This window comes from Sulfurimonas sp., from assembly GCF_029027405.1.
Classification (GTDB): Bacteria; Campylobacterota; Campylobacteria; order Campylobacterales; family Sulfurimonadaceae; genus Sulfurimonas.
On record NZ_CP093396.1, the window covers coordinates 2479519 to 2593882 of the forward strand.

The window sequence follows — 114364 nt, forward strand, 5'->3', positions numbered from 1 at the left end:
AAGATAAACTATAGAATTCATACAGATGCTATTAAAAACAATATTGTTCCAAACCTACTCAACCAATCTCAAGTAAATTTTATATATGCTAGTGAAGCTGATATTTTAAATGTTTCGTTATTTGGACAAACTGTAAAAGAGTTCAGAGATAAAAATCCGAAATTAAAAGGAAATATAAGAGACACAGCAGATGTAGCGCAACTTGTATGCTTATCAAACCTTGAAAGTATGAATGCTTTGTTTATACAAGAAGGTATGAGTCAAGCTCAAAGATTTGTATAACTGTACAAAAATTAGAAAGTGAAAATAAACAATGATAAAAATAGATATAAACACAAATATCCTCTCTTTAAAACTTGAGATAAATGAAGGTGACTTTATAGCTTTGAGTGGGAAAAGTGGAAGTGGTAAAACAACTCTTTTAAGAGTTTTAGCTGGGCTTGAAGTTGCAAAAGGAAATATTGAAGTAAATGGTGACTCTTGGCTAAGTGATAAAGTCAACCTTGCTCCACAAAAAAGAGAGATAGGTTTTATCTTTCAAGATTATGCTCTTTTTACAAATATGAGTGTTTTAAAAAACCTTTTATATGTCAAAAATGATATTAAATTAGCGACTCATCTTTTAGAAATAACAGAACTCTCAACTATGAAAGATAGACTTCCTTCAACTCTAAGTGGAGGGCAACAACAAAGAGTTGCACTTTGTCGAGCTATGATGAACAAACCAAAACTTTTACTTATGGATGAACCTCTCTCAGCCCTAGATGAACAGATGCGAACAAAACTACAAAATGAACTTTTAACCATGCATAAAGAGTTTAAAACTACTACTATCATGGTAAGTCACGACCCAAGTGAGATATACAGACTTGCATCTAGAGTAGTAGTTTTAGAAGATGGGAAAATCATAAATGATGGAACGCCAAAAGATGTACTACTTAGAACTTCAGGAAGTCAAAAGTTTTCATTTTCTGGACAAATACTTGAGATAAAAAGAGTAGATGCCATCTTCATAGCCATCATAGCAATTGGACAACAACTTGTTGAAGTTGTACTAAGTGATAGTGAAGCACAAGGTTTAGAAGTTTCTCAAATGATAGAAGTAAGCACAAAAGCTTTTACACCAATAATCAGCACTATAAATAAGTAAAACAAAAAGGATTTAAAAATGTCAAACTTTAAAATTACCCCAACAGTTTTTGGTCAAAGACCAGATTTCCCTAAACCTAACCCTGAGTTTATGAAAGCCATAGGTGGTGAAAAAGGAATGCAAGAGCTTTTTGATAAATTTTACGACATGGTTTCGCAGAGTGATATAGCACACTTTTTTCCTCAAGATGAAGAAGAAATGAATGAAGTAAAAAAACGAAATACTTTATACTTTATAGAGTTTTTTGGTGGTGCAAAAAAGTACTCAAGCCTTGCTGGTAAATCTATGGATGTTATAGATATGCATATAGGATTTTCTATAACTGAAAAAGCTAGATGGGCGTGGCTTGGAGTTGTAGAAGATTTACTGCAAGATCTTGATATAGATGATAATTTAAAACAAGGTTTTTGGGATACATTCGAGAGCTTTAGCAAGTGGACTGTAAATCGCGACACTATCGTAAAGTCATACGAAGACCTAGTAAAACTTTAGTAGTGTACTACTAACCAAATCGTTTTAAAATTAGGTTTTGTCCAAGAAACCCTGTGCTTTTTTAGAGCTGGAATATTTATATAATCTCCAGCAAAAAGTTTAACTTCTTTAGAGTTTTCAAACTCTAAAATTGCTTCTCCTTGAATTAGCATAACCCATTCAGAATCTTTTTGCTCGTACCATTTTCCCTCTGGCGTGACATGCCCATATGAGATAATACGCTCTATTTTAACTCCATCTTTTGATAGGATTTCTTCAAAAATTTCCTCTTTGATCTCAGTTGGGATAGATGCTAGCATATTACTCTTATTCATTAAAATATCCACTCATATAACCAACTACTCTTGAAGTGTCTCCACTGGCATCTGCGCTTGTTCTATAATCAAGTAAAGAAAAATCTAAAGAGAGTTTTTTTGCACTAATCATCATCGCTTGAACTCCTGTAATTCCACAAGCTTCACATCCACTGTGAAGTTTATTTATATCTAAATTTTTAATCGCTTCTAGACAGATAGCGTCTAAAGTATTTGCTTCTTCTTGATTGTAAAAATGACTCAAATCTGTACTAATTACAACACCATTATTTTCATCTTCTAAGATATAATCTATAATTTTACTGATTTGCTTGGCATCTATACTTGAATATACTAATTCTAAAATATTCACTTCTTGCATATAGTGTTTTATAAATGGAAATTGCACTTCTGTACTATGTTCTTTGTGAGCTTGTTCAAAATAAGATAATGAAAATTTATCTTTTAAACTATCTCCTAATTCAGTAGATGCCTCTATATCTCCAAGCGGAGTTTTATAAGATGCAAAATCTCCAAGACTTATGCCATCAAATGCTACTCTATGCGAAGGTCCGATAACTACAATATTTTTAATTTTACTATTTTTTAAAACTTTATAAGCAAGGTTAGCACTATAACCTGAGTAAACATAACCAGCATGAGGAACTATTACAGCTCTGCTTTGTTTTGCATCTGTATTTATATTTTGCTCTTCAAGGTGTTTGTTAAAATGTTCAAAATATCTATATAGCTCTTCTTTAGCATCTGGATAAAAACTACCATTTATGCTCATCTCTCTTTTCATTGAAAAACTCCTTTTATGCTACTTTGACATTTTATGCATTTGTTATTTTTTATATTTAGCATCTGTGCATTAAAACCGCTTCTTTTAATAAGCTCCGCATTACAAACACAGCAGTAAGTAGTGTTATCAGCTAAAATATTTCCAAGATAAACATATTTTATACCATAACTATGGGCTATTTCTTTTGCTTTTTGCATACTCTCTTCACTAGTTCTTGGAGTGTCAAGCATTTTATAATCAGGATGAAAAGCACTTAGATGCCACGGCACATCTACTCCTAATTTTGAAGATATAAATTCTGCCATTTTATGAATCTCTTCTTCACTGTCATTAATATCTGGAATGATTAAAGTTGTAATTTCAAGCCAAATATCACTTTTAGAAAACTCAATCAATGATTCTAAAACACCATCTAAGTCTGTTTTTAAAACCTTTTTATAGTACTCGTGCGAAAAACTTTTTAAGTCAATATTTACAGCATCTAGCCAACTGTTCATATCTTGCAAAACTTCTTTGGATTCATACCCACTTGATACAAATACATTTTTAATCCCATTTTCTTTAGCTAACACACCTATATCTTTTGCGTATGGATACCAAATAGTTGGCTCATTGTAAGTGTAACTAATACTTTGTGTTTTATGTTTAAGAGCTAAATCAACTATATCCTGAGGAGAATAATTTACGCTCTCATCAACAACAGATGTTTGAGATATAGAATGGTTTTGACAAAAAGGACAACGAAAATTACAGCCAACTGTTCCAATAGAAAGTGATGAAGAAGATGGCAAAAAATGATAAAGTGGCTTTTTCTCAATGGGGTCTAAATGCAAAGCACTTGGATGTCCATAGGTTTTATTTACTAGCTTTGCATCTTCGTTAAAGTTAACTCCACATATAGCACTTTTACCTTCTTTTAGAGTGCAATAGTGCTTGCATAAAAGGCAAGTTATATGGTTTTCATCTTTATAGGCAAAGTATTTCATCATAATCTTCTTGGATATGTTCAACTTGATATGTGTATATAGTTGGATGTTCATCATAGATGCTTTTAGTTGCACCAGCTTTTAAACTTAGATGCTCTAAAAAGAGTTCTGACGTACTTAACTGCTCCCAAACTTGAGGTAAAAATGTACCACTATATCTTGAATGCTTTAAGATAAGTCCATCTATATTTGGTCTAATCTTTTGCAGTAAATCTTCATAATCTACATACTCTAAAATTTTAGGCTCACTCAAAAGTGAAACTTCAATATTTAAAGATGAAAGTTCTTCTTTACTCAAAGCATTAAACCTAGGATCAGAAAAACCTGCCGAAACTCCATTGTAAGCAAGATCATCAAAAAGTGTTCTGTGAGCTATGATGGAACCTATGCAACCTCGTAACTCTTTGTTATACTTTAGAGTTACAAAAACTGCTCCATCTTTTTTCAGATATGGATATTCTTTTAAAATACTATTTTCATCAAAAGTATAATTTTCATCAAGTTTGTTTAATATGGCACTTTTTGCAATTTGTAGTAAAACTTTATCAAGCATAAGAACTCCTAATAAAGTATTATATTACTATAACTCTAAAAGTACAGTATCCCTACGAGTTGCTTCAAACTTTTTACATCCACTCTCAAAAGCACCACTCTCACCAATAAGAATACACTTATGTTTTGCTCTTGTTATAGCCGTATAAATTAGCTTTGTATTATGCATGATAAAGTGAGAAAAAGTCATGGGAATTACAACTATGTCATACTCCATTCCTTGTACTTTATGGATGGTTAAAGCATAAGATAACATTAGATGCGATTTAACCTCTTCATACTCGTAAACTACCACTACATCTTCATTTGGATAAAAAACGAACAGTTGTTCATCATCTTCTTCTATCTTAAAAAGTAGCCCACTCATACCATTATAGATGCGTCTTTGGCTTGAGTCTTCTCCAGTTTTAAAAGCGTCACCACTCCATGAGGTCATGTTCTCATTTTTAGTATGAACTACCTTGTCCATAAGTCTAAATTCTACTCCACCTTTTTTTACACATTTTTTTGGATTTGGGTTGAAGTATTCTTGTAAAACTTTGTTTAAATTATTGGTCCCAAGAGTTCCACCTTTCATAGGTGTTATTACTTGAAAATAATTTAGATACTCTTTTATCTGTTTGTTGTTAAGTCTATATCTTGCTTTTTCTATTGACTCAACAACTTTATGCATTATCTCTGTAACAATTTGCAAAGAGTTGCTTTCTCTTAATTCTTGAAGTTGTGTTTGAGAAAGCTCGCTTCTAAGTGTGTAATAGTTTTGTATGCTTATGTCTATAAACTCAAAATCTTCATAAGAGTTTCTATACTCTGGAACAATTCCTTTTCGTATATCATTTGCGATAAGTGTTATTGCTTGATCTTCACTCTGTCTATAAATCTTTGTAAGTTTTACAATAGGTGCTAACTCTAAACTCAAAACATCACTCAAAACATTTCCAGCTCCAATAGGAGGAAGTTGCGCATCATCTCCAACAATTATGACAATAGCATCTCTATGAATCTTTGCCATCAGTTTAGCAAAAAGAGGAGAGTTAATCATAGATGCTTCATCTATCAAAACAACACCAAAAGGAAAATCATCTCTATCTTCATGTTTAACTAAAAGACTCTGAATAGTAGCACTTTCATATCCAGTTGTATCTGCAATTCTCTGAGATGCGATGCCACTTAAAGCACAAGTTATTATCTCTTTTTTTTCATACTTAGTATTTAATAATTCAAGTATAGTTTTTGATGTTGTACTTTTACCAGTTCCTGCATAACCAACTAAAAAAAGTATAGATGCACCATCATTTATTTTTTTAACTGCTTCTTTTTGCTGTTCGCCTAAGTCCAAATCACTCTTTATTAAAAACTCATCTAAATCTTTTACAAATCCACCACTATCTTTTTTTGCTCTTTCTCTTATGGTGTCATATAGATATTTTTCAGCATCATACAGTCTTGCAGGAGAAAGTCTATCATTTTTCATAATGACTATACTTGATTCACTGACTCTCTCAATAAGTGCTAATTCGTACAGATGAGTTTTATCCACAAAGCCAAGAAGTTCATTTAAACCAGAAAAAAGTATCTCTTTAGCAACACAACTATTACCCTGTTGTTCACAGTAGTTCATAAGTACAAAATCCATCGCAGAACTTATACGATTTTCATCTTCACTCTCTACACCCATTTTAAGAGCCAACTCGTCTGCTCTTTTAAAACCTATACCATTTATGGAAGTAAGTATGTATGGATTACTTTTTATCTTTGAACATGGTTCATCAACATCTTTCATAGCAGTTGCTATGGCTGTAAGAAGAGTTTGTGAAACATCAAAAGGACTTAAAAACTCTCCTAATTTTCTCATGGAACGAAATTTTTTCCACGATGTTTGAATCTTTTTAAGTCGTTTTTCTTTGATGCCTTTAAACTCTAAAAGTTTTTGTATATCATTGTCTAAAATATTTATAAGTTCTTCTGAGCCAAATTGCTCTATCAATTCTGCTGATAGTTTTTTTGTAAAACCTTTAACGATTTTATTTAAAAAGAAAAATAGTTGATTTTGATTGACTTTGATAGATTCAAATTTAAAAGTTTTACCATATTTTTTATGTTCTTCCCAGTAACCACTTAGAGTAATGGCAGAACTTTTTATATTTTTCACATCACTCTCTAAGTAGGTTCCACTTATTTTTTCACCACTTTTTAATCGTGCAATAAAAAAGCCTTCATCTTCAAAAAGAATATGTTCTATTTGACCTATTAGAGTAGTGCTCACTCTATGCTTTAACTCGCTCTAGTCTATCGGATTCTTGTGCTTTATAAAGCTCTGCACACCCTTTTGATAGTTCACGGATTTTTAAGATGTAGTTTGCTCTTTCTGTTTGTGAGATTGCTTTTCTTGCATCTAAAACATTAAAAGTGTTAGATGCTAACATACATAAGTCATAAGCAGGAAGAGGAAGTCCAGCATCTAGTGCTGCTAAACACTCTTTAGATTTTGCATTAAAATCAGCAAACAGCATCTCAACATCTGCTACTTCAAAGTTGTATTTTGAGAACTGAATTTCACTCTCTTTATGAACATCTTTATAAAGTGTTTTATTTCCATCTTTATCTTCACTCCAAACAATATCAAAAATATTATCAACACCTTGAAGGTACATAGCAAGTCTTTCTGTTCCATAAGTTATCTCAACTGCAACAGGATTACACTCTATCCCTCCAACTTGTTGAAAGTATGTAAATTGTGTAACTTCCATACCATTTAACCAAACTTCCCAACCAAGTCCCCAAGCACCTAGTGTTGGTGACTCCCAGTTATCTTCTACAAATCTAATATCATGTTGTGAAACATCAAGACCAAGATACTCTAATGATTTTAAATAAAGTTCTTGAATATTATCTGGAGATGGTTTTATAAGCGCTTGAAACTGGTAATAACTTCCCAAACGATTTGGATTTTCTCCATATCGTCCATCTGTTGGACGACGAGATGGAGCTACATAAGCAACAGACCATGGCTGAGAATCTAGTGAGCGTAAAAAAGTTGCAGGATGAAAAGTTCCCGCTCCTGCTGGAATATCGTATGGTTGAACAATATTGCAACCCTCTCTCATCCAAAATTCTTGAAGTTTAAGTAACATCTCACTAAAAGTTATCATTATATTGCCTATTTAAAAATTTTTGTAATTATATCGAATCTAACTCATTTTACAAACTATATCGCCTACATTTTTTCCTAAAAATTTTGCAACTACTTCACACTTTACTTTAAGTAAAAAACATATTTTTTTTCTATGAGAAGGACTCATACATTCATAGTTGCCCATACCTTTACTTATGACTAAATCAACACTATCAAAAAGTTTTTTTGAGTAAGTATTTGCACGATTATAGGTAAACCCAGGGGTATTAACACCACTATCAACTAACTCACAAAGTTCATCAAAACCAGCCTCTTTTGCTTCTTTCATTGTCACATCATTTATAATTGGCTTTCCCCTAACCATATATGAATAAGAAGCATCTGGATATAACTCTTGGAGTGTTTGTATAAACACATAGTCAAATATATGCTCACCAACATTGTCGCCAATAATCAAAACGCTTGAAGCATTAGTGAGTTCATATTTCATTAGTTCAAAATCATCATAAGCAAAATCAGTATGAAAAACCTTTGAAAGTTCCTCTTCTAAGTCAAACTCAACTGCAGCAGCTAAATCTATAACATTACCAGCAACTGCTGTTTTTGTAGCTGTTAAAAGTTTGTTGCTAGATGTAAAAAGTTTATCTTTTACAAGCGGAACAAAAGAGAGAGCTTTTTTAGTAGAGAGTTCTTTTACTTCATCATAAAGGTCAGTTTTATTGGCTATTTCTGCCATTTTTCCATACACATAAGAAGCGATTTCAGGGGGATTATCTTCATATGAGAAGTTAAAACTCATCTCTTTAACTTTAGATGTCATTTCTTCTTTTAATGACTTTGAGGCATTTATGGCATCTGAGACTTTAATACTTTGGTTTATTATACAAGCAACGCAAGCTTCATCGATAGTCATATATTATGTAGTATGTTCATCAATAGCTTTATTCCACATAAGCTTATATTTTCTTCTCATAAACTCAACTTCTTGTTGAGAGAGTTTTAACTGCTCTGTTAGGGTTGCAATTGTTTTTCTATCTTCATCATAAAGTTCTTGAAGTGAACCTAGTGCTTCTCTTAAAAACTCGTTTTCCACTTTTACAGCTTCAATAGTTTCATCTTTGGCATCTAGAACTTTTTCATGCAAGTTAATAATAGTGCCTATTGTTTTTTCAACAAATTCTGGTTGCACGACCATTTCATGAGTATTGTGAGTAGAGAGTTTTTTTAGTTGAGCAGGTACAACTTCTCCTACACCTTGAGAAGGGTCAATCATTCTAACTCCATCTTCAACTTTTACAGTCAATTTTCCGCGTTCACATAAATCGTCAATACCACTTATATCCAAACCTGTTAAACTACTATACTCTTCATCACTCATCCACTGCATCAAAACTTCCTTTTATCAAGAATTTATTTAAGATATAATTGTTTCTATTTCCAAAGAATCAACTTCGACTTTTTTAGCTTTTGCAATTCTATCTTCTTTTAGTTTTACTGATAACTCATCATTATTAAGAGCAAGTATTTGCATCGCTAAGTATGCTGAGTTTATTGCGCCTGCTTTTCCTATAGCAACAGTAGCAACAGGCATACCAGCTGGCATCTGAACAGTTGAAAGTAATGCATCTATACCACCAAGAGCTGAAGCACTCATAGGAACACCAATAATTGGTTTAACTGTTTTAGACGAAAGTACACCAGCTAAGTGAGCAGCCATTCCAGCTGCAGCAATAAACACTTGTGCACCTTTAGCTTCAGCACTTTGAATATACTCTTTTGTTCTCTCTGGAGAACGATGTGCTGAAGAGATTATCATCTCAAAATTAACTCCAAAAGCTTCAAGCGTATCAGAACAAGATTTCATAACTTCATAATCACTTTTTGAACCTATTATTATCGATACAAATTTCATATATTTTCCTATATTTTATTTTTGCAATTATATCATTTTATTTTTCAACTTAACTTCCATCTCATTAGATGGAACAGGTTTTGAATAAAAATATCCCTGAATATAAGAACAACCATTGTTTACTAAAAAATCTTTTTGTTCTATACTTTCAACTCCCTCTGCTATTGTTTTTAAGTTTAGTGATGAAGCTAATGCTATAACTGCTTTTGTTATTGCTGCATCTTCTTCATCTGTTGGTAAATCTCGTATAAAAGATTGATCTATTTTTAATTTGTCAATTGGCAATTTCTTTAAGTATGCTAAAGATGAATATCCTGTTCCAAAATCATCAACGGCTAGCTCTATTCCAAGTTCAGATATTTGGTTCAAAATTTTGATGGCTTCTTCAGGATTAGTCATTATTTGACCTTCTGTCACCTCAAATTCAAGCCATTGTGATTTACACTCTGTTTCTATCATCATATTTTTTAAAAAGCTTATAAAATCTTTTTTTTGTAACTGTTTCATTGCCAAGTTTAGTGATAACCTTCCAGGATTCAAGCCTTCCTTATGCCAAGCTGAAACTTGCTTCATCGCTTGTTTCATTACCAACCTATCTAGCTCTACTATTAGTCCTGTTAATTCTGCTAAGGGGATAAACTTTGCAGGGCTTACTATACCCATTGTAGGGTGATTCCATCTTACTAAAGCTTCCATTCCTAGTAGCTTGTCTTTTTTTGCATCTATTTGCGGTTGATAATAAACTATAAACTCTTCATTTTTAAGTGCTGCTCTTAAACTTGCTTCCATAACAACTCTTTCAAATGCCAACTCTGTCATTTCTGATGAATAAAACTGAAAATTATTTCGCCCTTCTACTTTTGCTTTATACATTGCAGAGTCAGCATATTTAAGAAGGTTTTGAGCGTTATTGCCATCATCTGGAAAAAAGCTTATGCCTATACTACTAGATACATAAAGTTCATTATTATTTATAATCATTGGCTTAGCTAAACTATCTATAATTTTTTGAGCTAATTTAGATGCATCTTGAGCTAGTTTTAAATCATCTATTATGACAGTAAATTCATCACCGCCCAAGCGAGCGAGAGTATCTTTTTTTCTTATAGTTTTCTCTAGTCTTTGTGCAACAATTTTTAAAACTTCATCTCCAGTCTTATGTCCAAAAGAATCATTTATTTCTTTAAAATGGTCAAGGTCTATAAAAAATAATGCCATTATTGTGTTTGCTCTGTCTGCTTTTTCTATTGCTTGTTCTAGTCTATCATGGAACAGAAACCTGTTTGGAAGCCCCGTTAAAGCATCATGCTGTGCTTGATGTTCCAAGGCTTGAGCTATCTTTTTTTGTTCTGTTACATTTCTTATAATCTCCATTTTACTTGTTGTTCCATCTAAATTTTTAATAGATGTTGCAACAATTTCAAAAGATTGCCCATCTCCAATAGTTGCTTCATAAGTGACTTTATGATTTTTATAAATTACTTCTTCAAGTTTACAGTAAGAACATGGTTCAGATAAACCTGCTATAGAAGAGTAGCAAGTTTTACCTTCTTGATTACCAAACCAATCTAGCATAGTCTTGTTCATAAATCGAATACTAAAATCATCATTAACAACAAAAATACCAATCTCAATTTTATCTATAGCATCCATATATTGTTTCAGATTATAATTAGTATCTGCTAATCCCTTTTCTGCTAGTTTTTTAGCAGTTATATCTTTAGCATATCCTATGAAACCAATTGGATTTAAATATTCATCTTTTAGAGTTGCTAAAGTTAAATCAACATAAGCAACATCTTTTGATTTTTTTAATAGTCTAGTTTCTGCCCTATATTCGCCGTTTTTTCTAAGCTTCTTAATACTTGTACTAAATTCAACATAGTCTGCTTTTAGATACATGTAACTAGCATGTTTACCTACTATCTCACTTGATTTATAACCTAGTAATTTTTCTGAACCTTCATTACAGCTAGTAATGTTACCCTTTAAATCACTAGTTATAACACAATCATGAATTTCTTCAATTATTTTTGCCTGCTGTGCATTTTTTAACTCTAACTCTTTTCTTTTTGTTATATCAACAATAGTCCAAAGAACTGAATCTCTTTCTTCTATTAAATCTCCAGAAATATGTGCCCAAAAAATAGTTCCATTTTTATGTCTAAATTTATAATCAATTCCAACAGGCTTACCTGCAAGAACAAGATTAAATGCTTCTATACCAAAATCTATATATGCTTGTTTTGAGATATGAAGGATCGACGCAGTTTTCTTTATCAACTCTCCATCTTCATAACCAAACATTTCATTTAAACAATTATTTACCAACAGGTTGTTACGGTTTCTATCAACAATTAAAATCCCGATATGTGGGCTATTTAAAAATTGTTCCATTAGTTGCATTTTAAATTTAGTCATACTTCTTAATTGCTCTTTGGATTTGTACCCATATTAGCATCTGAAGGTATTCTCAAAAATGTATATGCTGGCATAGAAGTTGGCAAGGTTATAGGATTTACATTTCCACTATGAATCTCATCCCATATTTTTTTGTTTTGTGCCAAAAGTTGTTTTAATTTTAAGTAAATTTTTCCATCTTTTTCATAAGTTGAACCTATCTCATTATCGACAAATTCTATTTTACTTCCTAGTGGAGCAACTATTTCCATTTCATCATTTCGAAAAGTTTTATATTTGCATAAAAAATGTGTTCCTTCTTGTGTAACCACACCACTTACTTGATGAGTTCCGAGTTGTATAGAGAAGTCTATACTTTGTGAATCATTTTTCTCAAAAGGTCTAGAAATCAAATAGGCATCTGTATATCCACGATTTTGTAAAGATTGCAGTTCATATTGATATTTTGAATCATCAAACTTATCTTCATAGTAGTCATTCAGTGCCATTCTATAAGCTTTTGCAGTAACTCCAGCATAATAAGCTGTTTTTGTTCGACCTTCTATTTTAATGGAATCAACAACATTAGAATTAAGGATTTCTTTCATATGAGAAGCAAGATTTAAATCTTTTGCATTCATTACATATGTTCCAACACCCTCATCTTCTTCAAGCCTAAATAGCGTTCCAGTTTCAGGGTTCGCCGCATAAATCTCATAAGGAAATCTACAATCATTTGCACAACTTCCACGATTTGGAACTCGACCACTTTGAAGAGTTGAAATAAGACAGCGTCCACTATACGCAAAACACATACTTCCATGAACAAAAATCTCTAATTCTAAATCTGGAAGTTCTGTTTTTATAGCTACTAAATCCTTTAAAGATATCTCTCGTGCAGTAATTATCCGAACAGCACCCATATCATAAAATATTTTTGCATCTAAAATATTCATTACATTTGCTTGAGTTGATAGATGCAAAGGAATTTGTGGAGCTAAATCATTACAAAGTTTTAAAACTCCAGGAGTTGCAACTATAAAAGCATCTGGCTTTAACTCCGCCATTGCTAAGATATGTTTTTTTAAAAGTGTGATTTGAGAGTTAAAAGGAAATCCGTTTATAGTTGTATATACTTTTTTACCACGAGCATGGGCATAATCTATGCCTTCTTTAAATTCTTCCATAGAAAATTCTTTACCACTTCGTATACGAAGAGAAAAGTGACTAACACCACCATAAACAGCATCTGCCCCAAAATCTAGTGCAATTTTTAATTTTTCTAGTGTTCCCGCAGGGGATAACAATTCAACTTTTTGCATTATTGTCCGAATTGTGCTAAAAGTGCCTCAATATCGTCTGTTGATGCTACATCATTATTTTCATCACCAACTATATGTTTTGCAGATGAAACTCTCTTCTCATCATCAATTTTACCTTCAAACAAAGTATTCATATATGTTGAAAGTGCTCTCATAACATTTATAACACGCTCTATTTTTTGACGGTGTATATCTTGATACTGCATAATATCCATAACACTCATAATAGCATCTCCACTATTTTGAAGTGTTTCTAAGCCTTCATTAGAATTTACTAAAGCTTCTTCATTTTTTTCTAGCTGTGTTTTAAAAGCCTCAACATCAGGAAATTTTTCACTTAAAGTTTTAAATAGCTCAATATTTGAAGTTAATATTTCAATAACTTTATTTGCATTTTCTTCTTTATCCATTAAATCATTACTGATACCTTCAATAATGTCAAAAATCTCACTTGCTTTTTCTTCACTCTCTTTTGTTACATCATCTAGCTGATGCACCATTTTATTTTCATCAGTAGCTGGGAGTGGCCAGTGATGAGAAGTGTTTTCGCCATACCCTGCTGGAATACCGTCATCATCGCTATTTTCTGTGCTTTCTTCTTTAGCAGTTTCTTCTGAACTTACCTCATCACCAAGTCCTTCAATATCATCAATTTCCCCATTCATCATAGCATCTAATTCTTCTTGAGTCATTTCAATTCCCTAGCTAAATTTATTTATTGTCACTATAATAACATAAAAACCTAATAAGGGCTATATGATGAAAGTAGATTTACACAATCACACCAAACTTTGCAATCACGCACAAGGTGAAATCTCACAATATATCGAACAAGCTATTAAACAAAAAACAAAGTATTTTGGTATTTCTGATCATGCTCCAATGGATTTTGATGAAAGATATCGTATGAAATTTTCTGATATGAAGAACTATGAAAAAGAAGTTCTAGATAATAAAGAAAAATACAAAGACAAAATAGAAATTTTATTAGGTTATGAAGTAGATTTTTTACTTGGACACATGGATGAAAGAGTTTTAAATGCAGATGTTGATTATCTTATTGGTTCCGTTCATTTTGTTGATGAGTGGGGATTTGATAATCCTGAGTTTATAGGCAACTATGAGAAACAGGATATAGATGAAATATGGCAAAAATACTTTGACACCATAGAAGAAATGGCAAATAGCAAGCTTTTTGATATTGTAGGGCATCTAGACTTGATAAAAGTCTTTAAATATATGCCAAAAAAAGAGATTACTCTCATCACCAAAAATGCACTAAAAGCCATAAAAAAAGCAAATATGGTTATAGAACTAAATGTTGCAGGATATAGAAAACCAGTTAAAGAAGCTTATCCTTCACTATCTCTTTTAAAAGAAATATTTAAATTAAATATACCTATAAGTTTTGCATCTGATGCACATAAGCCAGAACAGGTGGGTCTTTTCAATGATGAAATAGTAAAAATGGCCAAAAATGTAGGTTACACAGAATGTGCCATCTTTAGGAAAAGAAAAAGAAAAATGATTAGTTTTTAATTTTACTTATCAAACGGAACAACTCGTCCAACCATAGCTTCTAAACTTCTTAATTCATAATCATGATGAGATTGCATCTCTGTCGTGTTTTTAATTTTATATTTTGTAATCCATACCATCTTATGGTGGGTAGCTTTTAAGTTTTTTGTTTTTAAATGCGCTCCAACTTCAGTATGTCCATAACAAGTACAAAAATAAGTCTTGCCATCTTCTACAAAAGTATAAGTTCCTGTTCCGCGAATTCCTGCTGTCATATTTGTAGTTACTATGCCGTGATTACCTTTGCTAAAAACAGCCATAACTCCGCCATTTATTACATTTAAGATTTTTTTTGAGCCTAGAGTGTCAAGTTTAAATTTTGTATTGCTTTTTGCAAAAAAAGCATCTTTACCGATATTAAACTTTACTTTTGAGTTTGCTTTTACTTCAATAGTATCACCATATTTAATCTTAGTGTTTTTGTTAACAACCACACCGTTTACCAATACATCCCCACTACCTGTTATTCCTTGAGCTTGAAGTAATCCAACCAAACTTAAAAAAAATAAAAACTTCCTCATCACACACTCCTTTTAGTAAATTTATATGACAGATTAATTATAACATAAAACTATGAAAAACAACTGTTTATGAAGTAATTAGCTTAGCTGAAGCTTTAAAGCGATTTTTAATAATTACATCTGTATAATGTCTTACATATTAATTATAAAAGGAAATTGTAATGGGAAAATATTTAGAACTAACTAGCACAGATTTTGAAGCAACTTTAAGCGAAGGTGTATCTTTAGTAGACTTTTGGGCGCCATGGTGTGGACCTTGTCGTATGATAGCTCCAGTTATCGAAGAATTAGCTGAAGATTTTGATGGAAAAGCTAAAATCTGCAAAGTAAATACTGATGAAGAGCAAGATATTGCTGTTAAATTTGGTATTCGTTCTATCCCAACTATCATGTTCTTCAAAAATGGTGAGATGGTTGATCAAGTTGTTGGAGCACAGTCTAAACAAGCTCTAGCAGAAAAAATAGACGCTCTTCTAGCGTAATTAAAGCGAAGCTGTATAATGGCAAAAAAAGGAGGTAAAAGCCTTCTTTCGTTATCTACGCTATTAGCTTCATTCTTTGGCTCTGCTATGATAGCAGTTGCCTTTGCATACTTCAACTATAAATTTTCAGAGTATAAGTTTATTGATTTTAATGAATGGATTTTTTATGAAAAAAAAGCTATTTTTAAACCAAGTGCCCAAAAATATATAGTAGTTTTTTATAGTTCAAGAGCTACAAATACTGCCCAACTTTTAGCTAAAACCGATTTAAATCTTCCAATATTAGCTATTGACTACTACAACGAAAGCTTCCCAAACTCTAAAAATACAACTTTTTTAAGAAGTGGTACAAAAAATTCTCTCTCATTTATACAGAGATTTAACATATACGAATCCCCCTGCATCTTTTTTATAAAGAAATCAAAAGATACTCTTTATAAACAAGATAGTATGATTCGTAAACTAGATAATTTAAAAGAATTATCTGAGCAAGTAAAAACTTTATAAACTAAGGAAAGACAATGATATTAGATTGTGCAATTATTGGTGGCGGACCTGCTGGACTTACTGCTGGACTATACACTACTCGTGGTGGTTTAGAAAATGTTACAATGTTTGAAAAAGGTATGCCTGGTGGACAAATTACTTTAAGTTCTGAAATAGAAAACTATCCTGGAGTAACTGGTGAAATCACAGGAATGGATTTGATGATGCCGTGGCCTGAACAATGTCAAAAATTTGGTCTTAAACATGAGATGGTTGAAGTTATAAAAGTAAGTAAAGATGGTGATATATTTACAATTCATAAAGGTGACGGAACTACACAAGAAGCTCATAGTGTTATAGTAGGTACTGGTTCTCGTCCTCGCCGTGCAGGTTTTGCAGGAGAAGATGAATTTTTTGGTCGTGGAGTTAGTACTTGTGCTACTTGTGATGGTTTCTTTTACAAAGGCAAAGAAGTTGCAGTTATTGGTGGTGGAGACACAGCTTTAGAAGAAGCTCTTTATCTTGCTAAGATTTGTACAAAAGTTTATTTAATTCACAGAAGAGATGAATTTCGTTCTGCTCCAAATACTGTTGATAGACTAAAAAGAACTGAAAATATAGAACTTGTTTTAAACTCTGTTCCTGATGAGGTTTATGGTGACAACATGGGTGTTACAGGTATTCGTGTTAAAAACAAAGATGGAAAACTTCGTGATATTGAAGTTCCAGGTGTTTTTACTTTTGTTGGTAATGATGTAAACAATCAAACACTTATGCAAGAAAATGGCGAGTTTTTATGTGATATGAATGCAAAAGGCGAAGTTATTGTTAACATAAGTATGGCAACTTCACTTGAAGGACTTTATGCAACTGGTGACATGCGTATCGCAGCTCCAAAACAAGTTGTAAGTGCAGCTGGAGATGGTGCTGTTGCAGCTCTTCAAGTTATCTCTTTCGTTGATGAAAAACTAAACGGTTAAAAAGGCAAAAAATGATTAAAGTTGGTGTATTTGGCGCAAATGGCAGAGTAGGACAACTTATTATTGATGATTTAAAAGATACTCAAGATATAAGTTTAAGTAGTGTGTTTGTAAGAAACGAGTTGAATTTTTCTATTGATCCGTCTGTTTTGGTATCTACAAATATAAACTCATTTTTTGATGCTTGTGACATTGTTATAGATTTTTCTCTTCCTGAGGCTTGTGAAGCACTTTTAGAAGCAGCTATAAAAAATCCTAAACCTTTAGTTATTGGCACAACTGGCTTAAGTGCACACCAACTTAATCTTTTAAAACAAGCAAGTGAGATTATGCCTATATTGTATGCTACGAATATGTCTTTAGGTGTAGCATTACTAAACAAATTAGTTTATCAAGCATCTGCAGCTCTTAAAGGTTTTAATATAGAAATAGTTGAAATGCATCATAAACATAAAAAAGATGCTCCTAGCGGAACTGCTCTTACTCTTGGAGAATCTGCTGCTAATGGTCGCGGACTTGGTTTAAATAAGGTTAGAGTAAGTGGCAGAGATGGAAATATTGGCGAGAGAACTGAAGATGAAATAGCTGTGATGGCTCTTAGAGGTGGAGATATTGTAGGAAAACACACTGTTGGTTTTTACAATGATGGTGAATTTATAGAGTTAAATCATACAGCAACTTCAAGAAATACTTTTAGTAAAGGTGCTATTCGTGCAGGAACTTGGCTAGCTAATAAAAAAGCTGGACTCTACTCAATAAGTGATTGCCTAGAGCTTTAATTATAAAAAATTTAGGACAAATTCAGTATAATTCTATTAATAATTTATGATGAGATAACAAGGAAAACTATTGAGAGAAGATGTTAACGAAAAATGTGCAGTTGTAGGAATTTTTGGACATGAAGAAGCTTCTAAACTAGCTTACTTCTCTCTTCACGCACTCCAACATCGGGGACAAGAAGCTGCGGGAATTAGTTCTTCAGATGGAAAAAAACTTCGTACTATTAAAAAACGCGGTTTAGTAATGCGTGTTTTTGATGAAGCTAAGTTAAAAACTTTAAGTGGTTCTAGTGCGATTGGTCATACTCGTTATTCAACTGCTGGTGAGGATTCAATTCTAGATGCTCAACCAGTATTTGCCAGATATGACTTAGGTGAAATGGCGATAGTTCACAACGGTAACCTCACAAATGCGGAAGAAGTTAGAAATAACCTTATAAAAAAAGGTGCAATTTTTCAAACTTTTATGGATACAGAAAATCTAATACATCTAATAGCAAAAAGTGAAGAAGAAAAACTTACTCCTAGGATAATAGATGCTGTTAAAAAAATAGAGGGTGCTTTCTCTTTAGTTTTTTTAAGTAGAACAAAAATGTTTGCTATGCGTGATCGTTTTGGGTTTCGTCCACTTAGTCTTGGACGACTACCAAATGGTGGCTATATAGTAGCAAGTGAAACCTGTGCCTTTGACCTTGTAAGTGCCGAGTTTGTTAGGGATATTGAGCCAGGAGAACTTCTTATATTTAAAGAGGGACGAGAACCAAAAAGTATTAAAATATTTGAACCTACCCCAAAACATTGTATTTTTGAGTATGTATATTTTGCAAGACCAGATTCTTTAGTTTATGGTCAGTCAGTTTATCAGATAAGAAAAAATATGGGAAAAGAACTCGCAAAGATAAGGCCTGTTGAAGCAGACTTGGTCGTACCTGTTCCTGATGGAGGAGTTCCCTCTGCTATTGGTTATGCCCAAGAGAGTGGTATTCCCTATGAAATGGGAATTATGAGAAACCATTATATTGGTCGTACATTTATAGAACCTACACAAGAAATGCGTGATTTAAAAGTAAAAATGAAACTCTCTCCTATGACAGATATCATAAAAGGGAAAAAAGTTATAGTTGTTGATGATTCTATCGTTCGTGGAACTACATCAAGACGAATTATAAGAATGTTAAAAGAAGCAGGAGCGAGTGAAGTACATATGCGTGTATCATCTCCTCCCACAACTGACCCTTGTTACTATGGCGTAGATACTCCAAATAAGGATAAACTAATAGCTGCGAATATGACACAAGATGAAATATGTAAATATATTGAAGCTGATTCATTGGCTTATTTAGACGAAAAATCTCTACTCAGAAGCGTAAATACAAAAAAAGACAATTACTGTACTGCTTGTTTTACAGGAAAGTATATAGTTTAATGACTCAAATATATACTTATGGCAACTATCTAAAAAATAAATTTAATTGCAAAGTTTACAAAGTTGGTATTAATATTTCTGGCTTCACTTGCCCAAATATAGATGGAACAGTTGCAAAAGGTGGCTGTACATTTTGTGAAAATGACTCTTTTTCAGCAAGTACCAATCAAATACAAGAACTTAAAGGTTTTCACCTTAACTTAAACTCCAAAGAAAACCCTTTCTTGCAAAAGCAACTTGAACAGCTTGAAATTCAATTTAATGCCATTAGCAAGAGGCAAAAAAATGAGTATAGTGCTAAAAAATTTTTAGTATATTTTCAATCTTTTACAAATACTTATGCTCCCTTTGAAACTCTCAAAGCACTTTATGATAAAGCTTTATCTTTTGATAATGTTGTAGGACTTAGCATTGGTACTCGCTCTGATTCTATTACTGATGAAACCCTTGATTATCTTTGTGAGTTAAACAAAGAAAAAGAAATTTGGATAGAATTTGGAATACAGTCTATCTACGATGAAACACTAAGTAAAATAAATCGTGGTCACGATAGTGCAAATGTAAAAAAGTGGATTTTAAAATCTAAAGCAAAAGGTTTAAATGTTTGCGGACATCTTATTTTTGGTCTTCCTGATGAGAACCAAGAGATGATGTTAGAAACTTCAAAACAAGCTTATGAATGGGGAATTGACTCTGTAAAATATCACCCACTATATGTAGTGAAAAAAACAGCTCTAGCAAATGACTTTTTAAAAGGTAAATTCACTCCAATTACAGAAGAGTTATACCTTGATACATTAGTCAAATCTATCGTTATGAAACCTAATAATATTTCAGTTCAAAGAGTTACAGCAGGGATAGATGACTCATCCTTACTCTCTCCAAATTGGTGCAGAAATAAAAACCAACAAGTTAAAAATATTAACAAAGCATTAAAACATTTAGGTTTAAAATACTAATTAGTTTTAAAAAATTCTAATTGCAGATTTAATTCTTCTGTCATTGAAGATAGATGCTCTGTTGATGATGAAATCTCTTGTACACTCTTAGAGTTTGAAGCAGATATATCGTTAATCTGGTGTATCTTAGTCATAATTTCTTTAACACCCTCTCCTGTATTTCTAGTATAATCAGAAGATACAACAACTCTCTTTAATGCTAGTGACATTTTTTGAGTACTTAACGCTACTTGCTCATCAACTACACTTGAAGATTCAACTAACTTGTCAAATTCTTTAGAATTTACTGATATTTGCCCAGATGCTTCAATAATATTTTGAACAATTACATTTACAGATGCTTGAATTTCTACTAAAGATTTTTGTGTTCTCTCCGCTAATTTTCTAACTTCATCTGCAACTACTGCAAAACCTCGTCCGTGTTCACCTGCTCTTGCTGCTTCAATAGCAGCATTTAAAGCTAAAAGATTTGTTTGATCCGCAATGTCACCTATTATCTCTAAAATATCTTTAACCTGCTCAGCATCTGTAGATAATTCATTTAGTTTTATAGCTAAATTATGTTCTACTTCGGCACTATTTCTTATGCTTCCTATCAATGAGTTAAAACCACTAGAAACTTCATCTATTATACTTGAAGCTTCATTCATTTCCTCTAGTGCCTTTGAAGTTTCTTCTAGTGTATCATTCATTTTATTATCTATAACTGTTGCTTCTTTACTTGTTTCATGAACAATATTAGATAATTCTTCTACACTTTCACCAATACTAGCTGCTGTAACTGATAACTCATTAGCAATAGCAACATTTTCAATAGATGTATTTTTGCTTTTGTTTACTGTATTGTTTAACTTTTTAGAAAAAGTGTTTATAGCATCCACCATTACGCTTAGTTCATCTTTTACATCATACTGGTACTGTACTGTTAAATTATTTTTATTTTCAGCAATTTCACGAGATATTCTACTTATGGGTTTTGTGATAGATGATATTATAAATAAAACAAAGATAATTACACCAACAAGCATAATTACTATCGTTGTATAAAATAAGTTCGTATTATCATTTAACTTTTCTTCTAGCTCTTTACGAGATTGTTTTAACATCTCCTTGAGACTATCTTCAGTTTTATAAACTGCTGAGCGAAGTTCTCCTTGTAGTCCTAATTTTTCGTTAAGTCCCAAGATTTTGTATGCATTTGCTAATGCAATAAATTTACTTTCATAATTTTTGATTTCTTTGTTGATTAGTAATTTTTGTGAGTTATTTTCAATATTTGCAATGGATTTTAATATATTTTTTATATTTTTAGAATGTTCATTTAAATACTTCTCGTCCTTCCTAAGTAAAAAATCTTTTTCATTTCTTCTAAGAGTTAATGTTTCACTTAAAATTTTGTAATTTTTAATTTTTGTAATCAAAGTTTCTGCACTATGAATAGACTTTCTCAACTCTCCTCTATACCCTCTTTTTTTATCTATGCCTATTTTTTTTACTTGTTTTAAAATTTCATTAAATTTTATTTTATAAACATTAAGATTTACTTTTAAAGATTTACTCTCTTCGTCCACATAAATTTCATTGTCATTAAACTTTTTCTCAAGCGTTATAATTTTATCTTCAATAGTTTTCATAATTAAATTGAACTTATCTACATATTTGACTTTTTTTCTAGCTAAAAAATCCTTTTCATTTCTTCTTTCTTGAAGAATTAAAACTTCTATATCACTTAAATCATTCTCTATTAAAGCTAAGTCTGATTGAATTGTTTGAATTTTTGATGAGAGTAGTACAATAACTATAATTGTAGAAACTAGCAATAGAGCTAAAAGAAGTAATCTTTTGGAAATGGACATTGATTTAAGCATAATTCACCTTGTATAAATTTATATCTTTATTTAACAAGGATAGCACAATTTAATTAATTATCCTAATTAATGACCATAAACCTTTCCAAAATGAGAAACATTTCTAAAGTAAGGTGGCCAATCAAAATAAACTCTGAAAGACTTCGCTTCTCCTGGTCTTAAATTTCTAGCAACAATGAACTCTTTTGTTATAGATTGAGGTCTATATAAAATATTAGAACCTCCTTTAAAAAAGTCCATGAAACCACTAGGTTTAAAGTAAGAACCACCTTTTATATTACCAGTTACATGACCTTTGTTTACAAGTTTAATCTCAAAGGTAACTTTACCTATCTCATGATTGCCTTCATTTCTTACTATACCAGTATAAACAATTTTTTCTATACTTAAAAGTCTTTTATTTTTCATTTTATAAAGTTTTGGAATTTTTGTATATTTATCTACTACTACAATGGAAAAACCTAAAAAAAGTAAGCAAATCAATGAAATAGAAATTATCATAGGAGGTATCAATTTTTTGTTTTTTTGTTTTATAGATGCTACTATACCTCCAACAAAAATAAAAAAAATTATACCAATAACAATAAAATGCCAATAATTAAAAAGTGTTGTCATTTGCACTTTGCTCCTAATAAAATATTATATTTTTTAGAGTAGTAAAAAGGCTCTAAAAACATCTTCAATTCTTTTGTTTGACCTACTTCTATATCTTCAATAGTAATCGATATTTTTTGAAATGCTTTAAATGAAAATAAAAAGTTTTTCAACTTATTGTTACTAACTTTATATGCTTTAGCAGTTACTTTGCAACGATTAAAATAGCGTTTTGAGTTATTTGTAATTGTTCCTTTAATTACAACTGCTTCTGTAAATGTTAATTTTTTTTCACTTGTTAATACAAGAGCATTTTTAAATAAAAATTCATGCATTTTCACATATCCAATAGTTGGAACACCCAATAGTATAATAAAAGAAGAGAGTATAAAAAAGATTGCTAAAACTGTTTTTCGTCTAAGGATAATACCTATAATAATCAAGAATAAAAATAGTATAAAAGTACCACCAAAAAGCATATAATCGTACGATATGAGATTATTTATAAAAGCGATTGTTTTTGATTTCACTATATTTATTTCCTACTTAGTTTGCTCTTGAATCTTTTTCAGCTATTCCACTCATATTAAATCTACGAGCCAACTCTTGCTTTATTCTATCTGGAGAGATATTTTTTACAGCAAGAGCAACTAGCATATGATAAGTCAAATCTGCTGCTTCATAAACCATCTCATGTTCATTATTATCTTTATATGCGAAAGAAAATTCACCGGCTTCTTCTACAACTTTTTTCAAAATTGTATTGTCGCCTTTACTCATAAGTTTTGCTGTCCATGAAGACGCAGGGTCTGCATTTTTACGCTCTTGTATCGTATGGTAAAGAGTATCAATAACTCCATATAACACCTCCGAACTAACTTCTATATCTCCTTTTGCTTCTCCAGACTCTAACTCTGTAAAAAAGCATGAACGCCTACCTGTATGACAAGCAACTCCTTCTTGAGTAACTTTTATAAGTAACGTATCATTATCACAGTCAATATTAAATGAGTGTATTTTTTGAATATTTCCACTGCTCTCACCTTTTTTCCAGATGCGTTGTTTGCTTCGTGAAAAATAATGCGCTATCTTTGTATTTAGTGAAAGTTCCAAAGCCTCTTTATTCATATATGCCATCATTAAAACTTCACTATTTTTTTCATCTTGAACGATGACTGGCAAAAGCTCAGACTTTTGCCAATCGACTCTATTTAAGACTGCATCTAAAATCATTACTGTGCCGTAGTTCTTTTTCTAGTTTCTTTTGTATCAACCCAAATATTTGGAGTTGAACCACCAGGAGTTAAGAAAATCTTAGCATCTCTATTTACTTGAAGTGCCTCATTAAACTTACCTTGAACATTAAGTTGCTCTAGTTGTAAAAGTTTAGTAGTCAGTGATTTTGAAATCAAAATATTTGCTTTTGCTTTTGCATCTGCTTGAATTGTAATAGCATCCGCTATACCTTTTGCTTCAATTCTAGCTTTTTGAGCCACTCCTTCTGCTTCAGCAGCTCTTTTTAGTGCTTCTTGTTTTACACGCTGAACATCTTGTTCTGCTTTTTGTACTTCTTGTTTAGCTATCTGAACTCTCTCTATCTGCTCTTTTACTTTTATAGGTAAAACAATATCACGAAGCTGAACTGATTGAAGTATAGCTGGAGAATTTTCTAGAGCTAAAACACTCTCTCTAATTCCTGCTTCTATCTCAGCACCCAAATCATTTCTCATCTGTGTAAGTGATTCAGCATCATACTTACCAATTACATTACGAACAACATCTCTTACAACAGGATTAATAATTTTATCTTCCCACGAGAATCCCCAGTTTGAAATTGTTTGTGCCGCAAACTGAGAGTTAAGTCTATACTGAACAGTTAGCTCAATAGAAACTGGTAAACTCCTTTTATCCAGAACTGTAACTGCTGGTTTTGCAATAATACCTGATTTAGAACCACCAGTAGCCTCTATCCGAGAGGCGTAGTTAATGATACGAACTTTAGTATCTACAATATAAACCTTTTGAATCACTGGAATGATAAAGTGAAGTCCTGGCAAAAGTGCTTGATCTTGATACTTACCATTTGTACTTAAAATCCCACGCTGTCCCTCTTCAACAATAGTAAAAGGTTTTGCTAAAACTAACATGATAATAACAGCAACAATAAAATAAGCTATCCCTGCTTTTCCTCCACCGAAATTCAAATCAATCTTTGGCATCTGTGGACCACCGCCACCTCCGCCACCAGAACCACCACTGGATTTTTTTCCAAATCCTCCACTTTCACTCTTTTTTTTGTTAAAATAATCATTCATATCTGATGCCATTAAAATATTCTCCTCTTTCATTTTATTTTATTTTTCTAATCTATATAAGTTAAATAGTGTTCATACTTAGTATTTCTACCAAAAACTATGTCAAAATATGTACTCTGAATTTTTTCAGTCATCTCTCCACGAGAACCACAACCGATATCTCTAGCATCTACATTTGCTATTGGAGTAATTTCTGCTGCTGTTCCGGTTAAAAAAGCTTCATCTGCAACATATACTTCTTCTCTTGTAATTCTTCTACGAGTTACTTTAATACCAAAATCTTCAGCCATTTCTATAACCATTTTTTGAGTTATAGATGCTAAAGAGTTATCATTTGGAGGAGTTATTAACTCACCATTTTTTACCATGAAAAAACATGCACCCGAAGCTTCTGCTACATAACCTTGGTCATCTAAAAGAAGTGCTTCATCATATCCACAATCAATAGCTTCAAATTTAGCCATTTGAGAGTTTAAATAATTAGCAGATGCTTTTGCTTTACCCATATTTGAAGTATTAGCTGGGCGAGTCATAGATGCTATTTTAAGTCTTATTCCATTTTTAAGCCCATCTTCACCGAGATAAGCACCCCATTCCCAAGCTGACATAACAGTTTCAACAGGAGCATCTTTATGATAAACACCCATAACTCCATAACCTAAGAATGCAAAAGGTCTAATGTAAACATTATCTCCTACAAATTCATTCTTTTTTATTAGTTCTATTTGAACTTTATTCATCTCCTCAACTGTGTAAGGGATATCAATAAGAGTCATTTTTGCTGACTCTTTTAATCTTCTAGTATGCTCATTTAAACGAAAAATTGCATACCCTTTTTTAGTCTTGTAAGCTTTAGTACCTTCTATTACACCATTTCCATAGTGTAGCGTGTGGGAAAGTACATGTATCTTGGCATCTTGCCAAGCTACAAATTCTCCATTCATCCAAATATATTTGGCTGCATCCATTAAAATCTCCAATTAAGTGTTGCTTTATTAAGTCATTGCTATTTTATCCAAATTGATGTTTATTATTTATTAGTAATAGTTTATCTTTAAGTATTTTTTCATATAATATGAATTATAAATCCACTTAATGAAAAGGGGCAAATTTTGTCACAAAATCCAAACAAAACATTAGATGAAATTCTTAAGCAAAGAGAAGACAGACAAGCTATTGTTTCAACTGAAGAAGCCTTAGAGGTTGAAAAACAAGAAGCTATTTGGGCTGATGAAGCAAACCAAGAAACTCATCTTTTCAATGAGGTAGAAGATGAATCTCCAACTAAAATATTTGAAGCACTACCTGCTAATCATGTTTATGCAAAATATGAAGATATTGATAAAGACTTACTTCAAAAAGATATAGAACAAATTAAAGAAAAACTCGGTCCAGTATCTGAAAAAGACTTTCAACATCTACTCAAACTTGAGCGATGGTCAAGAGGTGCTACATTTGCTGGTTTCTTTATGATATATCTAGTAACTGCTTTAGAAGTTTCTATAGGACTTGGTGCATTTGCTTTTTGGACATTAGGTATTATTGCTGCAACTCTTGTAGGTGTTGGAAATGTTACAAGATGGGCTGATGTAACTCATCCTATCTTGCATGGTGCTTATGATAAGGTTCCAAACATTCCATTAAAGTATAAGAAAAAAGGGTATGCTAGGGGTACTAGAAGATATATCGACTGGCTTGACTGGATAAAACCAGATGCTTGGGAGTATGAGCATAACATTATGCATCACTATCATTTAGGCGAAGCTGATGATCCTGATAATGTTGAAAGTAATCTTCAATGGCTTATAAATTTTCCTGCTCCTTACTGGTCTAAAAAAATTATTGTTTATGCTTTTGCCTGTGTTTGGAAGCCTGTTTATTATGCTCCAAATACTATGAGAATTTTGGATAATAAAGAAAGACGAATAAACAAGCAACCTGAAACTACAGACTATAACTATCTACCATTCTCTGAAACTGGCATAAAACTTTGGAAAGATTTTTATTTACCTTATGGATTATTTCAATTTGTTGCTATGCCACTTCTATTTTTACCACTTGGTTGGGGAGCAGTTCTAAGTGCTTTAATCATTTTAGTTATGGCAGAAGTATATGCAAATCTACACTCATTTTTAGTGATTGTACCTAATCACTCGGCTGGAGATATTTATCAATTTTCTCAGCCTCACAAGTCTCAAGGAGAGTTCTATCTTAGACAAATTATGGGAAGTGTTAATTACAATACAGGAACTGATTTAATAGACTTTTCACATGGCTTTTTAAATTATCAAATTGAGCATCACTTATTTCCAAACACTCCTCAATCCTACCAACAAAAAATGCAACCTCTTGTAAAAGAAATCTGTTTAAAGCATAATATCGAGTATAGACAAGACAGCGTTTGGAAGAGAATAGGCATGACCATTGATTTAATGGTCGGAAAAGATAAAGTATTGAGAGTTGAGGGAATTTAAAACCCTCAATACTCTTTTAAGACATTGTTTATTTGAACATATGCTTGAATTGGTGTAGTTTCAAAATACTTAATATTATGTTTTTTTGCAAAATCTCTTGTCATATCCTGTACTTTTAAAAGATTGAACCTTGGTGCTTTTGGAAATAGATGATGTTCGATTTGAGTATTTAATCCACCATAGAACCAATGAACAAATTTTCCACCAATCAATGAACGAGATGTTCTCATCTGAAGTTCCATCCATGAAAGTAACTCACTCTCTTCTTTTTCAAAAACTTCACACCCTAAGTGGTTAGTAATAAATCCAAATGCAAGCCAACCGGACAAAACAAGATATAAAGTGATAAAAATAGTAATAGCACTAGCAAATGGCATAAAATAAAATATAGGTCCCCATATAATTGGCCAATGAAGAAGCATCATTGAAAGTTCACCATATTTTTTTCTCTTAATTGCAAAGCTGTATGATTGAGTTATAAAAGCAGGATACATAAAAAACATTGCTCCCCAAAAAATAAGATATTTAATACTTCTTAAAAATTTGCTATTACCTTTTTGTTTTGTTGTAAAAGCACCATCCATAGCAAGTATATCTTCATCTTTATCAGGAACATTACACCAAGTATGGTGATTGACATTATGTTTAAAATCCCACCAAGAAGATGAATTACTTAAAATAAAAGCAGAGAATGGATAACTAAGCTTGAAGGACAGTGTTTTATTTTTAAAATATTGAGTATGTAAAATATCATGAGAAATAAACACCGCACGAGTAAATATAATAGTAAGAAATATTCCTAAAAAGAAAGCATGGAATGCCCCTAAAGCCATTTCTTGCCAATTTATCACAATTGTGTAAAATATCGCCATTGATAGTATTGTTGCTATCATTTCAATTGAACCACGAACTGGAATACGCTCTAAAAGACCAGCTGCTCGAACTTCATCTTTTAACTCTTTGAAAATATCAGGATATATTGACACAGACATACTCACACCTTTAAATACAAATTTTTAGCACCCATTATATCCAGAAAATTAAATAATTATACTGATATATGTCAAAACAAAGCCCATGTAGAAATGAGCTTTAAGTCTTACCAGTGAACCTCAGCAGTAAGCATCGCAGAAGTCCAGTCTTTTGAATCTGAATTTTTTAAGTCATAAGTTTGACCTGAAAGAAACCATTTAACATTTTTGTTTTGTTGCCAAGCTAAACCATATATAGCGTTATACTCGGTTGAAGTAATATCATTGCTTAGTGTGTCTTTATTTTCCCAGTTATCATAACGACCAACTAAAGAAAACTGCTTTTTCTCACCAAAACGCAAAGTAGTATTTATAGAATAACCTTGACCATTCCAGTCAGTTGTGCTATCAACACGGTCATTGTCAGATTTAATATATTGAGCAGCTATTAAAAATGATGGCATATTATATACCGCGTGTAGACCATAAAACTTATAATCAGCAGTCTTACCAGATGCATCTGCATTATGAGAGTTTTGCATATTATATTGACCAAAAAATGAAGCATCTGCATAACTGTCTTTTGTAGGTTTTCTCTTTTTTGTACCATTTCCTAAAATAGATGCTGTTAATCTCCACTCAGCTGAAACACCATCGCCAATTTCTTCATCATTAGCTCCACCATTATCATTTGATCCATGGTAACCTTCACCATTAAATATACCTAGCTCAGATGTAAAATAATCAGTTTTTGTTTTAAAATTAAAACCTAAATCAGCAGAATTCGTTAGATGTCCAGCTTCACTCGCTTCTACAAAAACTTTAGAAATAGAACGCATCCCCCAACCTTGATGCTCTTCATAATCGATCCAAGGTCTGTGAACCATACCAAACTCAACACCTGTAAAAGGTAAAACATCATTTAAATAAAGGTACGCATATTTAACATAAACATTTGAATGACCTTCACCTTTAGCTGTTTTATTTGTATAAGTTGCATCTAAAGTCACACGAAGGTAACTTTTAGGGTCCTCTAATAAGTACGCTTTAACTTGAAAGTAGTTTCGACGCATTTCAAAGTTATTTGTGCTATCACCTTCTTTCATATTTTTGTTTACAAAGCCTAAGTAATGCGTCCCGTTAAACTTTAATTTTGAAGCTTTTGCAGAAACTTTTGTACTAGAACTTTTTAGCTCTACTCGACCTTCCCCTGCCGTTGTAAAAACTTGTCCATCTTTGTCAGAATATAACTTAATATCACCTGCAATTGCACCTACTGTACCAATTGTTAATGCAGCAAATGCTGATAAAACGATTTTTTTCATTTTAGATTCCTTTTTTTTTGTTATGCTATTATACAAAATATATATTATATTATTATTATAAGGATAGTTATGCGTTATGCAGATTTTGACAAAGCTCTGGAGAATTTAAACATAGTAACACGCATGACACAGAATGAACTTAAAAATCAATATCTAAGATTATCAAAAAAGTATCATCCTGACATGCAAAAGGGAAATGATAAAAAGTTTAAAGAGATAAATGAAGCATATAAAACTATACAAATATATATGAAAAATTTTAGATTTTCTCTAGATGAAGAAGAGTTTAATAGACAAAATCCTTTGGCAAATAGACCTGATGATTGGTTTAAAAGTTTTAACTCCTAAAGATACAAGAACCATAATTATTTAATATTATTAGTTGCCTAGTCATATTATAAAAGAGCAGGAAAAGATGCACCCGCTCTATTGATGAACTGAATGCAACTGCCACACTAAGTATTTTATTTAACATTTTCGTACCTTTTTGTTTTAAGATTCGAAAGTATAAAATTACTTCTTAAGTGAAAACTTAAATCTTTTCTCCATAGCTATCGCTTCATCTCTTCCATAAACTATTATTTCTTTGTCTATCTCTATCTTTTTTGAACTTATTTTATCAGGATAATCAACAAAGTTTAAGATATGTTTAATGCAGTTTACTCTAGCTTTTTTCTTGTTGTCACTTTTCACAATTGTCCAAGGCGCTGCTTCTGTATGAGTTGCACTTAACATCATAAACTTAGCAAGTGAATACTCATTCCAAAGCCTTTGTGACTCTTTATCAACAGGAGATAATTTATACTGCTTTAGTGGGTCTGTTTCTCTAGCTTTAAATCTACTCGCCTGCTCATCTTTTGATACTGAGAAATAAAATTTAAATATTTGAATACCTTCATCTACTATCATTTTTTCAAACTCTGGAGCATCTTTTAGAAATTTATGATGTTGTCTTTCTGTACAAAATCCCATAACAGGTTCAACCATTGATCTATTATACCAACTTCTATCAAAAAGCACCATCTCTCCTGCACTTGGTAAGTGCTTTGCATATCTTTGAAAATACCATTGTGAAGTCTCTTTATCACTAGGTTTTTCCAATGCTACAACTCTTGCCCCTCTTGGATTTAGATGTTCTGTAATTCTCTTGATAGTTCCACCTTTTCCAGCAGCATCACGACCTTCAAATATCATAAGAATTTTAAGACCCTTATCTTTTACATGATTTTGAAATTTTAAAAGCTCTACTTGAAGTTCAGAAAGCTCTTTTTCATAAGCTAGCTTTTCTTCTTTTACCCAAATCTGAACTTTACCTTCTTTTTTTGATGCTGATCTTCTATCTGAACTTTTAGTTCTTCTTTCTTTATTTTTTTCTTTATTTTTTGCCATTTAACTCTCCTTTTAGCCTATAAATTTACCTGTACTTGACACTTGTGCATCCATTATCTCTATCTCTCTTGCTCCTGATATAACAATGCTAGGATCAAGTGCATAATTTAGAGAATCTTCTCTTCCTTCATAATCAACTGCATGAAGTATGACCTTTAACGACTCTAATCTAGCTTTTATCTTATCTTTTGAACGGATGATAGTCCATGGTGCTCTGTGAGAATGTGTTTGCTTTATCATGTTGTACTTTGTAGTTGTAAACTCATCCCATTTTTCTTGAGCTTGCATATCTATCTCACTCAGTTTCCATTGTCTAAGAGAATCATTTTTTCTTCTTTCAAATCTTCTAGCCTGCTCATCTTTTGTAACACTATAATAAAGCTTAACAAGTATGATACCTTGACGAACTAAATCATTTTCAAAGCCTTTAACCCCTCTCATGAAATCATCATATTCTTTTTTTGTACAAAAATTAAATACTGACTCAACCATAGCTCTGTTGTACCAACTTCTATCAAAAAGAACAATCTCTCCACCAACTGGAAAGTATTGTATATATTTTTGATAAAACCATTGAGTTTTTTGCTCTTCTGTTGGTTTACCAAGTGCTACAACACGATAATGTTTTTCATCCATATATCTAGTTACTCTTCGTATAGTTCCTCCTTTACCAGCAGCATCTCTACCTTCAAAAAGAATAATCATTTTTTGATTTGTATTCTCAAGATGTTTTTGCAACTTAATAAGTTCTGCTTGATAAGGCTTTAATCTTTGCTCGTCAGCTCTTTTTATATCAGCTTTACTTTTAGGAGATTTTTTACTTTTTATTTTTACTTTTGATTTTTTATACCCGTCTATCAACTCTTCTAAAGAAACTACATTTCCATCTACTTCAAACATACTATTATTATTTACTTCCATTTATCTAACCTTTATAGTCTATACGATAAGTATACTCCTAATAATCTTAGTAATCTCTTTGTAAGCAAACTTTTTTATACTTCTACGCTTTCAAAAGGAGAAATAAATTTTTGACAAAAACAATTGGGCTTAATGAATAATACAAGGGTTTGAATAATCATTTTTCTTATAACTGATTAGATAATCTTCTAGAATTTTTAAATTTAAATTTTTAGAAATCATTTCAAATGTAAAAATACTTTGTTATCTTTTAGCATGGATTAACCGTTTTAAACAAGGCGGTAAAATTCATAAATATACTTAAAAATTATGCTAATATGTTGGCAATAATCTAAAAAGGAAATACATGCAAGAATATGTTTTAAAAAGTGATGATTTTTTAGTATCACAAACTGATGAAAAAGGTAAAATCATATTTGCAAATGATGATTTCTGTAAAATAGCTGGATATACATTAGAAGAACTTATTGGCCAACCTCATAGTATTGTTCGTCATAAAGATATGCCCAAAGCAGCATTTAAAGACTTATGGCAAACTGCGAAAAGTGGTAAAGTATGGACTGGTTATGTAAAAAATGCTACTAAAGATGGTGGCTATTACTGGGTTTTTGCAACTGTTTATCCTATGTATGATGATATAACACATCAGAAAACATTTATGTCTTGTAGAAGAAAACCTTCAACGCAAGAAATAATAGATGCCCAAACACTATATAAAACACTTAACTAGGATAATTCTATGAATACCTTACAAAAAAATATAATACTTATTGTTTCATTTGCTTTATTAATAGCATCTTTATTGTTAACAAATTCTACTATAATTCAAGTTATTGTAGCAGTAATTGCGATTGGTGTCGCTATAGCTCTTCAAAATATTCCATCATCTCGAGAAGCTAATACCTTAAATGAAAAAATAATACAGCTAATAGAAATGCTGAAGTTTAATATTAATAAAATAGCTATCGATCAACATGCAACTTCGCAAACAGAACAAAATTTTAATAAGATAATAACAATCCATCAGTCATCCATAGAAGAAGATATAAAAGTTGCAGGTGAAATGGTTTTGACAGCTGACAAAGTTTCAAAAGGAAATTTTTCTATAAGAATTGCTTCTAATTCAAAAACACCATATGTTCATGTTCTTAAAAATAGTATGAATAAAATGCTTGAAGAATCTGAGAAAAATTTGGATAATGCTATCAGTACACTTCAAAGCTTTTCTGATGGTAAATTTACTACAAGAAGTACTGTAACCGTTGAAGCTAAAATGGCTGATTTGTTAAACAATATTAATACTCTTGGTAAATCTCTTGAAGATATGCAACGACAAAATGAAGATTCAAATAATCAAATAATAGAATCATCAAATACATTAAATACTACAATAGAAAATATTACAAACACAACAATCGTTGAGTTTAAAGATAGTATAAATAATATTGTAGATAGAATTCATTCTGTTTCCCAAAAAGAAAATGAAATGGTTGATAATCTACAATCTCTTGTTCAAAATGCAAATGAAATGAAAACGATACTTTTAACTATTGGCGATATCGCAGAACAAACAAATTTACTAGCTCTAAATGCAGCCATTGAGGCAGCTCGTGCGGGTGAGCATGGTCGTGGTTTTGCAGTTGTTGCTGATGAAGTTAGAAAATTAGCTGAGAGAACACAAAAAAGTCTCTCCGAGACAACAGCTACTACCAATGTTTTGATTCAGTCTATCTCAGATAGTTCAGAAACTTTAAATAAAAATGCCCAAGAAGTAAAAGCTATCTCAGGCGATGTGAATAAAGTAAGTAGCAAGATGGATGAAATCATAGGTACTTTAAATAGTTTATCTAATTCATAATTATTTATGTGTTGATATTATAATTATTTTAATTTTTCTAAAATTGAATCTACTGAGAAACCAAATTTCTCAAATAATTGACCAGCAGGAGCAGATGCACCAAAACTATCCATACCAATAACAGTATCAGCAAATCTATACCATTCTAAACCACGAGCCGCTTCAATAGCAACAGTTTTAGTTCCTTCTTTGATGATTGAAGAGATATATGATTTATCTTGTTCAATGAAAAGGTCAAAACATGGAACTGAAACAACATTTACAGGTACATCAATATCATTTAATGATTTTTTGACATTTAAAGCAAGTTCAACTTCACTTCCAGAAGCCATAAGAGTTATAACTGCATTTTCATCAGATGCTAAAAGATATCCACCTTTAGATGCTTCACCACTTACAACACTTGGAAGAACTGAAAGATTTTGACGAGAACATACAAATGCTGATGGAGATTTACTCATAGCTAAAGCTGTTTTCCAAGCCTCAATATTTTCCGCTCCATCTGCTGGTCGCCAAACATAAAAGTTTGGTAGGGCACGAAATTGAGATAAGTGCTCGATAGGTTGATGTGTTGGGCCATCTTCACCAACACCAATACTGTCATGTGTCCAGATAAAAAATTGCTGGATGCCAGTAAGTGCTGCAATTCTTGCCGCAGGTTTTAAATAGTCTGAAAAAACAAAGAATGTAGCTGAAAAAGGCATAAGTGGACCATAAAGTGCCATTGCATTTACAATAGATGCCATTGCATGTTCACGAATACCAAAGTAAATATTTCTACCTTTTGGATACACACCCATGTCATTTAGGTTTGTCTTATTTGATGGGCTTAAATCTGCTGAACCACCCAAGAAGCTTGGAATGCCACGAGCGATAGCATTCATAATTTTTCCATTAGTTCCACGAGTGGCTTCTGCTTTTTCAAAAATAGGGTAATTAATACGAGAAAAATCAGGATTTAGTAAAGCATCTAGAGTTTCATTTTGCTCCATTAAAGGCATGGTTTTTTGAGAATGAATCCATTCACGCTCCAATAAATCACCTTCTTCAATAGCACATCTAAAACGAACTAAAACATCTTCATCAACATGAAAAGTTTTACTAGCATCAAATCCAGCATCTTTTTTAGCTTGAGCAATAACTTCATCTCCAAGAGGTGCACCATGAGAATGATGAGAACCTTCTAACTTACTAGCACCTTTAGCAATGATAGTGTTAGCGATGATTATAGTTGGTTTAGTATTTGACTTTGCAGTAGTGATAGATGCATCTATCTCATCAAAGTTGTGACCATCACACTCCAACACATCCCAACCTTGAGACTCAAATCTTTTAGTTATATTTTCTGAGATACTTAAATCTGTTGAACCTTCGATAGTTATACGATTTGAATCATAAATAAGAATTAAATTATCAAGCTTATTATGTCCTGCAATAGAACATGCTTCATACGAAATACCTTCTTCTAAATCTCCATCTCCACATAAACAATAAACATTATGATTAATTAATGAAGCCGCATCTGAATTTACTTGTGCCCCCATAAACTTAGAAGCCATAGAAAAACCAACAGCATTTGCAATACCTTGACCAAGAGGACCAGTAGTGATTTCAATTCCTTCTGTATGTCCATACTCTGGATGCCCTGGAGTTTTAGAATCTAATTGACGAAAGTTTTTTAAATCATCTATTTCTAAACCATATCCCCAAAGGTAATAAAGAGAATAAATAAGACCTGTTGCATGTCCACCTGAAAAAACCAATCTGTCACGGTTTAACCAATCTGGATTTTTTGGATTGTGCTTTATATGCTCGCTTAACACAACAGCAATATCTGCAAGTCCCATCGGAGCACCAGGGTGACCTGAATTCGCACGCTGAACCATATCTGTTGCTAAAAATCTTACCGAATCTGCCATCTTTTGACGCATTACATTACTCATAATTGTTATTCCTTAATTTTATTCTATAAAATGAAGGCAACCTTCATCTATTAGTCCCGCAAAGGAACAAAGTCCCTTTACTCCGCTTGCACCGCTGTGGTGACTAAAGTTTATTTTTTATGTCTGTTTATATATTTTGTTAGTACTGGGGATAACTCACTATGTAAACTATCCTCAAAACTATTTAACTCTTTGTTTAATTCATCTGCCAAAATATTTGCTTCATTCACCGCAGTATTTAGCCCTAAAATTGTTACAAAACTATTTTTATCTTCATCATTATTTGTAAGTTTTCCAGCTTCAAGTGAGCTTTGTGTTACATCTAATATATCATCTTGAATTTGAAATAAAAGTCCAAGTTTTATACCAAAGTCATAAAGTTCTTCACCTAGTTCTTCTCGTCCTATAATTATAGCTCCCATCTGCATAGATGCTGCTATAAGTTTAGCTGTTTTGTTTGTATGTAAAACCTTAATATCTTGTAGTTTTAGCGGTTTATTTTCAAAATAACAGTCAATAGCTTGACCTAAAACCATTCCATTGAGTCCGCCGTTTTTAGCTAAATTATTTATAAGTTTTACTCTTATGTAGTCTGAAAAAGGAGCCTCTGATAAAATTTCAAAAGAGTAAGTATTTAATGCATCTCCTACTAATATAGCTGTTACTTCATCATAAGCTATATGTAAAGTCGGTTCTCCACGACGAAGTGGTGAGTTGTCCATCGCAGGTAAATCATCATGGATTAGAGAGTATGTATGAAGAAGCTCAACAGCAAAAGCAGCATGTCTCGCGCCTTGTGCTAAAAGTGGGTTGTATGCATTTACAACACCTAGCAAAAGAGCTGGTCTAAACCTCTTTCCACCAGCAATCAGCATCTGTCCTAAAGCTTTTTCATAAGTAGGATGAATACTAGAGGAAGTTGGTAAATTATCTAATAAAAACTGCTCAAATTTTTGCATATGAAATTATATATAGATAGTTGTTAAATGGGGGTTAATTTTTTGAACTTTTTTCTTTACCTTTAATATTTACAAAAAATTCAAAATTTTCTCTCTCAAACAGTAAAGATGCATGAAATTTAAAATCACTTATATACTTTCTAATTTCATATACATTATTTATTTTTTTTCCATTTACTTGAAGAAGTTTATCTCCTATTTTAAGACCATAGCCTTTAAACTCATTGTCTATTCTCATTATGCTTAGATTATTACTAAAGTAAATTCCTTTTTCTTCTAAAAAGGTATCACTAATATATCCTCCACCATATCTTTTTTTAGTTTTAACGTTAAAGGTTAAATATTTCAAACCTCTTTTTATTTTAACCTTATGGTAAGACCCAACTTTTGAGAACAATATCTTTTTCATAAACACAGAAGCATTTTTAACTTTTTTTCCATCAAGCATAACAATATAATCATTCTTTTTAAATGGATTATCTTTAACAAAAGGGTTTACTCTTTTTATAAGAACAAGCTTTTTCTCATTTTTAACTCGTATTCCTATATCTCCATAGATGCTAGATTTATTTTTTAAAAATCTTTGTATATAATCTTTTTGAATTATTCCTCTTGAAGTAACTAGACCTTCAAAAGCGCAGCAACTATTTAAAAGTAAAGCTGGTGAAGTTGTTTTCTCACTAAATTTTGCAAAATTATTTAATCCAACTTGTCTGTTTGTGATTCTTCCTTCTATTGCTTTTCTCTTATCTACAGCTGCAATACCAAGAGTTAGATGATTATTCATTTTAAAAGGATACTTAAACTTTTTTCTATCTTTTACTAAATACAAAGAAAGAAAAGGGTCGTGCTTTATAATTTTTGCATTTGGTTGATGCAAGGAAAAAATTAATTTTTGATTTTTCAATATAGGGACTTGAAGTGAATACTTTTTTACAGCATTGGAATGAGATATTTTTAATTTACAAGAGTCATATCCACCCTTGCACGCATATAAGTTAAAAAAAAGAAAGTTTAGAGCTAGAAACAGCCTAAACATTTATTTTCCTGCAAATGGGTTCATTCCACCCATACCGCCAAGCATTCCCATTGCGGAACTTTTTTGATTTTGTTGAACCATTTTGCTGGCATCATTCAAAGCTCCAATAAGAAGTATTTGAAGCGAGTCTTTATCATCAAGTAAGGAATCATCAATATTCAAATCAATAACCTCACCTTTTCCATTCATACTTATTTCAAGCATTCCACCACCACTCTTAACACTAAAAGTTTTGGACTCAAGTTCTGTTTGAAATTTAGTAGCATTTTCTTGCATACCTTCAAATATCTTACTCATATCGCCCATATTTGAAAACATTAGATGCTATCCGCTATATAGTCAATATTATTATTATCATCTAAGATAACAACTTTTGGTTTATAAGTTTGGAGTTCTTTTTCATCATATGTCGCATAAGCAACTATAATTATTTTATCACCAGGATGAACTTTTCTTGCTGCTGCACCATTAAGACAAATGTCTCTCTTACCGCGCTTACCTAAAATAATATAAGTCGAAAATCTTTCGCCATTATTAACATTTAAAATTTCAACTTTTTGTCCAACTCTCATCTTAGAAGCTTCTAAAAGCTCCTCATCTATCGTAATAGATCCAACATAATTCAGGTTAGCATCTGTAACTGTTGCACGATGAATTTTACTATATAGCATATCAATTAACATTTAACTTTCCTACATTCCCATCTGTTTTTTCATATCTGCAGGAGTTATCGCTTCATCCCACAACTCTTTATCGATAACATACTCATCTACGATATTTCCACCCATAATATGCTCTTGGATTATTCTATCTATTTTTTCTTTTGTAAGAGCTGTATACATTACATGACCAGGCTCAACTAACATAACTGGACCAGAAGAGCATCTATTTAAGCATGAAGTACGAATAGGTTGTACAGTACCCATGATTCCTTCTTTCATAAGCTTACCTGCTAAATATTGAAATAAGTCTTGTGTTTGTGGCGTTACACAAGAAGGTTTTGGCATGCCGGGAGGAGCTGATTGCTCACATTTAAATATATAAAATGCTGGTTGAGGAATTCCCATATAATTTATCCTTATTATTTTGATGCAATTATAGCAAAAATTTTACGAGATAATCTCATGGATAAAAACAAGTTTCTAATTTTAAGTTACAGTGCAACTTTTTAGCTATAATTCACTTTATAAATTAAAGGCAAAACTTGAAAAAAATTATACTTTTAGCACTAATATTAACATCTTTATACTCAAATCAAACTGCAGATAAATCAAAGGTTTATGTTGGTCTAAGTGGTGGGTATATGAATGAAGCATTTAGCGATGATGCAAAAACAACTGGCTCAGCAAAAATGGCAAAATTCAAAATCGGTTACGGAATAAGAACAGCTTATGCTATTGAATTTTCTATTGATTATCTAAAAAACACATCAAATGTATTTTCCACTCTTCCAGCTAAAGATGGTGACAAATATGGACTAAATGTTGAGCTTATAAAAGGATTTAATTGGGACATATTTATAAACCCTTATTTTAAAGCTGGTATTGGTACTGGTATATTTGATATAAAATATTACTCTTCAAATCAAAATTCATTAAACTATAGTTCTTTTAATCTTGGTTTAGGTTTTTTCATTCCTATAAATGAGCATCTAGACTTTGAAGTTGGTTATGACTATAAATATGTGTCTTATAGAAAACTCATAAGTAGTAATCAAGAAATACTTAAAGATTTAAACTCTAATATAAATGGTGTTTACATTGGTATAAATGCAAGATTTTAATCACCTTAATTAATATTTAATAGTTCCCTTACAATTTCTCTATCATCAAAAGGGAATTTTTTATCGTAAATAATTTGAAAAACTTCATCGCCCTTTCCAAGTATCACAACAACTTGATTCCCATCTTGATCGTCAAGTGCCATCTCAATAGCTTTTTTTCTATTTAACTCAACACTTACTATACTTTTATCTTCTATACCAGCTAAGATATCATTGATTATTTCTTGGGGGTCTTCATTTCTAGGATTATCACTTGTAACATATACTTTTTTTGCTAAACTTGCTGCAATGCGTCCCATCAATGGTCTTTTTTCTTTATCTCTATCTCCACCTGCTCCAAAGACAACAAGTAACTCTTTTTCTTTTAAAGCATTTAGAACCTGCTGCATTCCATCTGGAGTATGAGCAAAATCTACTATAACATTTGGAGATTCACAAACCTGCTCCATTCTCCCACTTACACCAGCAAAATTATCAACGACTTCTACTATCTCTTCTAATTTTTTGCCAACTAAAATATCAACTGCACCTATAGCTGCCATTAGATTATACAGATTGAAAAAACCATGAAGAGAGGATGTAAAGGGAACTATATTTTGAAAATGTTGGATTATCCCGCTTGAGGCATCATTTAAAGAATAAGCCATTAACTTGTAAGTTGCTGGATTTTCTATGCCATAAGTAAACGTATTCTTTATATTAAAAGCCACTCTTGGTTCATCTTTATTTATAAGTTTTTTACTCTCATCTTGAAAAAAACTATTTTTTACAGATATGTACTCACCAATTGTTTTATGGAAGTCTAAATGGTCTTGAGTAATATTTGTCAATATTTTAAGTTCAAAATCAAGCCCTTCAATTCGTTCTTGAACAATAGAATGAGAACTAACTTCCATTATAAAAAATTCACATCCAGCTTCTACTGCCTGATAAATATGTTTATAGGTATTTAAAACACTTGGTGTAGTCAAAGATTTTCCTTCAACTACTTCATCATTCATAAAAAAACCTCGAGTACCCTGCATAGCTGTTTTATAACCTAAGTCCAACAAAAAAGAGTATATTGCACTGGCTGTGGTAGTTTTGCCATTTGTACCGGTAATACCTATTATTTTTATTCTATCTACGCCAAAGATATTTGCTATTGATTTTATATTTAAAATAGAGTGCGCATAATTCTCTTTTGCATTTTGAAGATATTTTTTGTTTTGAGCAGTTAATACAAAAGCTGTTTGACTATCGCACTCAGATGAATTTTCACTAACAAACTTATATTCTTGATTTGGTAATTCAATCTTCACTATCTAAACTCTATTTTTAATTTTTGAAATAGCTTTGTAAGTAGTTCATCACTCGGGTAAATACTAAGTGCATTTTCTAAATATGTAAGTGCCATTTCTGCAAATCCATGCTCTATTAAATTATCTAAAAAGTCTATGAAATCCTCTTTTTGAGTGATAATTACACGAGTTGAAAACATTATATTTTCAAAAGTTTCTTTAAAATCCGCACCATTCTCGATAAGGTCTTTAAAATCCTTGTAAAGAATTCCATCTTCAAACTCTAATCTATCTTTTAAAGGTTCTGCAAATATTTCACCAAGCTTATCTAATGTTCCGTCCATTGTTTGTAAAATATCACTAATAATTTTATCTGCTTGCTCTTTGTCTTCATCTTTCAATATTTCATAATAATCAAAAAGAGCCTCTGCTCCACCTTCGCCACTAAGTGCCATCTCTGATAATATTACGCCATTGTAAGCTTCCTTTGAATTTGGAAAATCTTGCAAAACAATCGCAAATTTTTCCAAAGCATTTTTATAATTTGACTTAGAAAAACTATCTTTTGCTTGTGTTAATGTTTTATGTTTACTTACTACATTCATGTTTACTACTTATAAATTATCTATATCATTTTCCATACCAGCTGGTACATTAATTACTACTAATTCTGGGTGAATATCCATTTTCAATTGTCTTTCAACACCATATTTCAATGTATTTCCACTACTTGCACAACCAATGCATGCACCTTTTAGTTGCACATATACATTTGCATTTTTAACAGTTATAAAGTCTATATCTCCACCATCAAGTGCTAAAGATGGACGAATCTTATCAATCGCAGTTTTTACTGGATTCATCAGCTCTTCATCAGTAAATGGAATCATATATTTTCCTTTTTAATTATTTATACATAAAATATGACAAAATCGCTTAACAAGTCATAAAAGTTTTAACTTAACGCCAATACTTCATGCATATATCTAGGTTTACGCATTCCAACCAAGATATAATCTATACTTTCTCTTTGTTTTAAAAAATTCAATGCAAAATCTTGCATAGATAAATCACTTTTTTCAAATAAATCTTTAAACTTTAATCTTGTATTTTTAGAACACTCAAAAGCTACCATCTTTCTATATTCTATAAAAAATAGGTCTATAAAATTTAGCATCGTTTCTTTATTTTTTTCATCAACAACCTCTAAAGCTGTTCTAACATGAGGTAAAATTTCTGCAAAGAAAAATGAGTCATAATCTCCAATCCAGCCAAATTTATGTTTCGATACATCTAACTCTTCAAAAAGATTATATATTGGTTGCAACATATCATTATCACAAACTTCAAGTAATTCATTTAAATGATGATAATATTCTTGTGGCTCATTATAATCAGCTAATCGATACATCAAGTTATCTAGTTGTGCATTTAAAGGTCTATTAACCAAAACTCTCAAGCCATTTTCTTTAGCCCATGAAGCACACTTTAAACCTTCTTGCTCAAGTATATTTATTGGAAGCTGTATGGTGCTAAAACTATGAGTATCATTCCCAACATCTTCACTAGCTCTATCTGCTATTGTGATTAAATCTTCATATGGTAAAAATTCATTACTGTTTTGTGCTTTAGAAAAATTATTTGAGCTGATTCCATACGAAAGAATTCTTCCTTTTCTAACCTCTTCTTCTAGCGCAAAAAAAGCTCTATATAGCCTTAAATACATCTCGTCCAATCTCTCATCTTCATCAACGCCTTTATTTATAGCATCTAGAAGATAATATTCTGGATTATGAATAAGATAACAGCTTATTTGCTTCATTTCTAAGCGTTTTAATGATTGCGTTAGCTGATCTTGTAAAAAAGATTTTGAGATTGAGTGATAACAATCAGGGGCAAACTCTACAACTTCTTCAAAAGCTTGTTCCTTATGTCTTTTAAGATTTTCACCTTGAATATAGCCAAATTTACTTACTATCTCTACTTTTGATTTCGTATTTTCATCAAACTCTCTAAATGCTAAAGCAATAGCACGCTCTGCTCCTCCATCCATGTAGTTTGAGGATGTGTCAATCATGCTTATACCCAAGGTAATTGCTTCTTTTAAGCTTTGGATGTGTTGCGGATTATAATCACTTATTCTATAAGTTCCAAATGCGAAATTACTCATGTAAAGTCCTAATATTTAAAGTATTTTAGAATTGGGAAGTTGTATTTTTTAAATCAATGCGGTTTATGCGCGTAGGCTCTCTGTCGAAGAGAACCAAGCGTTAGTGTACGTTATACTAACTCTATAAACGCCATTGTCGTAGCATCACCACGACGAATTCTTGTTCTAGTAATTCTTGTGTATCCACCAGTACGATCAACATACTTAGGAGCAATTTCATTTACTAAAGTTTTTGTAGCTTCTTTACTTTGAAGCGCCGCGAATACTGATCTGTGAGCATTAGAGTCATTCTTACCAGCGATTGTGATAAGTTTTTCAACGTATGAACGTAACTCTTTAGCTTTAATAGCAGTAGTTTCAATTTTACCATGTTCTATTAACGAAATACTAAGATTCTTAAGTAAAGCAGCACGATGTGCACTTGTACGACTTAGTTTACGGTATCCATGACGATGTCTCATCTATTATTCCTCTTCTTAAGCCTGTGCGGCTTCTATTTTCTTTTTTAATGCACTAATTACATCATCAGCTAAGTCAGCGCCAACTGCAAAACCAAATTCTTGTAATTTATCTACGATTTCATCATATGACTTTTTACCAAGGTTTTTAACATTTTTTAAATCATTTTGACTCATTAATGCTATCTCACCTATTAGTTTTATGCTTGAGCGGTCAAGACAGTTAAAACTTCTTGCGCTCAAACCTAAACTATCAATATGAGTTGACAATTTTTTAAGATCAGGATTTTCTTCAACACGCTCTATTGTTGTTGCAGTTTTAATACTAATCTCTGAATTAAATACAGCTAATTGAGCATACATAACTTCTAAAGAGTTTTTAAACGCATCTAATGGAGTTATTTGTCCATCAGTTCTAATGTTCATGATAACTCTTTCAAAGTTAGGATTGTCTTCTACAAGCACATTCTCAATTTTATAAGTTGCACTACGAACAGGAGTGAAATAAGCATCTAATGCTATATATCCATCTTCTAGTTCATCGTGTGTATCTTCACTCGCTACATACCCAATACCCTGAGCAATTTTAATAGTAAAATTAAGAGTAGAGTCTTCATTTAGTGTTGCTAATGGAGCATCTGGTGTCACAACCTCAACTTCATCATTAATAAGGTCATTTCCTTTAACACTGCAAGGACCAACAAAGCTATAACTAATTTCTGATTCAGTGGCATCATCTTTAAGTCTAAAACGAATTTCTTTAAGATTTAAAATGAAATCAGAAATATCTTCAAGCATACCACGTACAGAGTCAAACTCGTGCTTAGCACCTTCTATTTTAATAGCTATTGGTGCATAACCAACTGAGCTACTTAACAGAAAACGGCGAAGTGGATGAGCTAAAGAAATAGCATAACCTGTTTCAAAAGGGTACGCCATAATATTTGCTTCATTATCACTAATTTGTTCTACCTCAAACTCTTGTGGAGCAAGGGGAGTAGTTTTAATTTTTTTCATTTAACGCCTTTTAATAACTATTATTTAGAGTAAAGCTCAACGATTAAACGCTCTTCAACAGGAATAACAACTTCTTCACGCTCTGGTAAACGAGTATAAATACCAAATACTTTCTCAGCATCTATATCAACCCATGGAGCTATACCAGTTTGATTAGTAAGTTCTATAGCGCGTACAACTTGTACATTTTTCTTGCTTGCTTCACGAACTTCAATTTTCTGACCAGGCTTAACACGGTAAGAAGGAATATCAAGTTTTTTACCATCTACTAAAAGATGACCATGAGTTACAAGTTGACGAGCGAAACGACGAGTTGATGCAAAACCCATACGATAAACAACATTATCAAGTCTACTTTCAATTAATGAAATAAGGTTTGTACCTGTATTTCCATCTTTTCTTTTTGCTTCAACAAATAATGCACGGAATTGCTTTTCAGAAACACCATACATGAATTTTGCTTTTTGCTTTTCATTAAGTTGTAAACCATACTCAGAAACTTTCTTGCGACGCTGACCATGTTGACCAGGACCGTAAGGTCTTTTTTCTAATGCAGATTTACCTGCTAAACGACGCTCACCTTTAAGGTTAAGACTTACACCAAATCTTCTTTCGATTTTTTCTACTGGACCTCTATATCTTGCCATCAGTAATCTCCTTAAACTCTACGACGCTTAGGTGCGCGACAACCATTGTGTGGTAATGGAGTAACATCTTTCATAAATGTAACACGAATACCTTCAATAGCACCAACAGCTTTAACAGCTGTCTCACGACCTGAACCTGGACCTTGAACTTTAATACCAAGTTCTTTAATCCCATGAATTTGAGCTTTTGCTACTGCATCTTCAACAGCTGCTTGAGCCGCGAATGGAGTAGATTTTTTGCTACCTTTAAAACCAAGACTACCAGCAGAAGACCAAGCAACCATGTTACCCATCTCATCTGTAATAGTTACAAGAGTATTGTTAAACGATGCAGCTATATGGCAAATACCACGTGCAATATTTTTCTTTACTACTTTTTTTCTAACAGCTTTTCTTTTTGCCATCTATAATCCCTTACGCTGCGCCGACAGTTTTACGTTTACCCTTACGAGTACGCGCATTTGTCTTAGTTTTTTGACCACGACATGGAAGACCACGACGGTGACGAAGACCTCTATATGAACCTAAATCCATAAGTGCCTTAATATCCATTGCAACTTTTTTACGCAAATCACCTTCAACCATATGGCTGGCACGGATCTCTTTTGTAATCGCTGCTACATCGTCTTCGCTTAATTCGAAAACTCTTTTACTATAGTCTATACTTGTCGCATCTAAAATTTTACGAGAAGCATGTAAACCAATTCCATAGACATACGTTAAACCGTATTCTATTCTTTTTTTCTTAGGTAAATCAACACCAGAAATACGAGCCATGGTTATCCTTGTCTCTGTTTATGTTTTTTAACTTTGCAGATTACTCTTACAATGCCTTTTCTCTTAACAACTTTACAGTCATCACACATCTTCTTAACTGAAGCTCTTACTTTCATAAGTAGTCCTTTGTTTATACATCTTTGCTGCTTTTAGGCAGGTATATTATTCTCACAAAATGAGAATATTTTCCTTGCCAATACTTGTATCTAGTTATATATAGTATATAAAGATAGAAATACTCTTTTGTTTTTGTTAAAACAGCAAAGCGGAGGAGGATTGTACCCAAATCAATGTAAAAGTTTTATTAATCCCATACTACACTAACGCCATATTCAGAATTTAATATAATCTGTTTATTGTAGTAAACCTTTTTATTATACTTTTTGCTAAGTAACTCAACTTCTAATGATTCTCGAGTTAGAAGTTCTCTTATCTCTTTATATGAAAGCCATTTTCCATATCTTGATAGTGAGTTTTGCCATATCTTAAAATCACAAGTAGAATTTTGAGTTAGTTCAAACATCTCTCCATCTTCAGTTTTCCATTTCGCGTTAGAACAAGCATATAGTTTTACTTTTTTTCCACTTACCTCTTTATCTCTAACTTCTATCTCTCCATCATCACAATATGGACATTTTCCTAAAATCATCTTTTGCCTCATCATCTTTTATTTAATGCATAATATGAAAAAAAAATTCTTAATTTAATAAATATGACATTTTGTAAGATTTTTGATAGAATTTCATCTATGAATACATATTTAAACAAATTTAACGACTCTATAAAAAATACACTTTTTTCAAAACTACCCTTAAATGAACAAAAATTTATACAAAACAAGTCACTTAAATTAAAATTTTCTTTTCAAGAAATAAAACAGATCATAGACATTGCACGCGACTTAAAAACTTGGAATGAACCAGGCATTATAAATATATTTCCTGAACATGAACAAAAAAAAGTTGTTTTTAGCAGGCTCCGTAAAACTTATGAAGATATTCGTTCCAAGCCAAATTCTTATGTAAATTTTAAACTGAAAAATATTTCTCAAGAACAAAAATATACTTTTAAAACACAAGCTAAAGATGGTTTCGGACTTGGACTTTGCCCTGTAGCATCTGAGAAAACAAGATGCTGTAATCTTTTGACTTTGGATGCTGTTGAGAGCTGTGGTTTTGACTGTTCATACTGTTCTATTCAATCATTTTACAATCAAAACACTATTACTTTTGATAGTAATTTTGCAGACAAACTAAAAAACCTTAATCTTGATAAAAATAAAACATATCATATTGGAACTGGTCAAGCATCTGATTCTTTGATGTGGGGAAATCGTGAGGGTATCTTAGACGCTCTTTTTCTTTTTGCAAAAGAAAATCCAAATGTAATTTTAGAGTTTAAAACTAAGTCAGATAATATAAAGTATTTCTTACAAAATGAGGTTCCTAAAAATATACTTTGTACTTGGTCACTTAACACTCCAACAATAATACAAAACGAAGAGCATCTAACAACTTCACTTGACAAACGCTTAAATGTTGCAAGAAAACTAGCTGACAAAGGCGTAAAAGTAGGTTTTCATTTCCACCCAATAGTACAGTATGAAAATTATCTCGATGAATATGCAAAAGTTTATGATAGACTTACACAAATGTTTAACCCACAAGAAGTTGCACTAGTTAGTTTTGGAACACTTACCTTCATAAAACCAGTTATAAAACAACTTAGAAGTAGAGAATTTAAAAGTAAAATAACGCAGATGCCATTTGAAAATGCTAGCGGGAAAAGTTCTTATCCAGATGCCACAAAAGTTGAAATGTTTAAACATGCTTATGAGAGTTTTAATTCTTGGCACCCCAAAGGCACTTCCTTTGGGGCGTACTCTAAGAGTGAAAGTAATACTGTTTTTTTCTACTTATGTATGGAAGGACACGATATGTGGAACAAAACATTTGGTTACCAATACTCAACAAATAACGACTTTGAAAGAGCTATGCTTAGTTCTTACGCAAAAAAATTAAATATGGAGTTTCTTATATGAACTTATTAAAAATAACACTAGTTTTATCATTACTGATATTTTCAACACAACTTGCAGCTAAAAGCCAAAAAAAAATGACAGTACAAGAAAAAAAGGCTAATTTTAGAAAACTAATAGCACCTGCAGTTGATAATGTATATAAAGAGCTAGATGCTCAATATAAAGATATTAATGCTAATATTAATAATCCAAGTTATGCCAAAAAAATATCTTCTCTTAAAAAAACTTATAAGGTTAAATCAAATGAAAAATTGCTTCTTGCATTAAAACCTCATCCTAGAAGTATAGCTGTTGCACAAGCTGCAATGGAAAGTGCATGGGCAACTTCAAGATTTTTTCGTGAGGGTACAAATATTTTTGGTGTTTGGTCTTTTAATAAAAAAGAACCTAGAATTGCTGCTGGAGAAAAAAGAGGAAAGAAAACAATTTGGTTAAAAAAATATGCTTCTATTGAAGACTCTGTTCGAGATTACTACAAAACACTTGCTCGTTCACATGCATTTTCAGAATTTAGAGCATTAAAAATGAAAACTGATGACCCTTATAAACTAGTAAAAAAGCTAGACCGCTACTCTGAGATGGGAGCTAAATATGGCAAAGAATTAGCGTCTATGATTAGGTTCAATAAATTTTATCTATATGATAAATAATTCTTTGAGTCACTATAGGCTATACGAAATCAAATAATAAACTTAACCAAAATCATACCAGCGAACTTCTCTTTAGCGTAGTACTCTATTCTATAAATACTTCCTCTTTTATCGATTGAGAAACGCTTAGGTATGTTGGATTTTTTTATTTTTATCTCTGTTTCTTTTCTACCTCTAGTTGTAAAACCGATAACATTGACACGATATTTTTTGTTTTCTTTTACTAAAAAGTTACCCTTTACCTCAACAAGAGTTCCAAATTTTACTTTTATTAAAATTCCATCTATTTTCAATTCAACACTTTGATTGTTTTTTTCATATACTTGATAATCAGCTTTTAGCCTTGTTAGTCGTCTATTTCCATATTGGATTGTATAACTATTATCTTTTTTAATAATAGTAAGAAGTGGATTACTAGCTTTAAAATTTAACTCTCCATCTTTTTTTATAGGAAAATACTTTAGTATATTTCTGATCTGTGAAAGTGGCAATCTTATTTTCTCATCATATAAAGATATATAGATATCATTATTTATAGCAGCATAAACACCTTGTGGATTTAATACAAACTTTCTTTTATACTCAATGCCCATAATATCCATGTACTTTTCTAAGGCAAGAAGATGATAGTAAACTCTTTTATTGGTCGGTAAATTTTTACTCGCTTCATTACCAAAAGCTGCTTTTCCTTGATTTATAGCGAAATAAGTAAGAGTTTTTTCCATCTCTTTATCGCCCTCTTTTGTTCTTGTGTTGTGTAAGCTATAAAAATCTTCTGCTTTTATAAGATTTTTATTTACATGTTCTACAATTTGCAATGATATTTTTTCAAGATTTCCATAAACTGGTACATCTATTGATGACTGGTCTATGATAGAGCATTGTCCCCAGCGAGAAGGAGAATGTAAGCTATCAACATAAGTTTTTCTATAATAACCACTGCCATCATGAAGATTCACAATAAGCTTTACATTTTCATCTTTTATGTAGTTTTTAATTCTCTCTACTGTTTCATATTCAGGGTCATTTTTTGAAAGATGTGCAAACTTTCTATTCATATCTCCATATGGACCTCTACTCCTTTTGATGATGCTATAAAAATTCAAATTTGGAACAATCCACACAGATCCTTTTGTAATTTCGTAGTGAGTTGAAAGCAGAGATGCTGAGATAAAACCACCCGGTTCATCTCCTTGAATACCACCAATTATTAAAAGAGTATTGTTGTCTTGTTTACCTTTTTTTATAAGGTTAAAATTAAAATTATTTTGAGCATTTAACAACAATGGCATTAAAAGTAAAAAAAGTAACCTAAATAACTTCAACATGCCACGGTTCAAACCGCACTCCATCGTTATTATTTTTGTTATATCGCATACTTATATAATCAAGCTTTTTCATTTTTTCAAACTCAAAAGTTAAAGCAAAATCAGAAGTAAAATTTTTATATCCCCAACCCTTTCTTCCAACATCAAAATCACTTATAGTATGGTAAGAGTAAGCAGGAGGTGCTATATCTAAAGTAGCTCTTGTTATATTTCCACCATTTCTATACAACTTATTGCAGTAAAGGCTTAGTTGTTTAAAAACATTTCTCACACCTGATGTTAAAACCAAAGTACTTCCAACATCTTTTCTCAATTTTGTATAATCTTCTAATGCCTTACCTTTAAAAAGATAGTGACCTGTTCGCGGTATTTTAACAACTGTTTTTTTAGATATTTTATTTTCTATATTAAAGCATGTTTTTTGGCCGAAAAAACCATATTGTTCTGTACTTTCATAAAACAATTTATCAATTAAAGACAATTCATCATTTGTAAAAGAACCTACCGCTGAGTAGTTTCGTCCATAATATAAAGCTTCTGAGTAAGAAACTAAATTAAAATTTGCAAAACCTACAAATTTTCTCAATCTTTTTAGTCTAGAATTTAAATTATTCAGAATTTGATACTCACTATATGATAAATATATATCTTTAGGGTTTTTAGTAAAATCATTTGCAAAAAGTGGCGTTAATGCCATAGTTGTTAAAAAAAATCTTCTGTCCATAATCATTATTATATCAGATTTTTGTATAATACGTATTTATAAAATATACATATGGGTTATGAAGACCCTAATAGGAAAAACCACTCAGCTTTTGAAGAAACTTTCAAACTTATTAAAATGGAACTTATACCTATTATAAGAATAGAATTATTATGATGTTAAACTTAATCATAACAACAAAATAAGCAAATATTTATCTATTATTAAGAACTATTAAACACAAATATTGCTATACTTTCCCACAAAGAAAAGGAAAGAAATGAGAAAAAGTTTAATAGTAACTAGTTTACTAGCATTTATAGCGACATCAGTCTTTGCAATTGAAGCAAAAAATGGTACATTCATTAGTTTAGAGGTGGGTTCTACTTCTTATGATGTGAAAGTAGAATATAAAACATTTCCATTTAGTTACACATTATCTGAGTCAGGTGGTTCTCAAGCATTAAAAGCTGGTAAATATTTAGGCGAAGTAGGTCGTGTCTATGCTACGATAGGCAGAGTTAATGCAGAGGATAGTATACTTAATTATGGTCTTGGTTATGATTACCTTATTTATAATAGCAGTGATTTTACACCATTCCTAGGAGCTACATTAGGATATCAACAAGTTGATATTGATAATACAAGTCTTAATTTATCTGGTTTAACATATGGTTTAGAACTAGGTGTTGATTACTCTATTAATAAAAACTTTGATATAGAGCTAGGTTATAGAATGAACTTTAACTCTAATAGTGATGCTATAACAACATCATATGGATCTGTTGAACTTACTATAGAAAATACTAAAATGTGGTACATCGGTGCTAACTATAACTTTTAATTGAACCCTCTGAACAAGCCAGATGATTCTTCTTTATACTAATATTCTATCATTTTAAAAATTCTCTTTCAATTTTGAAGTGAGTTTCTGTCTTGTTTTTCTATATTTCTACTATTTATTAGCATGTTAGAACCTTATTTTGTTCCTTTTGTATCAGTTCCTAGCCCTTACCAGTGCAGGTGTCCGTCTCAGATTATAACAAGCAGCCAACATAAAAAAGTGTTGTTGATTTTTATCTATTCCCCGATTATAATGCCCCTAAAATCTAAGACACCAATTCAGTAGGATTTATTTTCAAAAAAGCTAAAATAAGTAAGAATTATGGAGATAAATTATGAGTAGAAAACAAGGGCAAACTTATACGGCAAAACAGAAGACTAAAATAGTCTTAGAAATGTTAAAAGAAGATATGACAATAAGTCAGTTAGCAACTAAGTATAAAATCACTTCTCAATCATTAGGAAAATGGAAGACTCAATTTTTAGAAAATGCATCTTTAGCATTTGACTTGGGTGGAGCGACGAAAGCTTATAGAGATGAAATAGAAGAGTTAAAAACTGAGAATGATGGCTTAGCTAAGGCACTAGGAAAAGCAACTGTAAGAGCAGGTTTCGTTGAAAAAAAGCTAAAGAGCTTGGACTTATGTAATAAAAAAGCTTTGATCGAGTCCAAGCATAAAAAATTATCAATTTCAGAGCAATGTGAGATATTTGGTATTAGTAGAAGCCACTATTACTATCAACCAGTACCAATGAGTCAAAAAAACATCAAACTACTTCATAAAATTGATGAGATAGCTACAGAGAACTCAGAGTATGGTTATAGGTTTATCTACGAGCAACTCAAAGAAGATGGCTATGCCATTGGCAGAAATAGAGTCTTGAAATATATGGCAATACTTGGCATACAAGCAATATACCCAACTAAAAAGAAACTAACAAGTATTAAAAATAAAGAACATAAAATATATGAGTACCTCCTCAAGAAGTATTGGACTAGAGTTGGTAAGAAAAATACTGTCTATGTGCCTACTCCAAACGAAGTATGGAGTGGTGACATTACCTATATTCGTATTAACGGAGGTTTTATGTATCTGGCAGCAGTTATAGACTGGCATTCTAAAGCTATACTCTCCTATAAAATATTATCATGCCCTTGTGGTACTAATTCTATGGATGCAACACTTGCAACCGATGTGCTAGAAAAGGCACTTGCAAAGTATCCTAAGCCTAAGATATTTAATAGTGATCAAGGAAGTCAATATACAAGCAATGAGCATACTCAGATACTTAAAAGATATAATATTCAAATATCAATGAATGGGAAAGCTAGAAGTATTCACAATATAGTAATTGAGAGATTTTTTAGAACCCTTAAACATGGTAATATTTACATAAATGATTATCAAACTATTAGAAATTTAAAAGAAGGAGTTAAAGCTTATATCTATAAATACAACTTTAAGAGATTTCACTCAAGTTTAGATTATAGAAAACCGATGAATGTTTATCTTGAATATCTAAAAAATGTAGGGTAAGGTAACAGTTGCTTATGAAATTAAATCTTTAGGAAAGTTGTCTTGATTTTTAGGGGCATTATAGTGTTAACTTTCTTTTTTAGTTAACAAAATTTCTAAAATAACCTTCCTGTTTTGATTATTTAAATTTACACAAAAACACTCATAGCTTTAAGTAGCTATGGTTACCTTCATGCTTTTTTTTCTTAAAAAATATTACAAAAAGTTTCTATAATAATTTTATATTCATCCGTAGTTATTTTTGATATTTTTGAAGTTACTCTTTTTTTTGATATTGTTCTAATATGATTTAGTACAATATCTGAATCTTTATCTAAATTTTCTCGTTTTTTTAGTCGCATTCTAAATGGTAGCATATCTTCTATTAAGTGCGTAGATAGTGGAACTACTATAATGGTATCTAAAATCTCATTGGAATCATCATCTGATAAAATAATACAAGGTCTGACTTTTCCAACCTCATCGCCTTTTTTTGGGTTTAAATTTATTCCCACTATATCTCTTCTAAGCAAGTCCATCATCAACTCCAAGTTCTAAAAACTCCATATCTTGATGTTTTTTTAACTGCTTAAGTTTTGCTATTTTTTCTTTTTTCTCTATCTCCATTAATACAGAAGAAATCATATCTTTGTATTTTGCAGATATAAAATAACCTATATCTTGATGTTTTCTTTTATCTACTATCTTAGAAATAGTCATCTCTTTAAATAATGATGGTTTTGTTTGGAGAGCTGTTATACCATATTCTATCATTTTCAATCCTTGTATTTCAATACTTATAGATTATATCATATATATAGTATTTTGTACTTTTAAATCATAAAGTAGTGTATAATTCCATATAAATTTAAAATACGGAAAAACCAATGAAACAAAACGAATACTTAGAACTAGGTAAAATTAATACTCTCTATATAGATAGACTCACAACTCCAGGTGCTTATCTGATGGCATATGATGGAAACGATGTACTTTTGCCAGGACAATACTTGACTCCCCAGATGAAAGAGAGAACTCTTATAGATGTATTTTTATATACAGACTCAGAAGATAGACTTGTAGCTACAACACTCACTCCTACTGCAAAACTTGATGAAATGGCACTGTTTGAAGTTATAGATACGGTACCTTTTGGAGCATTTATGGACTGGGGGTTAAGTAAAGACCTTTTAGTACCAAATATGTTTCAAAAAACACCTTTTAAAGTTGGCGAAAAAAGATTTATAAAAGTAATTTATGATGAAAGAACCCATCGCCTTGTAGGGACAGAAAAGCTTGGTGATTTTTTAGAAAAAAGTGTACAAGGTATAAAACCTGCCCAAGAAGTTAGCATCTTAATAATCGCTAAAACTCCACTAGGATTTAAGTGTATTGTAGAAGATAAATACGAAGGCTTAATTTATCACAATGAAATATTTGAAACTATCAACATTGGTAACAAAACAAAAGCCTTTGTAAAAAATATCCGCAAAGATGGACATATTGACCTAAATCTTAGAAAAGCAGGAAGCAAAAAAAGTGGTAGTTCTGCCGATAAAGTTCTCTCACTATTAAAAGAGAACAATGGTATCATGCCATACAATTATAAAAGTGATTCCCAGCTTATAAAAGATAAATTTGCACTTAGTAAAAAAGATTTTAAACGCTCTCTTACAGCTTTAGTAGATGCTAAAAAAATAGAAGTTAAAGATACTGGCATCTACTTAAAGGACTTGAGCAATGGCTAAAAAGAAAAAAAGCATAGAGTTATCAAGTAAAAAAATAAGCTTTATTGTTGAAAAAGTATCATATAAAGTTATTCGTTACTATCCAACCGCAATGACTCTTGATGTTATGGTTACAGATGCAGATGGAAACAAAAAAGGCATGCAAAATATAGCTTTTGCACATATTCCTAAAGAAATAAAGAAACTTGTCAAGCCAAATTAACTATAATTATCCAAAATATAAAATAAGGTAAAAAACTATGTCTAAATCTTACTTAGATTCAACTCCTGATGAAAATGGATATTTTGGAAAATTTGGAGGATCCTTTATACCTCCGATGCTAGAAGCTCCCTTTGAGGAAATAAAAAAAGCATACAAAGAACTAAAAAAATCCCCAGCATTTATAGAAGAGCTTAAATATGTTAGAAAACATTATCAAGGACGACCAACTCCTATATCTTTTGCAAAAAACCTTACAAATTTATGTGGTGGAGCAAAAATTTACTTAAAAAGAGAAGATTTAAATCACACTGGCGCTCATAAGCTTAACCATTGTATGGCTGAAGTAATTTTAGCTAAGCATCTAGGCAAGAAAAAAGTTATAGCTGAAACTGGAGCAGGACAACATGGTGTTGCACTTGCTACTGCAGCAGCTTATTTTGGCTTAGAATGTGAGATTCATATGGGTGAAGTAGATATTATCAAAGAGCATCCAAATGTTGTTCGTATGAAAATACTTGGTGCTAAAGTTGTACCCGCCACTCACGGATTGAAAACTCTAAAAGAAGCAGTTGATAGTGCTTTTGAAAAATATATCGAAACTTATGAAGATACTTTATATTGTATCGGTTCTGTTGTTGGTCCGCATCCATTCCCGCTGATGGTTAGAGATTTTCAGTCTATTGTAGGACATGAATCTAAAGAGCAATTTTTAGAACATGAAAGCAAAGCACCAGATGCCGTAGTGGCTTGTGTTGGTGGTGGCTCAAACGCTATGGGTATTTTTGCTGGTTTTATTGATGATAAAGATGTTGAACTTCATAGTGTTGAGCCTATGGGTAGAGGCGATAAACTTGGTGATCATGCAGCAAGTTTAACTTATGGAGAAGAAGGTGTTATGCATGGTTTCAACTCCATAATGCTTAAAGATGCTGACGGGGAACCTGCTCCTGTTTATTCTATCGGTTCTGGTATTGATTATCCATCTGTTGGTCCTGAACACGCTCACTTAAAAGAGATAGGTAGAACAATAGTTGGTCTTTGTAACGATGAAGAAGCCGTAGATGCTTTTTACAAACTATCTCAACTAGAAGGGATTATCCCCGCTTTAGAAACAGCTCACGCTATCGCTTATGCAATGAAGTTAGCAAAAACTCTAAGTAAAGATAAAACTATTTTAGTAAATCTTAGTGGTAGAGGCGATAAAGATATAGACTTTGTAGTTGATAACCACCCTATTCCAAACGCTAAGTTTTAAGATTAACTCTTAATATGTAGATGCTCTACTCTTTTTGCAATAAGTAAGAAGAGTATGCCCATAAAAACTATTGACGCTGTTAGATACAGCGTTGTGTTGTAGTTTCCAAATTTCTCTATCAAAGCAACACTATATAATGGTGCGCTTATTTGACCGATGCCATAAGCCGCTGTCATAGAACCCATCAAAACAACTGGATTTTTCTCAGCTAGTTTTCCACCTAGATGCATAAATAAAGCGACTAATCCAACAAAAGTACCTCCATATAAAGCACCACTAAACAGGTTCATATACATATTTGAAGTGAAAGTCGGGATTAAAATACCTATGATTTGCAAAGCCATTGCAAGGATAATTATATTTACACTTCCATGTTTATGTGCTAACCTCATCCAAAGAATAGAAGATGGAATACCTGCTATACCAACTATAAGCCATCCTAAATTTCCATAACCATTTAAACCCTCTAAGGAGTTTATAATATCTGGTAAAAAAGTTCCTTGAACGACAAAACCAACACCCTCTGTAAAGTATGCTAATATAAGAAGAATTACGAAAGGAGAAAAGATTGATTTTGAAAGTTTATGTTTTTGAGCATCTTGCTTTAGGGATTCATCAAACGATAAAATATATATAGCGTATATAGAAATAAAAAAAGCAATAATTGTTAAAGTCATCCAAGCATCTGAGAATGTTCCTTCTTTAAGCACGAACTGACTAACTAATTCACAAAATACAATAGCAACACCGATGCCACTAAAGTAAATACCCATAGCTTTTGTTTTATCTTCATAGTCTAGTTTTACCATAACCAAAGCACCACCAACTATCAGCACCATAGCTGCACCAAATCCTGCAACTATTCTAGAGATTAACCAAACAGTATCATTTGTAGTTGTTGCTAAAATAAGAGTAGTTAAAATACTAATAAACATACCAATTCTAAAAAATTTCTCTTTTGTTATGATATCTCTAATAGTTATAGAAAAGAGTGCTCCACTAAAATAACCCATGAAATTTACAGATGCTAAAACTCCAGCATAAGATAGCGATAGGTGTTCTTCAAGCATTGGGGGGAGTAGTGATGTAAAAGCAAATCTAGCCACTCCTACACCAACAACAATAGCTAATATACCAGCTAATAATATTGCTACATTATCATTTCTATCTAGTAAATTAATATTTATTTTTCTCATGCAGTTATTATAACAAAATCACTTAAAACTAAGCGAATTTATAGAAAGTATCGTCGATAAAAGTTTGTAAGTATAGCCTTTGAGTTAAGTCAAGGCTATACATGAAGAATCGTAAATACATTATATATTTAAATAGTTACTAAAGTGTTAACAAAGTCTAATATAATTTTGGATAAGATTACTTATTAAAGGAAATTAAAATGGTTAAATGCAACACACTAGAAGAAGTAAGAGTTGAAATAGACAAACTTGATGATAAGCTTGTAGATTTAATATCCGAAAGAACTCATATAATAAGCCAAGCAGCAGCATTTAAAAATAGTGTTGAAGAAGTAAAAGCTGATGAGCGCATAGACTTTATCTTACAAAAAGCTCGTAAAAGAGCAATAGAGTTAAATATATCTCCAAATATGGTTTCAGAACTCTTTAGAATTATGATTGATGAGATGGTTGAAACAGAAATATCAGAATTTAGAAATAAACAAATATTTTAAAGTAAAATATGAAATATATTTTAATCTTAATCTTAGGCTTTTTTAATCTAATAGCATCTACTGCTTTTATAAGTCCAAGTCAATTGAAAAATTCTTTAACCGATAAGAAAACTATTATTATTGATGTAGCTGATTATAGTATTTATAAATCAGCTCACATAAAAGGTGCAATTAACGCCAATATTTCTAACTTTATAAAAGAAGATAGTTTATACTCTGAGTTAAACTCTAATGAAATTTTAGAAAATGAAATAAAAAATCTTGGTATTAGTTACGATTCAAATGTTATAATATATGCTCATAACACACAAATAGGTATTCTTAATTCTAGTTACCTTGCTTTTGTACTTATCTATGCAGGCTTTGAAAATATTAGTATCTTAGATGGCGGTTATCTATCTTGGGTTTTTGAAAATGAACTTCTTGTATCTTCACTAAAAGAAAGTAGCGTAAAAGAAACAAATTTTACAATCAAAACAAATAAAAATATCCTCTCAACAAACAAATACCTAAGCAAAAACCTAAAGTCTGCTACTATCATAGATGCCAGATCTCCAGAACTGTATTACGGTATAAAACGCTCAGATAAAACTAAAAGAACAGGTCATATCTCTTACGCAAAGAGTAGTTTTTATTTACATAAGTTTTTAGCAGATACAACTCTTAGAAAAATGGATGAACTTAAAAAAATTTATATAGATGGTTATGGACTCAAAAAAACTGATAATATTATAGTGTGTAGTGATGATATCTTTTCAGCTTCTATGGAATGGTATATCTTATATAAAGAGATGGGATTTAAAAATACTAAGATTTATTATAACTCAATTCAAGAGTGGGCTAATGACCCTGAGTTACCTATGACAAGATTTAAATGGGAGTAACAGAGAAAAGCCTCTGACATAAATGCCAGAAGGCTTTTTTTTATTTATAACGGTAAGTAATTCGCCCTTTATCAAGACTATATGGAGTTAGTTCCAATTTAACTGTATCCCCTGGTAATATTTTTATATAGTGCATACGCATTTTACCTGCTATATGACATAAAATTATATGTCCATTTTCTAACTCAACACGGAAAGTTGCATTTGGTAATGCTTCAATAATCTTGCCGTCAACTTCTATAACGTCAGCTTTAGCCATTTATAAGTCCTTTTTCTCTACTCTAAGCAAGAGATAATATTTCAGCTTTACCGTTGATAACTGCAACAGTATGCTCGTAGTGTGAACCGCGTAAATTATCGGTACTAACAACATCCCACTTATTTTCTAAAATAATTGGTTTAGATTCTTTTTGACAAATCATCGGTTCAAGACAAAAAACCATTCCATCTTTTATCTTTGGACCAGCTTTTGGATTTTTACCTTCAAGGTAATTTGGTATCTCTGGAGCCTCATGAGGCTTTTTACCAATACCATGTCCACAAAAATCATATAGAGGAACAAAACCTCGCCCTCTAATGAACGCTTCTATTAAAAAAGATAACTCTTTAAATCTCATACCTACTTTAATCTCAGTAATGGCATGATAAAGAGTATCTTTAGAACAAGCTATCAATTTCTCATCTTGTATGTCAATTTTACCAACTGGCATAGTTATAGCAGCATCACCAAACCAACCATCAAGTTCTGTTCCAATGTCGTAACCTATTATATCTCCCTCTTGGAGTTTATAATCTGTTGGAATACCATGAATGATTACTTGATTTAGGGAAGTGCAGACTGCATTTGGGAAGCCGTAAAGACCTTTAAAAGAAGGTTTAGCACCATGACTTCGAATATAATCCTCTGCCTGTGCATCTAAGTCTTTTAAAGAAGCCCCTACTTTAGTATTTGCTCTTAAAAGTTCTAAAGCTCCACCAACAATTTTGTTAGCGGCTCTTAATTTTTCAATTTCTAAAGGCTTTCTTAGCGCTATGGCCATTATTTATAGACCAACCGCACTTAGTGTTTCATACTTGCTCATATAAACTTGAGCTTCAATTTTTCTCATAGTATCAAGTGCAACTTGAACAACAATTAAAACTGCTGTTCCACCAAAGAAGAAAGGAACACCCATCCCTTTGATAATCATAAATGGTAAAGTTGCAACAAGACCAAGATATAAGGCACCTGTAAAAGTCAATCTACTAGCAGTTTCTGTTAAAAATTCTGATGTTGCATTACCGGTACGAATACCTGGAATAAATCCACCTTGTCTTTTTAAATTATCTGCAATATCTTTTGCATTAAATGTAATCGATGCATAAAAGAATGCAAAGAAAATAACAAAAGCAAATGTTAAAAAGTTGAAAAAGTAACTATTTGGATTTAAATAGTCAGCTATCATCTGTACAGTTGGATTAGTACTACTAGACATAACAGTCATAGGAAACATCAAAATCGCTGATGCAAAAATTACTGGAATAACACCAGCTAAATTCACTTTGATAGGAATGTAATTCATAACTCTTTTATTTTGATTTTGCATCATAACTTTTTTAGCATAAGTAATAGGTACACGACGCTCACCAAGTTCAACATATATTATTACAGCGACTGTTCCTAAGATAAGTACAAGAATTGCGATTACAGTTAAAAAACTCATAGCACCTGAATTCACCATTGTAATAGTTTGACCTATTGCAGATGGAATTGCAGAAACTATACCAGCGAAAATAATAAGTGAGATACCGTTACCGATACCACTCTGAGTAATTTGCTCACCAATCCACATAAGTAACATAGTTCCTGCTAACATTGAGACAGCAGAAAGGATTATAAATGTATTATGGTCAGCAAGTATTGCACTATTTCCATTTGGACCAGTTAAACTTTGAAGTCCAACACTAATACCAATTGCTTGAATGATTGTAATTACAATAGTCGCATAACGAATAATTTGCATATATTTTACCATTCCGTCACGCTCTTTTTTCATTTGACCTAAAGGAGCAAAAGTAGCAGCTAGAAGTTCCATGATAATTGAAGCAGTGATATAAGGCATAATTCCAAGAGCGATAATAGACATTCTTTCAACAGCATTTCCACTAAACATATTAAATAAACCTAATGCGTCAGCTTGATGTGAGTCGAAAAATGAAGCGATAACAGCAGTATCTACGCCTGGCACTGGTACATAAGCCAGTAGGCGGTAGATAAATAAAAACCCGACAGTAATAAGTATCTTATTTACTAGATTTTTATTCACAACTATTTACCTGTTGTAGTAACGTTGTCGTCTTTAATTTTTGATGCTAAATCTTTAGCAGATGCACCAACTAATTTAACTTTAGAAACAGAAGCACCCATCTTGTGAACACCACGGATAGATTCCATAGTAATTTCAGCTAACTCAGCAACAGCTTTGATTTTTTCTACATTAATAACATAAGGCTTTACATTACGAGAAAAGAATCCAATTTTAGGAAGACGCTTTGCAAGCTGCATTTGTCCACCTTCAAAGTTTCTTTTTCTTTTGTAACCTGAACGAGATTTCTGACCTTTTTGACCACGAGCTGCAGTCTTACCAGTTCCAGAACCTTGTCCACGACCAACTCTTTTACGGTTACTTGTTGAACCTTCTGCTGGTAATAAGTTTTCAATACCCATTTTCTATCCTTTTATACGAGTTAATGCTTCAACTGTAGCACGAACAAGTGTTCCTGGATTGTTTGAGCCAATTGACTTTGTAAGTATATCTTGAATACCTGCAAGCTCAAGAACAGGACGAGCTGCTCCACCTGCAATAACACCCGTACCTTCAGATGCTGGTTTTAACAAGATACGACTTGCATTGTATTTATGCTCAATATCATGTGCTATTGTTGTACCTTTGATACTTACAGTAGTTAAGTTTTTAAAAGCATTATCTACAGCTTTACGGATAGCATCTGGAACTTCCTTCGCTTTACCCATACCATAACCAACAGTACCATTTTTGTTACCAACAACGATAAGTGCAGTAAAACGAAATCTTCTACCACCTTTAACAACTTTAGTAACACGACCGATATTTACGATTGATTCTTCAAAATCTTCTCTATTAATTTCCATCATATCCCCTCTAGAACTTAATTTCGTTTGCACGAAGTGCATCACCAAATTCAGCAATTACGCCGTGATATTGGTAACCATTACGATCAAATACAACTTCAGAAATCTTAGCTTCATTTAAAGCAGCAGCAAATGCAGCTCCAAATGCAGCAGCACCTTCTTTATTTGCTTTATGACCCGTTTCTTTCGAGTTTAGTCCACACAAAGTTGTTGCAGTAACATCATCTATAGCTTGTACGCTTATATAACGGTTTGATCTAAATACAGAAACACGAGGAAGTGAAGCACAACCAGATATTTTTGCACGAATACGACGCTTACGCTTTAAACGATTAGCTACTTTATTTTTTAATACTTTTGCATTCATTTTTTAATATCCTCCCTTACTTCTTAGCAGTTTTACCGGCTTTACGCACGATATGTTCTTCCATGTATTTAACACCTTTACCTTTATACGGCTCTGGTGGACGGAAACTTCTTATTTTTGCAGCGGCTGAACCTAAAAGTTGTTTGTCATGACTCTTAAGAGTTATAACATTTTTCTCAACACTAGCTTCTAAACCATCAACTAAATCAAAGTTAATGTCATGAGAATGTCCAAGTTGAAGATTCAGAACTTTACCTTTAACAGCAGCTCTATAACCAACACCATTAATCTCTAGTTGTTTAGTATAACCAGTAGTTAAACCAACAACAATATTTTGAGATAATGCTCTGTATGTTCCCCAAAAAGCTCTATGAGCTTTCTCTTGTGACTTAGCTGAAAAAGTTAAAATATTACCATCAATTGCGAAGTCAACATTTCCTTTTGTATCTAAATCTACACTTTTTTTGCCTTTAGCAAAAGTTAAAATATCCCCATTTGAACTAACTTTAATATCAGCTGCAAATTCTACCGGTTTTTTACCAATTCTTGACATTTTATCTCCCTACCAAATCGTACACAAAACTTCACCACCAATGCCAAGCTCATAAGCTTTGTCATTTGGTAGAACGCCGTGTGATGTACTAACAATAATAGTTCCGTAACCATTTTTGAATCTTTTGATATCTTCTTTACCTTTGTAAACGCGTCTACCAGGTTTAGAAACTCTTTTCATTTCATTGATTACAGTGTTACCTTCTTCATTATACTTAAGTACAACTTTAATAGTTTTTTTAACGCCATTTTCAATAACATTACAACTTTCAACATAACCTTTATCAACTAAAATATTTGCTACAGCTTCAACACTCTTAGAATGAACTAAAGTTGTAACTGGTAATTTTCTCATACCAGCATTACGAACACGAGTTAACGCATCAGAAATTAAATCATTAATCATTAATTATTTCCTTTGTTTGCAAACCACTATTTTATAAGTGATTGCTAATTATTAGAAGTTTCTACTTGGAGGCAATGCCTACCAAGAAGACTTTCTAACACCTGGGATTAATCCCTCATTTGCCATTTTTCTAAAGCAAACACGACAGATTCCAAAGTCACGAAGGACAGAGTGTGGACGACCACAAATCTGACATCTTGTATAACCACGAACTTTGAACTTTGGAGTTCTTGCTGCTTTAGCAATCATTGATTTTTTAGCCATTAGTTACTCACTTTTGTAAAAGGCATACCCATTTTCTCTAAAAGAGCTAATCCTGCCTTATCTGAATCAGCAGTTGTAACAACTGTGATATTCATACCATGAATTTGCATGATTGAATCGTAGCTAATTTCTGGGAAAATTAATTGTTCGTCAAGACCGAAGTTATAATTACCACGACCATCAAAACCATTTCTTGGAACACCACGGAAATCTTTTACACGAGGAAGTGCAATAGAAACCAAGCGATCTAAAAAGTTATACATATTTTCACCACGAAGTGTAACACGAATACCAACTGGCATACCTTCACGAACTTTAAAACCAGCAACTGATTTTTTAGCTATTACTGTTGTTGCTTTTTGACCAGCAATTGTAGTAATTGTATCTTCAATGTTTTTAATAAGTTTATTATCTTTCATTGCAAAACCAGCACCAACAGAGATAATTATTTTATCTACTTTTGGTGTTTGCATAGGGTTTTTGATCCCTAAATCAGCTTGTAATTCAGATTTTAAACCTAAATATTTTTCTTTTAAACGAGCCATCTATTATGCCTCCACTTTACGAACATTTGAAATATCTATTGGCATCTCTTTATTGATATGTCCGCCTTTAGTATTTTCTTCAGTAGGTTTGATAGCTTTCTTAGCTACTTTACAACCTTCAACTATTACCTTATTTTTCTTTGGTAATACTTCAAGTATAGTAGCTTTAGTCCCTCTATCATCACCAGCGATAATTTCTACTGTATCGCCTTTTTTGAAATTAAACTTTGCCATTAAACAACCTCCGGTGCAAGAGATACAATTTTCATAAATCCAGCATAACGAACTTCACGACCAACAGGTCCAAAAATACGAGTACCGATTGGCTCTCTCTTGTCATCAAGTATAACAGCTGCATTATCATCAAAACGAATAAGAGAACCATTTTCACGGTGAATCTCTTTAGCAGTTCTAACGATAACAGCTTTTACAACTTTACCTTTTTTAACTTTTGCAGTTGGAGTCGCTTTTTTAACAGAAGCAACGATAACATCACCTATTGTTGCATAACGACGCTTAGAACCGCCAAGTACCTTAATACACATAATCTCTTTTGCACCTGTATTATCAGCTACAACCAAACGAGTAAAACCTTGGATCATTATTTAGCTCCTGATACTACTGTTTGAAGTCTAAAAGATTTAGTCTTAGAAAGTGGACGACATTCTCTTGCGATAATCTCATCACCAACTTTTACTTCATTACGCTCATCATGTACTAAGTACTTTTTGAATCGTTTTACAACTTTATGGTAACGAGGATGCATTACTCGACGTTCAACAACAATACTTACTGTTTTGTCGCCTGCAATTTTAACTACTTTACCTTGAATTTCACGTTTATGTGTCATTGCTAAGCCCCTAGTTTGGCACTGCTGTAATAGCAGTGTTGATTTTAGCAATATCTTTTTTAGCAATACGAAGTTCGCTAGTGTTATTTAATTGCATCATCTTTTGTTTGATTTTTAAAGTAAACAATTCTGTTTTCTTTTCTTTTAGCATTGCATTTAGCTCAGCTACTGTTTTATCTGCTAAATCAGAATATTTCATTGCTCATCTCCGCAGTAATTATTTTTGTTTTGAATGGTAACTTGTGCATAGCAAGAGTTAATGCTTCACGAGCAATATCTTCTGGAATACCAGCCATTTCAAAAATGATACGACCTGGTTTAATATTCATTACCCATTGATCAACTGCACCTTTACCTTTACCCATACGAGTTTCAAGAGGCTTAGCAGTTAATGGTTTAGCAGGGAATACACGAATCCAAATCTTACCATTTCTTTTTATGTGACGAGTTGCAGAAATACGCGCAGCTTCAATCTGACGAGAGTTGATACGACCAGCTTCTACAGCTTTAAAAGCGATGTCACCAAACGCTAATTTATAACCTGAACGAGCGTAACCACGGTTACGACCTTTCATTACCTTACGGTATTTTGTTCTTTTTGGCATCAACATAACTATTCAGCCTTTTCACGTCTAGGAGCTCTCTTACGAGGACGCTCTTTTTTCTCTTCTGCTACTTCAATAGGAACGCCTTTAGTAAGAACTTCCCCTTTGAATATCCATACTTTAACACCGATAATACCGTATGTAGTATGAGCTTCAGCAAAACCATAATCAATTTTTGCACGTAAAGTATGAAGTGGAACGCGTCCCTCTAAATACCACTCAGTACGAGCCATTTCAGCTCCACCAAGACGACCAGCAACTGCTACTTTAATACCTTTAGCACCAGAACGCTGTGCACCTTGCATAACTTTCTTCATAGCTCTTCTAAATGCTACACGACGCTCAAGCTGAGTTGCTACATTTTCAGCAACTAATTGTGCTGATGTTTGAGCTTTTTTCTCTTCTTTAATATTAACAGATACTGCTTTACCAATAAGCTTTTGAAGATTAGTTTTTAACTTCTCAATGTCTGCACCCTTTTTACCAATAATGATACCAGGACGAGCTGCAACTATAGTCACACGAAGTCTTTTAATTGTTCTTTCTATAATGATGTTAGCAACACCAGCATAGTATAGCTCTTTCTTCAAATATGTACGAATCTTGTAATCTTCACCTAAAGCTGCTGCTGCAGTTTTAAAATTAGGGAACCAACGGCTCTCCCAATTGCGATTGATACCAAGACGTAAACCAATAGGATTGACTTTATGACCCATATTATTTACCCTCCACTTCTACTAAGATATGTGCAGTTGGCTTACGGATTCCCGATGCCATACCGCGTGCTCTTGGGCGAAAACGCTTAAGAACAGGACCGTTATCAACACGACATGATGTTACAGTACAATCTTCAGCTTCCATACCACTATTAGCTACTGCAGATGCAAGAACCTTAGAAATAATTTTAGCTGCTTTGTTTGGTGTGAATTCTAAAGCTGCTAAAGCCTCTTCAGCATTCATACCTTGAATCTCTCTTGCGATAAGACGAGATTTAATTGGCGAAACACGGATAAACTTTAATAATGCTCTAGCCATGATTACACCTTCTTCTGAACAGAGCCCTTATGGCCCTTAAATGTACGAGTTGGTGCAAATTCACCAAGTTTATATCCAATGTGATTCTCTGAAATAAATACAGGAATAAATTGGCGTCCGTTATGAACATTCATAGTTAGTCCAACCATATCTGGGCTAATCATAGATCTTCTTGACCATGTTTTTATAGGTTTTTTGTTCCCTTCAGCCTTAGCTTTAAGAACTTTTTTCATTAAATGATCATCAATGAATGGACCTTTTTTTACTGAACGAGCCATATTAACCTACCCTTTTAGCATTTGGTTTACGGCGAGTAATAATTAATTTATCACTAGCTTTCTTACGACGAGTTTTAGCACCCTTCGTTGGTTTACCCCATGGAGTAACTGGATGACGACCTGAGTTCGTTTTACCTTCACCACCACCATGTGGGTGATCAATTGGGTTCATTGCAGAACCACGAGTTTGAGGACGAATTCCTAAATGTCTTTGACGACCAGCTTTTGCGATAACAATGTTACCAAACTCTTCGTTACCAACTGAACCAATAGTAGCTAGACATTCGCCTAATACTAAACGCATTTCAGATGAAGGCATACGAAGAGAAACATACTTGCCATCACGACCCATAATTTGAGCAGAAGTTCCAGCAGCACGACACATTTGTCCGCCCTTACCAGTTTTAAGCTCAATATTGTGAATCAATGTACCAACAGGTATATTTTTCAACTTCATTGTATTACCAGATTTAACATCTAAGCCATCTTCAGAAGAAGAGATAATATCACCAACAACTAAACCTTTTGGTTGAAGAATATATTTCTTCTCACCATCAGCATAAGTAACAAGAGCGATTCGACAGTTTCTGTACGGATCATACTCAATAGCACTTACAGTTGCAGGAATATCAAATTTATTTCTTTTGAAATCAATGATACGGTAAAGTTTTTTAGCACCAGCTTGACGGTGACGAGATGTAATACGACCATTAGAATTACGACCAGCATGAGCAGGAAGTTTCTTTAATAATGAACGAACACTTGCTTTAGCAGTAATATCACTACTATCAACATTTGTGTAAAAACGACGCGATGGAGTTATTGGTCTATAAGTTTTAATTGCCATCTTATACCGCCAAACTTTCTATTTGTGCACCCTCTGGTAACTTAACATAAAACTTTTTAAAGTCATTTTGTTTACCAGCAACACCACGGAATTTTTTAACTTTTCCGTTTTGATTAAGTGAGTTAATTTTTATTGGAACAATTCCAAAATACTCACGAAAAACCTCTTTAAGACCACTTTTAGTCATTCTAGGAGATGTTTGTACAACGATTACATTATCTTCTTGAAGTCCAAGTGTCTTTTCTGTATATAGTATAGATCTAATATCTGTAATATCTGCCATTATTTAGCCTCACCTACAAGATTTTCCCATACCGCTTTTTCGATCACTAATGAACGATAATTAGCAGCTAAATAAGCATTTAATTCATTTGATTCAATTACATAAGTACTTGAAAGATTCTCAAACGCTAAAAAAGTTTTTTCATCTAAAAGAGATTTAACTATTAGTACATCTCTTTGATTTAGTGCTTTAAACAAAGACGCAGCATCTTTAGTTTTACCAGATGCTATCTCAATGCTATCAACGATGAAAAGACTACCGCGAAGTGCATGCTCGTTAAGAGCAAAGTTAAGAGCAAGTTTCTTTTGCTTTCTATTAACTTTAAGGTCATAATTACGATTGTTTTTAGAACCAAATGCTTTACCACCACCCACAAAGATTGGAGAACGACGTGAACCAGCACGAGCGCGACCGCCACCTTTTTGAGCCCATGGTTTTTTACCACCACCACTTACTTCACTTCTACCTTTAGTAGTTGCTGTATTTGCACGCTGTGCAGCTTGAGCAGACTTAACATATAGATATAAGTTATGTGGGTTAATACCAGAAAAACTCTCTGGTAGTGCTAACTCAGATGCTTTTTCCATTTTATCATTTAAAATAATTGCGCTCATTATTTAGCTACCTTTACACGACCTAATGAACCATTAGCTCCAGAAACTGAACCAGATACCGCAATGATATTGTTTTCAGCATCAAAAGATACGATTTCATTTTTTACACTATTTTGTACATTTCCGTAATGTCCTGGCATTTTCTTACCTTTCATTACACGACCTGGCCACTCTGCATTACCAATAGAACCTGTTCTACGACCCATTCTATGACCGTGAGATGCAGGACCACCACCGAAATTCCAGCGTTTCATTACTCCAGCAAAACCGCGACCTTTAGTTGTAAAAGTAGATCTTAAAACTTTAGCATCTGCTAAAGGAGTTAAATCTAAATCTCCAGCTTCAGTGTTTGCAACTTCTAGAGTAGCAAAACGGTTAAACTCAGATGAAAGGTTATATTTCTTTTGCTGACCTTCAATTGTTTTATTCATTTTTTTACCACTGTTGTAAGAAACAATAGCGATACCTTCATTAACTTCACATACTTTAGACTCTAAGACTCTTAATAGAGTAACAGCTTGACTTGGTACTGTGATTGTACGGCTCATACCGATTTTTTCAACAATATATTCCATAACCTACTCCTACTTATCCATAGAGCGAACTTCAACGTCCACTTCAGGTGCAAGATCAAGCTTCATTAGAGAATCAACAGTTTCTGGTGTAGCAGAAACAATATCTATAACTCTAGCGTGAATACGAATTTCAAATTGCTCACGCGCTTTTTTGTTAACATGCGGAGATTTAAGAACAGTATATTTACGAATCTTTGTTGGTAAAGGGATTGGACCACGAATTTGGGCACCTGTACGCTTTACAGCCTCAACTATTGATGCTACTGATCTATCTAATACACGATGATCGTATGCTTTCAATTTTAAACGAATTTTTTCCATGTTTTTCCTTCTAAAGAACTCGTTAGGTCTTGCCTAACTATTTTAAGGGAGCGGAATTTTACCAAAATAAGTTCTTATATTCAAGTATATTAGGGGCAAAAACTATAATTTATTGAAATTTACTTCCTTTAAGGAAGGAAATGATAAAATTGTCTTATGCAAAATCTACTTCAAGAATTATATAAAACTGATATTCATTTAGAAAAATTTCATTTTAGAAAAGCATTTATTGAAAATAAAAGTTATCAAATTAATGGAATTTCTCAATGTGGAAAGAGTAATTTAGTTAAAAATTATCTCTTAGGACTTAAAAAAAACTCCTACTTATATATAGATTGTAATGATATAAGAATAGATATAGATGATTTAAATGCAGAACTTGCTAGATTTTGCAATCTAAATAAAATAGATATTTTAGTCTTAAATAACTACAAAACAGAAATAAAAATTGTTAATGTTACTCAGTTGATTATTTGTTGTGAAACTCATCTAAAACTAGATTTTCTTCAAACTATAACACTTTATCCTCTTGACTATGAAGAATTTTTGGCATATGAGCATAAATACGACTCAACAGCACTAAATCATTTCTTTCAACTTGGAGGCTTTCCGTCAATGCATAAACTCCACAATGATGAGAGAAACCTTCATATACAAAAGATACTCAAGCTTTCTTTAGATGCGATGGAGTTTGATATACTTGTATTTTGTGCAAAAATGATGGCTCAAAAACTATCTCCATTTTCTATATATGAACGCTTAAAACAAAGTAGAAAGATATCAAAAGACAAACTATATAAATCTTTTGATACTCTGCATAAAAAAAACTATATACATCTTTTAGAAAAAGCGAACCATCCAAAAGCTACAAAAAAAGTATACCTTTGTGACATCTCTTTAAAATCTGCTCTTAGTCTTGATAAACACTTTGGAAGACTCTTTGAAAATATGATTTATTTAGAATTACTAAAGTCAGGAGTTAAATCCTTTTATGAAGATGGCATAGATTTTTATCTTCCTTCAAGTGATGAAGTGATTTTAGGAATGCCTTTTACAGATGAGAGAGCTTTGTTTAAAAAGATGGAAGCCATCGAAGCTTTTATATTTTCTTATGGCATAAAAAAAGTAACCGCAGTAACAATGAATACAGAAGGAAGTGTAAGTCACCCTTTTTCAAAGGTTGAGATGCTACCATTTGATATCTGGGTATTAGGAGATTAAATGCTATGTGGCATCGATGAGGCAGGTCGTGGACCTATTGCTGGTGATTTAGTTATGGCGGGTTGTATCTTAAACTCTCCCGTAGATGGATTGAATGATTCTAAAAAATTGACTGAAAAAAAAAGAGAATCTCTTTTTGAGTTAATCATCAAAGCATCTAGCTACCATATAGTAAAGTTTTCTGCACAAGCAATAGATGCTGATGGCATCTCAAAGTGTTTAGCATCTGGACTTAGAGAAATTATGCAAAATTTAAAGTGTGATGAGTATCTATTTGATGGCAATACAACTTTTGGAGTTGATGGCTTAACTACGATGGTAAAAGCAGATGGAAAAGTTGCAGAGGTTAGTGCAGCATCTATACTTGCAAAAGTTACACATGATAGAGATATTTTAAAAGAAGCTTTAAAATATCCCCAGTATCATTTTGAAAAACATAAAGGTTATGGAACTAAACTTCATGTTGAGATGATAAAAAAATATGGATATTGTGAAATACACAGAAGAAGCTACAAGCTAAAAGCATTGCAAGGGACTCTGTTTTAAGCAACAGCTCCTGCATTAAGAGCTAGTATAGCCATTTTTTGCATGTGTTCAGTTATGTTTACTTTAGCATCTATAGCTTTTTTAAGCTCACCTAAAAAGTACTCTTTGGTTTTTTCATCTGCAATGTTAAATACATATAAAACCCATTCGCTATTAAGTTTTATATCTTCTTGCTCTTTTGTAACTTCAAAGACTCTGTATAGGTTAATATTACTATGTTTTAGTAATTTTAAGGCACTAATGTAAAAAGATGGTACATCATAGTTTATAAGTGTTTCTAGTTCATTTTTTGGTATCGTTATTTCATTATCAAAAGAATCCTTCTGACCAAGAACAAGGGCATCTCCAATTATAAGTTGCTCTCCTAAAAAGAAAGGCTCTTTTTCATTTGAGATAGCATCTGAATCACTATATATAGTATGCTTATCGATAATAGAAAAATCATCAATAGAGATAGAATTAAAAAAACTATAAACAGTATTTGCCTGTATTTCTATATCTATCTCTTTTGCTTCTTTATTTTTCGGACTAATACTATATGCTTTCATTTAAAAACTCTCCAATAAAATAACACTTACGAAAGTACCTTTTTCAAGGTCCCCATCATCTTGACTTGTAATCATTAAAGCACTAGAGTTTAAAAGATTTGTAAGTATTGCGGAGCTTCCAACTTTTTTATCTTTAAAGTTTACGAAGTACTCTCCATCTATAAGTTCAACATTACAAGCACTAAACTCGCTAAGACGACTTCGTTTTGTAAAATCTTCACTAAGTTTTGCTTCTATCTTTTTATATGCTTCTTTAGTTCCAAGCATTTTTGAAACAAGAGGAAGTCCATAAAGTATAGAAGTAACTGTTGAAGAATATGCAAATCCAGGAAGAGCTAAAATAAACTTTCCATTTCTCTGTGCCACTATAATATGTTTACCTGGTTTTATCGCTACACCTTTGTAAACAATCTCCGCTCCAAGACGCGGAATAATATCTTTTACAAAATCATAATCTCCAACACTTACTCCACCTGTACTTATAAGAATATCAGCCGAGCTAAGAGCATTTTCAAATGTTTGCATAATTGAGTCTTTATCATCAGGGGCAACACCAAGTTGAATAGAATCTGCTCCAGCTTGTTCAAACAAAGCACAAAGTGTATAATTGTTTGAGCTTCTTATTTGTGCAGGATTATCACTTTGCTCTCCAAGGTCTAAAATTTCACTACCTGTTGAGATAACTGCAACTCTTGGTTTTAATGCAACTTTTACCATTACACAGTTTAAACCAGCCATAACACCTATCTCAGCAAAGCCTATCTTTGTACCTTTTTGTATAAGAATATCTCCGCTACTGTAAGCTTCAGCAATTGGACGAACAGAAGAGGCAAAAGAAACCTTTTCATCAATGATGATTTTTCCATCATTCACACTTACATTTTCTATTTGTATAAGTGTATCTGTTCCTTCTGGCATTTTTGAACCTGTAAAAGTTTTAATACATTCGCCACTATTTACTATTCTAGTTTCATTATGTCCTGCTGGATTATCTCCAAGAATCAAGATGCTATCTTCATCTAAATCTTCATGCTTAAGTGCATAACCATCCATAGATGCTGTTGGAAATTGAGGATCGTGAAACTCTGCTACTATATCCTCAGCTAAAATACGCCCTAGAGAAGAGCTAAGAGGTAAATTTTGAGTTCTTAAATTTCCAACATCCAATAAATCCAACATTGTTTGACTTGTTTCATACGATAATAATTTCATTTTAAAATGCCACTCCCTTTTATAGCTGTTGATCTATCTTTGGCATAGATGCGTTGCCCATCTTTTAAATCATATTTCCAAATAGGAGCAGATGCTTTAAAGTCTTCTACAAATTCATCTATAAACTCTAAGGCAACTCTTCTTTTTGGAGAAAAAACTGCTGCTATATAAGATGATTCATGAAGCATTACATCTCCACGAGAGTGAGCCATTTTTATAATCGCACCTTTTACTTTTGCTTTTTTTTGCCAAGAATTAAACCATTTTTGTAAAATAGGCTCGTATATATCAAAACTAAGTCCCTCTATTTCATCTTCACTTCTAACAGTTCCAACAAAAGGTATATAAGCCCCATAATTACTTGTTACTTCTTGCTCATACCAATCCTTTAAAATTGTTGGTACATCTAAAGAGCCATCATAAAGATTCAGCATCTATTAGCCTCCACAAACGGGAGGAAGAAGTGCTACTCTATCTCCATCTTTTAAAACAAAATCTCTTGTGCTTACAAGTGTATCATTTACTGCAACCGCAGAAGTCTCTAACCACTCTTTCATCTGTGCATCATCTTGAAGTATATTTGCTAATTCATTTAAATTTGTAATATCTAACTCTAAAGGTTCTTTTTGTATCGGTCCTAAAAATTCAACTCTTACCAAGAATGACTCCCCAATATCTATTTATTTTAAGTGATTATATCAAAATAAGCTAAGGGGTGTATAATTTCGCATGGTTTTTGGAAAAATAGAATATTTAAATCTTTTACCTTTTCATGTGTTTATGAAACGCTTTACGAAAAGCAATCAGCAAAGTATGAGTATGCATTATAAAAGAGGAGTTCCTGCAAAGATAAACAAAGAATTTTTATCTCATAGAGTAGATGCTGCTTTTATCTCTAGCATAAGTGCAAAAAATCATAACCACGTAAACTTGGGAATAATCGCAAAAAAAGAAGTTCTTAGTGTCTTAGTTGTCCCAAATGTAAAAAATGAAGCCGATATAGAGTCAGCTAGTTCTAATGTACTTGCAAAAATTTTAGATATCAAAGGTAAAGTTCTAATAGGTGATAAAGCTCTTAAGCATTACCTCGATAAAAAACCTTATATAGACTTAGCATCTCAGTGGAATTCTAGATACAAACTACCATTTGTTTTTGCTCTACTTTGCTATCACAAAGATAAGCGTTTATATAAAAATATTGAAGCACAATTCTTAAAACAAAAAATAAAAATCCCACAATATCTTTTAAAATCAGCATCTATAAGAACAGGTATTTCAAAAGAAAATATACTTAACTATCTTTCATACATTTCGTATGACTTGGATTTTAAAGCAAAAAAAGGTCTTTCACTTTTTTATAAAAAAAGTTCCTATTAAATATTGTTTAGATAAAATGATATTATGAAGACAACATTATTACTTTTGTTTCCTATTGTTCTCTTCGCCTCTGAACCTATATTACCAATTCCTATAGATATAAAAGTAGATTTAAAAAAAGCGAAACTTGGTCAAAAACTATTTTTTGATACTACTCTTTCTAGAGATAATTCAACCTCCTGCTTTAGCTGTCATGATGTTTTTAATGGTGGAGCTGACCCTGATATAGTCTCTAAAGGTTTCGCAAATAAAAAAGGCAATGTCCAATCCCCTACAGTATTAAACGCTAGATACAACTTTAAACAATTTTGGAATGGTCGAGCAGAAGACCTAACACAACAAGCTGATGGTCCCATAAACAACCCAGTTGAACATAACATGAATCCAAGAATTATTGAAGATAGACTAAATAATTCATCACAATACAAAAAAATATTTAAACTTGTTTATGGAACTTCAGTAATTTCCTACAAACAAGTCCTAGATGCTATAGTAGAATTTGAGAATGCTCTAACCACACCAAACTCCAAGTTTGACAAATTTTTAAGAGGCGAAATTAGCCTAAGTAAAAATGAAAAAGATGGTTATATTCTTTTTAAAAAAAATGGCTGTATTACTTGTCATAATGGAATTAATATTGGTGGTAATGCATTTCAAAAAATGGGAACATTTTTAGAGTATGAAACAAAAAATGACTATCCTGACAGAAGTAAAATTACACATAATCCAAATCATAAAAATGTTTTTAAAGTTCCTACACTTAGAAACATAAATAAAACAGCTCCTTACTTTCATGATGGCAGTGCTAAGACACTAAAAGAAGCTTTGAGTGTAATGACTAAACATAACTTAGGAATTAAACTTGATGATAGAGAAGTTAAAAAAATTATTTCATTTTTGAAAACACTCGATGGTGAACTACCTAAAATACTGAGGGGAAAATGAAACTAAAACAAGTAATGTTCTTAGTGCTAGGACTTGGAATTATTTCGTCTATTGCTATTATTTATTTTTACATTATTCAAAAAAACTTCACCAAACAACACAGAGAATTTATTCTATCTGTAAGTGCATTAGAAAATGCCCATATTGACCTAGAACATCGAATACTAAAAAGTTCAATATATGCTTACCATAATCAAGATGAAATGGCAGCGACCATAAAAAGGGTTAAAAAAAATTATAAAAACCTAATTGAATCAAGAATATTAAAAGACACCACATATCTACAAACTAAAAAAAATCTATTATTACTTCAAAAAGATATCACTATTAATATGCAAAATATAGAAGAATATATTATGTTAAATGCAGGGATCAAGAACTCTTTAGTATTTTTAAGTAGGTATATAGATGAAGCGACATTTTTACAAAATGAAGATGAACATCTTTTTATAGATGCTATACAAATTTTAAAGAACTTCAACGATGCAAAAAAAATGCAAGATAGTGACTATATAAATAATACAAGTTTTTCACTAACATCTAACTCTAGAGATGCTAAAACTCAAATCTTTCTTTATAACTTTAACCTTCACTCTAAATACCTTCTAAACAAATATCCAATATATTTACAAACAACAAAAACTATTCTTAATGATAATTTTCACAAACATATAGAGGCACTAAAAAAGGAATTCTCAAGCAAAGCTTTAAATGATTTCAAAGCACTTGATAAATTTGCATTTATATTATTTAGTGTATTTGTCTTTTCTCTTTTTCTTATAATTCTTCTTTTCATAAAATATATGCGAGAGAACAAAAAACTTCTTAAAACTAAATCTTCATTAGAGCATTCTCTTGTATATGACCAGTTAACTGAGCTTAATAATAGAAGAGCATTTGAGATTCACCTTAAAACAATTAAAAAACCACATCTTCTAATTGTTAATATTGACGATTTTAAATATATTAATGATATATATGGAAATGATGTAGGTAATTTAATACTGCAAAAATTAGCAAAAATTTTAAAAGATGAGTTTTCAGGTCGCTCAAATACTTATATCTATCGTATTGATGGGGATGAGTTTGGAATATTGTTTGATAATATTTCAGATAAGAAAGCATATAAAATTGCCAAAGCGCTAGAAAATAAGATATCAAACTATAACTTTATAGTTTATGATTTAACTCTGCATCTGCTAGTTAGTATTGCAAGTAACTCGGTAGTCCCTATTTTAGAAAATACTGATCTTGCTCTAAAACTACTTAAAAAAGATTACACAAAAAGAGTTTTAGAGTACACTGATTCTCTTAAGCTTAAAACAAATGTTAAAAAGAATATGAATACGATTGAACAGATAAAAAGTGCTGTACAAAACGATAGAATAATTCCATTTTTTCAACCAATAATTAACCTCAACACATCTAAAATAGAAAAGTATGAAGCTCTAGTTAGACTAAAACTTAAAGATGGAGCTTTCTTGCCACCATCTAAGTTTTTAGATATCGCCAAAAAAAGTTCTTACTATCACTTTATAACTAAGACAATGATAGAAAAAACTTTAAAAATAGCACAAGAATTTCCTCAATATAGATTTTCAATAAATATTTCTATGATAGATATACTAGATGCAAAGCTTACTCATATGTTGTTTAAAACTTTAGATACCAACCTTGATGTAGCAGGACGAATAGACATTGAATTGCTAGAGTCAGAAAACCTTCAAAATTTAGAAATTGTTCAAGAGTTCATAAATAAACTTCATACTTTTGGCTCAAAAATCCTTATAGATGATTTTGGTACAGGCTACTCTAACTTCTCATACTTTTCAAGTTTGGACATAGATATAGTAAAAATTGATGGTTCCATAGTTAAAGAAATAGCAACTGATAAGAAAAAACTCCATATGCTCACAAGTATTCATAAATTTTCAAATGGAATGAATATGGAAAATGTTGCTGAGTTTGTTGAAACAAAAGAAGTGGCAGAACTACTTAGAGAAATAGGCGTAAAATATGCGCAAGGATATTATTTTAGTCAGCCAATAGAGAGACCTCTAGAGGATGACAGAGTGACTATATAAACTATTTTAGAATCTTAGATAACTCTTTTTTATATGCTTTAATTTCAAAATCTTTTATTTGTGCTACACCACTATCTACAGCAGCTTGTGCAACAGCACTAGAAACCTCAACTATAAGTCTTTTGTCAAAAGGAGACGGTATAAGATAGTTTTTGCCAAATTTAATGTCACTTGAATAAAGTTCTTTTATCTCTTTTGTTACTTCTTTTCTAGCAAGGTCAGCTAAGGCTTTTGCCGCTGCAATTTTCATCTCAAGGTTAATCTTTGTAGCACGAACATCCATAGCCCCTCTAAAGATAAATGGGAAACCTAAAACATTGTTAACTTGGTTATCAAAGTCACTTCTTCCTGTTGCAACAAGGGCATCTGGTCTTGCCGCCATAACCTCATCTGGGAAAACTTCTGGAACTGGATTTGCCAAAGTGAAAACTATTGGTTCGTTTGCCATACTTTTAATATCTTCTATTGTGAATGAGCCTGGACGAGAAAGTCCTACAACAACATCAGCAGATTCAAATACTTCAGAGTGAGTCATATAACCTGAAGCACAAAACTCTCTTTTAAAATCATTTAAATCACTTCTTCCATTGTGGATAACACCTTTAGAGTCAAGCATATATATTTCTCTAACTCCCAAACTTCGGTAAAGTCTTGCACAAGAGATTGCTGCCGCACCTGCACCAACAACAACAATTTTTAAATTATCTATCTTTCTATGTGTTACTTCACAAGCATTAATTATAGCTGCTGCTGAAATAACTGCTGTTCCATGTTGGTCATCATGCATAACAGGAATATCTAACTCTTCAACTAAACGGCGTTCTATTTCAAAACACTCTGGAGCTTTTATATCTTCTAAGTTTATACCGCCAAAAGTAGGAGCAATTGCTGTAACAACTGAACAAAATCTATCTACACTTTCTGAATCAACTTCTATATCAAAACAATCAAGTCCAGCAAAATTTTTAAATAAAACCGCTTTCCCTTCCATAACAGGCTTAGATGCTAAAGCACCAATATTTCCAAGTCCTAATACTGCTGTACCATTTGTAATAACTGCTACTAAATTCTTTTTAGCAGTATAACGATAAGCATTTTCTGGATTTTTTTCAATTTCTAAACATGGAACTGCCACACCTGGTGTGTAAGCTAATGACAAATCTCTTTGTGTTTGAACTGGTTTAGTAGTTTCTACTGAGATTTTTCCTGGTTGAGGAAATTCATGATAATCAAGCGCTTCTTGGTCTGTTGTTGGTGTTTTTGACATATTGCAAACCTCTATGTATAATTTTTTCGGAATTATATCATAATTTCTTTTTATATTACTATATCAATTTAATAATAAAAACTATTCTGACTCGATTAACTTTACTTTTTAAATTTTTGCTTTTTTTAACTCCAAGAAGTTTTTTTGTGCCATTTTAAAGCGTAAAGAAGTATAAAAACATAACAAACAATTCCTACTAAATAAGAAGACTGCATATCCCCGCTAACTTGTGCAACTTTACCAAAAACAAGAGGTAAAATCGCTCCACCTGCTATTGCCATGATAAGCAAAGCACTTCCTTGAGCGGTGAACTTCCCAAGACCTTCAAGAGCTAATGGCCAAATAGTAGGCCAAACTAGAGCATTTGTAAAACCTAAAAGTGCTACAAAAGCAACACTGTTTGGTAAAGTAGCGATGCCGCTCCAACCCCATAAAATCTCAGAAACCAAATGTGAAGTTGTTGAGCTAAAAGCGACACCTAAAAGTAGTAAAATTCCACCAAGTGCAGAAACTATAAGTGCTTTTTCTTGTGAGAGTTTTTTTGGTATAAAAAAGACTCCAACTAAATAACCAAAAACCATAAAAACCATAGTATATGAAGTTAAAGCAGTTGCATTTACTACATCTAAACTTTGGGCATAAAGTCCTATGGTATCTCCAGCAATCACTTCAATACCTACATAAAAAAACAAAGCAACAGCACCTAAAATAACTCTAGGAAATGCAAAAATATTTCCCTTTGTATTTTCATCTGTTTTTTCAAACTCCAACTCTGGAATAGATGAAAATTTCACTAATGCGATAAGTCCACTTAAAACAATCGCCATGATAATATAAGGAACAATTAGTCTAGATGCCAACTCCTTAGTATCAATAGTATCTGCCGTTAAAGAGCCAATATCAGAGAGTATAAGAGTAGTAAAAAGAAGCGGAACTAAAACCCCTGCACTTTTGTTTATAAGCCCCATAATGCTTATACGCATCGCGGCACTTTCTATGGGACCAACTAAAACAACATAAGGGTTAGATGCTGTTTGGAGGATTGTAAGTCCTGTTCCTAGTGTAAAAAGAGCTAGTAAAAATAGTAAATAGTTCGCACTAAAAGCTGCGGGGATAAAAACTAAACTACCAACAACCATAACCGCTAGACCTATTGCCATACCATTCTTGTAGCCAGTACGCTCTAAAACTATAGCCATTGGAAAAGCCATAACAGTATAAGCTATATAAAAAGCAAAAGTTACAAAAAGTGCTTCAAACTCATTTAACTCACAGACTACTTTTAAAAATGGAATAAGTGAGCCATTTAACCAAGTTACAAAACCAAATATAAAAAATAAAATACCAATAATTATCATCGGTAACATACTTGATTTATTTTGCATTTTTTAATTCCTCTAAATACTTAGCAACTCCATCTTCATCATTGTTATACTTTAAAATAACATCAGCTTCTTGTTTAACTTTCTCCTGTGCATTTGCCATTGCAACAGAAATTTTAGCTAAATTAAACATTCCTAAATCATTATAGTTATCACCAAAAACAGTAAGTTTTGAAAGGTCAAACCCACTATATTCACTAAGAGTTTTAATACCATGAGACTTATCTGCATCTGGATGTAAGATAGTTAAAAAATGACATCCTGTGTAAGCTTCAGGAGCTAAAATATACTTTAAATTATCTCCAAAGCTATCCTCTACCTGTTTTGCTAAATCTTTTAAAAGTTTCTCTTCTCCCATATATACAACTTTAAAGTTATCATCCATGGCGCGGATATTTTTCAAAGCTTGTAGATTATCATCTCGTTTGTATCGAGTTAAAACATTTTTTTGATGATTATTTAGAATATTTGAATGTAAAAAGACTTCATTTAGATTTTGGTCTGCTAAGGCTAAAACAAAAGGATATATGCCAAACTTTGCGCCCTCATCAATAACAGCATCTGCTAAATCTTTTTTTATAAACTTTGTATCAATTATCTTTTTATCAACTGTTGCTATTAAGGCTCCATCTAAAAGAATCATGGGAGCGTTTATGTGGATGCCACCCAAAAACTGCATCGTTTTTTTGTATGTTCTTGCGGTTGCAACACTTAAAATCGAGGCATCTTTATATGAGTTCCAAATATTTTTAGTATAATCGCTAATAGATAAATCATTTCTCAAAAATGTATGGTCTAGGTCTGTAATGTATATGTTTTTCATAAAGAGATTATAGCAAAAAGGTTTAAAATGCAAATTGTGGTAGTAACGGGTGCGAGTAGTGGAATAGGCAAAGAAATCAGTCTAAGACTTCTAAAGCTTGGGTATAGAGTTCTTGGAGTTAGCAGAAGTATAACAGACAAAGGTTTTGAAAGTGAAAATTTTACTCCCTTTCAAGCCGATTTATCAGATGAAAAATCCACTTCTAAAGTTTGTGAATTGTTAAAAAAAGAGAATGTTTCTATACTTATAAATTCTGCTGGTTTTGGAAGATTTGAGCCTCATGAAGAGTTAAGTGCTAGAGTTATAAAAGATATGACTTTTTTAAACCTTACCGCACCGATGCTTTTAGCAAATGCCCTACTTCGAAGTTTGAAAAAAAACGATGGTTACCTGATAAATATAAATAGTATAGAAGCCATAAAAACTAGTAAATTTGCAGGTGTTTACAGTGCAACAAAAGCTGGTTTAAAAGCCTTTGGTGACTCACTATTTGAAGAGAGTAGAAAAAGTGGACTAAGTGTAACTAATATAAACCCTGATATGACGCAAAGTAACTTTTATGAAGAACTTAGATTTACAACAAGCGACAAAGAAGAAGAAAAACTATTTAGCTCTGATATAGCAGATGCAGTTGAGCATATTCTCACCATGAGAAAAGGTGCTGTTGTAAGTGAATATACTATAAGAAGCTTGAGGTTTGGGATTAAAAAGAAATAGTTATGATTTTAAATCTAATTTATGTGTAGGTCTTGCTTGAGTTGCTTGTAAAAATTCTAAATTTTTTTTCATCTTATTCATAGTTACTTTTGTTTCATCTTGAAGTGTATAGATTAACTCAGCGGCTTCTCTTAAAAGATATGAAGCTGATTCCATATCTTTGAGATTATCAAATTTTGGCATATCATCAATAAGCTCACCTAAGGCTTGTGTATTTTTTTCAACTATTGCAATTTTTAAGCTAGTTAACCACATTTGTGCTTTCTCTCCACGCTTCAAGTAAGCCTTTAAAGACATTACTTACTTCATCAAGTTTTTCACTGTCTTTATAAATAGAGGCATCTGTTAGAAGTTGTATTTCATAATTGTAAAGTCCTTCTAGGTACAAAGAGATATCTCCTTGTGTTCTATCAAGTGTAACTAACAACTCTGTAATTATAGCTATTGAACGATTTATCCAATTAACTCTTTTTTCTACATCACCATCTTTTATAGCTTTTTTTGCTTGTGCGTTAAAACGAAGTACCCCCTCATACAGCATCTCAATAAGCTTCGCTGGAGATTCGATACCGATATTGTTTTGTGCATAAATATTATGAGCTAAATTACCATACATTTTAAATCCTTTTTCATCATTGTTAGTTTCTTCCATGTGAGATATATCGACACGAAATTAATTTTCTTAATAGAAAATTTAATATTTAATATTATTACTTTTTTGTCGATAATAGTGTTACACTTTATATATAAAAGGATTTATTATGGCTTCTGCAATAACCTCATTGGGTATTGGGTCGGGTGTTTTAACTTCTGATGTAATAGACAAGTTAAAAAATGTTGATACATCAAGAATTATTAAACCAATAGAGAGAAAAATTACTCTTAACAATCAAAAACAAGATGCACAAAAGTTGCTAACTTCGTTAATTAAAACATTTAAAGCTAGTGCTTCTGCTCTTAGTTATAATACAATATTTGACAATAAAAGTGTAGAAATAAGCGGTAAATCTGAAATAAAAGTGGATGCTGGTGCAACGGTAGAATCATTTACTTTAGAAACTACTACTTTAGCTAAAAAAGACATAACAAAATTAGGTGCAGTTGCAAGTAAAGTCTCAGATATTGCTTCAGCTGATGGCAGATTAGAAATAAAGATTGGCTCTGATCCAGCCAATCCTAAAAAAACATTAAGCATTGCTTACACAGCAGGAATGACGCTAAATGATTTAACTCAAGCCATTACAGAGGCAGCAGGTGATGATATTTCAGCATCTGTCCTTCAAACTGGAGATGGTGAGTATAGTTTAGTTCTTTCTTCTAAGTCAACAGGTGAAAATTCTACTTTAACAATTAATGATGTTAATGGTAACTTGGATGCTTCTCTTTTTGCAGCATTTGATGCCACTACAAACCCAACTGGTTATGAAAAAGTACAAGCGGCTACAGATGCAAAGTTTAAATACAATGGTATCGCAATGACAAGATCAACTAACGAGATAAAAGATATTATTTTGGGTGTAAATATTACACTTAAAAAAGAGGGTGATTTTTCAAGAGTTGATATTTCACAAGATACATCAAAAATAACAGGGGAATTAAAACAGTTTGTCGATAGCTATAACACACTGATTACAAATATCCACGATATGACATTAAAAAATAAAGAAACTGGAGCAGAAGGTGTATTTAATAGTAATAACTTTGTTAAATCTATATCTAGAGAGTTAACAAAAGCAATTACAGTTCTAAGCAGTAGTAATAATTCCCTTCTCAACTATGGTATTGACTTAAATAGACAGGGTAGAATGAGTTTTGATTCTGCTGATTTTGAGAAAAAACTAAGTAATGATCCAGATTCCATAAAAGTGTTTTTTTCAGGAGGAACAGACAAAGATGGAAATAAAACAACAGGTATATTTGAAACTATTGATGAGAGAATAAAAGAATATACAGGTTATGGTAAACTTTTGAGTACTTTTGAGTCAGACTTAAAAACAGAAGGTAGAAATCTTTCTAAAAATCATCTAAATGCACAAAAGTCACTAGATGCCCGCTATGAAATCATGTCTAAAAGATTTATGGCTTATGATGCAATCATAAGCAGAATTAATGCTCAATTTTCATCGCTAAAAATGATAATAGATTCTGAGTCGAATTCTAAATAATGAACGAAACAAGTATTTACTTTTTTAATTCATTAGTTGCACTTGAGGCGGCTAAAGGGTGTCAAGATGATAAGTATTTATTTTTTTATGATGGAACTCTTTTGGAAGATGCTCCATCAAACTGCATAAATGTACCAATAGCTTCATTTTATGATTTTTTCCTGCAGACAACATATCCACAAATAGCACAACTGAATTTTGACAATGTTAATTTTTCCGATACAATAAAATCTCAAATAACTCAGAACATAACTCAAACTATTACAGCTATAAAAAATCAAAAAATTGAAATTATAAACTCTCTTCTTCCTGCTAAAATAGATGATAAAAATATTGGCGTAATGATATTTTCATTTTTAAAACACCTCATAGAAGGTGCTGAGGAAGAAGCAACTGTTGAATTAATTATAAAATTATTAAATATAATAACTTACTTACAAACACATCAATATGAACAGACTCAACAAATACTTGATCTACAGATGCAACTATTTACATCAATAAATATACAAGAAACAAGTATGAATAATATCTTCATATCATTTGTTTTAAAGCAACTTCAAGATAAAAAAGAGTTTGATAAGAATAGAGAAGAGTGCCTACAAAAGATAAGTAACTATAGCGCGATACATGATATCTTCACTAATTTTCATTTTGTAAAGTATATTTATACGCCAAAAGAGTTTAAAAAATTTATACATATACAGGCAAAAATTATATTTAAATCTGATTTTTTTGACCTTGGCACAATAAAACAAAAAGAACAAGTGTATCGGTTCTTTTATATCACTAACTATACTTTTGATTTTTTTGAAGATTTTAAAGAGATGTATAACATCTTACTTCCTATATATCTTGAAGCTATCAAAAAAGACCTAGATGAACTGGTGATGTTTATATACTATCCACTTCAGTTTTCATGGAACGGAGTTGCTCAGACTCAAAAGGAACATAAAAATTTTAACGATACGGTCGAGCGTCCATTTGAATCATATGTAAAAAATATACTTATAGATAAATACAAGCTCAAAGCAAATAAGAAAAAAATAAGTCCTAATCAAAAAAAAATAAAAGTGGCTCTACTTGTTCATAGAATTCTTGACCTTTCTGTAAATCATGTAATGATGTCCTTACTTGAAGCTATAAAAAAAGACCCAGATAAACAATATGAGTTTATAGTTTACGATATGAACTTAATGGAAATGATGGGAAGTGATGACAAAAAAGTTGATGAGTTAAAGAAACTTGGGTTTAAATATGTTGACTTACATCATGAATTTTTCGAAGGTACTTATGCATTTTATCCAATATTAGAAAAAACTTTAAAAACTAGAAAATTACTTATAAAAGATAAGATAGATATACTCATAGGTTATCATAACCGTTCTGAGTATAACTTTCTTTTTACTAGTAGAACTGCTCCTAAACAAATTTATTGGAGTCATGGAAATGATGAGTATGATTTAGATGCTATTGATAGTAAAATTTCTCACTTCAATACTACGGATAAAAGGTTTAAACACTTTGAAATCCCTATAGATTTAGAAATATATAACCCTGATGTTGATATAAATGAAATTAACAAGATCAGAGATTCATACCCAAAAGATAGTTTTATACTTGGTAGCATCGGGAGGCTTATAAAGCTAGATAGTGATGAGTACTTACAAACTGTTGCTGCTATCATGAAAAAAAATCCACATACTATTTACTTAGCTTGTGGTGGAAAGAATAGCGAAGTTAAACGCAAAGTCGAAGCACTAGGCTTATCTGATAGGTTTTATTTTCCAGGTCACATAGATGCTCATGTATATGCCCATGTTATAGACTTATGGTTAACACCTTTTCCTTTTGGTGGAGGTATGGCACTTGAAGAGTATAGATCTAAAGGGAAACCTTATGTTGTAATATATGACTATAAAGGTGAAAAATTAAATTTAGCTCTATCTTTTGCAAAAGATAAAAATGACTATATATTAATTGCCAATAAGTTCATTCATGATAAAAATTTACTACAAAGAGTAACTAAGAGTTACCTTGAGCATGCATCTAAACAATTAGAAAAACACACTATAAATGATTTTAGAAATATTCTGAAGATCTCTATATGAGAAATGAAGCTGGTTGGAGTTTTTTATTTGATGATAATGAACCTGCTATCAATTTCAAAAATGAGTTAAAATATAATTTTAAAAGATATATAGTTGATTTACTTATTATAGTACCATTTTTATTAAGCCTTATTATCCTTTTTATATACAAGAAACTACGTACTCCTAATCTTGAGAAAAAAATACTATTAGGAACAGTGCCTATCGTAACTTTTTACTTACTAACTAAACTACTTAAACAAAACGGTTTTAATACTACGCTTTTTGTCTTTGATGATTGGTCAAATGGAAATTTTCATAATGATATCTCTTTTAGTGATATATGCAAAAATAAATTTTTAAATAAAGAGTCTTATCTTTTTGGTCCATATATATCATTTCTTTGGGCTTTAAATAAATTTGACATTTATACTCTTTACTTCAACAGTGGCTTTTTAGAAAGAACTATTTTTTGGCGAATTGAACCAATTATATATCAACTTTTCAATAAAAAAGTCATCCTTTTCCCTTATGGAAGTGATGTATGGTCCATAAAACAAAACTCAAATCGTGTACAAAAGTTAGGTCATATGATGAGTTTAAAAAAATACTTTCATCTAGATAAAAAAATAGAATCTAGAGTATACCATTGGTCTAAGTATGTGAATTTAATAATTGCTACTGTCAACTACATAGACTTCTTACAAAAAATAGATATTTTAGTTTATCATGGACATATTATAGATGATATTAATAATAAAAAATATACTTACAATTTTAAAAATACGGATGATATAAAGATAATTCATTATGCTAATGACAAAGTAAGAAAAGGTAGTAACTACATAGAGAACAGTTTAAAAAAGTCCAATAATCATATAAATAATTTAGAATTTTACTACGCCGAGAAAAGAGATGTAATCCTCTCAAAACTAGATAGCTCACATTTTTATATAGAACAATTAACTGATGGCTTTTTTAGTTACTCAGCGCTTGAAGCAATGATAAAAGGTAAAATAGTATTTTTGTATTTAGATGAAAGTATCAATGATATGTATAAGATTGTAAATAGTAATTACTACATAGACTTTTTTGACAACTCTCCCATAGTAAATATCAACCTATACAATTTAGAAGATAGACTCATAGAGTATCAAAATAAAAATTTTAATGAACTAAAAGAGATAAGTTTAAAATCAAGAGAATTTGCCATAAAACTTTTACAAGAAAATGAAAAAATGTATCTAAAAATATTTGACAGACTAGTAAAATAGATGTGCGGTATAGTTGGTTTTGTAGCACATCAAAACAATAAACTACTCAAAGACATGAACGATGCCTTAGTTCACAGAGGACCTGATTCATTAGGTAGTTTTAATTCTAAGACTGTCTCATTAGCAATGAGAAGATTATCTATAGTAGATATAGAGTCTGGTTCTCAACCTTATTATTCAAAAGACAAATCAATCGTTGTTGTGTTTAATGGTGAGATATACAATCATAAAGAACTTCGTAATGAGCTTATTTCTAAAGGCTACTGTTTTTCTTCTTCACATAGTGATGGAGAGATTATTCCAAATATGTATTTAGAATATGGAGTAGATTTCGTAAATAAACTTAACGGTATGTTTGCAATAGCTTTATATGATGTAGATAAACAAAAGCTACTTTTATATAGAGATAGACTTGGAAAAAAACCACTTTATTATACCTCAATAAATAAAGAGTTCTATTTTGCATCAGAGATAAAAGCACTTCTAAAGATCAAAAATGATTTTAAAATAGATAAACACTCTTTAATAAACTATCTTCAACTAAAAAATACTTCTGCACCAGATACAATCTATGAAGATATAAAACAAGTAAATAGTGCATCTTATATTGAGTATGATTTAAGGTTAAAAACTTATGTAGAAAATAAATATTGGGATTTAGATTTTTCTAAAAAAACAAATTTATCTGAACATGAGATATCTAAGAAATTGATAACTCTCTTAGAAGATGCCGTGAAAATAAGAACAGAGTGTGATGTTGAGTATGGAGCATTTTTAAGTGGTGGTTTGGACTCTAGTTTAGTTTGTTCTATCATTACCCAAACTCATAACAAAAATCTTATGACTTTTTCTCTTGGTTATAAAGACGATTTTAAAAATAAACAAAGTGATTTGTATCATGCCAGAAAATTATCTGAAAAACTTGGAACAAATCATTATGAATATATACTAGATTCAAAAGAAGTTTTTGATGAATTATCAGATGCACTTCGAGCTTTTGATGAGCCATTTTCAGGGACTATAAGCACTTATTTTTTAACTAAACTAATCTCGAAAAATGTAAAAGTAGCACTATGCGGTGATGGGGCTGATGAACTTTTTGGAAGTTACTTAACTCATAGACTTTCAACTCCGATAGAGAACTATCTTAACAATACTCAACATATAAAACCTTTTGATTCAAAAGAAGAATTTGAGTTTTTAAAACATATAGCAGATGAAGATATAGCTGTTTGGAGAAATAAGTTGAATGTTTTTAGTGATGATGAATTAAACTCTTTATTTCTAAGTAACATAGATATCCCAAATCCTTATAAAAATATCACCACTACGGCTAAGACTATGCTCGATAAATGTTTAGAGATAGATGAAAAAGAACTACTAGTAAATCAAATACTTCCATTTACAGATAGACTCTCAATGGCACATTCTCTAGAGGTTCGCTCACCTTTTTTAGATTACCGTATCGTCGAGTTTGCCGCACAAATTCCATCATCACTTAAAATAAAAGATACTGTTAATAAATATATACTCAAAAAAAGTGCATCTAAGTATCTTGATGATGAAATCATAAACAGACCTAAAGAGGGTTTTGTACTTCCTGTATATCAATGGATAGAAGAAGAGTATTTTGATGAAGTTTATACTACAATACTTCATTCTAATATGATAGATGATTTTGAATTTAATAAAATATATATAAAAAATTTACTAGACACTTTTAAGATACAAAAAAAACAACACGCAAAAATTTGGAATTTATATACACTAGCAGTTTGGTACGAGGGAATAAAATGAAAATAACTGATGAAACAAAAGATAGACTACTTAAAATTGAAGGAAAACTTCAAGAGTGGGAGTTCCCACCTCAGATAATTATAGAGAGTACCTCTGTGTGTAACCAAGCCTGCATCCACTGTAACCACCGCATCATGGAGAGAACTAAACAACATATGGATACAGATCTTTTTAAAAAGATAGTTGATGAAATAGCCAAAGAGGAACCAAATACTGAGATATGGCCAACTTTTTATGGGGAGGCTACAACTCTTCGTGAGACACTATATGAACTACTTAGGTACGGTAGAGATGCAGGGCTTACAAACATGGTTTTAAATTCTAATGGAGTTTTACTAGAACGACATGACTGGATAGACCAAATTCTTACATCTGGGCTTAAAAGATTTATACTCTCGCTTGATGGTTTCACTTGTGAAACTTTTAACAAGATAAGAGTTGGGGGAGATAGAGATAGAGTTTATGCATCTGTAGAGAAACTCCTAAAAAGAAGAGATGAGTTAGGCTTAGAGTTTCCAGTTATTCAGTGTCAGTTTTCAGTTATGGATGAGAATAGACACGAAGTTGAAGCTTTTAGAGAGCACTGGGAACCTCTTGGTGCTGAAGTAAAAACTAGAAATATGCTCTCGTGGACAAACTCTGGTGATGTAGTAGCAAATAACTTAGACTATGATACAAAATTTAGAGTAGCTTGTCCGTGGGCGATGAATACCATGGCTATACATGAAAATGGAAATGTAGTAACTTGTGCAGTTGATTATGAGGGTAAGACCATCATAGGTAATGCAAAGGACACATCTTTAAAAGAGTTATGGCAAAAACATACAAGAGTAGTAAAAAAACCACATATAGAAAATAGATGGGAAGAAATACCAGATATCTGTAAAACTTGTCCAGACTGGCAAGTAGCTGGTGCAACATATCATGAAAATAAAAATATAGAACTCAAAAAAGAAGCTAGACCTTTTTGGTGGAAAGAAGATGAGAATGAAGATTGATATTGTTGATTTAAAAAAGAATTTACAATATTTAGACCAATATATAGTACTTAGAAATAATTACAAAGATGACCTTTTTACGGAGATTGTAACTTATCAAGAGACAAGAAATTGGCTGCAAAACAACTCTATAGTAAATATGATAGCTACTCAAAACAAGATGCTTTTAGGAGTAGTTATTTTATATATAGACAAAAAAAATGAAGTAACTATTTTTGTAAAAGAAAAAAACAAAGGTATAGGAACTTTGCTACTTAAAGAGATTGAAAAACATGCAATTAAAAATGGACTAACATATCTTCTCTCTTGGATAGAAGCATCAAATAAAGCTTCTAAAACACTATTTATAAAAGAAAAATATACTTTAATTCATGAAAAAATAAAGAAATATAACAATATAAACTATAATGGAAATATATTTAAAAAGGACTTATATATATGAAACATACACAAAACAACTATGCTATCAGGGATGAAGCAGAAGAGTTTCCAATGATGTCGGTTTTATCATTTTCATATGTATGTAATGCTTTGTGTCCAAACTGTCCATACACTAACTCAGACATCCGTTCAGACTATAAAGATGCAAAGTATATGTCTAATGAGATTTTTAAAAAGATTGCCGATGAAGTTGGAGAGCATAATGCTTGGCTTAGAATAAGTGGTGGCGGTGAACCAACAATGCATCCAGAGTTTTTAGAACTTATGATATATGCAAAAGAAAAAGGCTGTAAACTAGGCATCATAACAAATGGCTCACTGATGAATGAAACTCTTGCTAAGAGTTTGTTAGAGATAGATGTGGAAATGCTAGAATTTTCAGTAGATGCTTCAAAGCAAAGTGATTATGACATAGTAAGAAAAGGTCTTAATTTTGATGAACTTGTCCAAAATCTAAAAACTGTATATAAACTAAGAAATGAGATGAATTCAAATACAAAAATCATTGCATCTGCAATAAACCAAAATAATATAGATGTAGATGAAGTAGAAAAGTTTTGGTTACCATATGTGGATAATTTTCAAAAAAGAAAATATCTAACTTGGGGTATAAATGATTCTAGTGAATCTGCTGATGACACACCTTACTTGCCACCAGAGGAGAGAATTCCATGTCCTTTTCTCTTTGAAAGATTAAATATAGATTCTCGTGGTCAAATTATGATGTGTGGTTACGATATAGCAGCAAATACAAATATGGGAAATATCAATAACGCATCTATAAAAGATATCTGGCATGGTGATAAATTTAACAGTTATAGAGATAAACATCTTCAAAAAAAAGGTGATGAAATTGACTTGTGTAAAAACTGCCCAGATTGGAAATATAGATCTTGGAAACATAACTATTGGAAACTTGTGGAGAATGCTCAAAAAAATAAAGACTCTTCTCTTGGTCTTTCAGATAGTGAAGGTGCTGTAGAAGTTGACTAAAGTAGCTATACTCCAACCATCATATATTCCATGGATTGGATACTTTGAGCAAATAATAAATGTTGATATATTTGTTTTTTATGATGATGTTCAATACACAAAAAATGATTGGCGAAATAGAAATAAAATCAAAGTACTCAATGGCAGCTCTTGGCTTAGCATCCCTGTAAATTCATCAACAAGTAAAAATATAAACGAAGTATTAGTTGACGATACTAAAAATTGGCGAGTCAAACATCTAAAATCTTTAAAGCAATTTTACTCAAAATCAAAATACTTTGATGAGATATATCCAATTCTTCAAAACAATATAAACTCAGATAACAACTCACTTAGTAACATATCTATAAACATTATAAAAGATATCTCAAAATACTTAAAATTAGATACAAAATTTTATCTATCATCCGATTTAGGTATTGGTGGAGATAAAAACGATAGACTCATAAATATTTGCAAACACTTTAATGCGTCAAGTTATTATAGTGGTAAAGCTGCAAAAAATTATATCAATAAAAAGTTATTTGATAACAATAAAATAGAATTAGTATTTCAAGAATATGAGCATCCATCCTACAAGCAATTACATGGAGACTTTTTACCATATTTGTCTATAATAGATTTATTGTTTAACTATGGGAAAAATAGCAAAAAAATTATAACTAAAGAGAGTTCAGATGTCTAAAACATACCTTATAACAGGTGGAGCTGGCTTTATCGGTTCTAACTTTGTAAATTATATTTACAATAAATATCCTGATTCTAAAATAATAGTCTTAGACCTACTTACTTATGCTGGAAGTGTAGAAAATTTTCCAGTAAATGTAAATAATATAAATGATAGGTTTGAGTTTTGGTATGGAAATGTGACTAATTCTGCCCTAGTAGATGCTCTCGTTTGTAAAGCTGACTATGTGATTCACTTCGCTGCGGAGACTCATGTTACAAGGTCTATATTTGACAATAGAGACTTTTTTGAAACAGATGTTATAGGTACTCAAACAGTATCAAATGCTGTACTGCAAAATAAAAATACAGTTGAGAAATTTATCCATATATCTACTTCTGAAGTTTATGGAACTGCATCTGGATGTGAACTAATGGATGAACATCATCCACTAAATCCTATGTCACCTTATGCTGCTGCAAAAGTTGGTGCAGATAGGTTGGTTTACTCTTATGTAGAAACTTATGACATACCAGCTACTATCATCAGACCATTTAACAACTATGGAGCTTCTCAACATTTAGAAAAAGCTATACCTCGTTTTATAACAAGTACCTTACTTGATGAAGATTTAACAGTTCACGGCCAAGGCTTGGCTTCAAGGGATTGGATAAATGTACACGATACTTGTTTAGGAATAGACAAGATTTTAAACAGCCCCCTTTCAAAAGTTCAAGGCGAAGTTTTTAATCTTGGTACAGGAAGGACTATATCTATAAAAGATATAGCCCTAGAAGTTGTAAAAGCAATGGGAATTGATAAATCAAAAATAAAATATATAGACGATAGACCCGGTCAAGTTGACTGTCATATAGCAAATATACAAAAAATTAAAGATATTTTAAATTGGCAACCTAGCATAAAGTTTGAGGATGGTTTAAAAAGTACCATTGAGTGGTACAAAAACAACCACCATAAATGGGAAAAACAGATTTGGATGAGACAAGTTCCAATAGTTTTAAAAGATGGTAAGAAAGTAATTCATTAGATGCAAAAAATAGAATTCTTTAAACACAATATTGATGAAGAAGATATAAGTAGAGTTACTAGCGTTCTTAAATCGATATTTTTAACAAACGCAAATGTAACTAAAGAATTTGAAGAAAAATTTGCAACTTATTTAGATGCTACGCATTGTGTAGCTGTAAGTTCTTGTACAGCGGCCTTGCATCTAAGCTTACTTGCTCTTGGTATCAAAGATGGTGATGAAGTGATAACTACACCTATGAGCTTTGTAGCTACTTCAAATGCTATCCTCCATGCGGGGGCTATTCCTGTCTTTGTAGATATAGAAGAATCTACTGGAAACATAGATTTCACACTTATAGAAGCTGCAATAACGCCAAAAACAAAAGCTATCATGCCCGTACATCTTTATGGAAATATGTGCGATATGAAAGCAATCAAAAAGATAGCTAATAAACATAAACTTAAAATCATCGAAGATGCTGCTCACTGCATCGAGGGCGAGAGAGATGGGGTTAGAGTTGGGGAGTTAGGTGATGTTGCTTGTTTTTCTTTTTATGCGACTAAGAATATTACTAGTGGTGAAGGTGGAGCAATAACAACTAACAATGATGAAGTAGCCAAACTTCTTTATCAGTTAAGACTTCATGGTATCAATAAAGATGCATCTTCAAGATATACAGATAAATTTGCCCATTGGGATATGAAGGTCCTTGGCTGGAAATATAATATCTCAGATATACAATCAGCTTTGCTGATAGGACAGTTAGAGAAGATAGAAGATAGGCTCTCTAAAAGAGAAGAGATAGCTAGGTACTACGAAGTGGCTCTAAATAAACTAGGTGTCGAGTATATAAAAGTTCCTGAAAATACTAAATCAGCAAGACATCTTTTTATTATAAAAATTAAAAATAGAGATAAAGTAGTTAGCAAGCTTCAAAGTAACGGCATCGGTGTTGCTGTAAATTATAGAGCTATTCATATACTTAATTATTACAAAAATAGTTTCTCTTTTCAAGATAGTGATTTCCCAATCGCAAAAAAGTTTGGAGATGAAGTTTTATCATTACCGCTATATACGAAACTTGAACTATCGCAACTAGCGTATATAATATCTAACTTAGCAAAGATATAAAATGAATAAAAAATACATAGATTATCTAATCTGTATTAAATGTAATAATAACTTAGAATATCAAAATATAATCGAAAAAGGGGATAAGGTAATAAGTGGAACTCTTGCTTGTGTAAATTGTAGTAGTAATTATCCTATAATCAACTATATCCCAAGATTTGTACCTATGACAAACTATGCAGACAGCTTTGGTATGCAATGGAATATCCACCATAGTGATCAACATGATAAATTTAGTAGTGTGAATTCTTCTGAAGAAAGATTTAAAAATGAAACAAAGTGGGGCGAGAACCTAAAAGGTGAAGTTATTATTGAAGCAGGATGTGGAGCAGGTAGATTTACTCAATTTGCAGCAAATACTGGGGCTATGGTACTCTCTTTTGATTATAGCAGTGCTGTTGAAGCTAGTTATCAGCATCACAGTGACAAAGAAAATGTATTAATTGTTCAAGCTGATATTTATAATATGCCTTTTAAAAATGATATTGCAGATAAAATTTATTGTTTTGGAGTACTACAACATACTCCTGACTCAAGAGAAGCACTAAAGTCATTAACTACTAAACTAAAAAGTGAAGGTAAAATAGCTGCTGATAATTATCCTTTTTTAAGTACAACATGGTTTCATACTAAATATTGGGTAAGACCAATTACCAAGAGGTTAAATCATAAATTATTATATTGGTGGTGTAAGCAACATGTTAAAATAATGTGGCCTATATTTAAATTAAATAGAAAATTATTTTCTGCAAAAAGAGCGAATAGAATTAACTGGAGATTACTAGTACCAGATTATACTTCGACAGGACTATCAGAAGACAAACTGAAACAATGGGCGGTAATGGATTTATTTGATATGCTTTCACCTATGTATGATAACCCTGTAAGGATAGAAACATTTAAAAGATGGTTTGAAGAACTTGGATATAAAGATATTGATGTACATATGGGATATAATGGATGTGAAGGAAGAGGTATAAAAATCTAATGATCAAGAAAGTTATGGATTATATTTCACATAAGCTCATACCCATTTTAACAGGTGAAAATAAAGCACCACATATATATATATCAAATATGGGATATTTAAATCATAAGCATCTTCATAATTCTTTTATCAAATCGTTACCATATTTAAATGGTATATGTACAGATATTGGTTCAGGTAATGCAATATATAAAAAATTAATATTGCCACATGTAGACAAATATATTGCAGTTGATAAGAGTGAAATTCACCGACATATGTTTCAAACTTCAAAAGAAAAATTTATAGATGCAGATATAAAAAACCTACCATTTGATAGTAACTCCATTGATAGTGTTATTTTGACGCAAGTGTTAGAGCATATTGATGAGCCATATAAAGCACTATGTGAGGTGCAAAGAGTTCTTAAAAAGGGTGGAATACTCATTCTTTCCGTACCATTTATATATCAAGCCCATGCTACTCCATATGACTTTTTTAGATTTAGTGAATATGGGTTAAAGGAGCTATGTAAAAAGTATGACTTTGAGATTTTAGAGTTCCATTATCAAGGTTATTTTGGAACAGCTATAGTATCTATGTTAAACGGTTTTATTTGGAACCTAGCAAGTAAATATAAAATACTTAGAAATACTATTTTTTTACCAATACTCTTAATTATGTTTACAATAAATAATATTATTGGATTATGCTTAGATCTAATAAAACTAAAAGAGTTTACACCAAACTTTTTTCTAGTAGCGAAAAAGCTATGAAAAATATAATCCTATTTACCCAAAACTTAGAAACAGGTGGCATACAAAAAGTTGTTTCAAATCTAGCAAACTATCTGTATAAAGACTATTCTATTTTTATTGTTTTATCAGAAAATGATAAAAAAGTAGCCTATCACTTAAATAATGGTATTACAATAAAAATGATAAAAACTATTAAAGTAGATGTATCTAAGCCAAGTACTGCCTCGTTTTTACTAGAATATAGAGTAAAAAAACTTAATAAAATCATAGATAGAATAAAACCTATTCTAATTTTTTCATTTGGAGAATACAGCAATATCATATCTCTAAAAACAAGCTATAAATGCAAAAAAATCGTAAGCCAAAGAGCAGTTTTTGAGAGTATGAAAGCAAAAAATATTCATCTTTTCAGCTTTGATGAGTACAAAGATATGATGATAAAATACTATCCACTTGCAGAGCAAATAGTTTGTGTAAGTGATTATATAGCAAATGAAATTTTACAACTAAATCATAATTTAAAATCTAAGTTACAAACTGTGTATAATGGCGTAGATAAAGTAGAAAAATATTATAAAAAGATAAGTGAAAAATATATTTTAAATATTGGGCGACTACATCCACAAAAAGGCCAATTGGACATAATACTTGCTTTTGAAAAAATTGCAGATAAAATTGAGCATAACTTAATTATAATAGGTGAAGGTGAACTAAGAGAAGTCCTTGAAAACAAAATTTTAGAATTAAACTTATCCAAACGGGTTCATCTTCTAGGCGAAGTACAATTACCTTATGATTATTTACATGAATGTGAATTATTTGTTTTTGCTTCTTATTATGAAGGGTTTCCTAATATTTTATTGGAAGCTATGAGTGCTAATACGGCGGTAATCTCTTATAAGTTTGAGGGGTATAATGAAATTTTAGATGAAAAAGGAACAAATCTTTGTAAAATTAATGATGTAGCGTGTTTAAGTAAAAATATATTAAATATCTTAAAAGATAAAAATAAAAAAGTTACTCTTGCAAAAAAAATGTTTGAGATATCTAAGAAATTTACTTTAAAAAAATCTTTAGACAAATATAAAAAAATAATAATTCAAAGTATTGGAAGTTAATATGTTAGATATATTTAAGTGCGTCGAATGTACTCAGGATATAAAGTATCAAAGTGGTGATATTATTTGTAGTTCATGTAAAAGAGTTTATAAAAAAAATAATGGTATTTTAGATTTTTCCATTATCTCTGATAAAACAGAAAGTATAAAAGAAGAGGTAGCACATACAACAAAAGCCTTTGGTTGGCAATGGAAAAACTCTAATATGGGACACAATGAAGGTTCTAAAGTATATTCAAAAAATCTTTTTTTCGATAGGTATGGTATAGATGAACTAGAATTAAAAAAGTATATAGCTGATAAGATAGTTTACGATCCAGCTATTGGAAGCGGAAGAGTCGAGTATATATTTGCAAAATATACAAAAGAAATTTACGCAACAGATCTTAGTGATGCTGTATATGAGGCAAAAGATAAACTAAAAAACCTGTTTAACAATATCCATTACTTCAAAGGTAATTTAATTACACCTCCATTTAGACAAAACTCTTTTGATGCCGTTGTATGTCATGCTATATTACAACATACAGGCAATACTTTTGAAGGTATAAAATCATTAACTAATGTTTTAAAACCAGGTGGAATTATACTGTTTGATGTATATAGAAAAGCAGCCCCTATTCGAGACTTTACTGATGATTTTATACGAAGCTTAGTATGTGACTTAAAACCACAAGATGCCTGGGACAAATTACTTCCAATAACAAAATTAGCACAAGATTTATATATAAAAAAGATTACTATCTCCCAAGAGATACAAGAACTCGACATTGAAAAAGGAGAATATAACTTACAGAGGTTTATATATTATAAATTTTTAAAAACTTTTTGGAATGAGAACATGAGTTTTGAAGATAATCATATGGTTGTTTTTGATTGGTTTTATCCAAAAATATCTGAGAGATATACCGTAGAAGAGGTAAAAAATTGGCTTAGTAAGCTAAACTTAGAAGTCATAAAATTTCATGTGTTAGAAGGTGGAATAGGAGTGATAGCTAAAAAATGTGCGGAATAATTGGCTCAAACAAAAACTCCTTTAATCATAAAGATGTTTTAGACTCCATCAAACATAGAGGTTACGACAACCAATCATTTATATTAAATGATGGAGCATATTTTGGGCACTCTAGGCTTAGCATCATCGACTTAGATGCTGAAGCAAATCAACCGATGATATTTGATAATATTATTTTAGTATTTAATGGTGAAATATATAATTATAAAACACTAATCAAAGAGCATAATCTAGATGTAAAGACTGCGAGTGACAGTGAAGTTATAATTCGCTTATACCAAAAATACAACTTAGAATTTCTAAATATGCTCGAGGGAATGTTTTCATTTTGTATATATGATAAAAAAAAAGAGCTGTATTTTTGTGCAAGAGATCGTTTTGGAAAAAAGCCTTTTTACTACTATGAAGAAGATGGCTCCTTTTACTTTGCATCTGAGATAAAAGCCATTTTGAAAATGCTAAAAAAATTACCTGAGTTTAACGAAGAAGCACTATGGCAATACCTAGCATTCCAGTCACCCCAAGGTGACAATACTTTTTATAAAGGTCTTAAAAAACTTCCTGCGTCATCTTTCCTGACATATCAAAACGATAACTTAACAATAGATAGCTACTATAATATTGACAATATACCAATCATACATACTGATGAAAAACAAATTATTACTAAAGTAGATACTTTACTTCACGAAGCTGTAGAAAAGCGTCTTGTCGGAGATGTAGAGGTTGCGACATTACTCTCTGGTGGACTAGACTCTTCATTTATAACCGCTCTTTATGCACAAAAATCTAAACATGATGTACATAGCTTTTCTATTGGTTATGATGAACATAAACATTATTGTGAACTTGATTTTGCTAAGGTTGCATCTGAGTATATTGGAACCATTCATCACGAGTACACAATATCTAGAAATGACTACTTAGATACTATAGATAAAGTTTTATATCACCTTGATGAACCTATGGCTGATTCTGCTACCATCCCAACATATATCTTATCTGAGCATATTCACAATGCAGGCATAAAAGTTTGTCTAAGTGGTGAGGGAAGTGATGAGAGTTTTTTAGGTTATGACAACTACTTTAAAATGCTAGACTATTACAACAATGAACCTAAAGAACAAAAAGAATTCAAACTCACAAAAGAGTGGGAATATAATAATCGCAGACTAAAGAACAAACAAGTATACCAATCAAGTGGGGAGACCTTTTCTTATGCCCAACTACAACAACTCTCATCAAGAAAAATAAACTATCCACTGCATCCATATAGTTCATCTTACCAACCTATTCAATGGATGACATATATAGACTTTAACATTTGGATTAGCGAAGTTTTAATGACTAAGGTTGACCGTATGTCTATGGCTCATTCTGTTGAGTTAAGAGCCCCTTTTTTAGATCACAAACTTGTTGAGTACCTTCTTGGTGTAAAGAGTAGTATTAAAATAGGGACTACCAACAAAGAAATATTAAAAAAAGTAGCTAAGCCTTATTTACCTGACTCAATAATTAACAGACAAAAAAAAGGTTTTAGCTCACCTTTTATAGAATGGTTGTATAGTGGTTTTGGCATTGAAATACTAAAGCTAATCCAAGAAGTAAACTCTGAAATAGGAGTTTTTAATGATAATTTCATTATATTTTTATACGAAGAAGGTAAGAGTGGTAGATTTAAACAACATCTTTACTCTATATTTTTATTTTGTAAATGGTATAAAAAGGTTTATATGTAATGCAAAAATACCTACATATTCTTGATGACAATGATTTTAATATTTTTAAAGAGATAGAGTCTTTAAGAGAAAAAATTATATTAGAAGATATAAACATAGAAGTAATGGACTTCGGTGCTGGTAATCCTGATGAAAATAGAAGTGCTAAACAGATGCATAATGGTGTAACTAAAAATGTAAGCACAAAAGATTTATGTAAAATCGGTTTAAAAAATGACTTTGCACATCTTATATATGCAATCATTAAAAAACATCAGCCATCAACTGTTCTTGAACTTGGAACTTGTTGTGGATTTTCATCTATATATATGTCAAAAGCATTAAAAGATGGAGCTTGCATACATACCATAGAAGGCTCACCTAAAACAGCAATAATTGCACAAAAGAACTTCAAAGATATAGATTCTTTAAATGTTAACTCATATGTGGGAAGATTTAGCGATGTACTACCAGAAATTTTACCAAACATAAAAGCAATAGATTTTGCCTTTATAGATGGACATCATGATAGAGATGCAACGCTTGAATACTTTGAAATTATAAAACCATATCTAAGTAAAGATGCAATTGTACTTTTTGATGATATATCTTGGTCAAAAGGAATGACAGAAGCATGGGAGACTATAAAAAAAGATGATTCTATATGTAGTTATAAAGATTATCAAAAAGTTGGACTTTGTTTTATGGGTGATAACTAAATGATATGGTTTGACCTAGTTACCCCAAAGTCAGTTCTATTTTTTGAACCAATCATAAAAAATATTCAAGACAAAAACTTGGAAGTATTTATAACAACTAGAGGTGGAGAGGGATATAAAGAGACTATCGAGCTTTTAGATTTATATAATTTAAAGTACACAAACATAGGTAACTTTGGTGGTAGCACTTTAAAGTCAAAGTTTGAAGCGTCTATAGATAGACAAGTTAAATTTATGGAGTTTATAGGTAAACACCATATAGATAGACTTGTTTGTCTCTCTTCAGTTGATGCATGTCGTGTTGCTTTTGGATTAGGTATACCCATCATCAATTTTTACGATATTCCACTCTCTGACCATACTACAAACTTTACAAAAGCTCTACCACAAGCTAGACTTACCATTCCTCTCGCTACAAAGATGTTTAAACCCTTTGTAGTGCCAAACAATGTCATAGAGAGGTTTGGGCTAGATAAGACACAAATCTTTGAATACAACTTCATAGACCCACTAATATGGCTAAATAAATTTAAGTATGATATATCTTATGTAAAAAAGATTTTAAAAAATTATACTATGGATTACTCTAAACCTACAATTATAATCAGAGAAGAAGAATACAAATCAAGCTATGTTGATAAAAAATACCCTATTATCTATGAAGCGCTACAAGAGATAAAAGATTTAACTAATTCAAATATTATTATTATCCCAAGATATGAGAGTGACTATCTAAAAAAGGAGTTCCCTTATGCTGTCATATTAGAAGAAAAAGTAGAGATTCAACACTTACTTGTATTTTGTGACTTGTTCATCGGTGGTGGTGGAACTATAAATACAGAAGCATGTTTTTTAGGAACTCCTACTATCTCAACTAGAAGTTTTATAAGTCATTATGACAAATATCAAATTGATAATAACCTTATGATTTGGGTTGAAACTAAAGAAGAGTTAATCTCAAAAACTAAACTGATGATAGGCACGAAGGTAAATACGCAACCTATAAAACAGATGAGTATAGACCTTGATAATATTATTAAAGAGATACTATCTTAAAATAATATCTACAAACTCTCTAACTGCACCATCTCCTCCACGAAGAGAGAGTTCTATTATATTTGGTATGCTTTTAATACTAGGCAGTGCATTTTTGGGACATGCACATACACCTACAGCCTCTAAAAGTTCCTTGCAGTTAACATCATCACCAATATAAGCCACTTCATCTAAAGAGATACCTTCCTTAGAACAAATCTCTTTAACAATATCTAGCTTACCCTTATGCTCTAGCCCTTGGTAAAGATAATCAACTTTCAATTTTTTGGCTCTATTTCTTACTATTTTAGTATCTTCACTTGTAATTATTCCAGTTTTTATTCCTACTTTTCTAAGCAACTCAAAACCTTTTCCATCATGAGTATTAAACTTTTTCAGCTCCTCAGAGTTTTCTCCATAGTACATGCCAGCATCTGTAAGTGTTCCATCTACATCTGATAAAAAGAGCTTTATATTTCTCTCTTTGACATATCTGTAAAGTACATTTTCTTTCATATATTCTTCAGCTATTTTCCAGTCATGCTTTTCATCTATCTCTATAGATGTATAGTCATGCATTTCATAAAAAGCTATTTCTGCACTTAGACGATTATTATCTCTTAAAATATTACTCACGCGGTTAATATAAAATGCACCATTTTCAAGTAAATAGCCATCAAAATCTTGTCTTCTAGGTCTGTTTTTATAGTCATAATTTAGTGCGTTACCATCATTATTCCAAAAAAATCTTTTCTCTCTTACTACGCTTAACAAAGAATCTTTTTTAGATTTTAAAAGTTCTTTTATCCCTCCATCAAAGTCATGACTTTGAGTTGTTGGGGAAGTTGCTTGAACAAGCATAAATAACGCATCTTTACTAAAGCTATTTTTATTTAAGAATTCCAACATTACATCTTCAGTTGATGATTCATCTTGAGCATTAACTCTATCACGCATATATATTTTTACTTTATCAAATCCAAAGCTCTCTACAACTTCACTTATCTCGATACAATCAGTTGCAACGAAAACTTCATCTACAAGAGTTGCATTTTCTAAAGCAAGTAGATTCCAATATATTAATGGTTTTCCACAAAACTCTTTTATATTTTTAAAGCGAATAGCCTTACTTCCACAACGAGCTGGTATAAATGCTATATTCATTGTTTAAGTCCTTAAATCTTTGATATTTGAGCTATTAAAGTATCTGTTTTACCCAGAGATGCTAAAGAGTTTTCATAAGCATCACTTAATGCATCTGAGTCTAAAAACTTACCCCATTTTTGATGTCCAGCAGGTTTATCTTTGCTTAACCAGTAAAGATGATTTGAGAGAGGGTAACGCTGAATATGCTTAATATAATCTACTTTAAGAGCACATTGATGTACTAGCTCTTGTAATGTTTTTTCATTAAACAAAAACAAATGACAAGACCAGTATGTAAACTTAGAAAAAGATTCACTCTCATACAGAGTAAGCAAAGCATCATCAGAGTTTGGAACTTCTATGATGATTTTTCCACCCTCCTTTAAGTTTGAGGAGAGTTGTTTTATCATCTCTTTAGGATTAGGTAAATGCTCCATTACATGAAACATTGTTATAACATCATACTTCTTGACTAAGTCTTTTATATCTCTAAACAACTCTATACCATACTCTTTATATTGTTCAGATATTGCTGTTTCTAACTCCAAAGCAGAGATACTTTTTGCCTTCTTAGATGCATAATTTAGATACCCACCATTTCCACTTCCAAAGTCTAGTATTTCTTTGTTTTTTATAAGCTCTCTTGTAAATTCATATCGTCTTTTATCATCAGCATCTGTCTCTTTGTTCCACCTAGCCAAATCAAAACTCTTATGCATGTTTGAGTCTTCATAAAAGCCCTCATCTACATGTGAAAAATCAGACAAATAAACTAACGAACACTCTTGACACTCTTTTATTTTTAACTCTTTGTTATCTCGTACTTCGCCATCTCTATATTTAAACTCTGATGAACCACAAAGATAACAACTCATTTTATTTTCTACTTTTTAATTTGTCACGCTGAACTTTTTCTATTGGCAGGATTTCATCACTCTTATATGTAAGTGCTTTGTGAACTGCTGACAAGTCTCTAGTTAGTCTTCTCATACCATCAGCCATAAGTGATGCCCCATGGTCAGTTCCCTTCCAAGTTATATCTTTAGTAAAATGTCTTTCTATCCATCTTGCACCCAAAGTATACGCAGCGATATCAACAGATATTCCTAAATGATGTCCTGAAAAACCTATCTCATTTACTCTATCGCCATAGTTTTCATAAAGCCAGTTTATCTCTAATAGCGACACATCTTCAAATGGAACAGGGTAACCAGATGTACATGAGTATATAAGTAGTCTTGTCTTAGCTTGTGAAGTCTCTTCAAAAAAGCTGATAATTTCCTCAACTTCCTCTCTTGTAGTCATACCTATGGAAAGTTGTACTTGACCTTTAAATTCATCACGAAGAACTTTTAACATTTTAAAGTTATTATTGCATGCTGAAGGGACTTTTAAAAACTCAGGCTCAAAACTTATCATCTCTTTTGCACTAGTTACATCCCACACAGAAGTAGAATAGACTACGCCAAACTCATCGCAATACTCTTTTAACTCTTTATGTTGAGCTACATTAAACTCTAAAAATTCTCTATGAGCCCCATAGGTATCTCCATAAGAATTTTCAGGAACTGGATGCGGTGTATCATATTGAGCTTGTGTTAAAAGCTCTCTATTGTTTCTTTTTTGAAATTTTATGTACTTAGCTCCGCTACTATGTGCCAAAGAGATTAGCTCTTTAGCTATTTTCATCTCACCCATATGGTTACAACCAATCTCCGCTATAACTTTTGGTTCTTCGTAATTAAAATCAAACTTCATATTTATATCCTATTGTACTTATCTTTGTATCTGATAATATCATCTTCACCGAAGTATTCACCTAGTTGAACTTCTGCAAAAATTAAATTCTCATTCTTGCTTAGATTCACTATCTGATGCTTTACGCCCTTTGGAATATATACATATTTTCCAGCATTTAAAAGTAACTCTGAGTCACCTAAGACAACTTTTGCCTTACCTTTTATGATTACCCAGTGTTCTTCTCTTTTTTTATGCTCTTGAAGACTTAACTCTTCATTTGGGAATACTGTTATAACCTTTGACTGGGCTAACTCTGTAAAAAGTGTACTTTTGTAAAAACCCCAAGGTTTATTATATATTTCATGCTCCAGATTTTTTTCATCATATAAAGAAAAATCTTTTAGTAAATCTATCTTCATATCTTCAAGAAGCATGATATGAAATTGCTTTTTTGTTAAAATATTTTTTAACTTTTTATTCTTAAGTATTGGAAGAAACTGAATTTTTCGTGATTTAAATTTTTCTGCTATATCTCTAAAAGTATCATCTGTATCCAAAGATTCAAAGTTTTTTGACATAACATCTGCTACATTAGCATCTAAATTTTTACTTTTAACAATATAACGACGAATATCTCCATCTGTTAAGGTACCATCTAAAAGACCACCCTTATTAATACATAACAAAAAGCTCTCTTTGTTAACATCTATTTTTTGCATAGCCGATAAAATAGATGCATTTGAGTCTATTATAAATTTACTATTCATAGGCATTATTTAGCAAGTTTCATACCATAAAACAGAATATATTTGATATAATTCATATCAAATCTTTAGGAGTTTTTATGCAAAACATAGAAGAAAAAGCTGTTTCAAACTATCAAGTAAATATGGAATTTTTTAAACTCCATCATGAGACACTTTATAATAAGCTCATGGCACTAGACACTCTTATCAACGATGGAAGATACCCTCAAAAATATGATTTAGAATATAAAGATGGCTACTTTGATGTAATAGAATTATCTAATGGGGCATATTTATATAATCAAAATTCTGAAAAATTTTCAGAAGAATTAACAAAAAAAATAAACTTTAAAAAGAATAATCAATCTTTTAAAAGTGGTTATTGTTTTTCATTTACACAAAAAGCCCTTGACAAACTAAAGAATGAAGATGCACTTACAACATACGCACTAATAGCACCAATCATGCATTACCATGACGCAGCTGTTGATAACTCTATGCAACTGCTTGATATGCAGAAATTTATATTTTTAGGTGTTGGCTTAGGCTTACATATACCTAAAATCATAAAAAAAACAGGTGCAAAACTTCTTCTTATTGTTGAAGAAAATATAGAGCTTTTTAGACTTTCCCTTTTTAGTATAAACTATCAAGAAATACTAAGCGAAAAAATCGCATATTTTTCAGTTGCTCAAAATAAAGATGAATTTAACGATGAATTCAATACTTTTTATTCAAAATCATTTATACATAACTACCATCTAAAATTCTCACTATTCTCTCATTTTAGTGAACAAAAAATAAAAGAAATTCAAACTCTACTTGTTTCAAGACCTGAAACGAGTTATCCTGTTGAGTATCTTTTACATAAAAATATATTAATTTTATCTAGATTAAAGAATAACTATAAATTTTTAGAACTAAGTAAAAAAAATAATGAGGAATTTTTTTCAGATAAACCAATTCTTATAATCGGTGCTGGTCCATCACTTCATACAAACATAGTTTGGTTAAAAGAAAATAGAAACAAGTTTGTATTGATAGCTGTTTTTGCTGCATTAAAAACACTTAATAAGGCTAATATAAAACCAGATATAGTTACACAAATAGATGAAAAGATCAATGAAACTGTAAACCTTATAAATTCATTTGATAACTTAGATTTTTTAAACAATTCTATCTTTATATTTACTGCTTCAGTTCCAGATATACTTTTTGAAAAATTTGATAAAGATAAGATATATCTAACTGAAGATAGAACAGCATATAGGCTTTTTAATACCAGACTTGTTTCTTCAAGTGTTGGAGAGTTTGCTTACGCTATCTCTCTCATTTTTAATGCTGCACAAACTTATTTACTTGGGCTAGATTTTGCACTCTCTGACGATGGTTCAACGCATGCTAAAGATCATCACAGGTCAAACTCAATTGATATATCAAAAGCAGATGAAATTCAGACAAGTGTTTCTATCTCTAAAACAGTACTTCATGTAAAGGGCAATTTTAAAGATATAGTCTTTACAACTCCATTACTTGAGTCATCAATCCCAAGAATGAATAGTTTCACAAATAAGTTTAAATCTGATAAACAAAATATCTATAATCTAAGCGATGGTGCTTTCTTTGAACAAACTATTTCACTAAATACTAAAGATATTAATCTAACTGATTTAAATAAAAATCAGTTAAAATCACAACTTTTAGATATTTTTAATAGCTATTCTTTTACAGAACTATCATCAGATGAATCAAATGAATTAGAAAAAAAATCAAACCAAATTAAAGAATTTTATATTCTAATAGTGAACTTTTCTCAAAGTGCTTCTTCAAACATAGATGCTTTTTTACAAAACTATATAACTTTAATGCAAAATATTTTGAACTCTTATGAAAGTGAATTAAGAGAAATCTTGACCATATACTTTTTAAGTATAGCATCTACTGTTATAGATATGTTTAATACAAAAGAGTTGACCAATCACAAAAAACATACTAAAAAGATGAAAAAAATTATTTCTACACAGCTCTATAGACTAATAGAACCGTATGAAAAAAAATTAGACAATACTATAAACGAAAAAGTTTAAAACTACTGAAGTAGTTTAAGTACATTTTGTTGAACAGCATTAGCTTGACTCATAGCATATGAACCAGACTGAGCTAAAATATTTAGTTTTGCAAAGTTTGCACTTTCAGACGCAAAGTCAACATCACGAATCTGAGATTCCGCTGCTTGAACATTAACTTGAGTAACAGAAATATTTCTGATTGTTGATTCAAGTTGATTTTGAACAGAACCTATATCTGAACGAGTTTTATCAAGTTGTTTTAAAGCATAATCAGAAATGATTATCGCTAGTTCTGCTTTTTCTCGAGTCCTAACATCAATAGTACCAAAGTTATTAGTAAGATCAGCATCTGCATCATCATTATCTCCAGAATTCGTCTGAATTCCTATAGTAAAGTCAGCTCCAGAATCTAATCGAATAGCATACTCACCAGCAGTACTTGTTTCAAAAGAAGTAGCTCTAATATCTGCACCTTCTATTTGTGCTTTTGCATTAAATGCATCAACTATTGTTTGAGTCACTTGAGCACTTGTTGCAGCCCCAGAACCAATTGTAATAACACCAGTATCTACAGTTTTAGTAGTTCCATCAGTTCCTGTAACAATAACTTCTAGTTGGTGAAGTGAAAGTCCTTGAGTAGCTGATTTAAGATCAATTCTTACAGTAGATTCATCCATAGAAAATTTAGCCACTTTTGCAGTTTGAGCATCATCGATAGAAATTTTTACAGTTTCTCCTGCATAAGCACCAATATGAAAAGCTTTATTTGTAAAAGCACCATTAAGTAGTGATTGACCATTAAATGAAGTTGTAGCAGCAATATTTTGAGCTTCTTCCATTAATCTACTAATATCTGATTGAATAGCTTTTCTAGTTGCTAGCGTTTGCCCATCAGAAGCCGCTTGAATAGCTTTAGTTCTAATAGTATTAGATATATTAATATACTCATCTAAAGCACCATCTGCTGTTTGAGTAACACCAATACCATCATTTGCGTTTACAATAGCTTGACCTAAGCCTTGAGCTTGTTGACGAAGAGAATCCGCAATAGCCATACCAGATGCATCATCTGCCGCTTTGTTAATTCTTAAACCTGAAGATAGTGAGTTAAGACTCTTGTCAAGTCCTAAGTTTGTCATCGAAGAGTTTCTATGTGCGTTCATCGCCGCAATGTTTGTGTTAATTCTAAATCCCATAATAAATCCTTTAGCCATTGTTATTTAGAATTTTAAGCAATGATTGTTCCAAAAGATTTTGAAGAGAAAAGAGAAAAGTAATTTTATATATATTCCCAAGTATTACTTGGGAATAAGTAGAAGTTAAAGATTAATTACTATTGTAATAATCTTAATACATTTTGTTGAACAGCATTAGCTTGACTCATAGCATATGAACCAGACTGAGCTAAAATATTTAGTTTTGCAAAGTTTGCACTTTCAGACGCAAAGTCAACATCACGAATCTGAGATTCCGCTGCTTGAACATTAACTTGAGTAACAGAAATATTTCTGATTGTTGATTCAAGTTGATTTTGAACAGAACCTATATCTGAACGAGTTTTATCAAGTTGCTTCAAAGCATAATCAGAAATGATTATCGCTTGTTCTGCTTTTTCTCGAGTTGTAACATCAATAGTACTAAAGTTATTAGTAAGACTCGCATCGGTATCAGCATTTGTTCCAGCTAATGTCTGAGTTCCTATAGTAAAGTCAACTCCAGAATCTAATCGTATAGCATACTCTCCAGCAGTACTTGTTTCAAAAGAAGTAGCTCTAATATCTGCACCTTCCTTTTGTGCTTTTGCATTAAATGCATCAACTATTGTTTGAGTCATTTGAGCACTTGTTGCAGCCCCAGAACCAATTGTAATAACACCAGTATCTACAGTTTTAGTAGTTCCATCAGTTCCTGTAACAATAACTTCTAGTTGGTGAAGTGAAAGTCCTTGAGTAGCTGATTTAAGATCAATTCTTACAGTAGATTCATCCATAGAAAATTTAGCCACTTTTGCAGTTTGAGCATCATCGATAGAAATTTTTACAGTTTCTCCTGCATAAGCACCAATATGAAAAGCTTTATTTGTAAAAGCACCATTAAGTAGTGATTGACCATTAAATGAAGTTGTAGCAGCAATATTTTGAGCTTCTTCCATTAATCTACTAATATCTTGTTGAATGGCTTTACGGGTATGTAATGTTTGCCCATCAGAAGCTGCTTGAATAGCTTTAGTTCTAATAGTATTAGCTATATTAATATACTCATCTAAAGCACCATCTGCTGTTTGAGTAACACCAATACCATCATTTGCATTTACAATCGCTTGACCTAAGCCTTGAGCTTGTTGACGAAGAGAATCCGCAATAGCCATACCAGATGCATCATCTGCCGCTTTGTTAATTCTTAAACCTGAAGATAGTGAGTTAAGACTCTTGTCAAGTCCTAAGTTTGTCATCGAAGAGTTTCTATGTGCGTTCATCGCCGCAATGTTTGTGTTAATTCTAAATCCCATAATAAATCCTTTTCTATGGTAGAGCCTTTCGCTCTGTTAATTTTGTATCTTAGCTTCCTTGCCTTGATATATTATGTATATCGGCAATTTTTTTATATATTTAAACTTTTTGTGTTAAACTTCCAAATTCACAAAATCACTATACTATATATAGGAAAACTATTTGAACTTAATTATTGTCGAGTCACCCGCTAAAGCTAGGACTATAAAGAACTTTTTAGGTAAAGGTTATGAAGTTATAGCTTCTAAAGGTCACATACGAGATTTACCAAAATCAAGATTTGGAATAACAATTGATGAAGATACTAATCATCTTATTCCTGCGTATTCTGTTGCTAAAGAAAATGCTGCTATTGTAAAAGAGATTAAAGCACTTGCCAAAAAAGCTGATACTATCTATATCGCAACCGATGAGGACCGCGAGGGTGAAGCTATTGGTTGGCATATAGCTCATGCTATAAAAAAAGATCCTGAGGAACTTCCCCGTATAGTTTTTCATGAAATCACAAAAACAGCTATCAAACATGCACTTGATTCTGCTCGTAAGATAGATATGAATATGGTAAATGCTCAACAAGCAAGAAGAATGTTAGACCGCGTTGTTGGTTATAAACTTTCTCCCTTGCTAGCATCTAAGATTCAAAAAGGTCTTTCAGGTGGTCGTGTTCAATCTTCAACTTTAAAACTTGTAATAGATAGAGAACGAGAGATAAAAGCCTTTGTTCCTGTTGAGTACTGGTCAATAGATACAATCTTTAAAAAAGACATAGATGCTACTCTCATATCTCACATGGGCGATAAACTTACAAAACTTTCTATAAACAATAAAGATAATGCAACTCTTATACACAAGAGCATAGATGCTGATTCTTTTAGCATCTCAAAAATAGAAACAAAACAGAGAAAAAGTTCAACTCCTCCCCCATTTATGACTTCAACTCTTCAGCAAACTGCTTCATCAAAACTTGGATTTACTCCTAAAAAAACTATGATGGTGGCTCAAGCACTTTATGAAGGTGTAAAAACTCCAGATGGCACAAGTGGTGTTATCACTTATATGAGAACAGATTCTTTAAACTTGGCAAGCGAAGCTGTTTATGCTGTTCGTGGAATCATTGAAAATCGTTTTGGAGCTAAGTATCTTCCGCCTGAAGCAAAAACTTATAACAAAAAATCAAAAAACGCACAAGAAGCTCACGAAGCTATCCGTCCAACTATGCTTAACTTTACACCAGAAGTTGCCAAAAGTTTTTTAAAAGCTGATGAAATAAAACTTTATCGTTTAATTTATGAAAGATTTATGGCTTGTCAAATGACAGATGCCCTTTTTGAGCAACAAAGCATAATCTTCAAAGGTAAAGAAAATGAATATAGAGCAAGTGGAAGAAAACTAATTTTTGATGGTTTTTATGCACTTACAGGAACTGAAGATAAAGATAAACTTCTTCCTCTTTTAAAAGAAGGAGACAAAGCAGACATACAAAGTATCAAACCTGAGCAACACTTTACAGAGCCTCCTCCAAGATATTCTGAAGCATCTCTTATCAAAAAACTTGAAAGTGAGGGAGTTGGACGACCTTCAACTTACGCTCCAACTATTGCAACACTTAGTGGCCGAACTTATGTGACTATCGAGAAAAAACAAATCATTCCAACTGAAATAGCTTTTACAGTAACTGAAATTTTAGAGAAAAATTTTGCAAATATTGTAGATATCTCTTTTACTGCAAATATGGAAGAAAAACTTGATGAAATTTCAAATGGCAATAGTGACTGGCAAAAACTTTTAAGTGACTTTTATTTTCCATTTATGCAACAAGTTGCAGATGGTAAAGAAAATATTGTAAGTCTGAAACTTGCAAAACCATTAGGCAGAACTTGTCCAAAATGTGATGAAAATGAACTTCTTCTTCGTTCTGGTCGTTATGGAAATTTTGTCGCATGTAGTGGTTTTCCAAAATGTAAATATACAGAACAAGTAGATGAAGATGGAAATAAAGTAGAAGTAAAAGTTGAAACATCCGATCAAACTTGTGAAAAGTGTGGCAAAGAAATGATTATTAAAAATGGCAGAAATGGCAAGTTCTTAGCGTGTAGCGGCTATCCTGATTGTAAAAACACAAAAAGCATCGATATTGAGAGTCAAGTAAGTGAAACTCCTTGTCCTGATTGTGGGGGAGAAATATCTCTTAAAAATTCTAGACGCGGTCCTTTTTGGGGATGTGGGAACTATCCTGATTGTAAGTTTATATCAAAGTTTGAACCAACTAGAATCAAGTGTAAAGAAAAAGGCTGTAAAGGTGTTGTTGCTGAGAGAACATACAGAAATAAAGATGTTTATGAGTGTGTAAAATGTAAAACTAGGACTCCAAGAGGAGAGTAAGTTATGAAGATAGGAATTATTTCAGACACTCATTCTAAAGTAAAAATGGCGCAAGATGCTCTAAATTTACTTATAGATAATGGTGCTGAGTTTATTATTCATGCAGGTGATATTGTAGAACTAGATACACTCAACCTACTTAAAAACTGTGGACTTAAGTATATAGCAGTGTATGGAAACAATGACGCGCATCTAGCACAGTACCATTCAAAATACAACCTAGTCCAAGAGCCTCATATGTTTAAATTAGCCGATACAAAATTTAAACTTATGCATATGCCTTACTATATGTCTCCAGATGCTGATGTTGTTGTATTTGGACATACTCATCAATTTGAAGTAGATTATAAAGGTAATGCTCTGTTTATAAACTCTGGTGAAGTATGTGCAAGAAGTAAAAATATATCAGAATGTGCAATGCTTAAAATAACAGATGCTACATTTGAAGTGATTCATTACACAAAAAAAACTAAAACAAAAAAAGATGAGAAGTTTAAACAACAAACTTTTTCATACAAAAGAAATAATCATGAATAAAGAAATTTTTTTATGCTCAATATGTAATATAAATAGTGGGACTTGCAAAGAGGACTGCAAATTTTGTTCTCAGAGTGTAAGATATAAAGCAGATATAGAGCGATATAAACAAAAAAAAATTGATAATATTTTAAAAGAGGCAAAAACAGCTAGAGATAATGGAGCCTTAGGCTTTTGTTTAGTTACAGCAGATAAAGGTATAAATGACAAAACCTTAGAATTTGTTTGTACAATCGCTAAACTCTTAACTAAAGAAGTGCCACAACTTAGACTTATTGCTTGTAATGGAACTGCCACTTTAGAGCAACTTCTAACACTAAAAGCATCTGGCATTAAAGCTTACAATCATAACTTAGAAACAAGTGAAGCGTATTATTCTAAAATCTGTACAACTCACCCATGGAGCGAGAGATATGAAACTTGCATAAATATAAATAAATCTGGTTTAACTCTTATAACAGGTGGTATTTTTGGTCTTGGAGAGAGCAAAGAAGATAGACTCTCAATGTTAAAATCTCTAAATTCATTAAATCCAAGTTCGGTTCCTATAAACTTTTATCATCATAATGAAGCTTTAGAGTTATCCTCAAATCCACTTAACATAGATGAAGCTTTTTCACTTATACAACTAACAAGAGATACCCTCCCAAATGCTCAGAGGATTATGGTGGCTGGTGGAAGAGAATTGATGTTTGGAGATAGACAAAGTGAGATTTTTTCTCACGGAGCAAACTCTATTGTCATAGGAAACTACTTAACAACAAGTGGTCGAGTAATGAGCAAAGACTTAGATATGTTACAATCACTAAATCTAAAGATTGCTAAGACTGTAAAATAAGGAGTTCATGTTATGAGTGATAATGTTATTTTAATAATTACCATTTCGCTTATAATAATATTCTCTCCTTTTTTTGCCAAACTATTAAAACTTCCTACTACTCCTATTGAAATTATTTTAGGTTCACTCCTTGGTTACTTTGGTTTTATACATGATGAACATCTTTTTGTTATAGTAGCCGAGCTTGGTTTTTTATACTTAATGTTTATTGCTGGTACCGAAATTAACCTCAAAAAAGTTCTTAAAACACCAAAAAAAGTAATGCGAAATGTAATTTTTTATCTGATAATACTTTATACTTTTTCCATAACCATCTCTATGTATTTAGATCTTAGCAAAATATTCATGGTTCTTCTTCCTCTTATTTCTGTTGGACTTGTCGCGACTCTCTCAAAAGAGTACGGAAAGACTCCTTGGCTAAATCTCTCTATGACAGCAGGAGGGATAGGAGAAGTTGTTAGCATTGGTCTTTTAACTCTAACTTCCTCTGCTCTTGATTCTGGGTTTGGTACAAGTTTAGCTCATACTATCTTAGCTCTTATTCTATTTTTATTATTTATGTTTGTGTTGTTTCGTGCTGTAGAATTACTTTTTTGGTGGTTCCCCTGGGTTTCAACAGCTTTAATGCCTCACGAAGACAACAAAGAGCAAGATATTCGTTTATCTATGGGAATATTTTTCCTTCTAGTTGGGGCTATGTTATATCTTGGTTTAGAACTCGCCTTTGGAGCTTTTTTAGCTGGTATATTTATTCCAA

133 protein-coding genes and 4 pseudogenes (2 of these 137 running past the window's edge) are annotated in these 114364 nt (G+C 31.8%); 52 read left to right on the forward strand and 85 right to left on the reverse strand.

Translation table 11 applies throughout. The features are described 5' to 3' along the window. The 3 genes in view from MOV42_RS12030 to MOV42_RS12040 are tightly spaced (at most 31 nt apart) and all read left to right on the forward strand, a layout consistent with a single transcriptional unit that may run on beyond the window. A protein-coding gene (locus MOV42_RS12030; protein WP_324171420.1) for a KilA-N domain-containing protein crosses the window boundary here: on the forward strand, nucleotides 1-282 show its final stretch. It extends 459 nt beyond the left edge of the window; the window shows 282 of its 741 coding nt (coding positions 460-741); its start codon lies beyond the left edge, outside the window; it ends in the stop codon at nucleotides 280-282. Between the two features lie 31 nt (nucleotides 283-313). After that, nucleotides 314-1150, forward strand: coding sequence for an ABC transporter ATP-binding protein (locus MOV42_RS12035; protein ID WP_324171421.1), 837 nt, complete (start codon nucleotides 314-316; stop codon nucleotides 1148-1150). Between the two features lie 18 nt (nucleotides 1151-1168). Further along, nucleotides 1169-1642, forward strand: a complete 474-nt coding sequence (locus tag MOV42_RS12040; protein WP_324171422.1) for a globin — start codon at nucleotides 1169-1171, stop codon at nucleotides 1640-1642. Here MOV42_RS12040 and MOV42_RS12045 read toward each other — a convergent pair. The 12 genes from MOV42_RS12045 to MOV42_RS12100 are packed head-to-tail and all read right to left on the reverse strand — an operon-like array spanning nucleotide 1639 to nucleotide 13740. Then, nucleotides 1639-1956 carry a cupin domain-containing protein gene (locus tag MOV42_RS12045; RefSeq protein WP_324171423.1) on the reverse strand — a complete coding sequence of 106 codons (318 nt, stop codon included), beginning with the start codon at nucleotides 1954-1956 and terminating at the stop codon, nucleotides 1639-1641. The genes MOV42_RS12040 and MOV42_RS12045 overlap by 4 nt on opposite strands. Continuing rightward, nucleotides 1949-2740 (reverse strand): AmmeMemoRadiSam system protein B, encoded by a 792-nt coding sequence (gene amrB, locus MOV42_RS12050; RefSeq protein ID WP_324171424.1) that lies wholly within the window; start codon nucleotides 2738-2740, stop codon nucleotides 1949-1951. Before amrB ends, MOV42_RS12045 begins: the two co-directional genes overlap by 8 nt. Then, nucleotides 2737-3726 (reverse strand): AmmeMemoRadiSam system radical SAM enzyme, encoded by a 990-nt coding sequence (amrS, locus tag MOV42_RS12055; protein ID WP_324171425.1) that lies wholly within the window; start codon nucleotides 3724-3726, stop codon nucleotides 2737-2739. Before amrS ends, amrB begins: the two co-directional genes overlap by 4 nt. Next, nucleotides 3707-4279, reverse strand: a complete 573-nt coding sequence (amrA, locus tag MOV42_RS12060) for an AmmeMemoRadiSam system protein A (protein ID WP_324171426.1) — start codon at nucleotides 4277-4279, stop codon at nucleotides 3707-3709. Before amrA ends, amrS begins: the two co-directional genes overlap by 20 nt. Nucleotides 4280-4306: 27 nt before the next feature. Then, nucleotides 4307-6544, reverse strand: a complete 2238-nt coding sequence (locus MOV42_RS12065) for an AAA family ATPase (protein ID WP_324171427.1) — start codon at nucleotides 6542-6544, stop codon at nucleotides 4307-4309. Nucleotide 6545: 1 nt separating this feature from the next. Next, nucleotides 6546-7430 carry a glycine--tRNA ligase subunit alpha gene (gene glyQ / locus MOV42_RS12070; protein WP_324171428.1) on the reverse strand — a complete coding sequence of 295 codons (885 nt, stop codon included), beginning with the start codon at nucleotides 7428-7430 and terminating at the stop codon, nucleotides 6546-6548. A gap of 39 nt (nucleotides 7431-7469) precedes the next feature. Then, nucleotides 7470-8327 (reverse strand): damage-control phosphatase ARMT1 family protein, encoded by an 858-nt coding sequence (locus tag MOV42_RS12075; protein ID WP_324171429.1) that lies wholly within the window; start codon nucleotides 8325-8327, stop codon nucleotides 7470-7472. A gap of 3 nt (nucleotides 8328-8330) precedes the next feature. Further along, on the reverse strand, nucleotides 8331-8801 hold the full coding sequence (locus MOV42_RS12080; RefSeq protein WP_324171430.1) for a DUF3972 domain-containing protein: 471 nt from the start codon (nucleotides 8799-8801) through the stop codon (nucleotides 8331-8333). A 27-nt stretch (nucleotides 8802-8828) separates the two neighbouring features. Beyond that, a complete protein-coding gene (purE, locus tag MOV42_RS12085; protein WP_324171431.1) occupies nucleotides 8829-9326 on the reverse strand; it encodes a 5-(carboxyamino)imidazole ribonucleotide mutase in 498 nt (165 codons plus the stop codon). Between the two features lie 27 nt (nucleotides 9327-9353). Beyond that, nucleotides 9354-11747 carry an EAL domain-containing protein gene (locus tag MOV42_RS12090; protein WP_324171432.1) on the reverse strand — a complete coding sequence of 798 codons (2394 nt, stop codon included), beginning with the start codon at nucleotides 11745-11747 and terminating at the stop codon, nucleotides 9354-9356. 5 nt (nucleotides 11748-11752) lie between these two features. Then, the gene (locus MOV42_RS12095) at nucleotides 11753-13048 is read right to left on the reverse strand and encodes a U32 family peptidase (RefSeq protein WP_324171433.1); all 1296 of its coding nucleotides are present in this window, start codon (nucleotides 13046-13048) and stop codon (nucleotides 11753-11755) included. After that, a complete protein-coding gene (locus tag MOV42_RS12100) occupies nucleotides 13048-13740 on the reverse strand; it encodes a chemotaxis protein (RefSeq protein WP_324171434.1) in 693 nt (230 codons plus the stop codon). The genes MOV42_RS12095 and MOV42_RS12100 overlap by 1 nt, the downstream gene beginning before the upstream one ends. Before the next feature lie 67 nt (nucleotides 13741-13807). Between MOV42_RS12100 and MOV42_RS12105 the strand changes: the two genes are divergently transcribed. Beyond that, entirely contained in the window at nucleotides 13808-14587 is a 780-nt protein-coding gene (locus MOV42_RS12105; protein ID WP_324171435.1) for a histidinol-phosphatase, read from the forward strand. A 2-nt stretch (nucleotides 14588-14589) separates the two neighbouring features. Here MOV42_RS12105 and MOV42_RS12110 read toward each other — a convergent pair whose 3' ends face one another. Then, nucleotides 14590-15147, reverse strand: coding sequence for a hypothetical protein (locus tag MOV42_RS12110; RefSeq protein ID WP_324171436.1), 558 nt, complete (start codon nucleotides 15145-15147; stop codon nucleotides 14590-14592). Between the two features lie 161 nt (nucleotides 15148-15308). Here MOV42_RS12110 and trxA point away from each other — a divergent pair, with 161 nt between their 5' ends. The 6 genes from trxA to MOV42_RS12140 all read left to right on the forward strand — a co-directional run bounded on the left by trxA (nucleotide 15309) and on the right by MOV42_RS12140 (nucleotide 20259). Continuing rightward, nucleotides 15309-15629, forward strand: a complete 321-nt coding sequence (gene trxA, locus MOV42_RS12115) for a thioredoxin (protein WP_324171437.1) — start codon at nucleotides 15309-15311, stop codon at nucleotides 15627-15629. A gap of 18 nt (nucleotides 15630-15647) precedes the next feature. After that, nucleotides 15648-16136 (forward strand): hypothetical protein, encoded by a 489-nt coding sequence (locus tag MOV42_RS12120; RefSeq protein WP_324171438.1) that lies wholly within the window; start codon nucleotides 15648-15650, stop codon nucleotides 16134-16136. A gap of 17 nt (nucleotides 16137-16153) precedes the next feature. Beyond that, a complete protein-coding gene (trxB, locus tag MOV42_RS12125) occupies nucleotides 16154-17095 on the forward strand; it encodes a thioredoxin-disulfide reductase (protein WP_324173030.1) in 942 nt (313 codons plus the stop codon). Nucleotides 17096-17106: 11 nt separating this feature from the next. Further along, nucleotides 17107-17874, forward strand: a complete 768-nt coding sequence (dapB, locus tag MOV42_RS12130) for a 4-hydroxy-tetrahydrodipicolinate reductase (protein WP_324171439.1) — start codon at nucleotides 17107-17109, stop codon at nucleotides 17872-17874. Nucleotides 17875-17944: 70 nt separating this feature from the next. Then, entirely contained in the window at nucleotides 17945-19300 is a 1356-nt protein-coding gene (gene purF, locus MOV42_RS12135) for an amidophosphoribosyltransferase (protein ID WP_324171440.1), read from the forward strand. Beyond that, nucleotides 19300-20259: a TIGR01212 family radical SAM protein gene (locus MOV42_RS12140; protein WP_324171441.1), complete on the forward strand. Its 960-nt coding sequence runs from the start codon at nucleotides 19300-19302 to the stop codon at nucleotides 20257-20259. Before purF ends, MOV42_RS12140 begins: the two co-directional genes overlap by 1 nt. Here MOV42_RS12140 and MOV42_RS12145 read toward each other — a convergent pair. The 6 genes from MOV42_RS12145 to MOV42_RS12170 all read right to left on the reverse strand — a co-directional run bounded on the left by MOV42_RS12145 (nucleotide 20256) and on the right by MOV42_RS12170 (nucleotide 26004). Further along, nucleotides 20256-22127: a methyl-accepting chemotaxis protein gene (locus MOV42_RS12145; RefSeq protein ID WP_324171442.1), complete on the reverse strand. Its 1872-nt coding sequence runs from the start codon at nucleotides 22125-22127 to the stop codon at nucleotides 20256-20258. The two genes, MOV42_RS12140 and MOV42_RS12145, sit on opposite strands and share 4 nt — an antisense overlap. 66 nt (nucleotides 22128-22193) lie before the next feature. Beyond that, complete coding sequence (locus tag MOV42_RS12150) at nucleotides 22194-22742, reverse strand: DUF2393 family protein (protein ID WP_324171443.1); 549 nt, start codon at nucleotides 22740-22742, stop codon at nucleotides 22194-22196. After that, complete coding sequence (locus tag MOV42_RS12155) at nucleotides 22739-23251, reverse strand: DUF2393 family protein (RefSeq protein WP_324171444.1); 513 nt, start codon at nucleotides 23249-23251, stop codon at nucleotides 22739-22741. Before MOV42_RS12155 ends, MOV42_RS12150 begins: the two co-directional genes overlap by 4 nt. Before the next feature lie 16 nt (nucleotides 23252-23267). Next, nucleotides 23268-23954: a bifunctional phosphoribosyl-AMP cyclohydrolase/phosphoribosyl-ATP diphosphatase HisIE gene (gene hisIE / locus MOV42_RS12160; protein WP_324171445.1), complete on the reverse strand. Its 687-nt coding sequence runs from the start codon at nucleotides 23952-23954 to the stop codon at nucleotides 23268-23270. Continuing rightward, a complete protein-coding gene (locus MOV42_RS12165) occupies nucleotides 23954-25048 on the reverse strand; it encodes a prohibitin family protein (RefSeq protein WP_324171446.1) in 1095 nt (364 codons plus the stop codon). Before MOV42_RS12165 ends, hisIE begins: the two co-directional genes overlap by 1 nt. 35 nt (nucleotides 25049-25083) lie before the next feature. Beyond that, on the reverse strand, nucleotides 25084-26004 hold the full coding sequence (locus tag MOV42_RS12170) for a branched-chain amino acid transaminase (RefSeq protein WP_324171447.1): 921 nt from the start codon (nucleotides 26002-26004) through the stop codon (nucleotides 25084-25086). A gap of 144 nt (nucleotides 26005-26148) precedes the next feature. Between MOV42_RS12170 and MOV42_RS12175 the strand changes: the two genes are divergently transcribed. Then, nucleotides 26149-27510, forward strand: coding sequence for a fatty acid desaturase family protein (locus MOV42_RS12175; protein WP_324171448.1), 1362 nt, complete (start codon nucleotides 26149-26151; stop codon nucleotides 27508-27510). A gap of 5 nt (nucleotides 27511-27515) precedes the next feature. Here the strand turns inward: MOV42_RS12175 and MOV42_RS12180 are convergent, their stop codons facing one another. Then, complete coding sequence (locus tag MOV42_RS12180; protein ID WP_324171449.1) at nucleotides 27516-28502, reverse strand: acyl-CoA desaturase; 987 nt, start codon at nucleotides 28500-28502, stop codon at nucleotides 27516-27518. A 107-nt stretch (nucleotides 28503-28609) separates the two neighbouring features. Next, a complete protein-coding gene (locus tag MOV42_RS12185) occupies nucleotides 28610-29806 on the reverse strand; it encodes a hypothetical protein (RefSeq protein WP_324171450.1) in 1197 nt (398 codons plus the stop codon). A gap of 69 nt (nucleotides 29807-29875) precedes the next feature. On the opposite strand from MOV42_RS12185, the gene MOV42_RS12190 reads away from it, so the two are divergent. Then, nucleotides 29876-30154 carry a DnaJ domain-containing protein gene (locus MOV42_RS12190; protein ID WP_324171451.1) on the forward strand — a complete coding sequence of 93 codons (279 nt, stop codon included), beginning with the start codon at nucleotides 29876-29878 and terminating at the stop codon, nucleotides 30152-30154. Between the two features lie 165 nt (nucleotides 30155-30319). Here MOV42_RS12190 and ppk2 (MOV42_RS12195) read toward each other — a convergent pair whose 3' ends face one another. Further along, a complete protein-coding gene (ppk2, locus tag MOV42_RS12195; RefSeq protein ID WP_324171452.1) occupies nucleotides 30320-31195 on the reverse strand; it encodes a polyphosphate kinase 2 in 876 nt (291 codons plus the stop codon). A 12-nt stretch (nucleotides 31196-31207) separates the two neighbouring features. After that, nucleotides 31208-32116, reverse strand: a complete 909-nt coding sequence (gene ppk2, locus MOV42_RS12200; RefSeq protein WP_324171453.1) for a polyphosphate kinase 2 — start codon at nucleotides 32114-32116, stop codon at nucleotides 31208-31210. Between the two features lie 346 nt (nucleotides 32117-32462). On the opposite strand from ppk2 (MOV42_RS12200), the gene MOV42_RS12205 reads away from it, so the two are divergent. Together MOV42_RS12205 and MOV42_RS12210 are read left to right on the forward strand one after the other, a co-directional pair. After that, a complete protein-coding gene (locus tag MOV42_RS12205; RefSeq protein WP_324171454.1) occupies nucleotides 32463-32846 on the forward strand; it encodes a PAS domain-containing protein in 384 nt (127 codons plus the stop codon). Nucleotides 32847-32855: 9 nt separating this feature from the next. Next, nucleotides 32856-33974, forward strand: coding sequence for a methyl-accepting chemotaxis protein (locus MOV42_RS12210; RefSeq protein ID WP_324171455.1), 1119 nt, complete (start codon nucleotides 32856-32858; stop codon nucleotides 33972-33974). A gap of 23 nt (nucleotides 33975-33997) precedes the next feature. Here MOV42_RS12210 and tkt read toward each other — a convergent pair whose 3' ends face one another. From tkt to MOV42_RS12240, 6 genes are all read right to left on the reverse strand, one after another. Beyond that, on the reverse strand, nucleotides 33998-35917 hold the full coding sequence (gene tkt / locus MOV42_RS12215) for a transketolase (protein WP_324171456.1): 1920 nt from the start codon (nucleotides 35915-35917) through the stop codon (nucleotides 33998-34000). Between the two features lie 110 nt (nucleotides 35918-36027). Then, complete coding sequence (locus MOV42_RS12220) at nucleotides 36028-36876, reverse strand: polyprenyl synthetase family protein (RefSeq protein ID WP_324171457.1); 849 nt, start codon at nucleotides 36874-36876, stop codon at nucleotides 36028-36030. 34 nt (nucleotides 36877-36910) lie between these two features. After that, on the reverse strand, nucleotides 36911-37915 hold the full coding sequence (locus MOV42_RS12225; RefSeq protein WP_324171458.1) for a DUF7488 domain-containing protein: 1005 nt from the start codon (nucleotides 37913-37915) through the stop codon (nucleotides 36911-36913). Beyond that, nucleotides 37916-38233, reverse strand: coding sequence for a YbaB/EbfC family nucleoid-associated protein (locus MOV42_RS12230; RefSeq protein WP_324171459.1), 318 nt, complete (start codon nucleotides 38231-38233; stop codon nucleotides 37916-37918). Then, a complete protein-coding gene (gene panD / locus MOV42_RS12235) occupies nucleotides 38233-38598 on the reverse strand; it encodes an aspartate 1-decarboxylase (protein ID WP_324171460.1) in 366 nt (121 codons plus the stop codon). Before panD ends, MOV42_RS12230 begins: the two co-directional genes overlap by 1 nt. Nucleotides 38599-38607: 9 nt before the next feature. Beyond that, nucleotides 38608-38982 (reverse strand): (2Fe-2S) ferredoxin domain-containing protein, encoded by a 375-nt coding sequence (locus MOV42_RS12240; RefSeq protein ID WP_324171461.1) that lies wholly within the window; start codon nucleotides 38980-38982, stop codon nucleotides 38608-38610. 137 nt (nucleotides 38983-39119) lie between these two features. Between MOV42_RS12240 and MOV42_RS12245 the strand changes: the two genes are divergently transcribed. Next, on the forward strand, nucleotides 39120-39698 hold the full coding sequence (locus tag MOV42_RS12245; protein ID WP_324171462.1) for an outer membrane beta-barrel protein: 579 nt from the start codon (nucleotides 39120-39122) through the stop codon (nucleotides 39696-39698). A 5-nt stretch (nucleotides 39699-39703) separates the two neighbouring features. On the opposite strand, the gene MOV42_RS12250 is transcribed toward MOV42_RS12245, so the two are convergent. From MOV42_RS12250 to MOV42_RS12300, 11 genes are all read right to left on the reverse strand, one after another. Further along, nucleotides 39704-40999, reverse strand: a complete 1296-nt coding sequence (locus MOV42_RS12250; RefSeq protein WP_324171463.1) for a UDP-N-acetylmuramoyl-L-alanyl-D-glutamate--2,6-diaminopimelate ligase — start codon at nucleotides 40997-40999, stop codon at nucleotides 39704-39706. Further along, complete coding sequence (locus tag MOV42_RS12255) at nucleotides 40999-41583, reverse strand: hypothetical protein (protein ID WP_324171464.1); 585 nt, start codon at nucleotides 41581-41583, stop codon at nucleotides 40999-41001. Before MOV42_RS12255 ends, MOV42_RS12250 begins: the two co-directional genes overlap by 1 nt. Before the next feature lie 9 nt (nucleotides 41584-41592). Further along, entirely contained in the window at nucleotides 41593-41868 is a 276-nt protein-coding gene (locus MOV42_RS12260; protein ID WP_324171465.1) for a NifU family protein, read from the reverse strand. A 65-nt stretch (nucleotides 41869-41933) separates the two neighbouring features. Beyond that, the gene (locus tag MOV42_RS12265; protein ID WP_324171466.1) at nucleotides 41934-43148 is read right to left on the reverse strand and encodes an aldo/keto reductase; all 1215 of its coding nucleotides are present in this window, start codon (nucleotides 43146-43148) and stop codon (nucleotides 41934-41936) included. Between the two features lie 110 nt (nucleotides 43149-43258). After that, nucleotides 43259-43609 carry a 50S ribosomal protein L17 gene (gene rplQ, locus MOV42_RS12270; RefSeq protein WP_324171467.1) on the reverse strand — a complete coding sequence of 117 codons (351 nt, stop codon included), beginning with the start codon at nucleotides 43607-43609 and terminating at the stop codon, nucleotides 43259-43261. Nucleotides 43610-43624: 15 nt separating this feature from the next. Beyond that, a complete protein-coding gene (locus tag MOV42_RS12275; protein ID WP_324171468.1) occupies nucleotides 43625-44623 on the reverse strand; it encodes a DNA-directed RNA polymerase subunit alpha in 999 nt (332 codons plus the stop codon). Between the two features lie 20 nt (nucleotides 44624-44643). Next, nucleotides 44644-45270 (reverse strand): 30S ribosomal protein S4, encoded by a 627-nt coding sequence (rpsD, locus tag MOV42_RS12280; protein WP_324171469.1) that lies wholly within the window; start codon nucleotides 45268-45270, stop codon nucleotides 44644-44646. Nucleotides 45271-45281: 11 nt separating this feature from the next. After that, on the reverse strand, nucleotides 45282-45674 hold the full coding sequence (rpsK, locus tag MOV42_RS12285; protein WP_324171470.1) for a 30S ribosomal protein S11: 393 nt from the start codon (nucleotides 45672-45674) through the stop codon (nucleotides 45282-45284). A gap of 10 nt (nucleotides 45675-45684) precedes the next feature. Then, nucleotides 45685-46047, reverse strand: coding sequence for a 30S ribosomal protein S13 (rpsM, locus tag MOV42_RS12290; RefSeq protein ID WP_324171471.1), 363 nt, complete (start codon nucleotides 46045-46047; stop codon nucleotides 45685-45687). 2 nt (nucleotides 46048-46049) lie between these two features. Continuing rightward, nucleotides 46050-46163 carry a 50S ribosomal protein L36 gene (gene rpmJ / locus MOV42_RS12295; RefSeq protein ID WP_011371958.1) on the reverse strand — a complete coding sequence of 38 codons (114 nt, stop codon included), beginning with the start codon at nucleotides 46161-46163 and terminating at the stop codon, nucleotides 46050-46052. A gap of 188 nt (nucleotides 46164-46351) precedes the next feature. After that, nucleotides 46352-46696, reverse strand: a complete 345-nt coding sequence (locus MOV42_RS12300; protein ID WP_324171472.1) for a hypothetical protein — start codon at nucleotides 46694-46696, stop codon at nucleotides 46352-46354. 99 nt (nucleotides 46697-46795) lie between these two features. Here MOV42_RS12300 and MOV42_RS12305 point away from each other — a divergent pair, with 99 nt between their 5' ends. Together MOV42_RS12305 and MOV42_RS12310 are read left to right on the forward strand one after the other, a co-directional pair. Next, on the forward strand, nucleotides 46796-48088 hold the full coding sequence (locus MOV42_RS12305; protein WP_324171473.1) for an SPL family radical SAM protein: 1293 nt from the start codon (nucleotides 46796-46798) through the stop codon (nucleotides 48086-48088). Next, nucleotides 48085-48738, forward strand: coding sequence for a glucosaminidase domain-containing protein (locus MOV42_RS12310; protein ID WP_324171474.1), 654 nt, complete (start codon nucleotides 48085-48087; stop codon nucleotides 48736-48738). The genes MOV42_RS12305 and MOV42_RS12310 overlap by 4 nt, the downstream gene beginning before the upstream one ends. Before the next feature lie 29 nt (nucleotides 48739-48767). Here the strand turns inward: MOV42_RS12310 and MOV42_RS12315 are convergent, their stop codons facing one another. Both MOV42_RS12315 and MOV42_RS12320 read right to left on the reverse strand, forming a co-directional pair. Continuing rightward, nucleotides 48768-50066, reverse strand: coding sequence for a M99 family carboxypeptidase catalytic domain-containing protein (locus MOV42_RS12315; RefSeq protein ID WP_324171475.1), 1299 nt, complete (start codon nucleotides 50064-50066; stop codon nucleotides 48768-48770). Next, nucleotides 50050-50790, reverse strand: coding sequence for a M15 family metallopeptidase (locus MOV42_RS12320; protein ID WP_324171476.1), 741 nt, complete (start codon nucleotides 50788-50790; stop codon nucleotides 50050-50052). Before MOV42_RS12320 ends, MOV42_RS12315 begins: the two co-directional genes overlap by 17 nt. A gap of 259 nt (nucleotides 50791-51049) precedes the next feature. On the opposite strand from MOV42_RS12320, the gene MOV42_RS12325 reads away from it, so the two are divergent. Together MOV42_RS12325 and MOV42_RS12330 are read left to right on the forward strand one after the other, a co-directional pair. Further along, nucleotides 51050-51613 carry a hypothetical protein gene (locus tag MOV42_RS12325; protein WP_324171477.1) on the forward strand — a complete coding sequence of 188 codons (564 nt, stop codon included), beginning with the start codon at nucleotides 51050-51052 and terminating at the stop codon, nucleotides 51611-51613. A gap of 334 nt (nucleotides 51614-51947) precedes the next feature. Beyond that, entirely contained in the window at nucleotides 51948-53150 is a 1203-nt protein-coding gene (locus tag MOV42_RS12330) for an IS3 family transposase (RefSeq protein ID WP_324170767.1), read from the forward strand. A gap of 185 nt (nucleotides 53151-53335) precedes the next feature. Here MOV42_RS12330 and MOV42_RS12335 read toward each other — a convergent pair whose 3' ends face one another. Then, nucleotides 53336-53668: a type II toxin-antitoxin system PemK/MazF family toxin gene (locus MOV42_RS12335; RefSeq protein ID WP_324171478.1), complete on the reverse strand. Its 333-nt coding sequence runs from the start codon at nucleotides 53666-53668 to the stop codon at nucleotides 53336-53338. Next, the gene (locus tag MOV42_RS12340; protein WP_324171479.1) at nucleotides 53655-53903 is read right to left on the reverse strand and encodes a hypothetical protein; all 249 of its coding nucleotides are present in this window, start codon (nucleotides 53901-53903) and stop codon (nucleotides 53655-53657) included. The genes MOV42_RS12335 and MOV42_RS12340 overlap by 14 nt, the downstream gene beginning before the upstream one ends. 113 nt (nucleotides 53904-54016) lie before the next feature. Here MOV42_RS12340 and MOV42_RS12345 point away from each other — a divergent pair, with 113 nt between their 5' ends. Genes MOV42_RS12345 through trpB form a run of 3 tightly spaced genes read left to right on the forward strand, consistent with a single transcriptional unit; the run spans nucleotide 54017 to nucleotide 56334 of the window. Beyond that, complete coding sequence (locus tag MOV42_RS12345; RefSeq protein WP_324171480.1) at nucleotides 54017-54877, forward strand: S1 RNA-binding domain-containing protein; 861 nt, start codon at nucleotides 54017-54019, stop codon at nucleotides 54875-54877. Next, entirely contained in the window at nucleotides 54870-55079 is a 210-nt protein-coding gene (locus tag MOV42_RS12350) for a hypothetical protein (protein WP_324171481.1), read from the forward strand. Before MOV42_RS12345 ends, MOV42_RS12350 begins: the two co-directional genes overlap by 8 nt. Before the next feature lie 37 nt (nucleotides 55080-55116). Further along, the gene (trpB, locus tag MOV42_RS12355) at nucleotides 55117-56334 is read left to right on the forward strand and encodes a tryptophan synthase subunit beta (protein ID WP_324171482.1); all 1218 of its coding nucleotides are present in this window, start codon (nucleotides 55117-55119) and stop codon (nucleotides 56332-56334) included. A 2-nt stretch (nucleotides 56335-56336) separates the two neighbouring features. On the opposite strand, the gene MOV42_RS12360 is transcribed toward trpB, so the two are convergent. Then, on the reverse strand, nucleotides 56337-57530 hold the full coding sequence (locus MOV42_RS12360; RefSeq protein WP_324171483.1) for a YbfB/YjiJ family MFS transporter: 1194 nt from the start codon (nucleotides 57528-57530) through the stop codon (nucleotides 56337-56339). 200 nt (nucleotides 57531-57730) lie between these two features. Between MOV42_RS12360 and MOV42_RS12365 the strand changes: the two genes are divergently transcribed. Next, nucleotides 57731-58024 carry a chorismate mutase gene (locus MOV42_RS12365; protein WP_324171484.1) on the forward strand — a complete coding sequence of 98 codons (294 nt, stop codon included), beginning with the start codon at nucleotides 57731-57733 and terminating at the stop codon, nucleotides 58022-58024. 8 nt (nucleotides 58025-58032) lie between these two features. Next, nucleotides 58033-58908, forward strand: a complete 876-nt coding sequence (locus MOV42_RS12370) for a sulfurtransferase (RefSeq protein WP_324171485.1) — start codon at nucleotides 58033-58035, stop codon at nucleotides 58906-58908. Between the two features lie 40 nt (nucleotides 58909-58948). Here MOV42_RS12370 and infA read toward each other — a convergent pair whose 3' ends face one another. The 23 genes from infA to rpsJ form a co-directional block, all read right to left on the reverse strand. Next, the gene (infA, locus tag MOV42_RS12375; protein ID WP_321777380.1) at nucleotides 58949-59167 is read right to left on the reverse strand and encodes a translation initiation factor IF-1; all 219 of its coding nucleotides are present in this window, start codon (nucleotides 59165-59167) and stop codon (nucleotides 58949-58951) included. A gap of 22 nt (nucleotides 59168-59189) precedes the next feature. Further along, nucleotides 59190-59948 (reverse strand): type I methionyl aminopeptidase, encoded by a 759-nt coding sequence (gene map / locus MOV42_RS12380; protein WP_324171486.1) that lies wholly within the window; start codon nucleotides 59946-59948, stop codon nucleotides 59190-59192. A gap of 3 nt (nucleotides 59949-59951) precedes the next feature. Beyond that, nucleotides 59952-61214, reverse strand: a complete 1263-nt coding sequence (gene secY / locus MOV42_RS12385) for a preprotein translocase subunit SecY (RefSeq protein WP_324171487.1) — start codon at nucleotides 61212-61214, stop codon at nucleotides 59952-59954. A 2-nt stretch (nucleotides 61215-61216) separates the two neighbouring features. Further along, complete coding sequence (gene rplO / locus MOV42_RS12390) at nucleotides 61217-61615, reverse strand: 50S ribosomal protein L15 (RefSeq protein WP_324171488.1); 399 nt, start codon at nucleotides 61613-61615, stop codon at nucleotides 61217-61219. 3 nt (nucleotides 61616-61618) lie between these two features. Further along, the gene (gene rpsE, locus MOV42_RS12395; RefSeq protein WP_324171489.1) at nucleotides 61619-62059 is read right to left on the reverse strand and encodes a 30S ribosomal protein S5; all 441 of its coding nucleotides are present in this window, start codon (nucleotides 62057-62059) and stop codon (nucleotides 61619-61621) included. A gap of 10 nt (nucleotides 62060-62069) precedes the next feature. Continuing rightward, the gene (gene rplR / locus MOV42_RS12400) at nucleotides 62070-62426 is read right to left on the reverse strand and encodes a 50S ribosomal protein L18 (RefSeq protein ID WP_324171490.1); all 357 of its coding nucleotides are present in this window, start codon (nucleotides 62424-62426) and stop codon (nucleotides 62070-62072) included. A 16-nt stretch (nucleotides 62427-62442) separates the two neighbouring features. Then, nucleotides 62443-62979, reverse strand: a complete 537-nt coding sequence (rplF, locus tag MOV42_RS12405; protein ID WP_324171491.1) for a 50S ribosomal protein L6 — start codon at nucleotides 62977-62979, stop codon at nucleotides 62443-62445. A gap of 9 nt (nucleotides 62980-62988) precedes the next feature. After that, entirely contained in the window at nucleotides 62989-63384 is a 396-nt protein-coding gene (rpsH, locus tag MOV42_RS12410) for a 30S ribosomal protein S8 (protein WP_324171492.1), read from the reverse strand. Between the two features lie 78 nt (nucleotides 63385-63462). Then, a complete protein-coding gene (locus tag MOV42_RS12415) occupies nucleotides 63463-63648 on the reverse strand; it encodes a type Z 30S ribosomal protein S14 (RefSeq protein ID WP_297682872.1) in 186 nt (61 codons plus the stop codon). Beyond that, on the reverse strand, nucleotides 63648-64193 hold the full coding sequence (gene rplE, locus MOV42_RS12420) for a 50S ribosomal protein L5 (RefSeq protein WP_324171493.1): 546 nt from the start codon (nucleotides 64191-64193) through the stop codon (nucleotides 63648-63650). Before rplE ends, MOV42_RS12415 begins: the two co-directional genes overlap by 1 nt. Nucleotides 64194-64196: 3 nt before the next feature. Beyond that, complete coding sequence (rplX, locus tag MOV42_RS12425) at nucleotides 64197-64427, reverse strand: 50S ribosomal protein L24 (RefSeq protein ID WP_324171494.1); 231 nt, start codon at nucleotides 64425-64427, stop codon at nucleotides 64197-64199. Beyond that, nucleotides 64427-64795: a 50S ribosomal protein L14 gene (gene rplN, locus MOV42_RS12430; RefSeq protein ID WP_324171495.1), complete on the reverse strand. Its 369-nt coding sequence runs from the start codon at nucleotides 64793-64795 to the stop codon at nucleotides 64427-64429. The genes rplX and rplN overlap by 1 nt, the downstream gene beginning before the upstream one ends. Continuing rightward, nucleotides 64795-65043, reverse strand: coding sequence for a 30S ribosomal protein S17 (gene rpsQ / locus MOV42_RS12435; protein WP_324171496.1), 249 nt, complete (start codon nucleotides 65041-65043; stop codon nucleotides 64795-64797). Before rpsQ ends, rplN begins: the two co-directional genes overlap by 1 nt. Before the next feature lie 10 nt (nucleotides 65044-65053). Further along, entirely contained in the window at nucleotides 65054-65242 is a 189-nt protein-coding gene (gene rpmC, locus MOV42_RS12440; protein WP_324171497.1) for a 50S ribosomal protein L29, read from the reverse strand. After that, nucleotides 65229-65654 carry a 50S ribosomal protein L16 gene (gene rplP / locus MOV42_RS12445; RefSeq protein WP_324171498.1) on the reverse strand — a complete coding sequence of 142 codons (426 nt, stop codon included), beginning with the start codon at nucleotides 65652-65654 and terminating at the stop codon, nucleotides 65229-65231. The genes rpmC and rplP overlap by 14 nt, the downstream gene beginning before the upstream one ends. Before the next feature lie 2 nt (nucleotides 65655-65656). Next, nucleotides 65657-66364, reverse strand: coding sequence for a 30S ribosomal protein S3 (rpsC, locus tag MOV42_RS12450; protein WP_324171499.1), 708 nt, complete (start codon nucleotides 66362-66364; stop codon nucleotides 65657-65659). A 1-nt stretch (nucleotide 66365) separates the two neighbouring features. After that, nucleotides 66366-66683 (reverse strand): 50S ribosomal protein L22, encoded by a 318-nt coding sequence (gene rplV / locus MOV42_RS12455; protein WP_324171500.1) that lies wholly within the window; start codon nucleotides 66681-66683, stop codon nucleotides 66366-66368. A 2-nt stretch (nucleotides 66684-66685) separates the two neighbouring features. After that, nucleotides 66686-66961, reverse strand: a complete 276-nt coding sequence (gene rpsS / locus MOV42_RS12460) for a 30S ribosomal protein S19 (protein WP_321777364.1) — start codon at nucleotides 66959-66961, stop codon at nucleotides 66686-66688. Nucleotide 66962: 1 nt separating this feature from the next. After that, nucleotides 66963-67808, reverse strand: a complete 846-nt coding sequence (rplB, locus tag MOV42_RS12465; RefSeq protein WP_324171501.1) for a 50S ribosomal protein L2 — start codon at nucleotides 67806-67808, stop codon at nucleotides 66963-66965. Nucleotide 67809: 1 nt separating this feature from the next. Next, on the reverse strand, nucleotides 67810-68091 hold the full coding sequence (locus MOV42_RS12470; RefSeq protein WP_324171502.1) for a 50S ribosomal protein L23: 282 nt from the start codon (nucleotides 68089-68091) through the stop codon (nucleotides 67810-67812). Continuing rightward, nucleotides 68091-68705, reverse strand: coding sequence for a 50S ribosomal protein L4 (gene rplD, locus MOV42_RS12475; protein WP_324171503.1), 615 nt, complete (start codon nucleotides 68703-68705; stop codon nucleotides 68091-68093). Before rplD ends, MOV42_RS12470 begins: the two co-directional genes overlap by 1 nt. Next, entirely contained in the window at nucleotides 68705-69280 is a 576-nt protein-coding gene (gene rplC, locus MOV42_RS12480) for a 50S ribosomal protein L3 (RefSeq protein ID WP_324171504.1), read from the reverse strand. The genes rplD and rplC overlap by 1 nt, the downstream gene beginning before the upstream one ends. Nucleotides 69281-69289: 9 nt before the next feature. Continuing rightward, the gene (rpsJ, locus tag MOV42_RS12485; RefSeq protein WP_321777359.1) at nucleotides 69290-69601 is read right to left on the reverse strand and encodes a 30S ribosomal protein S10; all 312 of its coding nucleotides are present in this window, start codon (nucleotides 69599-69601) and stop codon (nucleotides 69290-69292) included. A gap of 156 nt (nucleotides 69602-69757) precedes the next feature. Here rpsJ and MOV42_RS12490 point away from each other — a divergent pair, with 156 nt between their 5' ends. Beyond that, nucleotides 69758-70822, forward strand: a complete 1065-nt coding sequence (locus MOV42_RS12490; RefSeq protein ID WP_324171505.1) for an ATP-binding protein — start codon at nucleotides 69758-69760, stop codon at nucleotides 70820-70822. Next, complete coding sequence (locus tag MOV42_RS12495) at nucleotides 70823-71368, forward strand: ribonuclease HII (RefSeq protein WP_324171506.1); 546 nt, start codon at nucleotides 70823-70825, stop codon at nucleotides 71366-71368. Here the strand turns inward: MOV42_RS12495 and MOV42_RS12500 are convergent. Genes MOV42_RS12500 through MOV42_RS12515 form a run of 4 tightly spaced genes read right to left on the reverse strand, consistent with a single transcriptional unit; the run spans nucleotide 71365 to nucleotide 73787 of the window. Next, the gene (locus MOV42_RS12500) at nucleotides 71365-71916 is read right to left on the reverse strand and encodes a hypothetical protein (RefSeq protein ID WP_324171507.1); all 552 of its coding nucleotides are present in this window, start codon (nucleotides 71914-71916) and stop codon (nucleotides 71365-71367) included. The two genes, MOV42_RS12495 and MOV42_RS12500, sit on opposite strands and share 4 nt — an antisense overlap. Beyond that, complete coding sequence (locus MOV42_RS12505) at nucleotides 71917-73128, reverse strand: molybdopterin molybdotransferase MoeA (RefSeq protein WP_324171508.1); 1212 nt, start codon at nucleotides 73126-73128, stop codon at nucleotides 71917-71919. Continuing rightward, nucleotides 73125-73562: a molybdopterin synthase catalytic subunit gene (locus MOV42_RS12510; RefSeq protein ID WP_324171509.1), complete on the reverse strand. Its 438-nt coding sequence runs from the start codon at nucleotides 73560-73562 to the stop codon at nucleotides 73125-73127. The genes MOV42_RS12505 and MOV42_RS12510 overlap by 4 nt, the downstream gene beginning before the upstream one ends. Before the next feature lie 3 nt (nucleotides 73563-73565). Then, nucleotides 73566-73787: a MoaD/ThiS family protein gene (locus tag MOV42_RS12515; protein WP_324171510.1), complete on the reverse strand. Its 222-nt coding sequence runs from the start codon at nucleotides 73785-73787 to the stop codon at nucleotides 73566-73568. A gap of 70 nt (nucleotides 73788-73857) precedes the next feature. On the opposite strand from MOV42_RS12515, the gene MOV42_RS12520 reads away from it, so the two are divergent. The 3 genes from MOV42_RS12520 to MOV42_RS12530 are packed head-to-tail and all read left to right on the forward strand — an operon-like array spanning nucleotide 73858 to nucleotide 77534. Next, a complete protein-coding gene (locus MOV42_RS12520) occupies nucleotides 73858-74505 on the forward strand; it encodes an MqnA/MqnD/SBP family protein (RefSeq protein ID WP_324171511.1) in 648 nt (215 codons plus the stop codon). Nucleotides 74506-74529: 24 nt separating this feature from the next. Beyond that, entirely contained in the window at nucleotides 74530-75450 is a 921-nt protein-coding gene (locus MOV42_RS12525) for a cytochrome-c peroxidase (RefSeq protein WP_324171512.1), read from the forward strand. Beyond that, nucleotides 75447-77534: an EAL domain-containing protein gene (locus tag MOV42_RS12530; RefSeq protein ID WP_324171513.1), complete on the forward strand. Its 2088-nt coding sequence runs from the start codon at nucleotides 75447-75449 to the stop codon at nucleotides 77532-77534. The genes MOV42_RS12525 and MOV42_RS12530 overlap by 4 nt, the downstream gene beginning before the upstream one ends. Before the next feature lies 1 nt (nucleotide 77535). Here MOV42_RS12530 and MOV42_RS12535 read toward each other — a convergent pair whose 3' ends face one another. The 3 genes from MOV42_RS12535 to MOV42_RS12545 form a co-directional block, all read right to left on the reverse strand. Further along, complete coding sequence (locus tag MOV42_RS12535; RefSeq protein ID WP_324171514.1) at nucleotides 77536-78801, reverse strand: malic enzyme-like NAD(P)-binding protein; 1266 nt, start codon at nucleotides 78799-78801, stop codon at nucleotides 77536-77538. Nucleotides 78802-78926: 125 nt separating this feature from the next. Continuing rightward, nucleotides 78927-80186: a glucose/galactose MFS transporter gene (gene gluP, locus MOV42_RS12540; protein WP_324171515.1), complete on the reverse strand. Its 1260-nt coding sequence runs from the start codon at nucleotides 80184-80186 to the stop codon at nucleotides 78927-78929. Then, nucleotides 80176-81006 (reverse strand): HAD-IIB family hydrolase, encoded by an 831-nt coding sequence (locus MOV42_RS12545; protein WP_324171516.1) that lies wholly within the window; start codon nucleotides 81004-81006, stop codon nucleotides 80176-80178. Before MOV42_RS12545 ends, gluP begins: the two co-directional genes overlap by 11 nt. 27 nt (nucleotides 81007-81033) lie before the next feature. Here MOV42_RS12545 and MOV42_RS12550 point away from each other — a divergent pair, with 27 nt between their 5' ends. Next, on the forward strand, nucleotides 81034-81723 hold the full coding sequence (locus MOV42_RS12550; RefSeq protein ID WP_324171517.1) for an SDR family oxidoreductase: 690 nt from the start codon (nucleotides 81034-81036) through the stop codon (nucleotides 81721-81723). Here the strand turns inward: MOV42_RS12550 and MOV42_RS12555 are convergent, their stop codons facing one another. Continuing rightward, nucleotides 81724-81978 (reverse strand): hypothetical protein, encoded by a 255-nt coding sequence (locus MOV42_RS12555; RefSeq protein WP_324171518.1) that lies wholly within the window; start codon nucleotides 81976-81978, stop codon nucleotides 81724-81726. Next, the gene (fliS, locus tag MOV42_RS12560) at nucleotides 81965-82339 is read right to left on the reverse strand and encodes a flagellar export chaperone FliS (RefSeq protein ID WP_324171519.1); all 375 of its coding nucleotides are present in this window, start codon (nucleotides 82337-82339) and stop codon (nucleotides 81965-81967) included. The genes MOV42_RS12555 and fliS overlap by 14 nt, the downstream gene beginning before the upstream one ends. Before the next feature lie 145 nt (nucleotides 82340-82484). Here fliS and fliD point away from each other — a divergent pair, with 145 nt between their 5' ends. The 17 genes from fliD to MOV42_RS12645 are packed head-to-tail and all read left to right on the forward strand — an operon-like array spanning nucleotide 82485 to nucleotide 101660. Next, on the forward strand, nucleotides 82485-83888 hold the full coding sequence (fliD, locus tag MOV42_RS12565; RefSeq protein ID WP_324171520.1) for a flagellar filament capping protein FliD: 1404 nt from the start codon (nucleotides 82485-82487) through the stop codon (nucleotides 83886-83888). Then, entirely contained in the window at nucleotides 83888-85999 is a 2112-nt protein-coding gene (locus tag MOV42_RS12570) for a hypothetical protein (protein WP_324171521.1), read from the forward strand. The genes fliD and MOV42_RS12570 overlap by 1 nt, the downstream gene beginning before the upstream one ends. After that, on the forward strand, nucleotides 85996-87252 hold the full coding sequence (locus MOV42_RS12575) for a hypothetical protein (RefSeq protein WP_324171522.1): 1257 nt from the start codon (nucleotides 85996-85998) through the stop codon (nucleotides 87250-87252). The genes MOV42_RS12570 and MOV42_RS12575 overlap by 4 nt, the downstream gene beginning before the upstream one ends. Continuing rightward, nucleotides 87253-89049, forward strand: coding sequence for an asparagine synthase (glutamine-hydrolyzing) (gene asnB, locus MOV42_RS12580; RefSeq protein ID WP_324171523.1), 1797 nt, complete (start codon nucleotides 87253-87255; stop codon nucleotides 89047-89049). Beyond that, a complete protein-coding gene (locus MOV42_RS12585; protein WP_324171524.1) occupies nucleotides 89046-90047 on the forward strand; it encodes a radical SAM protein in 1002 nt (333 codons plus the stop codon). Before asnB (MOV42_RS12580) ends, MOV42_RS12585 begins: the two co-directional genes overlap by 4 nt. Then, nucleotides 90037-90489, forward strand: coding sequence for a GNAT family N-acetyltransferase (locus MOV42_RS12590; RefSeq protein WP_324171525.1), 453 nt, complete (start codon nucleotides 90037-90039; stop codon nucleotides 90487-90489). The genes MOV42_RS12585 and MOV42_RS12590 overlap by 11 nt, the downstream gene beginning before the upstream one ends. Further along, nucleotides 90486-91481: a radical SAM/SPASM domain-containing protein gene (locus MOV42_RS12595; protein WP_324171526.1), complete on the forward strand. Its 996-nt coding sequence runs from the start codon at nucleotides 90486-90488 to the stop codon at nucleotides 91479-91481. The genes MOV42_RS12590 and MOV42_RS12595 overlap by 4 nt, the downstream gene beginning before the upstream one ends. After that, complete coding sequence (locus MOV42_RS12600) at nucleotides 91474-92166, forward strand: WbqC family protein (RefSeq protein ID WP_324171527.1); 693 nt, start codon at nucleotides 91474-91476, stop codon at nucleotides 92164-92166. The genes MOV42_RS12595 and MOV42_RS12600 overlap by 8 nt, the downstream gene beginning before the upstream one ends. Continuing rightward, a complete protein-coding gene (locus tag MOV42_RS12605; RefSeq protein ID WP_324171528.1) occupies nucleotides 92159-93196 on the forward strand; it encodes a dTDP-glucose 4,6-dehydratase in 1038 nt (345 codons plus the stop codon). Before MOV42_RS12600 ends, MOV42_RS12605 begins: the two co-directional genes overlap by 8 nt. Then, a complete protein-coding gene (locus tag MOV42_RS12610) occupies nucleotides 93197-94309 on the forward strand; it encodes a DegT/DnrJ/EryC1/StrS family aminotransferase (protein WP_324171529.1) in 1113 nt (370 codons plus the stop codon). Between the two features lies 1 nt (nucleotide 94310). Further along, nucleotides 94311-95297, forward strand: a complete 987-nt coding sequence (locus MOV42_RS12615; protein WP_324171530.1) for a class I SAM-dependent methyltransferase — start codon at nucleotides 94311-94313, stop codon at nucleotides 95295-95297. Continuing rightward, nucleotides 95297-96052, forward strand: a complete 756-nt coding sequence (locus tag MOV42_RS12620) for a class I SAM-dependent methyltransferase (RefSeq protein ID WP_324171531.1) — start codon at nucleotides 95297-95299, stop codon at nucleotides 96050-96052. Before MOV42_RS12615 ends, MOV42_RS12620 begins: the two co-directional genes overlap by 1 nt. Beyond that, nucleotides 96049-97152, forward strand: a complete 1104-nt coding sequence (locus MOV42_RS12625; RefSeq protein WP_324171532.1) for a glycosyltransferase — start codon at nucleotides 96049-96051, stop codon at nucleotides 97150-97152. The genes MOV42_RS12620 and MOV42_RS12625 overlap by 4 nt, the downstream gene beginning before the upstream one ends. 1 nt (nucleotide 97153) lies before the next feature. Beyond that, entirely contained in the window at nucleotides 97154-98167 is a 1014-nt protein-coding gene (locus MOV42_RS12630; protein ID WP_324171533.1) for a class I SAM-dependent methyltransferase, read from the forward strand. Further along, entirely contained in the window at nucleotides 98155-99906 is a 1752-nt protein-coding gene (asnB, locus tag MOV42_RS12635; protein ID WP_324171534.1) for an asparagine synthase (glutamine-hydrolyzing), read from the forward strand. Before MOV42_RS12630 ends, asnB (MOV42_RS12635) begins: the two co-directional genes overlap by 13 nt. Continuing rightward, nucleotides 99906-100604, forward strand: a complete 699-nt coding sequence (locus tag MOV42_RS12640; RefSeq protein WP_324171535.1) for a class I SAM-dependent methyltransferase — start codon at nucleotides 99906-99908, stop codon at nucleotides 100602-100604. Before asnB (MOV42_RS12635) ends, MOV42_RS12640 begins: the two co-directional genes overlap by 1 nt. Continuing rightward, the gene (locus MOV42_RS12645; protein WP_324171536.1) at nucleotides 100605-101660 is read left to right on the forward strand and encodes a DUF354 domain-containing protein; all 1056 of its coding nucleotides are present in this window, start codon (nucleotides 100605-100607) and stop codon (nucleotides 101658-101660) included. Here the strand turns inward: MOV42_RS12645 and MOV42_RS12650 are convergent. The 4 genes from MOV42_RS12650 to MOV42_RS12665 are packed head-to-tail and all read right to left on the reverse strand — an operon-like array spanning nucleotide 101652 to nucleotide 105292. After that, complete coding sequence (locus MOV42_RS12650) at nucleotides 101652-102803, reverse strand: cytidylyltransferase domain-containing protein (protein ID WP_324171537.1); 1152 nt, start codon at nucleotides 102801-102803, stop codon at nucleotides 101652-101654. The two genes, MOV42_RS12645 and MOV42_RS12650, sit on opposite strands and share 9 nt — an antisense overlap. A gap of 11 nt (nucleotides 102804-102814) precedes the next feature. Next, the gene (locus MOV42_RS12655) at nucleotides 102815-103660 is read right to left on the reverse strand and encodes a class I SAM-dependent methyltransferase (protein ID WP_324171538.1); all 846 of its coding nucleotides are present in this window, start codon (nucleotides 103658-103660) and stop codon (nucleotides 102815-102817) included. A 1-nt stretch (nucleotide 103661) separates the two neighbouring features. Further along, entirely contained in the window at nucleotides 103662-104543 is an 882-nt protein-coding gene (locus tag MOV42_RS12660) for an N-acetylneuraminate synthase family protein (protein ID WP_324171539.1), read from the reverse strand. 2 nt (nucleotides 104544-104545) lie between these two features. After that, on the reverse strand, nucleotides 104546-105292 hold the full coding sequence (locus tag MOV42_RS12665) for a CBS domain-containing protein (RefSeq protein WP_324171540.1): 747 nt from the start codon (nucleotides 105290-105292) through the stop codon (nucleotides 104546-104548). 77 nt (nucleotides 105293-105369) lie between these two features. On the opposite strand from MOV42_RS12665, the gene MOV42_RS12670 reads away from it, so the two are divergent. Continuing rightward, on the forward strand, nucleotides 105370-107358 hold the full coding sequence (locus MOV42_RS12670) for a 6-hydroxymethylpterin diphosphokinase MptE-like protein (protein WP_324171541.1): 1989 nt from the start codon (nucleotides 105370-105372) through the stop codon (nucleotides 107356-107358). A gap of 2 nt (nucleotides 107359-107360) precedes the next feature. On the opposite strand, the pseudogene MOV42_RS14040 reads toward MOV42_RS12670, so the two are convergent. From MOV42_RS14040 to MOV42_RS14055, 4 pseudogenes are all read right to left on the reverse strand, one after another. After that, nucleotides 107361-107606, reverse strand: a pseudogene (locus MOV42_RS14040) (flagellin); the annotation flags it as partial. Between the two features lie 396 nt (nucleotides 107607-108002). Next, nucleotides 108003-108536 (reverse strand): annotated as a pseudogene (locus tag MOV42_RS14045) (flagellin); the annotation flags it as partial. A 137-nt stretch (nucleotides 108537-108673) separates the two neighbouring features. Next, a pseudogene (locus MOV42_RS14050) lies at nucleotides 108674-108919 on the reverse strand (flagellin); the annotation flags it as partial. 561 nt (nucleotides 108920-109480) lie between these two features. After that, nucleotides 109481-109849 (reverse strand): annotated as a pseudogene (locus MOV42_RS14055) (flagellin); the annotation flags it as partial. A gap of 163 nt (nucleotides 109850-110012) precedes the next feature. On the opposite strand from MOV42_RS14055, the gene topA reads away from it, so the two are divergent. The 4 genes in view from topA to MOV42_RS12700 are tightly spaced (at most 12 nt apart) and all read left to right on the forward strand, a layout consistent with a single transcriptional unit that may run on beyond the window. Further along, nucleotides 110013-112232: a type I DNA topoisomerase gene (gene topA / locus MOV42_RS12685; protein ID WP_324171544.1), complete on the forward strand. Its 2220-nt coding sequence runs from the start codon at nucleotides 110013-110015 to the stop codon at nucleotides 112230-112232. A gap of 3 nt (nucleotides 112233-112235) precedes the next feature. Continuing rightward, nucleotides 112236-112769: a YfcE family phosphodiesterase gene (locus MOV42_RS12690; RefSeq protein ID WP_324171545.1), complete on the forward strand. Its 534-nt coding sequence runs from the start codon at nucleotides 112236-112238 to the stop codon at nucleotides 112767-112769. Beyond that, on the forward strand, nucleotides 112762-113607 hold the full coding sequence (locus MOV42_RS12695; RefSeq protein WP_324171546.1) for a biotin synthase: 846 nt from the start codon (nucleotides 112762-112764) through the stop codon (nucleotides 113605-113607). The genes MOV42_RS12690 and MOV42_RS12695 overlap by 8 nt, the downstream gene beginning before the upstream one ends. Nucleotides 113608-113619: 12 nt before the next feature. Next, nucleotides 113620-114364, forward strand: the 5' portion of a protein-coding gene (locus MOV42_RS12700) for a cation:proton antiporter (protein ID WP_324171547.1). Its footprint extends 413 nt past the window's final position; only the first 745 of its 1158 coding nucleotides appear in the window; it begins with the start codon at nucleotides 113620-113622; the stop codon falls past the right edge of the window.

Bases quoted from the DNA above. Each gene is read 5' to 3' on its own strand.
- MOV42_RS12595 (WP_324171526.1), top strand. From the start codon at position 90,486: ATGAAACATACACAAAACAACTATGCTATCAGGGATGAAGCAGAAGAG.
- rpsH (WP_324171492.1), bottom strand. From the start codon at position 63,384: ATGATTAATGATTTAATTTCTGATGCGTTAACTCGTGTTCGTAATGCT.
- asnB (WP_324171523.1), top strand. From the start codon at position 87,253: ATGTGCGGTATAGTTGGTTTTGTAGCACATCAAAACAATAAACTACTC.
- MOV42_RS12325 (WP_324171477.1), top strand. From the start codon at position 51,050: ATGAGAAAAAGTTTAATAGTAACTAGTTTACTAGCATTTATAGCGACA.
- rpsQ (WP_324171496.1), bottom strand. From the start codon at position 65,043: ATGACACATAAACGTGAAATTCAAGGTAAAGTAGTTAAAATTGCAGGC.
- MOV42_RS12120 (WP_324171438.1), top strand. From the start codon at position 15,648: ATGGCAAAAAAAGGAGGTAAAAGCCTTCTTTCGTTATCTACGCTATTA.
- rpsK (WP_324171470.1), bottom strand. From the start codon at position 45,674: ATGGCAAAAAGAAAAGCTGTTAGAAAAAAAGTAGTAAAGAAAAATATT.
- rplN (WP_324171495.1), bottom strand. From the start codon at position 64,795: ATGATCCAAGGTTTTACTCGTTTGGTTGTAGCTGATAATACAGGTGCA.
- infA (WP_321777380.1), bottom strand. From the start codon at position 59,167: ATGGCTAAAGCTGACGTTATAGAAGTTGACGGCAAGATTATTGAAGCA.
- MOV42_RS12100 (WP_324171434.1), bottom strand. From the start codon at position 13,740: ATGACTCAAGAAGAATTAGATGCTATGATGAATGGGGAAATTGATGAT.
- MOV42_RS12260 (WP_324171465.1), bottom strand. From the start codon at position 41,868: ATGATTCCATTTACTGATGAAGAGCTGATGAATCCAGTAAAAACTGCG.
- MOV42_RS12075 (WP_324171429.1), bottom strand. From the start codon at position 8,327: ATGACTATCGATGAAGCTTGCGTTGCTTGTATAATAAACCAAAGTATT.
- MOV42_RS12145 (WP_324171442.1), bottom strand. From the start codon at position 22,127: ATGCTTAAATCAATGTCCATTTCCAAAAGATTACTTCTTTTAGCTCTA.
- MOV42_RS12590 (WP_324171525.1), top strand. From the start codon at position 90,037: ATGAAGATTGATATTGTTGATTTAAAAAAGAATTTACAATATTTAGAC.
- MOV42_RS12275 (WP_324171468.1), bottom strand. From the start codon at position 44,623: ATGAAAAAAATTAAAACTACTCCCCTTGCTCCACAAGAGTTTGAGGTA.
- amrA (WP_324171426.1), bottom strand. From the start codon at position 4,279: ATGCTTGATAAAGTTTTACTACAAATTGCAAAAAGTGCCATATTAAAC.
- MOV42_RS12660 (WP_324171539.1), bottom strand. From the start codon at position 104,543: ATGAAGTTTGATTTTAATTACGAAGAACCAAAAGTTATAGCGGAGATT.
- fliD (WP_324171520.1), top strand. From the start codon at position 82,485: ATGGCTTCTGCAATAACCTCATTGGGTATTGGGTCGGGTGTTTTAACT.
- MOV42_RS12605 (WP_324171528.1), top strand. From the start codon at position 92,159: ATGTCTAAAACATACCTTATAACAGGTGGAGCTGGCTTTATCGGTTCT.
- rpsD (WP_324171469.1), bottom strand. From the start codon at position 45,270: ATGGCAAGATATAGAGGTCCAGTAGAAAAAATCGAAAGAAGATTTGGT.
- MOV42_RS12690 (WP_324171545.1), top strand. From the start codon at position 112,236: ATGAAGATAGGAATTATTTCAGACACTCATTCTAAAGTAAAAATGGCG.
- MOV42_RS12140 (WP_324171441.1), top strand. From the start codon at position 19,300: ATGACTCAAATATATACTTATGGCAACTATCTAAAAAATAAATTTAAT.
- rpsC (WP_324171499.1), bottom strand. From the start codon at position 66,364: ATGGGTCATAAAGTCAATCCTATTGGTTTACGTCTTGGTATCAATCGC.
- rplV (WP_324171500.1), bottom strand. From the start codon at position 66,683: ATGGCTAGAGCATTATTAAAGTTTATCCGTGTTTCGCCAATTAAATCT.
- MOV42_RS12505 (WP_324171508.1), bottom strand. From the start codon at position 73,128: ATGAAATTATTATCGTATGAAACAAGTCAAACAATGTTGGATTTATTG.
- MOV42_RS12470 (WP_324171502.1), bottom strand. From the start codon at position 68,091: ATGGCAGATATTACAGATATTAGATCTATACTATATACAGAAAAGACA.
- MOV42_RS12535 (WP_324171514.1), bottom strand. From the start codon at position 78,801: ATGTCAAAAACACCAACAACAGACCAAGAAGCGCTTGATTATCATGAA.
- MOV42_RS12545 (WP_324171516.1), bottom strand. From the start codon at position 81,006: ATGAAAAACATATACATTACAGACCTAGACCATACATTTTTGAGAAAT.
- MOV42_RS12555 (WP_324171518.1), bottom strand. From the start codon at position 81,978: ATGTGGTTAACTAGCTTAAAAATTGCAATAGTTGAAAAAAATACACAA.
- MOV42_RS12360 (WP_324171483.1), bottom strand. From the start codon at position 57,530: ATGAGAAAAATAAATATTAATTTACTAGATAGAAATGATAATGTAGCA.
- MOV42_RS12040 (WP_324171422.1), top strand. From the start codon at position 1,169: ATGTCAAACTTTAAAATTACCCCAACAGTTTTTGGTCAAAGACCAGAT.
- dapB (WP_324171439.1), top strand. From the start codon at position 17,107: ATGATTAAAGTTGGTGTATTTGGCGCAAATGGCAGAGTAGGACAACTT.
- MOV42_RS12165 (WP_324171446.1), bottom strand. From the start codon at position 25,048: ATGGCATCAGATATGAATGATTATTTTAACAAAAAAAAGAGTGAAAGT.
- map (WP_324171486.1), bottom strand. From the start codon at position 59,948: ATGGCCATAGCGCTAAGAAAGCCTTTAGAAATTGAAAAATTAAGAGCC.
- rplP (WP_324171498.1), bottom strand. From the start codon at position 65,654: ATGTTGATGCCAAAAAGAACAAAATACCGTAAGGTAATGAAAGGTCGT.
- MOV42_RS12585 (WP_324171524.1), top strand. From the start codon at position 89,046: ATGAAAATAACTGATGAAACAAAAGATAGACTACTTAAAATTGAAGGA.
- tkt (WP_324171456.1), bottom strand. From the start codon at position 35,917: ATGAGTAATGTAATGCGTCAAAAGATGGCAGATTCGGTAAGATTTTTA.
- MOV42_RS12550 (WP_324171517.1), top strand. From the start codon at position 81,034: ATGCAAATTGTGGTAGTAACGGGTGCGAGTAGTGGAATAGGCAAAGAA.
- MOV42_RS12645 (WP_324171536.1), top strand. From the start codon at position 100,605: ATGATATGGTTTGACCTAGTTACCCCAAAGTCAGTTCTATTTTTTGAA.
- MOV42_RS12220 (WP_324171457.1), bottom strand. From the start codon at position 36,876: ATGCAAAAATTTGAGCAGTTTTTATTAGATAATTTACCAACTTCCTCT.
- MOV42_RS12490 (WP_324171505.1), top strand. From the start codon at position 69,758: ATGCAAAATCTACTTCAAGAATTATATAAAACTGATATTCATTTAGAA.
- amrB (WP_324171424.1), bottom strand. From the start codon at position 2,740: ATGAAAAGAGAGATGAGCATAAATGGTAGTTTTTATCCAGATGCTAAA.
- MOV42_RS12625 (WP_324171532.1), top strand. From the start codon at position 96,049: ATGAAAAATATAATCCTATTTACCCAAAACTTAGAAACAGGTGGCATA.
- MOV42_RS12365 (WP_324171484.1), top strand. From the start codon at position 57,731: ATGGTTAAATGCAACACACTAGAAGAAGTAAGAGTTGAAATAGACAAA.
- MOV42_RS12345 (WP_324171480.1), top strand. From the start codon at position 54,017: ATGAAACAAAACGAATACTTAGAACTAGGTAAAATTAATACTCTCTAT.
- rplR (WP_324171490.1), bottom strand. From the start codon at position 62,426: ATGAATGCAAAAGTATTAAAAAATAAAGTAGCTAATCGTTTAAAGCGT.
- rpsS (WP_321777364.1), bottom strand. From the start codon at position 66,961: ATGGCTCGTTCAGTAAAAAAAGGTCCATTCATTGATGATCATTTAATG.
- MOV42_RS12630 (WP_324171533.1), top strand. From the start codon at position 97,154: ATGTTAGATATATTTAAGTGCGTCGAATGTACTCAGGATATAAAGTAT.
- MOV42_RS12615 (WP_324171530.1), top strand. From the start codon at position 94,311: ATGAATAAAAAATACATAGATTATCTAATCTGTATTAAATGTAATAAT.
- MOV42_RS12570 (WP_324171521.1), top strand. From the start codon at position 83,888: ATGAACGAAACAAGTATTTACTTTTTTAATTCATTAGTTGCACTTGAG.
- asnB (WP_324171534.1), top strand. From the start codon at position 98,155: ATGTGCGGAATAATTGGCTCAAACAAAAACTCCTTTAATCATAAAGAT.
- rplE (WP_324171493.1), bottom strand. From the start codon at position 64,193: ATGGCTCGTTTAAAAGAAAAATATTTAGGTTTAAAATCTGAATTACAA.
- MOV42_RS12170 (WP_324171447.1), bottom strand. From the start codon at position 26,004: ATGGATGCAGCCAAATATATTTGGATGAATGGAGAATTTGTAGCTTGG.
- MOV42_RS12210 (WP_324171455.1), top strand. From the start codon at position 32,856: ATGAATACCTTACAAAAAAATATAATACTTATTGTTTCATTTGCTTTA.
- MOV42_RS12510 (WP_324171509.1), bottom strand. From the start codon at position 73,562: ATGCTGAATCTTTATGATGGCTCTTTAGATGTACCAACAATTTTAAAG.
- glyQ (WP_324171428.1), bottom strand. From the start codon at position 7,430: ATGATAACTTTTAGTGAGATGTTACTTAAACTTCAAGAATTTTGGATG.
- MOV42_RS12610 (WP_324171529.1), top strand. From the start codon at position 93,197: ATGCAAAAAATAGAATTCTTTAAACACAATATTGATGAAGAAGATATA.
- MOV42_RS12530 (WP_324171513.1), top strand. From the start codon at position 75,447: ATGAAACTAAAACAAGTAATGTTCTTAGTGCTAGGACTTGGAATTATT.
- MOV42_RS12305 (WP_324171473.1), top strand. From the start codon at position 46,796: ATGAATACATATTTAAACAAATTTAACGACTCTATAAAAAATACACTT.
- fliS (WP_324171519.1), bottom strand. From the start codon at position 82,339: ATGTATGGTAATTTAGCTCATAATATTTATGCACAAAACAATATCGGT.
- MOV42_RS12090 (WP_324171432.1), bottom strand. From the start codon at position 11,747: ATGACTAAATTTAAAATGCAACTAATGGAACAATTTTTAAATAGCCCA.
- ppk2 (WP_324171452.1), bottom strand. From the start codon at position 31,195: ATGGCAAAAAATAAAGAAAAAAATAAAGAAAGAAGAACTAAAAGTTCA.
- MOV42_RS12310 (WP_324171474.1), top strand. From the start codon at position 48,085: ATGAACTTATTAAAAATAACACTAGTTTTATCATTACTGATATTTTCA.
- rplC (WP_324171504.1), bottom strand. From the start codon at position 69,280: ATGGAATATATTGTTGAAAAAATCGGTATGAGCCGTACAATCACAGTA.
- amrS (WP_324171425.1), bottom strand. From the start codon at position 3,726: ATGAAATACTTTGCCTATAAAGATGAAAACCATATAACTTGCCTTTTA.
- rpsE (WP_324171489.1), bottom strand. From the start codon at position 62,059: ATGGAAATTAATAGAGAAGATTTTGAAGAATCAATCGTAAATATCGGT.
- rpsM (WP_324171471.1), bottom strand. From the start codon at position 46,047: ATGGCTCGTATTTCTGGTGTTGATTTACCTAAGAAAAAAAGAATAGAA.
- trpB (WP_324171482.1), top strand. From the start codon at position 55,117: ATGTCTAAATCTTACTTAGATTCAACTCCTGATGAAAATGGATATTTT.
- gluP (WP_324171515.1), bottom strand. From the start codon at position 80,186: ATGCAAAATAAATCAAGTATGTTACCGATGATAATTATTGGTATTTTA.
- MOV42_RS12340 (WP_324171479.1), bottom strand. From the start codon at position 53,903: ATGATAGAATATGGTATAACAGCTCTCCAAACAAAACCATCATTATTT.
- MOV42_RS12150 (WP_324171443.1), bottom strand. From the start codon at position 22,742: ATGACAACACTTTTTAATTATTGGCATTTTATTGTTATTGGTATAATT.
- MOV42_RS12695 (WP_324171546.1), top strand. From the start codon at position 112,762: ATGAATAAAGAAATTTTTTTATGCTCAATATGTAATATAAATAGTGGG.
- MOV42_RS12095 (WP_324171433.1), bottom strand. From the start codon at position 13,048: ATGCAAAAAGTTGAATTGTTATCCCCTGCGGGAACACTAGAAAAATTA.
- MOV42_RS12495 (WP_324171506.1), top strand. From the start codon at position 70,823: ATGCTATGTGGCATCGATGAGGCAGGTCGTGGACCTATTGCTGGTGAT.
- rplO (WP_324171488.1), bottom strand. From the start codon at position 61,615: ATGGGTATTGAAAACTTATTACCAGCAGAAGGTTCAACAAGTAACCGT.
- MOV42_RS12415 (WP_297682872.1), bottom strand. From the start codon at position 63,648: ATGGCTAAAAAATCAATGATTGCTAAAGCAGCAAGAACTCCAAAGTTC.
- MOV42_RS12225 (WP_324171458.1), bottom strand. From the start codon at position 37,915: ATGTTTAGGCTGTTTCTAGCTCTAAACTTTCTTTTTTTTAACTTATAT.
- MOV42_RS12315 (WP_324171475.1), bottom strand. From the start codon at position 50,066: ATGTTGAAGTTATTTAGGTTACTTTTTTTACTTTTAATGCCATTGTTG.
- MOV42_RS12620 (WP_324171531.1), top strand. From the start codon at position 95,297: ATGATCAAGAAAGTTATGGATTATATTTCACATAAGCTCATACCCATT.
- rplD (WP_324171503.1), bottom strand. From the start codon at position 68,705: ATGAGCGCAATTATTTTAAATGATAAAATGGAAAAAGCATCTGAGTTA.
- panD (WP_324171460.1), bottom strand. From the start codon at position 38,598: ATGTTAATTGATATGCTATATAGTAAAATTCATCGTGCAACAGTTACA.
- MOV42_RS12370 (WP_324171485.1), top strand. From the start codon at position 58,033: ATGAAATATATTTTAATCTTAATCTTAGGCTTTTTTAATCTAATAGCA.
- MOV42_RS12665 (WP_324171540.1), bottom strand. From the start codon at position 105,292: ATGAATAGTAAATTTATAATAGACTCAAATGCATCTATTTTATCGGCT.
- rplF (WP_324171491.1), bottom strand. From the start codon at position 62,979: ATGTCAAGAATTGGTAAAAAACCGGTAGAATTTGCAGCTGATATTAAA.
- MOV42_RS12180 (WP_324171449.1), bottom strand. From the start codon at position 28,502: ATGTCTGTGTCAATATATCCTGATATTTTCAAAGAGTTAAAAGATGAA.
- MOV42_RS12330 (WP_324170767.1), top strand. From the start codon at position 51,948: ATGAGTAGAAAACAAGGGCAAACTTATACGGCAAAACAGAAGACTAAA.
- MOV42_RS12080 (WP_324171430.1), bottom strand. From the start codon at position 8,801: ATGCAGTGGATGAGTGATGAAGAGTATAGTAGTTTAACAGGTTTGGAT.
- rpsJ (WP_321777359.1), bottom strand. From the start codon at position 69,601: ATGGAAAAAATTCGTTTAAAATTGAAAGCATACGATCATCGTGTATTA.
- MOV42_RS12255 (WP_324171464.1), bottom strand. From the start codon at position 41,583: ATGAATGTAGTAAGTAAACATAAAACATTAACACAAGCAAAAGATAGT.
- rpmC (WP_324171497.1), bottom strand. From the start codon at position 65,242: ATGAAATATTCTGATTTAGCAGATAAAACAGTAGCTGAGCTAAATGCA.
- MOV42_RS12110 (WP_324171436.1), bottom strand. From the start codon at position 15,147: ATGAGGAAGTTTTTATTTTTTTTAAGTTTGGTTGGATTACTTCAAGCT.
- rplQ (WP_324171467.1), bottom strand. From the start codon at position 43,609: ATGAGACATCGTCATGGATACCGTAAACTAAGTCGTACAAGTGCACAT.
- MOV42_RS12640 (WP_324171535.1), top strand. From the start codon at position 99,906: ATGCAAAAATACCTACATATTCTTGATGACAATGATTTTAATATTTTT.
- MOV42_RS12205 (WP_324171454.1), top strand. From the start codon at position 32,463: ATGCAAGAATATGTTTTAAAAAGTGATGATTTTTTAGTATCACAAACT.
- MOV42_RS12520 (WP_324171511.1), top strand. From the start codon at position 73,858: ATGGTTTTTGGAAAAATAGAATATTTAAATCTTTTACCTTTTCATGTG.
- ppk2 (WP_324171453.1), bottom strand. From the start codon at position 32,116: ATGGAAGTAAATAATAATAGTATGTTTGAAGTAGATGGAAATGTAGTT.
- MOV42_RS12350 (WP_324171481.1), top strand. From the start codon at position 54,870: ATGGCTAAAAAGAAAAAAAGCATAGAGTTATCAAGTAAAAAAATAAGC.
- MOV42_RS12190 (WP_324171451.1), top strand. From the start codon at position 29,876: ATGCGTTATGCAGATTTTGACAAAGCTCTGGAGAATTTAAACATAGTA.
- rplB (WP_324171501.1), bottom strand. From the start codon at position 67,808: ATGGCAATTAAAACTTATAGACCAATAACTCCATCGCGTCGTTTTTAC.
- MOV42_RS12525 (WP_324171512.1), top strand. From the start codon at position 74,530: ATGAAGACAACATTATTACTTTTGTTTCCTATTGTTCTCTTCGCCTCT.
- rplX (WP_324171494.1), bottom strand. From the start codon at position 64,427: ATGGCAAAGTTTAATTTCAAAAAAGGCGATACAGTAGAAATTATCGCT.
- MOV42_RS12575 (WP_324171522.1), top strand. From the start codon at position 85,996: ATGAGAAATGAAGCTGGTTGGAGTTTTTTATTTGATGATAATGAACCT.
- MOV42_RS12035 (WP_324171421.1), top strand. From the start codon at position 314: ATGATAAAAATAGATATAAACACAAATATCCTCTCTTTAAAACTTGAG.
- MOV42_RS12230 (WP_324171459.1), bottom strand. From the start codon at position 38,233: ATGTTTTCAAATATGGGCGATATGAGTAAGATATTTGAAGGTATGCAA.
- MOV42_RS12265 (WP_324171466.1), bottom strand. From the start codon at position 43,148: ATGAGTAATTTCGCATTTGGAACTTATAGAATAAGTGATTATAATCCG.
- purE (WP_324171431.1), bottom strand. From the start codon at position 9,326: ATGAAATTTGTATCGATAATAATAGGTTCAAAAAGTGATTATGAAGTT.
- rpmJ (WP_011371958.1), bottom strand. From the start codon at position 46,163: ATGAAAGTAAGAGCTTCAGTTAAGAAGATGTGTGATGACTGTAAAGTT.
- MOV42_RS12185 (WP_324171450.1), bottom strand. From the start codon at position 29,806: ATGAAAAAAATCGTTTTATCAGCATTTGCTGCATTAACAATTGGTACA.
- MOV42_RS12105 (WP_324171435.1), top strand. From the start codon at position 13,808: ATGAAAGTAGATTTACACAATCACACCAAACTTTGCAATCACGCACAA.
- trxA (WP_324171437.1), top strand. From the start codon at position 15,309: ATGGGAAAATATTTAGAACTAACTAGCACAGATTTTGAAGCAACTTTA.
- MOV42_RS12320 (WP_324171476.1), bottom strand. From the start codon at position 50,790: ATGGACAGAAGATTTTTTTTAACAACTATGGCATTAACGCCACTTTTT.
- MOV42_RS12335 (WP_324171478.1), bottom strand. From the start codon at position 53,668: ATGGACTTGCTTAGAAGAGATATAGTGGGAATAAATTTAAACCCAAAA.
- MOV42_RS12650 (WP_324171537.1), bottom strand. From the start codon at position 102,803: ATGAATATAGCATTTATACCAGCTCGTTGTGGAAGTAAGGCTATTCGC.
- hisIE (WP_324171445.1), bottom strand. From the start codon at position 23,954: ATGATTTTAGATGCAGTCTTAAATAGAGTCGATTGGCAAAAGTCTGAG.
- MOV42_RS12500 (WP_324171507.1), bottom strand. From the start codon at position 71,916: ATGAAAGCATATAGTATTAGTCCGAAAAATAAAGAAGCAAAAGAGATA.
- MOV42_RS12045 (WP_324171423.1), bottom strand. From the start codon at position 1,956: ATGAATAAGAGTAATATGCTAGCATCTATCCCAACTGAGATCAAAGAG.
- MOV42_RS12655 (WP_324171538.1), bottom strand. From the start codon at position 103,660: ATGAGTTGTTATCTTTGTGGTTCATCAGAGTTTAAATATAGAGATGGC.
- MOV42_RS12670 (WP_324171541.1), top strand. From the start codon at position 105,370: ATGCAAAACATAGAAGAAAAAGCTGTTTCAAACTATCAAGTAAATATG.
- MOV42_RS12300 (WP_324171472.1), bottom strand. From the start codon at position 46,696: ATGATTTTAGGAAAATGTCCATATTGTGATGATGGAGAGATAGAAGTT.
- MOV42_RS12240 (WP_324171461.1), bottom strand. From the start codon at position 38,982: ATGGGAATTCCTCAACCAGCATTTTATATATTTAAATGTGAGCAATCA.